The 114,497-nt window shown below is 57.2% G+C and carries 128 protein-coding genes (1 of these 128 running past the window's edge); 93 read left to right on the forward strand and 35 right to left on the reverse strand.

All coding sequences use genetic code 11. The features are described 5' to 3' along the window. Positions 1-290: 290 nt before the first annotated feature. Complete coding sequence (locus EPN93_17140; GenBank protein ID TAL31519.1) at positions 291-1,841, reverse strand: aldehyde dehydrogenase; 1,551 nt, start codon at positions 1,839-1,841, stop codon at positions 291-293. 266 nt (positions 1,842-2,107) lie between these two features. On the opposite strand from EPN93_17140, the gene EPN93_17145 reads away from it, so the two are divergent. The 6 genes from EPN93_17145 to EPN93_17170 all read left to right on the forward strand — a co-directional run bounded on the left by EPN93_17145 (position 2,108) and on the right by EPN93_17170 (position 6,114). Further along, the gene (locus EPN93_17145; protein TAL31520.1) at positions 2,108-2,737 is read left to right on the forward strand and encodes a nitroreductase family protein; all 630 of its coding nucleotides are present in this window, start codon (positions 2,108-2,110) and stop codon (positions 2,735-2,737) included. A 195-nt stretch (positions 2,738-2,932) separates the two neighbouring features. Beyond that, positions 2,933-3,193 (forward strand): hypothetical protein, encoded by a 261-nt coding sequence (locus EPN93_17150; protein TAL31521.1) that lies wholly within the window; start codon positions 2,933-2,935, stop codon positions 3,191-3,193. Positions 3,194-3,197: 4 nt separating this feature from the next. Beyond that, positions 3,198-3,716, forward strand: a complete 519-nt coding sequence (locus tag EPN93_17155) for a hypothetical protein (protein ID TAL31522.1) — start codon at positions 3,198-3,200, stop codon at positions 3,714-3,716. A gap of 39 nt (positions 3,717-3,755) precedes the next feature. Continuing rightward, the gene (locus tag EPN93_17160; protein TAL31523.1) at positions 3,756-4,019 is read left to right on the forward strand and encodes a hypothetical protein; all 264 of its coding nucleotides are present in this window, start codon (positions 3,756-3,758) and stop codon (positions 4,017-4,019) included. A 38-nt stretch (positions 4,020-4,057) separates the two neighbouring features. Continuing rightward, positions 4,058-4,885, forward strand: coding sequence for a hypothetical protein (locus EPN93_17165; protein ID TAL31524.1), 828 nt, complete (start codon positions 4,058-4,060; stop codon positions 4,883-4,885). 209 nt (positions 4,886-5,094) lie between these two features. Continuing rightward, positions 5,095-6,114, forward strand: coding sequence for a TetR/AcrR family transcriptional regulator (locus EPN93_17170; protein ID TAL31525.1), 1,020 nt, complete (start codon positions 5,095-5,097; stop codon positions 6,112-6,114). Between the two features lie 75 nt (positions 6,115-6,189). Here the strand turns inward: EPN93_17170 and EPN93_17175 are convergent, their stop codons facing one another. The 3 genes from EPN93_17175 to EPN93_17185 form a co-directional block, all read right to left on the reverse strand. Then, entirely contained in the window at positions 6,190-6,573 is a 384-nt protein-coding gene (locus EPN93_17175) for a hypothetical protein (GenBank protein TAL31526.1), read from the reverse strand. Between the two features lie 3 nt (positions 6,574-6,576). After that, entirely contained in the window at positions 6,577-7,020 is a 444-nt protein-coding gene (locus EPN93_17180) for a MarR family transcriptional regulator (protein ID TAL31527.1), read from the reverse strand. Between the two features lie 160 nt (positions 7,021-7,180). Next, entirely contained in the window at positions 7,181-7,705 is a 525-nt protein-coding gene (locus EPN93_17185; protein TAL31528.1) for a DUF4442 domain-containing protein, read from the reverse strand. 110 nt (positions 7,706-7,815) lie between these two features. Here EPN93_17185 and EPN93_17190 point away from each other — a divergent pair, with 110 nt between their 5' ends. The 3 genes from EPN93_17190 to EPN93_17200 all read left to right on the forward strand — a co-directional run bounded on the left by EPN93_17190 (position 7,816) and on the right by EPN93_17200 (position 10,111). Further along, on the forward strand, positions 7,816-8,238 hold the full coding sequence (locus EPN93_17190) for a MarR family transcriptional regulator (GenBank protein TAL31529.1): 423 nt from the start codon (positions 7,816-7,818) through the stop codon (positions 8,236-8,238). Between the two features lie 43 nt (positions 8,239-8,281). After that, positions 8,282-9,184 carry a 4Fe-4S dicluster domain-containing protein gene (locus EPN93_17195; protein TAL31530.1) on the forward strand — a complete coding sequence of 301 codons (903 nt, stop codon included), beginning with the start codon at positions 8,282-8,284 and terminating at the stop codon, positions 9,182-9,184. Between the two features lie 192 nt (positions 9,185-9,376). Beyond that, positions 9,377-10,111, forward strand: a complete 735-nt coding sequence (locus EPN93_17200) for a hypothetical protein (protein TAL31531.1) — start codon at positions 9,377-9,379, stop codon at positions 10,109-10,111. A gap of 6 nt (positions 10,112-10,117) precedes the next feature. Here EPN93_17200 and EPN93_17205 read toward each other — a convergent pair whose 3' ends face one another. The 3 genes from EPN93_17205 to EPN93_17215 all read right to left on the reverse strand — a co-directional run bounded on the left by EPN93_17205 (position 10,118) and on the right by EPN93_17215 (position 13,766). After that, entirely contained in the window at positions 10,118-10,636 is a 519-nt protein-coding gene (locus EPN93_17205; GenBank protein ID TAL31532.1) for an SRPBCC domain-containing protein, read from the reverse strand. Between the two features lie 213 nt (positions 10,637-10,849). Continuing rightward, complete coding sequence (gene hrpB, locus EPN93_17210) at positions 10,850-13,345, reverse strand: ATP-dependent helicase HrpB (GenBank protein ID TAL31533.1); 2,496 nt, start codon at positions 13,343-13,345, stop codon at positions 10,850-10,852. Positions 13,346-13,400: 55 nt separating this feature from the next. Next, the gene (locus EPN93_17215) at positions 13,401-13,766 is read right to left on the reverse strand and encodes a nucleotide pyrophosphohydrolase (protein TAL31534.1); all 366 of its coding nucleotides are present in this window, start codon (positions 13,764-13,766) and stop codon (positions 13,401-13,403) included. 273 nt (positions 13,767-14,039) lie between these two features. Here EPN93_17215 and EPN93_17220 point away from each other — a divergent pair, with 273 nt between their 5' ends. Next, entirely contained in the window at positions 14,040-15,155 is a 1,116-nt protein-coding gene (locus tag EPN93_17220; protein ID TAL31535.1) for a hypothetical protein, read from the forward strand. 53 nt (positions 15,156-15,208) lie between these two features. Next, on the forward strand, positions 15,209-15,763 hold the full coding sequence (locus EPN93_17225) for a hypothetical protein (protein ID TAL31536.1): 555 nt from the start codon (positions 15,209-15,211) through the stop codon (positions 15,761-15,763). 94 nt (positions 15,764-15,857) lie between these two features. Here the strand turns inward: EPN93_17225 and EPN93_17230 are convergent, their stop codons facing one another. The 5 genes from EPN93_17230 to EPN93_17250 all read right to left on the reverse strand — a co-directional run bounded on the left by EPN93_17230 (position 15,858) and on the right by EPN93_17250 (position 19,436). Next, the gene (locus EPN93_17230) at positions 15,858-17,228 is read right to left on the reverse strand and encodes a hypothetical protein (protein TAL31537.1); all 1,371 of its coding nucleotides are present in this window, start codon (positions 17,226-17,228) and stop codon (positions 15,858-15,860) included. A 156-nt stretch (positions 17,229-17,384) separates the two neighbouring features. Continuing rightward, positions 17,385-17,810, reverse strand: a complete 426-nt coding sequence (locus EPN93_17235) for a hypothetical protein (protein TAL31538.1) — start codon at positions 17,808-17,810, stop codon at positions 17,385-17,387. 112 nt (positions 17,811-17,922) lie between these two features. Then, on the reverse strand, positions 17,923-18,105 hold the full coding sequence (locus tag EPN93_17240; GenBank protein ID TAL31539.1) for a hypothetical protein: 183 nt from the start codon (positions 18,103-18,105) through the stop codon (positions 17,923-17,925). 12 nt (positions 18,106-18,117) lie between these two features. Further along, complete coding sequence (locus EPN93_17245) at positions 18,118-18,483, reverse strand: hypothetical protein (protein TAL31540.1); 366 nt, start codon at positions 18,481-18,483, stop codon at positions 18,118-18,120. Positions 18,484-18,635: 152 nt separating this feature from the next. Beyond that, positions 18,636-19,436 (reverse strand): outer membrane lipoprotein-sorting protein, encoded by an 801-nt coding sequence (locus EPN93_17250; protein TAL31541.1) that lies wholly within the window; start codon positions 19,434-19,436, stop codon positions 18,636-18,638. Between the two features lie 265 nt (positions 19,437-19,701). On the opposite strand from EPN93_17250, the gene EPN93_17255 reads away from it, so the two are divergent. The 5 genes from EPN93_17255 to EPN93_17275 all read left to right on the forward strand — a co-directional run bounded on the left by EPN93_17255 (position 19,702) and on the right by EPN93_17275 (position 22,927). Further along, on the forward strand, positions 19,702-21,180 hold the full coding sequence (locus EPN93_17255; GenBank protein TAL31542.1) for a hypothetical protein: 1,479 nt from the start codon (positions 19,702-19,704) through the stop codon (positions 21,178-21,180). A 169-nt stretch (positions 21,181-21,349) separates the two neighbouring features. After that, positions 21,350-21,556 (forward strand): AbrB/MazE/SpoVT family DNA-binding domain-containing protein, encoded by a 207-nt coding sequence (locus EPN93_17260; protein TAL31543.1) that lies wholly within the window; start codon positions 21,350-21,352, stop codon positions 21,554-21,556. Then, positions 21,553-21,924 carry a type II toxin-antitoxin system VapC family toxin gene (locus EPN93_17265; protein TAL31544.1) on the forward strand — a complete coding sequence of 124 codons (372 nt, stop codon included), beginning with the start codon at positions 21,553-21,555 and terminating at the stop codon, positions 21,922-21,924. The genes EPN93_17260 and EPN93_17265 overlap by 4 nt, the downstream gene beginning before the upstream one ends. A gap of 170 nt (positions 21,925-22,094) precedes the next feature. Beyond that, positions 22,095-22,508 (forward strand): hypothetical protein, encoded by a 414-nt coding sequence (locus EPN93_17270; protein TAL31545.1) that lies wholly within the window; start codon positions 22,095-22,097, stop codon positions 22,506-22,508. 92 nt (positions 22,509-22,600) lie between these two features. Then, entirely contained in the window at positions 22,601-22,927 is a 327-nt protein-coding gene (locus EPN93_17275; GenBank protein ID TAL31546.1) for a hypothetical protein, read from the forward strand. A 210-nt stretch (positions 22,928-23,137) separates the two neighbouring features. Here EPN93_17275 and EPN93_17280 read toward each other — a convergent pair whose 3' ends face one another. The 14 genes from EPN93_17280 to EPN93_17345 are packed head-to-tail and all read right to left on the reverse strand — an operon-like array spanning position 23,138 to position 30,967. Further along, complete coding sequence (locus EPN93_17280; GenBank protein TAL31547.1) at positions 23,138-23,581, reverse strand: hypothetical protein; 444 nt, start codon at positions 23,579-23,581, stop codon at positions 23,138-23,140. Further along, positions 23,559-24,266 carry a DUF2786 domain-containing protein gene (locus tag EPN93_17285; GenBank protein ID TAL31548.1) on the reverse strand — a complete coding sequence of 236 codons (708 nt, stop codon included), beginning with the start codon at positions 24,264-24,266 and terminating at the stop codon, positions 23,559-23,561. The genes EPN93_17280 and EPN93_17285 overlap by 23 nt, the downstream gene beginning before the upstream one ends. Beyond that, positions 24,253-24,693 (reverse strand): group-specific protein, encoded by a 441-nt coding sequence (locus EPN93_17290; GenBank protein ID TAL31549.1) that lies wholly within the window; start codon positions 24,691-24,693, stop codon positions 24,253-24,255. Before EPN93_17290 ends, EPN93_17285 begins: the two co-directional genes overlap by 14 nt. Beyond that, the gene (locus EPN93_17295) at positions 24,678-24,884 is read right to left on the reverse strand and encodes a hypothetical protein (GenBank protein ID TAL31550.1); all 207 of its coding nucleotides are present in this window, start codon (positions 24,882-24,884) and stop codon (positions 24,678-24,680) included. Before EPN93_17295 ends, EPN93_17290 begins: the two co-directional genes overlap by 16 nt. An 8-nt stretch (positions 24,885-24,892) precedes the next feature. Continuing rightward, positions 24,893-25,093 (reverse strand): hypothetical protein, encoded by a 201-nt coding sequence (locus EPN93_17300; protein TAL31551.1) that lies wholly within the window; start codon positions 25,091-25,093, stop codon positions 24,893-24,895. A gap of 45 nt (positions 25,094-25,138) precedes the next feature. Further along, positions 25,139-25,411: a hypothetical protein gene (locus EPN93_17305; protein TAL31552.1), complete on the reverse strand. Its 273-nt coding sequence runs from the start codon at positions 25,409-25,411 to the stop codon at positions 25,139-25,141. A gap of 3 nt (positions 25,412-25,414) precedes the next feature. Next, a complete protein-coding gene (locus tag EPN93_17310; protein TAL31553.1) occupies positions 25,415-26,059 on the reverse strand; it encodes a hypothetical protein in 645 nt (214 codons plus the stop codon). Further along, on the reverse strand, positions 26,056-26,490 hold the full coding sequence (locus EPN93_17315) for a DUF1018 domain-containing protein (GenBank protein TAL31554.1): 435 nt from the start codon (positions 26,488-26,490) through the stop codon (positions 26,056-26,058). The genes EPN93_17310 and EPN93_17315 overlap by 4 nt, the downstream gene beginning before the upstream one ends. Further along, positions 26,487-27,038 (reverse strand): hypothetical protein, encoded by a 552-nt coding sequence (locus EPN93_17320; GenBank protein TAL31555.1) that lies wholly within the window; start codon positions 27,036-27,038, stop codon positions 26,487-26,489. The genes EPN93_17315 and EPN93_17320 overlap by 4 nt, the downstream gene beginning before the upstream one ends. Before the next feature lie 19 nt (positions 27,039-27,057). Next, positions 27,058-27,966: an ATP-binding protein gene (locus tag EPN93_17325; GenBank protein ID TAL31556.1), complete on the reverse strand. Its 909-nt coding sequence runs from the start codon at positions 27,964-27,966 to the stop codon at positions 27,058-27,060. Then, positions 27,963-29,618 carry a transposase gene (locus EPN93_17330; protein TAL31557.1) on the reverse strand — a complete coding sequence of 552 codons (1,656 nt, stop codon included), beginning with the start codon at positions 29,616-29,618 and terminating at the stop codon, positions 27,963-27,965. Before EPN93_17330 ends, EPN93_17325 begins: the two co-directional genes overlap by 4 nt. After that, on the reverse strand, positions 29,615-30,475 hold the full coding sequence (locus tag EPN93_17335; protein ID TAL31558.1) for a hypothetical protein: 861 nt from the start codon (positions 30,473-30,475) through the stop codon (positions 29,615-29,617). Before EPN93_17335 ends, EPN93_17330 begins: the two co-directional genes overlap by 4 nt. After that, positions 30,459-30,731 carry a hypothetical protein gene (locus EPN93_17340; GenBank protein ID TAL31559.1) on the reverse strand — a complete coding sequence of 91 codons (273 nt, stop codon included), beginning with the start codon at positions 30,729-30,731 and terminating at the stop codon, positions 30,459-30,461. Before EPN93_17340 ends, EPN93_17335 begins: the two co-directional genes overlap by 17 nt. Further along, positions 30,728-30,967 carry a hypothetical protein gene (locus tag EPN93_17345; GenBank protein TAL31560.1) on the reverse strand — a complete coding sequence of 80 codons (240 nt, stop codon included), beginning with the start codon at positions 30,965-30,967 and terminating at the stop codon, positions 30,728-30,730. The genes EPN93_17340 and EPN93_17345 overlap by 4 nt, the downstream gene beginning before the upstream one ends. A 74-nt stretch (positions 30,968-31,041) precedes the next feature. Between EPN93_17345 and EPN93_17350 the strand changes: the two genes are divergently transcribed. Beyond that, positions 31,042-31,497, forward strand: coding sequence for a hypothetical protein (locus EPN93_17350; protein TAL31561.1), 456 nt, complete (start codon positions 31,042-31,044; stop codon positions 31,495-31,497). A gap of 7 nt (positions 31,498-31,504) precedes the next feature. On the opposite strand, the gene EPN93_17355 is transcribed toward EPN93_17350, so the two are convergent. The 3 genes from EPN93_17355 to EPN93_17365 all read right to left on the reverse strand — a co-directional run bounded on the left by EPN93_17355 (position 31,505) and on the right by EPN93_17365 (position 32,451). Next, the gene (locus tag EPN93_17355) at positions 31,505-31,714 is read right to left on the reverse strand and encodes a hypothetical protein (protein TAL31562.1); all 210 of its coding nucleotides are present in this window, start codon (positions 31,712-31,714) and stop codon (positions 31,505-31,507) included. A 253-nt stretch (positions 31,715-31,967) separates the two neighbouring features. Further along, positions 31,968-32,153: a hypothetical protein gene (locus tag EPN93_17360; protein TAL31563.1), complete on the reverse strand. Its 186-nt coding sequence runs from the start codon at positions 32,151-32,153 to the stop codon at positions 31,968-31,970. 10 nt (positions 32,154-32,163) lie between these two features. After that, complete coding sequence (locus tag EPN93_17365) at positions 32,164-32,451, reverse strand: hypothetical protein (protein ID TAL31564.1); 288 nt, start codon at positions 32,449-32,451, stop codon at positions 32,164-32,166. Between the two features lie 197 nt (positions 32,452-32,648). On the opposite strand from EPN93_17365, the gene EPN93_17370 reads away from it, so the two are divergent. The 47 genes from EPN93_17370 (at position 32,649) to EPN93_17600 (ending at position 73,655) form a co-directional block, all read left to right on the forward strand. Next, positions 32,649-33,167: an XRE family transcriptional regulator gene (locus EPN93_17370; protein ID TAL31565.1), complete on the forward strand. Its 519-nt coding sequence runs from the start codon at positions 32,649-32,651 to the stop codon at positions 33,165-33,167. Between the two features lie 136 nt (positions 33,168-33,303). After that, positions 33,304-33,744, forward strand: a complete 441-nt coding sequence (locus EPN93_17375; protein ID TAL31566.1) for a hypothetical protein — start codon at positions 33,304-33,306, stop codon at positions 33,742-33,744. Next, the gene (locus tag EPN93_17380; protein TAL31567.1) at positions 33,717-34,520 is read left to right on the forward strand and encodes a hypothetical protein; all 804 of its coding nucleotides are present in this window, start codon (positions 33,717-33,719) and stop codon (positions 34,518-34,520) included. Before EPN93_17375 ends, EPN93_17380 begins: the two co-directional genes overlap by 28 nt. Further along, positions 34,480-35,472, forward strand: a complete 993-nt coding sequence (locus tag EPN93_17385; protein ID TAL31568.1) for a hypothetical protein — start codon at positions 34,480-34,482, stop codon at positions 35,470-35,472. Before EPN93_17380 ends, EPN93_17385 begins: the two co-directional genes overlap by 41 nt. A gap of 59 nt (positions 35,473-35,531) precedes the next feature. Then, a complete protein-coding gene (locus tag EPN93_17390) occupies positions 35,532-35,732 on the forward strand; it encodes a DNA-binding protein (GenBank protein TAL31569.1) in 201 nt (66 codons plus the stop codon). 235 nt (positions 35,733-35,967) lie between these two features. Beyond that, a complete protein-coding gene (locus tag EPN93_17395; protein ID TAL31570.1) occupies positions 35,968-36,231 on the forward strand; it encodes a hypothetical protein in 264 nt (87 codons plus the stop codon). Positions 36,232-36,234: 3 nt separating this feature from the next. Further along, the gene (locus tag EPN93_17400) at positions 36,235-36,669 is read left to right on the forward strand and encodes a hypothetical protein (GenBank protein TAL31571.1); all 435 of its coding nucleotides are present in this window, start codon (positions 36,235-36,237) and stop codon (positions 36,667-36,669) included. Then, positions 36,670-37,206 (forward strand): hypothetical protein, encoded by a 537-nt coding sequence (locus tag EPN93_17405; protein TAL31572.1) that lies wholly within the window; start codon positions 36,670-36,672, stop codon positions 37,204-37,206. Beyond that, the gene (locus EPN93_17410) at positions 37,196-38,812 is read left to right on the forward strand and encodes a terminase (protein TAL31573.1); all 1,617 of its coding nucleotides are present in this window, start codon (positions 37,196-37,198) and stop codon (positions 38,810-38,812) included. The genes EPN93_17405 and EPN93_17410 overlap by 11 nt, the downstream gene beginning before the upstream one ends. Positions 38,813-38,816: 4 nt before the next feature. Further along, a complete protein-coding gene (locus EPN93_17415) occupies positions 38,817-40,202 on the forward strand; it encodes a hypothetical protein (protein ID TAL31574.1) in 1,386 nt (461 codons plus the stop codon). A gap of 47 nt (positions 40,203-40,249) precedes the next feature. Next, entirely contained in the window at positions 40,250-41,446 is a 1,197-nt protein-coding gene (locus EPN93_17420) for a hypothetical protein (protein ID TAL31575.1), read from the forward strand. After that, positions 41,443-41,778 carry a hypothetical protein gene (locus EPN93_17425; protein ID TAL31576.1) on the forward strand — a complete coding sequence of 112 codons (336 nt, stop codon included), beginning with the start codon at positions 41,443-41,445 and terminating at the stop codon, positions 41,776-41,778. Before EPN93_17420 ends, EPN93_17425 begins: the two co-directional genes overlap by 4 nt. After that, positions 41,762-42,007 (forward strand): hypothetical protein, encoded by a 246-nt coding sequence (locus EPN93_17430; GenBank protein ID TAL31577.1) that lies wholly within the window; start codon positions 41,762-41,764, stop codon positions 42,005-42,007. Before EPN93_17425 ends, EPN93_17430 begins: the two co-directional genes overlap by 17 nt. 238 nt (positions 42,008-42,245) lie before the next feature. After that, the gene (locus EPN93_17435) at positions 42,246-43,484 is read left to right on the forward strand and encodes a hypothetical protein (protein ID TAL31578.1); all 1,239 of its coding nucleotides are present in this window, start codon (positions 42,246-42,248) and stop codon (positions 43,482-43,484) included. Positions 43,485-43,495: 11 nt separating this feature from the next. After that, positions 43,496-43,873, forward strand: a complete 378-nt coding sequence (locus EPN93_17440) for a hypothetical protein (protein ID TAL31579.1) — start codon at positions 43,496-43,498, stop codon at positions 43,871-43,873. Between the two features lie 27 nt (positions 43,874-43,900). Continuing rightward, on the forward strand, positions 43,901-44,899 hold the full coding sequence (locus EPN93_17445) for a hypothetical protein (protein ID TAL31580.1): 999 nt from the start codon (positions 43,901-43,903) through the stop codon (positions 44,897-44,899). A gap of 10 nt (positions 44,900-44,909) precedes the next feature. Next, positions 44,910-45,329, forward strand: a complete 420-nt coding sequence (locus EPN93_17450) for a hypothetical protein (protein TAL31581.1) — start codon at positions 44,910-44,912, stop codon at positions 45,327-45,329. Then, positions 45,330-45,749, forward strand: a complete 420-nt coding sequence (locus tag EPN93_17455) for a hypothetical protein (protein TAL31582.1) — start codon at positions 45,330-45,332, stop codon at positions 45,747-45,749. Then, positions 45,746-46,150: a hypothetical protein gene (locus EPN93_17460; protein ID TAL31583.1), complete on the forward strand. Its 405-nt coding sequence runs from the start codon at positions 45,746-45,748 to the stop codon at positions 46,148-46,150. Before EPN93_17455 ends, EPN93_17460 begins: the two co-directional genes overlap by 4 nt. Next, entirely contained in the window at positions 46,150-46,578 is a 429-nt protein-coding gene (locus tag EPN93_17465; protein ID TAL31584.1) for a phage morphogenesis protein, read from the forward strand. The genes EPN93_17460 and EPN93_17465 overlap by 1 nt, the downstream gene beginning before the upstream one ends. Positions 46,579-46,582: 4 nt before the next feature. Next, positions 46,583-47,134, forward strand: a complete 552-nt coding sequence (locus EPN93_17470) for a hypothetical protein (GenBank protein ID TAL31585.1) — start codon at positions 46,583-46,585, stop codon at positions 47,132-47,134. Positions 47,135-47,136: 2 nt separating this feature from the next. Then, on the forward strand, positions 47,137-47,385 hold the full coding sequence (locus tag EPN93_17475; GenBank protein TAL31586.1) for a hypothetical protein: 249 nt from the start codon (positions 47,137-47,139) through the stop codon (positions 47,383-47,385). A 12-nt stretch (positions 47,386-47,397) separates the two neighbouring features. Then, positions 47,398-48,828, forward strand: coding sequence for a DUF2586 family protein (locus EPN93_17480; protein ID TAL31587.1), 1,431 nt, complete (start codon positions 47,398-47,400; stop codon positions 48,826-48,828). Positions 48,829-48,838: 10 nt separating this feature from the next. Then, the gene (locus EPN93_17485) at positions 48,839-49,258 is read left to right on the forward strand and encodes a hypothetical protein (GenBank protein TAL31588.1); all 420 of its coding nucleotides are present in this window, start codon (positions 48,839-48,841) and stop codon (positions 49,256-49,258) included. A 9-nt stretch (positions 49,259-49,267) separates the two neighbouring features. Then, positions 49,268-49,633 (forward strand): hypothetical protein, encoded by a 366-nt coding sequence (locus tag EPN93_17490; protein TAL31589.1) that lies wholly within the window; start codon positions 49,268-49,270, stop codon positions 49,631-49,633. A 187-nt stretch (positions 49,634-49,820) separates the two neighbouring features. Continuing rightward, positions 49,821-52,304, forward strand: coding sequence for a phage tail tape measure protein (locus EPN93_17495; protein ID TAL31590.1), 2,484 nt, complete (start codon positions 49,821-49,823; stop codon positions 52,302-52,304). After that, positions 52,297-52,806 (forward strand): hypothetical protein, encoded by a 510-nt coding sequence (locus EPN93_17500; protein TAL31591.1) that lies wholly within the window; start codon positions 52,297-52,299, stop codon positions 52,804-52,806. Before EPN93_17495 ends, EPN93_17500 begins: the two co-directional genes overlap by 8 nt. After that, complete coding sequence (locus EPN93_17505) at positions 52,803-53,192, forward strand: hypothetical protein (GenBank protein ID TAL31592.1); 390 nt, start codon at positions 52,803-52,805, stop codon at positions 53,190-53,192. The genes EPN93_17500 and EPN93_17505 overlap by 4 nt, the downstream gene beginning before the upstream one ends. Beyond that, positions 53,185-54,138: a hypothetical protein gene (locus EPN93_17510; protein ID TAL31593.1), complete on the forward strand. Its 954-nt coding sequence runs from the start codon at positions 53,185-53,187 to the stop codon at positions 54,136-54,138. The genes EPN93_17505 and EPN93_17510 overlap by 8 nt, the downstream gene beginning before the upstream one ends. Further along, on the forward strand, positions 54,135-54,707 hold the full coding sequence (locus EPN93_17515) for a hypothetical protein (protein TAL31594.1): 573 nt from the start codon (positions 54,135-54,137) through the stop codon (positions 54,705-54,707). Before EPN93_17510 ends, EPN93_17515 begins: the two co-directional genes overlap by 4 nt. Continuing rightward, complete coding sequence (locus EPN93_17520; protein ID TAL31595.1) at positions 54,704-55,084, forward strand: hypothetical protein; 381 nt, start codon at positions 54,704-54,706, stop codon at positions 55,082-55,084. The genes EPN93_17515 and EPN93_17520 overlap by 4 nt, the downstream gene beginning before the upstream one ends. A 7-nt stretch (positions 55,085-55,091) precedes the next feature. Continuing rightward, entirely contained in the window at positions 55,092-56,231 is a 1,140-nt protein-coding gene (locus EPN93_17525) for a hypothetical protein (GenBank protein TAL31596.1), read from the forward strand. Continuing rightward, positions 56,224-56,808 (forward strand): hypothetical protein, encoded by a 585-nt coding sequence (locus EPN93_17530; protein TAL31597.1) that lies wholly within the window; start codon positions 56,224-56,226, stop codon positions 56,806-56,808. Before EPN93_17525 ends, EPN93_17530 begins: the two co-directional genes overlap by 8 nt. A 3-nt stretch (positions 56,809-56,811) precedes the next feature. Beyond that, positions 56,812-58,155, forward strand: coding sequence for a tail fiber protein (locus tag EPN93_17535; protein TAL31598.1), 1,344 nt, complete (start codon positions 56,812-56,814; stop codon positions 58,153-58,155). A 9-nt stretch (positions 58,156-58,164) separates the two neighbouring features. Continuing rightward, positions 58,165-58,734, forward strand: a complete 570-nt coding sequence (locus EPN93_17540; GenBank protein ID TAL31599.1) for a hypothetical protein — start codon at positions 58,165-58,167, stop codon at positions 58,732-58,734. Positions 58,735-58,788: 54 nt separating this feature from the next. Beyond that, the gene (locus EPN93_17545) at positions 58,789-59,808 is read left to right on the forward strand and encodes a hypothetical protein (GenBank protein TAL31600.1); all 1,020 of its coding nucleotides are present in this window, start codon (positions 58,789-58,791) and stop codon (positions 59,806-59,808) included. A gap of 131 nt (positions 59,809-59,939) precedes the next feature. Continuing rightward, positions 59,940-60,716: a DNA adenine methylase gene (locus EPN93_17550; protein TAL31601.1), complete on the forward strand. Its 777-nt coding sequence runs from the start codon at positions 59,940-59,942 to the stop codon at positions 60,714-60,716. Between the two features lie 69 nt (positions 60,717-60,785). After that, a complete protein-coding gene (locus EPN93_17555; GenBank protein ID TAL31602.1) occupies positions 60,786-61,787 on the forward strand; it encodes a hypothetical protein in 1,002 nt (333 codons plus the stop codon). A gap of 9 nt (positions 61,788-61,796) precedes the next feature. Beyond that, entirely contained in the window at positions 61,797-64,931 is a 3,135-nt protein-coding gene (locus EPN93_17560) for an efflux RND transporter permease subunit (protein ID TAL31603.1), read from the forward strand. 96 nt (positions 64,932-65,027) lie between these two features. Then, entirely contained in the window at positions 65,028-65,621 is a 594-nt protein-coding gene (locus EPN93_17565; GenBank protein TAL31604.1) for a hypothetical protein, read from the forward strand. 126 nt (positions 65,622-65,747) lie between these two features. Next, positions 65,748-67,424, forward strand: coding sequence for an alpha-glucosidase (locus EPN93_17570; GenBank protein ID TAL31605.1), 1,677 nt, complete (start codon positions 65,748-65,750; stop codon positions 67,422-67,424). 244 nt (positions 67,425-67,668) lie between these two features. After that, a complete protein-coding gene (locus EPN93_17575; protein TAL31606.1) occupies positions 67,669-68,823 on the forward strand; it encodes an ABC transporter substrate-binding protein in 1,155 nt (384 codons plus the stop codon). Between the two features lie 53 nt (positions 68,824-68,876). Continuing rightward, positions 68,877-69,767, forward strand: coding sequence for a branched-chain amino acid ABC transporter permease (locus tag EPN93_17580; protein ID TAL31607.1), 891 nt, complete (start codon positions 68,877-68,879; stop codon positions 69,765-69,767). Continuing rightward, complete coding sequence (locus EPN93_17585; protein ID TAL31608.1) at positions 69,767-70,861, forward strand: branched-chain amino acid ABC transporter permease; 1,095 nt, start codon at positions 69,767-69,769, stop codon at positions 70,859-70,861. Before EPN93_17580 ends, EPN93_17585 begins: the two co-directional genes overlap by 1 nt. Then, a complete protein-coding gene (locus tag EPN93_17590) occupies positions 70,848-71,612 on the forward strand; it encodes an ABC transporter ATP-binding protein (protein TAL31609.1) in 765 nt (254 codons plus the stop codon). The genes EPN93_17585 and EPN93_17590 overlap by 14 nt, the downstream gene beginning before the upstream one ends. Next, the gene (locus tag EPN93_17595) at positions 71,605-72,345 is read left to right on the forward strand and encodes an ABC transporter ATP-binding protein (protein ID TAL31610.1); all 741 of its coding nucleotides are present in this window, start codon (positions 71,605-71,607) and stop codon (positions 72,343-72,345) included. Before EPN93_17590 ends, EPN93_17595 begins: the two co-directional genes overlap by 8 nt. Before the next feature lie 11 nt (positions 72,346-72,356). Continuing rightward, positions 72,357-73,655 carry a phenylacetate--CoA ligase family protein gene (locus EPN93_17600; GenBank protein TAL31611.1) on the forward strand — a complete coding sequence of 433 codons (1,299 nt, stop codon included), beginning with the start codon at positions 72,357-72,359 and terminating at the stop codon, positions 73,653-73,655. A 433-nt stretch (positions 73,656-74,088) separates the two neighbouring features. Here the strand turns inward: EPN93_17600 and EPN93_17605 are convergent, their stop codons facing one another. The 4 genes from EPN93_17605 to EPN93_17620 form a co-directional block, all read right to left on the reverse strand. Continuing rightward, positions 74,089-75,834: an FtsX-like permease family protein gene (locus EPN93_17605; protein ID TAL31612.1), complete on the reverse strand. Its 1,746-nt coding sequence runs from the start codon at positions 75,832-75,834 to the stop codon at positions 74,089-74,091. A gap of 8 nt (positions 75,835-75,842) precedes the next feature. After that, positions 75,843-77,366, reverse strand: a complete 1,524-nt coding sequence (locus tag EPN93_17610) for an FtsX-like permease family protein (protein TAL31613.1) — start codon at positions 77,364-77,366, stop codon at positions 75,843-75,845. Continuing rightward, positions 77,363-78,124 (reverse strand): ABC transporter ATP-binding protein, encoded by a 762-nt coding sequence (locus EPN93_17615; protein TAL31614.1) that lies wholly within the window; start codon positions 78,122-78,124, stop codon positions 77,363-77,365. Before EPN93_17615 ends, EPN93_17610 begins: the two co-directional genes overlap by 4 nt. A gap of 175 nt (positions 78,125-78,299) precedes the next feature. After that, positions 78,300-78,635: a hypothetical protein gene (locus tag EPN93_17620; GenBank protein ID TAL31615.1), complete on the reverse strand. Its 336-nt coding sequence runs from the start codon at positions 78,633-78,635 to the stop codon at positions 78,300-78,302. 238 nt (positions 78,636-78,873) lie between these two features. Here EPN93_17620 and EPN93_17625 point away from each other — a divergent pair, with 238 nt between their 5' ends. After that, positions 78,874-79,500: a hypothetical protein gene (locus EPN93_17625; GenBank protein TAL31616.1), complete on the forward strand. Its 627-nt coding sequence runs from the start codon at positions 78,874-78,876 to the stop codon at positions 79,498-79,500. Between the two features lie 175 nt (positions 79,501-79,675). Continuing rightward, the gene (locus EPN93_17630) at positions 79,676-80,557 is read left to right on the forward strand and encodes a rubrerythrin family protein (GenBank protein ID TAL31617.1); all 882 of its coding nucleotides are present in this window, start codon (positions 79,676-79,678) and stop codon (positions 80,555-80,557) included. 121 nt (positions 80,558-80,678) lie between these two features. Here EPN93_17630 and EPN93_17635 read toward each other — a convergent pair whose 3' ends face one another. After that, positions 80,679-82,547 (reverse strand): PAS domain S-box protein, encoded by a 1,869-nt coding sequence (locus tag EPN93_17635; protein TAL31618.1) that lies wholly within the window; start codon positions 82,545-82,547, stop codon positions 80,679-80,681. A gap of 172 nt (positions 82,548-82,719) precedes the next feature. On the opposite strand from EPN93_17635, the gene EPN93_17640 reads away from it, so the two are divergent. The 27 genes from EPN93_17640 to EPN93_17770 all read left to right on the forward strand — a co-directional run bounded on the left by EPN93_17640 (position 82,720) and on the right by EPN93_17770 (position 114,330). After that, positions 82,720-83,958, forward strand: a complete 1,239-nt coding sequence (locus tag EPN93_17640) for an aminopeptidase P family protein (protein ID TAL31619.1) — start codon at positions 82,720-82,722, stop codon at positions 83,956-83,958. A gap of 45 nt (positions 83,959-84,003) precedes the next feature. After that, entirely contained in the window at positions 84,004-84,942 is a 939-nt protein-coding gene (locus EPN93_17645) for a hypothetical protein (protein ID TAL31620.1), read from the forward strand. 106 nt (positions 84,943-85,048) lie between these two features. Beyond that, positions 85,049-85,993, forward strand: a complete 945-nt coding sequence (locus tag EPN93_17650) for an amidohydrolase (protein TAL31621.1) — start codon at positions 85,049-85,051, stop codon at positions 85,991-85,993. Further along, on the forward strand, positions 85,990-86,739 hold the full coding sequence (locus tag EPN93_17655; protein ID TAL31622.1) for a nitroreductase family protein: 750 nt from the start codon (positions 85,990-85,992) through the stop codon (positions 86,737-86,739). The genes EPN93_17650 and EPN93_17655 overlap by 4 nt, the downstream gene beginning before the upstream one ends. Before the next feature lie 26 nt (positions 86,740-86,765). Then, positions 86,766-88,100, forward strand: a complete 1,335-nt coding sequence (locus tag EPN93_17660) for an MFS transporter (GenBank protein TAL31623.1) — start codon at positions 86,766-86,768, stop codon at positions 88,098-88,100. Between the two features lie 16 nt (positions 88,101-88,116). Further along, positions 88,117-88,575, forward strand: a complete 459-nt coding sequence (locus tag EPN93_17665) for a hypothetical protein (protein TAL31624.1) — start codon at positions 88,117-88,119, stop codon at positions 88,573-88,575. Between the two features lie 56 nt (positions 88,576-88,631). Next, the gene (locus EPN93_17670) at positions 88,632-90,227 is read left to right on the forward strand and encodes an ATP-dependent acyl-CoA ligase (protein TAL31625.1); all 1,596 of its coding nucleotides are present in this window, start codon (positions 88,632-88,634) and stop codon (positions 90,225-90,227) included. Positions 90,228-90,248: 21 nt separating this feature from the next. Next, positions 90,249-91,262 carry a nitroreductase gene (locus EPN93_17675; GenBank protein ID TAL31626.1) on the forward strand — a complete coding sequence of 338 codons (1,014 nt, stop codon included), beginning with the start codon at positions 90,249-90,251 and terminating at the stop codon, positions 91,260-91,262. A gap of 59 nt (positions 91,263-91,321) precedes the next feature. Beyond that, entirely contained in the window at positions 91,322-92,563 is a 1,242-nt protein-coding gene (locus tag EPN93_17680) for a thiolase family protein (protein ID TAL31627.1), read from the forward strand. Between the two features lie 86 nt (positions 92,564-92,649). After that, on the forward strand, positions 92,650-93,759 hold the full coding sequence (ald, locus tag EPN93_17685; protein ID TAL31660.1) for an alanine dehydrogenase: 1,110 nt from the start codon (positions 92,650-92,652) through the stop codon (positions 93,757-93,759). 16 nt (positions 93,760-93,775) lie between these two features. Continuing rightward, entirely contained in the window at positions 93,776-94,909 is a 1,134-nt protein-coding gene (locus EPN93_17690) for a nitroreductase (GenBank protein TAL31628.1), read from the forward strand. 49 nt (positions 94,910-94,958) lie between these two features. Further along, entirely contained in the window at positions 94,959-96,275 is a 1,317-nt protein-coding gene (locus EPN93_17695) for a hypothetical protein (protein TAL31629.1), read from the forward strand. 100 nt (positions 96,276-96,375) lie between these two features. Continuing rightward, positions 96,376-97,017 (forward strand): hypothetical protein, encoded by a 642-nt coding sequence (locus EPN93_17700; protein ID TAL31630.1) that lies wholly within the window; start codon positions 96,376-96,378, stop codon positions 97,015-97,017. Between the two features lie 23 nt (positions 97,018-97,040). Further along, positions 97,041-98,618, forward strand: coding sequence for a hypothetical protein (locus tag EPN93_17705; protein ID TAL31631.1), 1,578 nt, complete (start codon positions 97,041-97,043; stop codon positions 98,616-98,618). A 91-nt stretch (positions 98,619-98,709) separates the two neighbouring features. Next, positions 98,710-98,988: a D-galactarate dehydratase gene (locus tag EPN93_17710; GenBank protein TAL31632.1), complete on the forward strand. Its 279-nt coding sequence runs from the start codon at positions 98,710-98,712 to the stop codon at positions 98,986-98,988. Beyond that, positions 98,985-100,145, forward strand: a complete 1,161-nt coding sequence (locus tag EPN93_17715; protein TAL31633.1) for an altronate dehydratase — start codon at positions 98,985-98,987, stop codon at positions 100,143-100,145. The genes EPN93_17710 and EPN93_17715 overlap by 4 nt, the downstream gene beginning before the upstream one ends. 53 nt (positions 100,146-100,198) lie before the next feature. Continuing rightward, positions 100,199-101,185 carry a hydroxyacid dehydrogenase gene (locus EPN93_17720; protein TAL31634.1) on the forward strand — a complete coding sequence of 329 codons (987 nt, stop codon included), beginning with the start codon at positions 100,199-100,201 and terminating at the stop codon, positions 101,183-101,185. Between the two features lie 213 nt (positions 101,186-101,398). Next, positions 101,399-101,695: a hypothetical protein gene (locus EPN93_17725; protein TAL31635.1), complete on the forward strand. Its 297-nt coding sequence runs from the start codon at positions 101,399-101,401 to the stop codon at positions 101,693-101,695. A 168-nt stretch (positions 101,696-101,863) separates the two neighbouring features. Continuing rightward, positions 101,864-102,532: a rhomboid family intramembrane serine protease gene (locus EPN93_17730; protein ID TAL31636.1), complete on the forward strand. Its 669-nt coding sequence runs from the start codon at positions 101,864-101,866 to the stop codon at positions 102,530-102,532. 152 nt (positions 102,533-102,684) lie between these two features. Further along, a complete protein-coding gene (locus EPN93_17735) occupies positions 102,685-103,341 on the forward strand; it encodes an SAM-dependent DNA methyltransferase (GenBank protein ID TAL31637.1) in 657 nt (218 codons plus the stop codon). Further along, entirely contained in the window at positions 103,338-104,945 is a 1,608-nt protein-coding gene (locus tag EPN93_17740) for a restriction endonuclease (GenBank protein ID TAL31638.1), read from the forward strand. The genes EPN93_17735 and EPN93_17740 overlap by 4 nt, the downstream gene beginning before the upstream one ends. Positions 104,946-104,986: 41 nt before the next feature. Then, positions 104,987-105,997, forward strand: a complete 1,011-nt coding sequence (locus EPN93_17745; GenBank protein ID TAL31639.1) for a Fic family protein — start codon at positions 104,987-104,989, stop codon at positions 105,995-105,997. Then, complete coding sequence (locus EPN93_17750) at positions 105,994-108,534, forward strand: restriction endonuclease (protein TAL31640.1); 2,541 nt, start codon at positions 105,994-105,996, stop codon at positions 108,532-108,534. Before EPN93_17745 ends, EPN93_17750 begins: the two co-directional genes overlap by 4 nt. Positions 108,535-109,272: 738 nt before the next feature. Further along, entirely contained in the window at positions 109,273-109,848 is a 576-nt protein-coding gene (locus EPN93_17755; protein ID TAL31641.1) for a hypothetical protein, read from the forward strand. 151 nt (positions 109,849-109,999) lie between these two features. Then, the gene (locus EPN93_17760) at positions 110,000-111,247 is read left to right on the forward strand and encodes an MFS transporter (protein TAL31642.1); all 1,248 of its coding nucleotides are present in this window, start codon (positions 110,000-110,002) and stop codon (positions 111,245-111,247) included. A 404-nt stretch (positions 111,248-111,651) separates the two neighbouring features. Beyond that, on the forward strand, positions 111,652-112,914 hold the full coding sequence (locus EPN93_17765; GenBank protein ID TAL31643.1) for an HD domain-containing protein: 1,263 nt from the start codon (positions 111,652-111,654) through the stop codon (positions 112,912-112,914). Between the two features lie 99 nt (positions 112,915-113,013). Continuing rightward, positions 113,014-114,330 (forward strand): 4Fe-4S dicluster domain-containing protein, encoded by a 1,317-nt coding sequence (locus tag EPN93_17770; GenBank protein ID TAL31644.1) that lies wholly within the window; start codon positions 113,014-113,016, stop codon positions 114,328-114,330. A gap of 21 nt (positions 114,331-114,351) precedes the next feature. Here EPN93_17770 and EPN93_17775 read toward each other — a convergent pair whose 3' ends face one another. Beyond that, positions 114,352-114,497, reverse strand: the 3' portion of a protein-coding gene (locus tag EPN93_17775; GenBank protein ID TAL31645.1) for a YjbQ family protein. Its footprint extends 268 nt past the window's final position; the window shows 146 of its 414 coding nt (coding positions 269-414); its start codon lies beyond the right edge, outside the window; its stop codon occupies positions 114,352-114,354.

Here is a 114,497-nt window from a genome sequence, read left to right on the forward strand (position 1 = left end):
CGATATTTGGACGAACTGTTGCAGGAAGCGGGGAGCAGGCATAACTATGCAGAATTTTCGCACTATGCCATCGGTCAGAGGATCGAAAACGGCATCATTTGTTGGGAATTATACTGGGGAGACCCCAGGAACCCCATGAAGGGAAGAATCCATCGCCGCACCAGCGCCGTCTAAGCATTACAAACCTGTACACACCAGAAATACCGGAGCGAGGTGCGTCCCCACACCGCGTTTTTCCGGAAAATAATTCGCAGCCTCCGGTCATCGTACCGCCAGGCGAGTGAAATGGGTTATCCGGGCAGATCGGCGAAGATGACCGTGTGAAGCTTGGTGAGCTCGTCGATGCTGTATTTGAGGCCCTCGCGTCCAAGCCCCGACTTCTTGTTCCCCCCGAACGGGAAGTGCCCCACGCCATGCGCCGGTGCCGCGTTGATGGTCACGCTGCCGTCCTGGAGCTCCCTGGATATCCTTATTGCGCTCGTTATGCTCTCGGTGAAGACACAGCTGTCGAGCCCGAATTCCGATTCGTTCGAGAGGCGTACCGCTTGCTCGGGGCTTTCCACCTCGATGATCGGAATTACGGGACCGAATATCTCCTCCCACGCAATGCTCATGTCCGTGGTGACCCCGTCGATAACGGTTGCGTCATAGAAGAGGTCCCTGCGGGTGCCGCCCAGAACCACGGCGGCGCCTTTTGCACGCGCATCCGCCACGAGCCTGTCTATCCTTTCGGCCGCCTTCCGGTTTATTATCGTACCCATTTCGGTTTCGATTTTCATGGGATCGCCTACGACGTAGCGTCGCGATTCGGCAAGAATTTTTTCCAGGAAAGCCGCCCTGACCTCCCGCTGGATAAAAACCCTGCTCACGGCGTCGCAGCGCTGTCCGGAGTTGCGGAAGGCCCCCCGGCATATCTGCCGGGCCGCATTGTCGAGATTGGCGTCGGAGAGCACGATTGCCGATGCCTTTCCGCCCAACTCGAGGTGTATCTTCTTGATGCCCGCCTTGCTCGCGATATACTCGCCCACCCCGGTGGAGCCCGTGAAGCTGATGGCCGCGATATCGGGGGATTCGATAATCACGTCGCCGATCGCCGATCCCCTGCCGCTCACGATGTTCATGGTGCCAGGCGGCATTCCGGCCGCTTCCAGGATGCGCGCGAAATGTATGAGACTCAGGGGCGTATCGCTCGCGGGCTTGGCGATGACGGTGTTTCCCGCGAGAATGGCCGGGATGATTTTCGCGGCGGCTATGAAAAGAGGATAATTGAAAGGTGAAATGGCCGCCACCACCCCGAGCGGCTTGCGCATCACGATCGCGAACTTGTCCTTCGTATCTTCGACCCATTCGCCGGGGAGATACTCGCCGTAGAGAACGCGTATTTCCTCTCTCGCCAGGTGCAGGCGCCCGGCGGTCGATTTCACCTCGCCCATCGAGATCGAGATGGGCTTTCCCGATTCGCGCGTGATTATCGACGCCATCAATTCGGCGTGTTCGAGCAGGATGACCCGGGCCCGCTCCATGATCTCAAGCCGTTGGAGGGGGCTGAAATGCGCGATTCCAGTGACGGTCTTCGCGGATTCGATCGCGGCCCTCACGTCGTCCGCCTCGCACTCGGGCACCAGGCCGATCAGTTCGCCCGTGGCGGGATTGCGCACCTCGAATGTCTTCTGGCTTTTCAAACACTGCCAGCATCCATCGATAAGAATATTGTATTTGAATATGCCCTTCTCATCTTTCGAGCCTATGTGAGTGAAGATATCGTTCATCGCGCTTCTCCTGGATTCCGTAAAAATCACCTGCCGGGCCCGCGTACAATATGCTCTCCCGTCCTGAAGCATTCACACGGTACCGTTACGACAATGAGATTCTAAAACGCGCTCTTTACGACTCCACCGTCTACGCGCAGGCGCGCGAAAGCTTATTTTCGCGCATAAGATTTATGATTGCATGCCTCAATTCTAATATACAAAATATTTTCCCAACAAGCACCCTTGAACGGCAAGCCTTTCAAAATAATAACCCACCGGTCTGTGAAAATCCCACTCGTATTCGGCTTGCTTTTCTCGGGGACTGAAGGCACTATTTAATGAATCGAGGGAAAGGCATGAACAGGAAAACCGCGATCGCAATAATTATTTCAGGGGTCCTGGCCGGCGGGCTCGCGGGATTCGGGGGGTATCGTGTGTTCTGCGCGCACGCTACGGGATATGATTCCGACCCGGTCCTCAAGGTTATTTTCGGCCGGAAAAGCGTGCGCCATTTCACCGACCGGAAGGTTCCACGCGACGCGCTCGATCTCCTGGTGAAGGCGGGCATGGCCGCGCCAAGCGCGCTCAACAAACAGCCGTGGGCCTTCGTAGTGGCGACAGACCGGGCCATCCTGGACAGGCTCGCCGCGGCGCTGCCCTTCGCCAAAATGCTCTCACGTGCCGGCGCGGCAATAGTTGTCTGCGGCATTCCCGCGGAGGGAACGAAAGGCGCCGGCAGCGAGTACTGGGTTATGGACTGCTCCGCGGCGACGGAAAATATCCTGCTCGCCGCCGAGGCGTCGGGACTTGGCGCGGTCTGGACCGCGGCGTACCCATCGACGGAAAGGGTGGCGAGCGTACGGGAGATACTTGGCATACCGGGAACGGTCGTCCCGTTGAACGTGATACCGGTGGGCTATCCCACGGGTGAAGACCTGCCTAAGGACAAGTACAGGCCGGAAAACGTACACTGGGATCGCTGGTGACCCTGGGAGGGGAATGGGCGAATCGGCGGACAAAACGATCCTTGTGACCGGGTCGACGGACGGGATAGGAAAACAGACGGTGCGCGATCTCGCGGCGCGGGGGGGGGGTCGGGGGTGAAATGGTAGAATTCCCGCATGAGCGAATGCGCGTGATTCGATACGGCCTATATTAAAATAAAAACGAGGAGGCAGCATATGAAAAGATTAGCGATGGCGGCGCTCATACTCACGCTCGCCGGCGTGTCGGCCTGGGCGGTCGACCTGAAAAACGAGGATTCGCAGACCTACACGGTGCGCATACACGAGACGGGTACCACCCACACCTCGATCGGGAGCAGCACCACCATGGCGAGCATCTGTTCGAGCTGCGAGATCGAGGTCGAGGGGGTGGGTTCGGTCCGCGCGTCGGGCGGGGAGACCGTCGTGATAAAAGACGGCGCGCTCTCGAAGCGATAGGGCGTTGGGGTTCTGGAAATATTTTGACCGGGTGAACGCGCGCACCGTCGTCAGGCTGGGCGGGCTCACCCGGGCGTTCATTCGGATCCTGCCGTTCCCGCGTCCCGAGCCGGGGGGCGGGATACCGTTCGCGCGCCTTTCGAAGCCGCTCGCGGAATGCACGGTGGCGCTGGTGACCTCGTGCGGGGTACACCTTCCCTCGCAGGAGCCCTTCGACATGGATACGCGCGGCGGCGACCCCACGTACCGCGAATTCCTGTGGGACGAGATTACCGCGGGATATTCGGTTTCGCATTCGCACGTCGACACGCGCGACATCATGAAGGACATCAACGTGGCCATTCCCGGCGACAGGCTCCAGGAGCTCGCCGCCCGTGGCGTGATCGGGGCGTTCCACCCGGTCGCCTATTCCTTCATGGGGTACATCCCGAAAAGCAGGCTGCTCGTGCGCCGTTATGCGCCGGAGGTCGCCGCGAGGCTCGCGCGCGCGGGCGTGGATATCGCGATCCTCACCCCCTGTTGACCGCTCTGCACTCAATCCGTGGGATTGATAGCGAGGCAGATGGAAACGAAGGGAATCGCAACGGCGACCTTCGGGCTCACGCGCAACCACCTGGAGTCGGTGCGCCCGCCCCGGTCCCTCTTCCTCAAGTGGCCGTTCGGCCATCCCATGGGCGAGCCGGGGAACACGGCGCAGCAGATGACGCTGCTCTACCACGCGCCCAGGCTCGTGCTCGAGTGCGGGGAGCCGGGATGCATCGTGGACCTGGAGCTTCCGTGGCGGCGGTACCGATACAGCGAGCCGGATTTCGACGCGCTTAAGTGATAGACGCGGCTCCCCGGAAGCCGACCATTGCGCATCCCATGAATGATTATGCACACGCCATCGCGAAGCTCATAGAGCGATTTCTCACACGAAGGTTTATCGCCGGTGAGGACGTCATGCGTTTCGCAGAGTCCGCCCTGGGAATGGAACCGGCAGCCGCCTTCGCCGATATGCTTGAAGGCAGGACGGAGCCCGATCCCGCCCTGGAATCGCTCCTGTACGCCCCGCCGGATTACCTGAAAGAAGAGATCGAACCCTGCGTCCACTACCCGGGACTGTCGAAAGATACGATCGCCTCGATCATCGCCTCCCTGTCGATGCGGGTGCGGCGGGTAGAGGTTACGCTGCCCGGGTCGCCGGTTATAAGCGCGGAATTCGGCCCGATAAAGATCACTGAATTCGCGTGTCGCCTGCGCCTCGACAGGCGCGTGTTGCACATGCCGGAAGAATCGCTATTGGGGCCCCTCGCGCGGGAGCGGTACATCCGGGTCCGGGTACTGATACGCCATTCCCCCTATATACTCGATGCGGCCGGGGAGCGCTTCCTGGCGAAGGTCATGCGCTCGACGCGAATCACGGAGGATGCGGGCGACGGGGATTTCGCCGCCTGCATCGCGCTTGCCCTTCGTGTCCTGGGCGACGCGGGAAACGGCGGCGACCTCCTCGCGGGCATCTCGCGGATCAGGGAGGCGGCGCTCGCGGAGCTGGAAGGCGAGCGCCGGTTCGATGAGGCGCTTGCGGGAAACACCATGGAGTTCCTCATGGCCAATCGTGTATCCGCGCCCGTCGCCGACCCTGACCGGGCCGGGGCGGATATTCGCGCGGCCGATCTGCTCTGCAGCGCGGTGTTCGGGAGGGTGCCTTAAAGAACCTTGTCGCGCTGGATTTACCGGGGGAGCACGGGCCGCGTTCCGTCAGCAAGGCCGCGGCGCGCGCGACATGGGCTGACGGGCAACGCAGGGCGACACGGTCCGCCGCCGTCCCGGCGTGGTCAGAAATGGGTTGACACATTTTCCCGGATTTGGCTTATCACAGGTAGTGTGAAAATCGGCGGCAGGCCGGCGGGGTGAGGGTTATGGCGCACGCGAACGACACGGTCCAGGACAGGACGAGGAGCAGGCGGATCCCGCTTTACGCGGAGATCGGAAAATATTTTTCCATAGACGGGAATTTCGACGAGTCGGCATTTCGGGCCGCGGTGCGCGAATCCCTGGGGCTCATCGCGGAGAAACAGCCGGACAGGGCGTCGTTCTCGGAAAAGGCGGGGCAGTGGCTTTCGGCGTACCTCTCGAACGTCACGGGGTACCTCGAGGAAAAGGGCATGCCCGACGCCTCGATCCGTCTCTTCAAGGTCGCCGTCGAGGAGGCGGCGAACGCGGGCGTGAAGGACTTTAGCGTCCCTTCGCAGTTCCTCAAGAAGCTCATGGGACGCGTCAATTACCCGGTCCCCGGCAAGGGCGACAAGCGCACGGTGGCCGATTCCAAGAAAAGGCAGATATTCGACGCGGCCCTGCACGTGTTCGCCATGGAGGGCTTCCAGAAGGCTACCATCGACGATATCGCCGCGCTCTCGGGGGTGGGGAAGGGCTCGGTCTACCGCTACTTCAAGAGCAAGGACGACCTGCTGGAACAGCTCCTGGCGGAAAAATACCGCGAGATCGGCTCGCAGATAAGCATCATTTTCACGCGCGGGACCGATATACTGGTCCAGATCCAGGAGGCCATCGAGTTCTGGGTCAAGTACGTGGAGTCCAACCAGAACGTGTACCGCCTCATCCACAGCGAGGCGATGCTGCACAGCTCCGGGAAACGGGACATTTTTTTCGGCTTCCTGGCGTCCTCCCTGCCCATGATCAAGGAGCGCATCGTCGCGATCAACCAGGAGAAGCGGCTCAAGACCACGAACTTCTACACGGTGTTCTACGGCATACTGGGCTTCATCGACGGCGTGGTGCAGAAGTGGCTGCGTTGCGGCATGAACTACCCGCTCTCGGATGAGATCCCCGTCATCCTGGAGGTGCTCTTCAACGGCTTCGTGGGGGAAACCAAGAGCGGGCGAAGGTATTTCGAGTCCCCGGGCGGCGATAAATCCTGAATTCCCCGCGATGCCCGCGCGGCTCCTCACGTATCCCCAGACTGCCGTACCGGGGGGCGGGAACTCCGGACGGCGCTATCGGACGTGCAAAAAAAGGAATGCGGCGAGCGGTATCGAGTACACGAGCGCCGAAAGCCACACGTTAGGCGTTCTCCGATACGCTGCCGCCTGAACAAATCCGTATGCGCTGAACGACGCGAGCCCGGCCGGCACGACCCAGGGGGCCATGTTCCCCGTAAGAAAATAAAGCCCGCTTAGCGCGACGAATATCAGACCAAACCCCAGCATGATGAGCGCCTTGATGAAAAAATGCGCATCGGCGATATCCAGGGGCAGCTCCTGGTGCTGTCGCTTCGCCGATTGCCCGATTCCCGTGATCGAGCCTTTCGAGAGATGGAACGCGTTCGATACGATTTCAAAGGCGCCTAAACCCAGGACGCAATACATAAGGTAATCCATACTTCAACCTCCCTTCGTGTTATGGTAGAGGATAGCGAGTATATCGGTCAGGGCTTTTATCTCTTTCGCGCCGAGTCCGCGCGCGGCCTCTTCATTGGTGCGCACAGCCAGCGGGACGAGGCGCCGCAGCAGTGCGGTTCCTTTCCCCGTTATGAATACCCGGTACGCGCGGCGATCTCGCGTATCGCGCGCGCGCTCGATGCATCCGTTCTTTTCCAGGACATCGAGCATCCGGGTTACATTGGTTTTGTCTTTAATGCTCCTCTCCGCGAGATCGCTCTGGATTATCCCGGGAGCGGCTTTAATAATGTTCAATAATCCCCATTGTTCAGCCGTCGCGTCAATGCCGGCTTCCTTAATCGCCCGGTTGAAGCTCATCTTCATGGAGGCCTGGGTCCTTCCCAGGAGGTAGCCCAGCGACGTTTCGAGATTGAATTCACCCTTCATGGCGGCTCCTGGTCGTATGGGAATATTAGTCACAACGATAATAGCTATAGCAACTATATTGCACCAGGCTGAAAGGTCAACAAATAAATTTTCCCGGTTCCGGGTTGAAGAGTGATTTTTCTCTTAACGAGATGAATCGAGCGGCGAGGAACGGTGCGCTTCAGCCCTTGAGCTTTGCGGCGAACCCGACCACCGGGTTGGGCATGCCGGGGGGCAGGGGCCTCACCTGGTAGAGACCGTCGACCCGCGCGACGACCGCGTCGGCGACGTCCCTGAGCTCCAGCGTGAGCGCGAAATCGGCCTTTCCCTTTTCGGCGATCTTGCCCAGGCATTCCTTCACGGTGTCTTCCGAAAGCGACGCCTCGAGCACCACGTCGCTCACGGCGGGCCTGGTGAATCGGACCTTTATCTCCTTGATGATCGGAACGTAATCGGTCACCCCGAAGGAGACGCCCGATATCGCCCCGCCCGAGACCTCGCCCAGGATGCACAGCGAGCCGCCATACATCATGCCCAGGTGGTTCGTGTTCCCGAACAGGGGCAGCTTGATTTTTACGTAGCGGTCACGGCATTCCAGGATCGTGATCCCCGTGTTTTCGATCGCCTGAATACCGTGTTCCAGGTAGGCCGCGAAGTCCATATACTGTTCCTGTATCATTTCCTTCCTCCGCGGGGAGGCTATCATGTGCAGGGGACCTGGGCAAGAAATTTATCGATGTCGGGAGTACCGCGGTGCGGGCACCGAAGGAGACTGAATTCGCTTGACAAAAGTTTTATATCAAACAATATAGCCTCATGGATCGCGACCTCGTGCTTTTCGTAATCGGGAGGATCACAGAACGGGTGAACCGGTTCCTGGCGGGCGAGTTGCGCGAGGGCGGAATGAGAGAACTGGGCGTCTCCCACATGGAGATTATCGGCGTGCTCACGAGAAGGGAAAAAATCCAGATGAAGGACCTGGTGAACCTTATCGGGAAGGACAAGTCCACCATCACCGCCCTGGTGAAAAAGCTCGTGCGTATGGGCCTCGTGAAAAAATCGGCCGATCCCGGCGACAGCAGGGTTTCGTTTATCTCGCTCACTGTAAAAGGGAAGGGTCTTGAACCGGTTATTAACGCGATATCGGTCCGCCTGAGGGCCAGGGCATACCGGGGCCTCACCGAAAGGGAAAAGGGGGATCTGATGCGCCTTCTCGGCAAAATGCTGGGGAATTTTTAAAAAGTCGTAATAGTATGATATCAAACTAACTGGAGGTCCGGGCATGAAGCAGTCCACGAAAGACTTTTTCAGCATGTTCGAAAAAAGCGAAGACGCCGGTACCATGATGGACGGGTATGTATACCTGCGATGGATAAGCCGCTACCTGTACCACCTGCGTAAGAGCACGGGGGAGGGCGCGGTGATGCCGGATGGCGATGGTGGGGAGGCAGTGGATGAAATGATCCAGGTGTCGGTGAAGAAGCTCTTTCCGCTTCTCATGGATCGCGAAACCAGTCCTTACCACGGAAAGGTCGTTACCCTGGCTGACGCGAAGAAACTCGTTTCGGTCGGGCGCGATATCTCGCTTCCGTCGCTCGCGGAGACCGTCATCCCCTACGCAAAGGCCCGCGACCTCGTGCTCAAAAACCCGGACCATATCGTCGTGATCGACTGCCCCTGCCGCACGTCGCGGTCGGGCCACTGCACGCCGGTCGATGTCTGCATGATCGTGGGCGAGCCCTTCGCGGGGTTCGTGCTCGAGCATCGCGTGGCCAACGCCCGCGGCATCGACCGAAACGAGGCGCTCGATATCCTGGCACGGGCCGACGAGCGTGGATGGACCCATTCCGCGTGGTTCAAGGAAACCCTGGGCAACCGGTTCTGGGTAATATGCAACTGCTGCGGGTGCTGCTGCATGAGCATGAAAGCGTACGCGATGGGTATCCCGATGTTCGCACCCTCCGGCTATCTTTGTGCGGTATCGGAAGACTGCAACGGCTGCGGCGCATGCGCCGACGCCTGTCCCTTCGGGGCGATCGGGATACAGGAGGCCGCGGAAATCGATGAAAAGAAATGCATGGGCTGCGGGATCTGCGGATCGCGCTGTCCCGTCGGGGCGCTGTCGCTGATAAAAGACGCGTGCGGGGCGGAGCCTCTGGATATGGATACGCTTGCGCCCCGGTGAGCGGCTCATCCGTTCCGCCCGCCGTGACGCCCGCGAAAAAAGTAATTGAACCGGAGATGCCTGTATGATACTGCATTGCTATCGCGCCCTGCGGGGCGCATGCCGTGTCCTGCGGCACACGCCGGCCTTTTCCGGCCGGTCTCTCGATAATCCATGATTGGAGGAAGAAAACCGATGAAATGTCGGATGACGATGAAACTATGCTGCGCAATGATGATCCTGTTTTCAGTATCGACCGCGCTCCGCGCTGCCGATCCGGCAGCGTCCGCAGGCGATCCCGCCGAGCGTATCGACTTTATCCAGAATGCGCTGGACGGAGGCGACTTTCGCGCAACGCTCTGGTGGTGGGGCTGGCTCGGGATTTACGGCGCCTCCACGGGGGCGAGCTTCTATACCGCGGCGACGACGGACAACGGGGGCACGAAGATCATCCAGAACGTGTACGGGGTTCAGTCGGCACTGGGCGTGGCGGGCATCCTGATTTCACGCTTTGCCTCGATCTACGGGGCGGGCGAGCTCAGGGCTATGCCGTCCGGAACGGCCGACGAGCGCGCGGCGAAGCTCGCGCGGGGCGAGGGCCTGCTCGGGAGCGCGTCCGAGGACGAGGAATTCGGGAGATCGTGGATAGGTCACGCGCTGGGCGTGGTGGTGAACGGGGGAGGCGCGCTGGTTATATGGAAGGGTTACGACGAGCGCCTGCGGCGCGAGGGCAAGGAACCCGGGAAGGAGGCTCTTATGTGCTTCGCGCTTGGCATGATCGTGAGCGAGATCCAGATATTCACCCAGCCCATGCGTGCGGTAGACGACTGGAGCGAGTACCGTTCCCGTTACCGCCGCGCGTCAAGGGACAAAGCCGACGAGTCGCCCAGGATCATATTCGCGGCGCTGCCGGGGCAGGTCGTGTTCGGCGTGGCGCTGCCGTTCTAGGCGCGCTCATCGCGGCATCCCGGATTTTTCCAGGGATTCGGCCTTTTCCTTGAGCGCCTGATTCACCGTGCGATAGCTTTCATCGACCCAGCCCAGCCCGAAGAAAAGGACGCCCACGCCCCGGAATTCCTCGCGCTGCGTGAAGCGCGTGCCGTTTCCGTCGGGTTCGAGGCTGAACGTATGATTGAAGGTGAAAAGCCCTGGTGTGCCCCCTCCCTGGTTCAGGAGCCGTTCAGGAACCATCCGCCTGACGATTGCCGGAAACGCCGTGACCTTGCCTTTCGGGTCTTTCAGGTGGATCTTGACGGGCGCACCTTCCTTGAATTCGCCCTCGATCCGCACGTGGACGGGGTTCCATTCCTGGAATCCCGGCGCGTCGGAGATGATTTTCCACACCGTCGCGGGCGAAGCCGCGATCATGATCTCCGTATTGACCGTTTTACAGCCCGCCAGGGACAGGAAAAAAGCCCCAATTGCGATCCACGCCGAGTGTCTTGCTATTTTATTAAAGCTCTCGAATTTCATGTGTAACTCCTGGCGTAGTGTCCCCCAGGGCTGCGGACCTTCCGGTAATGCACCAAGGTCACGGACGCAGGGGGATTGCGTTAATGATAGGTATAAAGCCCGGAAAATTCAATTCCGGGTTCGCTTTATCTCATCCATCTCTTCAATCCCCACATCTCCCATCCCTGCGCCCCGGGTAAAAGCTCCGACTTCTATTGCCGAACGGCACTGGTCTCACCTCTTCCGCGGCTTGGCCCTGGACGTGGGCTCGGCCTGCATGGGGTCGTCGGGCCAGTAGTGGCGGGGATACCGGCCCAGGAGCTCCCTGCGCACCTCGGGGTAGGTCCGCGTCCAGAAGCCGCCCAGATCGCGCGTGACCTGCACGGGCCTTCCCGCGGGGCTCAGCAGGTGGAGCAGGGCGGGCGCGCCCCCGATGAGGGGCGTATCGGCGCACCCGAAGAATTCCTGGAGGCGGGCGGCGATCACCGGGATATCGCCGCTTTCGTAGTCGACGGCGCGCCGCGAGCCGGAGGGAAGCGTTACCTGCGCGGGCGCAAGCGTATCGAGCAGGGGGCGATATCGGTACCCCAATCTTGATTCAAGCGCTTTCATGACCGACGCCCCCGTGAATACCGGCCCGCCCCCGGTCGCGGCGAAGGGGAGAAGCCATTCGTGCGCGTCGCGGACGAGCGCGTCGTCGGAAAATTCCGGCCAGCCCGGCGCAAGCGCGCGCCGTTCGACAAACAGGCAGCGCGCCCTGAGGCGCGCCGGTTCCCCGTCCCAGGGGAGGAGCGCGATGCCGCCGGCGTGCAGCCTTTCGAGCGCCAGGGTGCCAAGGGTGTCCGGGGAAACCTTCCCGCGCCGTTCGCCGATGCGCAATCCCGCCGCGCGCACGATCACGCGCACGGAGGGCGTCCATCCGCTCCAGCTCGCTTCAGTAATTTCCTCAAGGGGCGCAAGCGCGCGCTCGATCTCCGCGCGCTCGACCGGTGCGGCGGAGTAGACGCGGGCCTCCGTGGCGCCGCCGTCCATCTCGAGCGCGACGATGAATTCGTGCGTCCCGATTCGTCCCACCGGGACGGCCCCCCTGCCTTCCGCGGTGACATAGCGCGCTGCGCCTTCGGTCGAGACGGTCCTGCGCGCGGCGCGGTCGGGATAGGCGAGCAGGAGGAGCGCGCCCGCGAGGGAGGGGTCGATATCGCCTGCCGTTATGCGGGACCGCACGCCCCCGATCGAGCCCGCGACGCGGCGCGCCTCGTCGGCAATCCGGTGCATGGAACCGTTCGACGCGCTCCCGCCCTGGCCGCGCTCCCAGGCCATCCAGGCCTCGATGCGGTCCCTGAAATCGACGGAGCCGGTATGCGGGCCTTCGCCCTCTTCGAGGATGGCCGCGATGAGGCAGGCGGTGAAGAGCCTCCCGTCATGCGCGGCTTCTCCGGCCATGCGCGCGAGGCGCGGATGCATGCCCATCCCCGCCGCGCGTGTTCCGACCGGGGTGATTCCCCCTTCCGCGTCCAGGAGCCCGAGCCTGCATAAAAGTGCCCGCGCCCTTTCAAGATGCGCCTGCGGGGGCGGGGTGATCCAGGTGAGTTCCCGCGCGTCGCGCGCGCCCCATGCCGCGGTCTCGAGCGCGAGGGGCGAGAGATCGGCCTGTACGATTTCGGGCGCCGCGTGCGGTTCCAGGCGCTCGCCCGGGTTCCACCAGCGCAGGCAAATCCCGGGCCCCATCCTGCCAGCCCGTCCCGCGCGCTGCGCGGCCGAGGCGGCGCTGATGCGCGCGGTGTCGCGGTGGTCCATGCCCGTGCGCGGGGAAAAGCGCACCCTGCGCTCGAAGCCCGTATCGACGACAGCGCGCACGCCGGGAATGGTGAGGCTCGATTCCGCGACGTTCGTGGCGAGTATGATACGGCGCCGGTCTTCCCGGAAACCGTGGAGCACGCGGCGCTGTTCGTCGGGGGAGTTCCTGCCGTGGAGGATTTCCGTGATCATGCTCCCGGCGGTCTCCCGGGCGAGAAGGTCGGCCGCGCGCTGGATCTCGCGGTAGCCGGGAAGGAACACCAGCACGTCGCCCGGCGCGCTCCCCATCATGCCCGCCGCCTCTATCGCGAGCCGGGCGGCGCCGGTTTCGATGCGCTCGTTTCCCGCCGGGGGCCGGTACCCGGTCTCCACCGGGTGGCTCCTTCCGGGGACGGTAAGTATCGGCCACCCGCCGAACGCCTTCGTAAAGTCTTCGACTGGGAGCGTCGCGGACATGACGAGCAGTGCGAGATCGTCGCGGAGCGCCGCGCGGCAATCCCACGCGAGCGCGAGCCCGAGCTCCGCGGGGAGGTTGCGCTCATGGAACTCGTCGAAGATGATCGCGGAGTATCCCTCGAGGGACTGGTCGTTCTGGATGATGCGCAGGAGCACCCCCTCGGTAATGACCTCGAGGCGGACATGGGGGCCCGTGACCGTCTCGTGCCTGGTGTGCAGGCCCACGGATTTTCCAAGCGGCTCCCCCGCGAGGAAGGCGATACGCTCCGCGGCGGCGCGCGCGGCGATTCTGCGCGGTTCGAGGAGAAGTATGCGTCCCGCGGAAAACGCGGGATGGGAGAGGAGCCTCCAGGGCACGAGCGTGGTTTTTCCCGCCCCCGTTTCGGCGGTGAGGAGGAGGAGCCGCGCGCGGGCAAATTCGTCCGCGATCTCGCCAAGGCGACCGTACACGGGGAGAAGGGTAATGGAGTCGTCCATGTGCTATAGTGTGGAAGCGCTCATGCGTTCGTCAAGCGGTTGACGCGCACGGCCGCTACTTGAATTCGGTATACTTTGCGGCGCTGCCGAAGCTTTTTTCCACGGGATACTTCTCCCCGTTGAGCGCGATCTTGGCCCGCACCGCGTCCGCGAGATCGATGCCGCATTCCTCCGCGAGGTAGAGAAGGAACACGAATACGTCGGCGATCTCCTGGGATGCGCGCGCCTTTCCCTCCGGCGCGGCAATGAACGCGCGCGCCTCGTCCTCGGTCTTCCAGAGGAAGAGCTCCTGCAGCTCCGCGGCCTCGATCGAGAGGCCCGTGGCCAGGTTCTTCGGGGTGTGAAACCGGCGCCAGTCGCGCTCGTCGCGAAAGGCGAGCGCGGCGCCCCGCAATGCCGTGAGGGAGTCTTTTTCATCCATGTCGTTCTCCGTTATGTGCAATCCTGGTGCGCTTAAGGAGCCTCGCGATATCGAAACCCCCATTCCGCCGTACACGCCCGGCGGGCGCGATTGGCGAAGATTCGCGCGGGTTTTATTTCATATCCGGTTTTTGGCACCGATATCGACAACCATATATCCACGCGGTTTGCATATCAATAAAAATTCCGGCCATGGATTTACCTCCATGCTGTTATATGCTTGATTTTTACCGGCGGTCGGGCATTATCCGGTGAGTTGCACAGGTGACGAAGGGTGGGAACCGGAATCAAAACGCTGCTCATGGCGGCAATGACGACAGGTATGTTCATGGGCCTGCTGAAGTCGATATGCCCGTCCTGCCCGGATTGGAACTTCGAGAGGCTGCATGTCTTTCTCCTGAACCTGTGCACGGGCGGAAGCGTGATCCTCTATTTCACGGAGGGCAGGGCGCGGGTCACCCCGCCGGTCGCGCTCTTCTTCTCCGGCTCGGTCGCCTACGCGGTGTGCGCGTTCCTGGAATTCTACACGGCCGCCGTCGTCATCGCAATCCTGCTCGCGGCGGTCGTGGAACGCGTCCGCGTGAAGCGTTTTTCATTTTTCCCGTCCGAGTTCTTTTCAATGCGCTCCTCCACCGCGGCGAAGTTTCACCAGGCGGCGCTCTTGTGCCTTTCCATAGGCCTTCTCGTCTCCGCCTTCGTGATCGTCAATTCCGAATTTTTGCACCTGGTACCGTACCCCAGGCTGCGGCTTGATGTGTTTTTCCTGGGGTTTTCGTTTCCCGTGTCCCTCGTCACGCTGAGCATGATGTTCATACTCATCCAGGAGAACGGCGGGGAAGGGGCGCGCCGCTTTGGGTTTTCCATCTTCTGGGGGGTGAACGCGGGCGTCCTTGTGTTCTTCGGCTTCATCCTGGTGGAGGCGGTGATCGCCCAGCTCTTCATTTCCATCTTCCTCTTCGCGACGGTCATCGTCATGTTCTTCCTGTTTCTCGCCAGGTCCAGGGACGGGCAGAAGAGGACCATTCTGGCCTCCGGCATGGCGTTCATCCTGCTCACGGGAGTGACCGGCGTCGGGTACGTGGCGCTCAAGATGCTGGGTTACGATCCGCACTCGTGGCAGCCGGCGTCACTGCTCTCCCTCCACTCGTTCATTTCTCTTTACGGGTGGAACCTCTGCGGCCTCCTGTTGATAGTGCGCGCGGGCGAATTTCCCCTGGGGATCGATATGCGCTCCTTCCTGGTACAGCACTGGATCGTCGTCCTCGTGCTCGCGCCTTGTGGCCGCTACAACGCCGCCTGCGCCGCGGTCGCGGCGCTCGGGTTCGCCGCGCTCTTGTACCAGTACCTTTTCACCCCCGGCTCGACGCCGGGAAAGATGCAAAATATTTGACTTTTCTCGTTTCCCGTCATATACACGGGGAACAATCGAGGGGGTAGTGTTCCATGGATAATCTGCTCAGGTGCCGCGCCTGCGGCTATATCATGAAGGAATCGAACAAGAGCGGGCTCTGCCCCGCGTGCGGGGTGAAGAGGGCGTCGTTCGAGCCCTACAAGGAAACGGTTTCCGCGAAGAGGCTCTGGCTGTTGAACCAGCACCTCCACGGGATCACCGTCAATTTCCCGCAAGCGCTCGCGGCCCTTCTGTTTCTCGCGACCGCGGCGGGAATCGCGATCCAGGGGCTGCAGGAAAATCTCATCGTGGTCGTGCGCGACATCGCGATCCTCCTTCCGCTTTCGCAGGCGGGTGGGATCTTCACGGGACTTATCGACGGCAGGACGCGCTTCAAGCGCCTGATGACGCCGCTCCTCAAGACGAAGATGATCGTGGGCTCCGTCGCCCTGTGCTTCGGCATCGCCATTTTCGTACTGGGGCTCGATTTCCGGTTTTCAGGAATGATTCCCTATGCGCTTCTCGCGCTTAACGCCTGTTCGCTGGGGTGCCAGGTTTTCCTGGCGAAGCTGGGGGCGAGCATGGTGTGTACGAAGGTTCCCGGCTGATCCGCCGCGCCCGATTGCGCGCGAGACGCCTGTCGCGCGGGCAATCGGGATCATGCACCTGGGGTGATCGTGAACCGTTCGATTCCCCGCGCTCCTAGAATACAACCTTGCCGCTCAGCTCCACCGTCATCGCGTTGCCCTGCGCGGTATATTCGCGCATGCCTTTCCCCAGAAAACCGTTCACCTGGAGCGCGAGCACAAAGTTGTAGGTCATCGAGTAGGAAAGCATTCCGGACGCGACCGAGGAGCCGTCGCCGATATTCGCAATGTAGTTGATCATGAGCGAAAGGTCCGAGGTGAACAGCTGCGAGACGGTGCAGAAAAGGCCCGCGTAATACATTCCATAATAATTGGGCTCGTAGTAACCGTTCTGGACGAAGACGAGGGAGTCGATCATACCCCTGTCGAACATGCGGTCGCGATAGCCCGAGCCGTTATAGAAGAACTCAGCGTCCAGGCGGACACGCTCGTGCACGTCAAGGACGTCGAATCCCCGTCCCATCCCCGCGCTCGCCCGGTAGACCCATTCACCGCGGCGGCGGTACTCGACGGGCTCGTATGCGGGGCCGGGGACAATCTCGATGCGGCGCAGCCTGCTCGCCGGGTCCCCGTACGAGGCCGATGCCTCGCCGTGGACGTCGATCGTGAAGAGGCGCGACGTGAAGTCCATGCCGTACACCGGGACGCGCGCGTCGTTGAAGAGCGCGGACACCGAGATCTCGGTCTTGCCCAACAGGACCTCGAGCTTGTTCGCGACCCCCACCTGGTCGAGATTGTCGGCGTCGTTGAATTTCACGAAGCTGTAGATGTTCGCGCGCGTGCCGAACGGGATGTGCATCTTGATCCCGCTCACCCCCTCGCGCACCTGGGACGAGTCGAGTATGTTCTTCTTCTCGATGTTGATGAAATCCGTAGGCGACCAGAGGGTGCCCACGCCCCACTTGAGAAGCTGCTTCCCCATGCGGAAATATGCGAGCTTACCCACGTTGAAATCCACGAAAAGCTCGTCGACGCGGTAGGTCGTGGTGACCTCCTCATTGTACGTTTTCTCGGAACCGGGAACGGCCGGATCGGAGAGCGTACGTGTCTGCGTCGTTCCATTGGGGAAGTAGTTTACGCTCGCGTTCGCGAAGCCCTTCATCCCCTGGCGCAGGCGCGCGTCAAGGGTGAAATTGCCCTGAACGCGGGTGACGAGGGAATTGTCGTCGAAATGCCCCCCCGTCCCGAGCATCCAGTCCCGGTCCATGAAGTAGTTGTTACGGGCGTTGATAAACCCGTTGAAGGCGAGCGACTCCTTCTCGATCCCGGATGCGAGACCTTCGTCCTTGACGCGGTCCGCCGGGGTGACGGTGTCTTCCTTGGTGAAGATGCTGTCCTCGTCGACGGGATTCTTCTCCTGCGCGGGGGACACGCGCGTCATAGAAAATAGTAATAGTGCGCAAATAATGTAGACGGGATATTTCATCGCATCAGCCTCCGCGGGGGGCGCGCTTGCGCGCCCGATAAGGGGCGGGCCCGGTCCCCGGGGGGAACGATTCCCGCGCCGTGAAAAAGAAACGGGACATATCGTCGATATGTCCCGTCGTCCTAAAAACCGGGTAAATCATCCTTTAGGGACGATCTACAGGTCTTTAAGCTTCTCCGTCATGTCCTTCTGCGCCTTCTGGACTTCGGGATCGGTCGCGTACTTCATCATTTTTTCCATGACCGTCTGGGACATGAACTTCTTGGTCAGATCTTCGAATTTCTTGAATTCGGCTTCCAGTTCCTTCGGAGGGTTCTTGGGGTCCTTGAACTTGAGCTCGGGATTCTTCTTCTCGAGGTCCTTCGCCTTGACGGCAAGGGGTTTCATCCCGTCTGCGAACTTGTTGATCGCCGCGGCAAGATCCTTTCCGCTGCCGGCTTTCTCGACTCCGCCTATGAATCCTTCATACAATTTGGTCATGTCGCCTATGAGGGACTTTGCGTCCGCGTACTTGTCGGCCTTGCCGCAGCCCGCAACGACGAAAAGTGCGAGCACTGATAACACCAGAACTTTTTTTACCATGAGAGTATCTCCTTTCAGGTAGTTTGAACTATGCCTGAGTACTAACATATCGGGAAAGCAAAGTCAAATAAAAAAACCCGCGAAAATATTCGGAAATTCGCCCGATTTCCCGCTATCCCGAAAGCGCCGCGAGAACCGCGTGCGCGAGCGCGCAGCACAGCAGCGCGATACCCGCCTTCCGGTGCATCCTGAACGGCGTCTTTATCTTGTGGTATCCGGTGAGCATCTGGAAGACGATGAGCACCATGTTGATGATGCCCAGCACGAGGACGATCGAGACTCCCGCGATTTTCATATATAGGCCTCCCTACTTCGGGGCGATCGTCGCCTTCACGACGCCGGCGCTCCCGTGAACGTTGCAGTCCGACTCCGCTTCGATGGAGAGCGGACCGTCCACGGTGACGGTGACCTGCCGGGTGAACACCTCGGATTCCGGGCGCGTGTCCCGTGTAAAGGTCCAGCGCTGCACCTCGGCGCCGTTCACCTTTACGTAGACCCAGTCGGTGAAGTGGAACCAGTTGTTCCCGTTGTGCGATACGGTGAGGGTGATCGTCACCGCGCTCCCCTTCGGGGCCGATTCGGGCGCGGAAATGACCACGGAAGACTTGTTGGCGAAGGCGGTGCCCGCGCAGAAAACCAGCGCAATCATGCAAAATGCCGTGATTTTATTCATGGCTTCTCCGGATATGTAGTGATGGTGAGGAATGTATAAGAAATATACGGAGAAATTTGCGAAAAGTCACGAAATATTCATGCGGGGTTGTTTGATAAACGTCGTAGAGACGTCCCGCCGGGACGTCTCTACGACGTTTATCAAACCCCACGTTACCTGCTTAAATTTTCGAGGTACGCCTTCGTGAATATTTTCGGGTCGAGCAGGGCAAGTGAGATGCCCGAGAGCTCGACGATGGTCTTGTTGCCCTTCTCGAACTCGTCGATGTAGATGTGCTGGATGGGGATGTAGCGGCCCTCGACGACCGTGTATTTCGGGAAATAGGCAGTCTGCATGAGCGTGCCGGAGAGCGAATAGGACTGTGTTTTGAGCGTCAGGTAATCCTCCTTCTGGACCCAGTAGACCTGGCGCGGGTAGGTGACGTCATTCACCTTCGCGGTGAGCGCGAACTTGTAGACCGGTTTCTTTCCCAGCATCTCCTCGGTAATGATCTCGACCCCCGAGGCGTCGGTCTCGGGGCGGTAGAGGTCGGCGAGCTTTCTCTTCTCGAAGTCGCCGCCCTTGGCGTCTGTGCCCATGATGCTCTCGTCGCGGCTGATATGCTGGAAGGTGCGCGTGTTCTGGCGATACATCCAGAAATTGTCCCCGACCCGGAGGTAGCCGTTGCCCTTGTCCGCGTCCGGGGCCGTCATGATGATGAGGAACTCGTCGGACTTGTCCCGGCGGAAGTAGAGCGACTCGAACACCTTGATCCCCTGGCTCGCCTTGTTCTGGGTGATGGTCACCTTGACGGAGATATCGCCCACCTGCTCGTAGAGGTAATCGATCCGGTTGATCACGTCCGTGACGCGGGGGAGCGGGTACGCGGGCGTGCCGCCGATAATGACGTTCAGGATGAGGGTGATTACTGCAATGATTCGTGCCGGTTTCATAAAAGTACTCCTGGGGCTCATGGTGCGTCGATACGCGTACGCCGGGAAACCCTAGGCCGGGGGCGCCGAAAAGGCAAATACAATTTACCGGCTGCGCGTATGAAAACGGGCCCCGTGCCCGGGTAAAATCGAATTGACCGCACGCGGAGCGCATGCATCGTTGAAGCGACTTGATCCCCGGATTGCGCCGATCCCCTTTTTTCTAGTCCGGTAACAACTAACAGGATATATTTATTTGACGGGAGATATGCCGGCGGTCCCGAACACCTTAAAGGAACAGCATCTAATGGACGACGATTTCATACTCGATTTCGAAGAAAGCATGGAGGATCTTCTCAGGTCCGAAACCATGATGGAGGTCCCTGCCGAAGTGGTCAGGGAAAAACTCGCCTACATCATCGAGGTCGGTCTTCCCATACGGCATAAAAAGAAGGACGGGACATTCAGTTTCATACCGCCAAAGGAATTCGATTCCTACCTTAAAAACAAGGAGATGGTCTTCTACCTGGACGGCGACTCCTTCCAGCGCCTCAAGCGGGCGCAGATAATCCTTGAGCAGCCGATTGTCCCGGTACCCATAGAGGTGGAAGGCTCCCTGGCCGACGTACCCGTGTATCGGCCCCCCGAGCCCGATAAGGTCTTCGATACCGCGCTCAAGCTTGCCCGCGAGATGGACCTCATGGAGCGTATCCAGTCGCTCATGAACAACAATCACCGCCTGAAAACCCTCGCCGAGGAGGGCAAGCGGTTCGACGCCGGGACCATGGGTGAGACCGGGAATATTTTCGCGCAGTCCATGTGCGTGAACAAGGCGACCCTGGGGGAAAACCTGGACCGCACCGTCCCCAGGGCCCAGCTCCGCAAGATGGTGTCCGAGTCCTTTCTCCTGATCGACAACCTCATCAACCTCATGAGCAAGGGGAAGGCGAGCCATAAGGACCTCGCCCAGCTCCAGAACATCCAGACCAATTCCGTCACGCTGGACCACATGAACCGCATCCTCATCCGCTACATCTCGTTCCTGTTCTTCTACAACGGCTATTTCCAGAAGTACTCGAATGAGGTGAAGCGCTTTCGCGCCGAGTTCGGGAAGCGTTTCCACCCGCTCTACGACAAGATATTCCGCGGCTCGCAGCGGATTACGCTCGAGATCGCCTACAAGGGCGGCATCGCGCCGGTGCGCGACCGCATGGCCTTTATCGATTACGCCATGGGCGGGTTCATGCACGACGTGGGCAAGCTCCCCGAGGTCGACTACCACGACGGGAACGAGGGCTACGACCCGCGCAGGGCGCGCCGCCACGTGTTCGAGAGCTACAACATGCTCATCGAGTCCCAGGAGTTCAGCATAGGCGTCGTGTCCACGGGGCTGCTTCATCACGACTACTACGGCGCCCCCTACGGGTACCGCCAGCTCGCGACATTCAGGAGCCGGTTCGTCGAGCGCAGGGGGGAGCAGCGCGACACCTCTCCCACGAAGTACTGCATCTCCTACAATATAAACGACGTGGGGTTCGGGAGCGCGCTGTCGTATTTCCCGAATAAGATTCTTGAAATTATCGACGTCTACGACGCGATGACCGATCCCGGAAAGAAATACCGCAAGCCCATGACCCCCGACGAGGCCCTCGCCACGATCCGCCACGATTACATCGACGGCGAGTACCTGGGCGTGGACCCGATCCTCTTCAACATCTTCGCGGACTTCCTGAACGCGAGCGGCGTGGTGCTGGATCACGCGTTTATCGCGGGTATTAAAATCTAGTCCCTTCAATTCGCCCCCCTGACCCCCCGAAGGGGTGCGGGGGCATTTCCGTGATGCATCGCCTCAAGGGCCGTCATGGAGGGGGAATGCGGTTTATTTGAAATACGCTTGACCTACCTTTTTTGGATCGATAGAATAAACGTATTACGTTAGATGAGAGGTGTACACAATGCCCACGGTCACGGTTTCGACAAAATACCAGATCGTCATACCCAGGGAGATACGGGAAAGCCTCCATGTGAAGGCGGGCCAGAGATTCACCGCTATCCAGTACGGGGACAGGATAGAGCTCGTCCCGGTGAAGAGCGTGAAATCCATGCGAGGGTACGCCCGGGGCGTCGATACGGAAATCAAAAGGGATAAGGACCGTACATGAACCTGGTCGATTCATCGGGCTGGCTCGAGTATTTCGCCGACGGCAAAAACGCGGATTTTTTCGCGGCCCCCATCGAGGACATGAAAAACTGCATCATTTCATCGATTAACGTTTACGAGGTGTTTAAAAAACTACTGGAAGAGCGGGACGAACAGACCGCCCTGCAGATAATCGCGGTGATGCACCAGTGCCGCATTGAACCGGTCGACGCGCGCCTTGCGCTCCTGGGGGCGCAGATAAGCCGCGACCGAAAGCTCCCCATGGCTGACAGCCTCATCCTCGCTACGGCCCGGCAGCATAATGCGATCCTATGGACACAGGACACGCATTTTAAGGGAATTGAGGGCGTCCGGTATATTGGGAAGTAAAATCGGGCCGCCAGGCACCGGAACCTCATGGATCAGGATAGGTTGCGTCAGTGCTGCATCTTTCCGCTGAATAAGGGACTTTTTACAAATATCTTGACGCCGTGTTCGAATTTGATTTAATTAGTAAACTGTTCTAAAAGTCGTCCGGCGAATTCTTGAGTGTGAGGTTAATGGCCAGCCCTTCGAAAATCAGAAACGCGATACCCCTCGTTCTGATATCAATGTTCGCGATGCTCGTTGTCGCGGAAGCGGCGGGCGTTCGCGTACACCATGCCGACTCCGTCGAGATGGTCCGCGCATTGCCCGGAAATTCCGGCGCGGAGGGGGAAAGCTCCCCCTCCGGAAGGGATGGCTGTCGAAACGACGAAACGATCATCGAGCATGTTATCCATGACGCCGCGTTCAGCGTCCAGGTAAAAGCCCCCGATCAGCCGCGTGCCACCTCGTATGCGGAGGCACCGCTACGGTTTTCCGTAGCTATGTGGACGCAGCATAACCAGCTTTTTACCGTGAATTTCACACTCTCCCATAAGTTCATCGGACGCGATCATCACGATCGCGCACCACCCGTATCCACGTACTAGTTTTTATTGGAAATGCTTGTCGATAATGTGCGGGTAAATCCCGTGCACTATCTGCATTTCCAGTTCCCAGACAGGATTTAGGGAGGACTTGAATGAATCGAGCATTGTCACTGGTGTTGTTGTGTCTTGCAGTCGCGGTCATCTCATCGCCCGTGAGCGGCGGTGAAAACAGATCGGAGTATGATCCGGCCGAACTCGTCGACCTGGCCTTGAAGCGGTCCGAACTGCTGACCGCCTCGGAAAAGGACGTCGAATCGGAGAAATGGATGAAAGAGCAGGCGGGGACATGGCAGAATCCCGCCCTGGGCTTCTCGGCGGGGAATAAATCCTCGTCCGGAAAAAACGGCATCGGTTACGACATGATATCCCCGCCCACTATTAAGAATCAGAATACCCACATTATTTGCAACTGGAATTGACCGGAACGCGCCGGAATTCGCTGGAAAACCGGGGCAGAATCTCATATAATGACACTAGATTCCACGAATATAAGACGTAAGATGCAGGAACACAACGAGAAAATAGACGATTTTTTGAGCGCGCGCCCGGCGAAAAACGGCCTTGAGGACGCAAAATGGCTCTTAAAAAACGGCCATTCTGCGTTGAAAATAGCGCACTTGGCAGCTGTTTTACCATGACCATTGACCTATCACCTGGGCACCGAACGCATCACCGGAAATGAGCGGCCCCCCTCCAAATGAAACCCGCCCCCATCGATGTAAATATGAAATTCCGAGGATCGAATTAAACCGCTCGTTATACCATATCGATTGAATCGAGAATTGGAGGTTGTGAACCTGGTGAAGATAAGCATTCGCTTCCGGAATCATCTCTTTCGGGATCTCTGTGAAGATCGCGCCGGGACCTTCGGCTGTCGTATAAAATGAAAAATTCGTCCCCGACGATTTGAATGATGAGTGTTCAATTTTCTCTCCGGATATTTTGGTGACCTTGATGTTCTTGTCGGTCGAGGAATGCGATGGAAGCATGATGTAAAATGTTCCCGCGATCCCTGCGATCGCACCAATAATGAATACTACCAGGTACTTTTTAATAGTCAGCATGATTTTCAAACCGATGATTGGGATGTGACCGCCTGCTGTCGATCTGCATGTTCAAATTCACCCGCCGTCCATGGACGAGTCCCTTACGATACGCCTCCTGGCGCTCGATCTCAATTTGTGAAAGCTCTAATTTAAGCCCGGCGTCACTGAGGAAGTCATCAATCCTTTTCTTCTCGTTGTGATACAGCGAAACCACGAGGGCTTTGGATCTTGGATCGGTATTTTCCCGGTATTGTTCCTCAAGCTTTTCTGCAATCCCGGTGGAAATTCCAAGCTTGAAGGATTCCCGATAATGACTTTTAGCCTGGCGCGGACACTCTCGTGAATGGATTCTTTTTACCGCACCTTCAAGATAATCCCACATGGTAATTACTGATATGGTATTTACTTTGCGACCGACGACAATGAAGTAAGCTCCCCCATGATCTAAAATCGCCAGGCAAAGATTTACTTCCGCAAGTTTGGTAATAAGCAGTCGTCTCCATTTCTTTGATGCGCCGGAGACAAACATTCTGCCCAATCTTACGGGATCGGAATCATGGTCCTTGATCTGCTCAATTGAAAGGTTATACTGAAGTAGCAGTTCATTCGCCTTATTGAGCGCGGCCGCGGCCTCCGCCCGGTTAGGTGATTTCGACAGCGCGAGGAGCTTCCTGATTTTTTCTATAATCCCGGAAAGATCACGCGTTTGCATATACCCTCCGCACAATCCTCTTCGCTGCACGAAGAGCCGTAAAAGCAAGAGTGAGAATGTCGGGCTCGATGATCCGATCGAAGATCACGGGATGCCAGTAGAACACGCAGGTGTGGCCGTCGCGGTGATAATCCTCCTGGTCAAGGGCGAGGATCACGACCGGCTTCTCATACGCGATCGCGGCACCGAGTTCCGCATGGGTGCCGCGTTCACCGGGGAGAAGCAGGAATACCACGTCGGCGTCGCGCACGCCTTGGATCTCGTTGAGCGATACGGAGACCAGGCGCTTTTTGTCGTCCACGAGCCCATGAGCCGTCCAGTCATAGGTCTGGTCCCATCCCTGATACGTGAGGTATTGAGCGATCTTCCTTACGTTCTCTGAATTCTCAAGGTGACTGGCTATGTAGAATTTCATCGCCCCTCCCATCCTATTCTTTTTGATGTCGCAGAATGTTCGGAATTTGTAACTTTGCTCCGTTTTTCGGCCATGACTTGACTGTAATAATTCCCAATCTCTCCCTGAAACATCGGATGTCCGGCAGGGGCATTTCGCCAAAGAGCGAGCATGGATTCATAGTCCATGCTGTCGATTTTATTTTTCATTGAATCATCAATCATAAATCCTCTCAATCTTCCTCTATATTGGTTTGGCTCATCAATAGCGAATCCATCATCCGGTTCATTTCAGCGATTGATTTATAATCGCCGACTTTATACCAGCTTAGATTCTCTCCGCGACATTCCTTTATTAACTTTCTCAGTTCATCCCTTCTGAATATACGGAATCCCGCGTTGAGAAGTTTGCGCCTATCGATCATTGTGAGCATCTCTCGCCTCCTTAAACCTTTTCATTGGTTCACCCCCTGATCCTTTTATCGATGAGCGCTTGCCAGTTGCGCGTGAGCTCGTTTTTCCTTGGTCGGTGCAAGAGCAGAAGCAGAATGCCCACAACGAGGAACAAGAAAGAGATGGGTAAGAGCTGTAGAATCATAAACTCCCTCCATAAGGTCGAGAATGTAGTCCGCGAGAATGATCTCCTGGATCGCGGCGATCGTGCGCGAGGAAAGAGGCTTTTCGCCGGGCGGGTTATTCCGGCGCTGAGCATCACCATTCGTATTCAAGGTCACTATATTGGCATGGCTCATGGCTTAGCCTCTCACGAAGAAGTGCGCCCATTTCTTTGAATGGTCGCCGTATTCCCTGGTTAAAAAATTGAAGTCCGCTACCGGGAAGTAGACATTGTTTCCATCCGGGTTCTGATATTTAGAGAAGTAATTACCATACGGGTCATCGATGATAATCTTGATGACCCGTGGGAGATCGATATCCCCGGGTTCCTGGCATGCGTCCACGTCGTCCTGTTCGGAAGTGAATCCGACAACGGTGACGATGTGGCCGTAGCTGGTAAAACGTCCGCAGACATTGACCGCGCATTGCGCGGCCGCGATGTTGAAGAGAATCTCCTGAATCGAGGCATCAACCCGGAAGATATCTGCCGTGCGCCCCACAAGTCTGTTCACTCCCCAGGCGAGCATGTCGTGTACGTGCCGGGGATGATAGCCCTGCGTTACCGCCCATGGGTATTCCTTGCGCATCTTCTCCCAGGATTCGGGAGATTCCATGAACCGAGTCAGGTGTTCTTCGGGCTGCATACCAAAGGGATAGTTAAATCGGATGCCGCTCGAGAGGAGCGCGTTGATCGACGCGGTGGTATTGCAGGTACCGTGCGGATCGGTCGGATTGTCCCGCTGAGTCTGATATTCCTTATCCTTGGAAATGTTGATCGTTTTCACTTCTGGTCCTCCTTGAGTTTGCGTTTTAAGATGCCTTTCTGAATCTCGATGAGCTTAATGGCGTCATCGGAAGTCAGCAGCCGGTAAGGCTTCTTGAATTGACGACGGCAGAATCGATCCATTGTTTCGGCTTCGAATTTTCCGTATGCCTGGATGGACATGGCGACAATCTTTCCCCGCTGCTCGGGAGTCATGAGGTTATGAATGTTATCTCCATGGACGAGATGATTATGCCGCGTCCCCTGGCGGGCGCTCCATTTTCGAAGCTCTCCCTTGAGGGTCTGAATAAGCAGCCCGGCCTCGGAATCGTTCATATCGCTCAAATGCTCTTTGCCGCAGACCGAGTGCTGGATGGTATGACGTGCGAGCTCATCCAGACCCAGCCTGGTGCAAAGGTAAAAAATATGCCGCCTGTTCTGCGCCGAGATCATGCCGACTTGGCCTTCTGCAAATCGATGTTCACGGCGTCGATATCGGTCTCGTAGAAGAAGGTGTCCTCGGCGATCCGCGTAATCCCGAACTTAGCCAGGATGTCGTCCGAAAACTTGCGGAGCTTCGTCTTCTGAATCTTTGGCTCGCGCACGATCGCGTCATCAATACCGAGCTTCCTGGCCAGGTTCTTTTTGCTGATCTCGATCGCCTCGATGGTTTTCGCTTCATCTTCAATATTGATCGAAGTGCTTCTGCGATACCCGAACGAGCCGAAAGTCACAGCGAGCGAGCGCCGGGCGTTCTTTTCTTCCGGGAAAAGGTCGTCCTTGTTCGCCTCGGCGTACGGCACCAGGAGCGCCTCGAGCTTTTCGATCCGCTCACGATACGGGCGGCCGTCCTGCTCGGCGCGCGCCTGGATGAGCTTGATATCCTCGGCAGCGGGAGTATCGATCTTCGCGAGCTCCAGCTGACAGAGTGCTATGTCACGCAGCACCTCGTTCGCGTCCTCGATGCTCGCGACCTTTGCGACTTCGGGTTTTTGCCTCATCTATTATCCTCCTTGTGGTTTATAGTGCCTTGCTAATGGGGCCGATGGATTTATGGACGTACCGGCTCATGAGGTCGTCCAGCCTGTCGTTGTTCCCCTTGTAATTACCTTTCTCGTATTGATGCACGGTAGCCGGGGATATCTTCTCGCCGGTGGTCTCCTCGATTTCCTTCGCCTTGCGCCGGTAACTTTTATCCATCGCGGCAAGGGCTTCCCTGATAGCCAGGGAGAAGTAATCGTTCACCATCTCCTCGGTGATTTTCTTCTGATCGAGATCAGAGCGCATCTCGTCGAGTTCTTCATAGGCAGTGATAACCGCGAGCGGTGTTTTCTTGGTACGCTTGAGGAACGTATCCAGAGCCTTTTCCGTGAACAGAGCGTGGTTCTCGATGAAGAGCGCTTTCTCCTTAGCGGTTAAATCGCTCATCTGAAGGCGCTTGAAACGCGGCCGGAGCTCGTCGTCGGCGATCCTGTCCTTGAGCGAGGGCTGTCCGAAGAGGATGATGGAGAAGAGCCGATCCTTCATTCCGAAGCCGAGCTCATGCAGCTTCTTGAGTCCCCTGAGCGTGCTCTTGTGTAGATCCTGCGCCTCGTCGATCGCGAGGATAATATCGGACCCCGAATCTCCGAGGATGCGTCTGAGCTGCCGGCGTCGTGCTTCGGAATCATGGCGGGGACCTTCACCCGAGATGTCCTGGATGATGGCGCTCATAATCTGCGTGATGTTGCGCACGCCCTCTGACATGGGCGTCACGTCGATGATGGCGTAGGAACCCTTCTTTTCCTCGAGGGCTCCAATCACCTGGCGCTTGATGTGGGTCTTGCCGCTTCCCTTTTCGCCGATCACGGCGCCGATCCCCTTGCGGCCGATCGTGTCCCGGATGAATCGTTCGGCGGAAAGAAAATTCATCGTCTTTACATTGGTCATAAAGCTCGCACCTCCCGTACGGTATCTGTAATGATCTCCAGTATTTCGGAGAATCTTTCGGGCGGCACTTCGCCGTCCATTTCTATCATGGCGCCGAAAAGCATGGTGATCTTCTCGGCGGTATCATGCGGCAGCGTGTTCTTTGAAAATCCGGTCGAGCGATACACCCGCAGCCAGGCGCTTTCGACTGTCGCGATGACCGGCACGTCCAGGGGCGTCGATACATCCACCGCGGCGCCCTTACGGTCGAAGAGCACAATGTTCTCCGGCAGCGTCTCAGCAAAATGCTCGGGCTTTATGACACCCCGCAAGCGCTTGCCTTCGATCTTTATTGAATCCAGCGCGCGATCGTACACGGTCTTCTCGATTCCCTTGTACTCGCCCATCATCCGCTGCTGGTGCGCCGTCCCCTTGAGCTCATAGGTGTTCCCGTGCTTGTCCACCGCCTTCATGATGCCGTCCAGGAGCGTGTAGATCGCGACGCGCTGGTCGTTCAGCATGCGGGATACGTAGTATTCCTGGCCCTCAATGGACACGCGGCCACGTACGTCGACCTTGCGTTCGATCATGGTATAGCCGAGCCGCCCGCGCAGGGTTTCGTCGAACTCCCGGAGCAGCCCGGGGGTCTTGTGGATCTCCATCCACTTCGTGAAGTACCCCTTCTTTATGTTGTCCGCCGTGATCATCTTCTGGGTGATCTCTCGGTAGCGCTCAATGGAGTCGGGCCTTTCGAAGGCGAAGCAGCGTTCGATCGTGTTTTTATAATGCCCGATCCTGGACTCGACCCGCCCCTTTGCGCGGGGATTGCCTGGAATGTGGGACCATATCTTTATTCCAAGGGGCTCGAAGATGTCCTTTAACTGCTGAGAATGCAGAGCGCTGCCTCTGTCGCAGTAGATGTTCTGAGGTATTCCCCTGAACGGATTCTGCGGATCGGACTTCGCACTCATGGCGTCCATGAGAAAGTTCATCACCAGGTAATTCGATTCTCCCGGCGATACATAGGCGTTCACCCAATAGGCGCTGGAGAAGAGGTCGACCACGCAGCCGATAAAAACCTTTCGGTATCCTTTCTTGGTGAGGAGCTCCTCGCGGTGATTCTTGTCGGTGAGGATCCCGGTTGTGTCCATGACGAGCTTGTCGCTCCGGGAAAGGTAGAATATTTCCGAGACGGAGAAGTCGAGGAACATCCATTTGTTCGGTTCGTCGGTCGCGAGTTCCACGCCGGTGGAGGCGAGATAGTTCCTGATCTGCCTGTAGGTGAATCCGTGCCAGTCGAGCCAGCGGTTCATCGTGGACGTCGGGATCCCATAGCGAATCTCCCCGGCATTGAAGAGCGCCCGCACGCAGCTCGCGGTGTCAGCTGTCTTTCCGTTCTTGGTGGCCGCCGCCATCTTCATCGCCGACACCCGCGACGCCGCGAGCGCGCATTCTTCCGCCGTCATGTCTTTATAGCGCGGCTTTCGGCGATCCTTGCGGTACGCGTCGGCGCGTCCGTTCCCATTCGGAATCTCCTTGAAAGCCCGATAGAAGGTGGAGGGATGGACGCCGATCCCCGAGGCGAGCTCGTCCACGTAGTCCCCGCGCTCCTTATGCGAGAGCTTTTTCCAGTGCTCGTAGTAGGTATAAATTTCGATGAGGGAAAGTTTCATCTGCGCGCTCCCGCTATCGCCTTGACGCCGTCGCGATACGGCCCGAGCATGCCGCCGTGGACGGACTCCAGGTCCAGGAGGTGCCTCGCCGTGACGATGGCGAATCCCTCGATGTCGGCCAGGACGTCTTTGTTGGCGTCGTCTATCGTGATCTGCGCGAGGCGCATGAATGCCGCGTGAATGTTCGCCTGGGCTTCCATGACCTTGGAGCGGGCTTCCCTGGTGCGCGAGATGCGCTTGTGGAATTCCTTCTCCTCGACGGGGAAATTGAGCATCTTGTTCACGTCGGTGAGCTCGTTCTTGAGCGCGTTTACTTCGGATTCGTGCTCTTCTTTGAGCTCCTCGAAATTGGTTTTTAGCTTCGAGTGCTTGAGCTTCTCGGCGCGTAGCGCTTTCTCCACCTCCTTGACTTTGACCGCGCCGATCTCGTCTACCGTGATCTGGCTTCCATCCGCGAGCGTGAGGACCTTGTTGTCGAGTATCTCCTTCTTCTGGTCCTCGGTGAGCCGGGAAATCATGTCGAGCCGTGAGACCCCCAGGTGCGCGAATTCCGCGAGCCGCCCGCCGAAGGTTTTGCCGATGCGCTCGATCTGCTGTACCGTCGAGAGCGACATTCCAAAGCAAACCCTGGCGGCGTCCTCCCTCGTGAGCCCCAGGTACAGATACAACTTGTCGCCGAAAAACTCGTTGATGAGTTCGGTCATCAGGAGCAGTTCGTTCTGCACCCTTGCGATGATTCCCAGGGCCCTGCCGATTTTCTCCGGATCGCCGGGGAGCGTCTCCCCCGTGTCGTCGTCGATTATCTTTTCCGGGAGCTCGAAGCCCAGCTTCTTTACCAGCTCATTTTGCAGCGCCATAGATCTTCTCCTGTTCCTTGGTTATCTCGAGCCGCGCGAACGCCGACTGATATCTCGCCCCCGTTTCCAGAACAAGCCGCGAGAGCATATAGCCGCCGTTCACGCGTGTGACGATCTTCTTCCGCGTGAGGTACCGGAGATTCCGGTACGCCGTGGATAACGGCACCCCGGCTTTTTGCGCGAGCTCCTCGGCCTTCCAGGGACTCACCCTGTCGGCGCCCGTGAGCATGTGATACAGCAATGAAAGCGCCGTCATATCTCGACCCTCGCGGTGCCGTGGGGGCGGTCCTTTTCGGGGGAGAGCTTGCTGATTACGCGGCCGTAAGGGTCCACCATGTAGACGTCGTTTCCCTCGACCTTGATGAAAGCGTATTGCGCGACGGGCGGGATGCGGAAGGGTTTGTCATTGACGAGTACCCTGCCGTTCTGGACCGGCTTGTAGTAGAGACCGTTTTTTACATTGAGGCTTTCAGACGCATGAGCTGTTCCCATGATACCTCCTGTGCCCCGCTGGTTTGGCGGAGGATAGTGATTGACGGGTTAATCGCATGTAGTAATGTGAACGTATGAGGTACAAAATAACGAAGACTGGAAGGATCGAGATCACCCGCGTGAAATCATACACGCGACGGCTGAATGAAATATTCGATCTCGTTGAAACCGCCTCCGGTGAATCCGGTAAATTCGCGAATGCGCTCATCAATCCAGCCACCGTGCGAATCCGATTCTTGAAAGGCAGACATCGTGCTTTCGACGCAGTGCTTTTGTATAAGAATTGGGTACCTATGCTGGTATGGGAAAACGTTTCAGGGGCAAGTATTGGGACGCTATTCAGCTCAATGTCTGTGGATAGCTTTGACACAAAGTCCCGTGAACGGGACTTTCTTTTAATGCTTGTCATCGGCTCGGAAATATTTTGTCTGTTGTCTTTAAAAAGCGAAGCGGCCGTTATGACTGCGGCGCTTGACGTAAAACCATCATTCCGGTTCCACTGGCACCCCAAGTACAACTTGACCAGATAAACACTCATCACGCGGAAATCTCCGTTCCGGTGTTCTTCTCCAGGAAGAAATCCAGCTTGCGGAGAATATTCTCCTCCACGTATCCGCCGTTGAAGTATATCTCCAGTTCGAGAACGTCCTTGACGGCATCGAGAATCTGCTCTTCCGTGAGGTCCTCGTGGAAACGTTTATACATGCTGATGAGTTCGTCGTGAACGCGTACGGTAACCTCTCTCATCTCCCCTCCTATAGCCCCACCGCTTTCGCGGGGATATTTTTCAGCTTCGCCTTTAGCGTTTTCTTCAGAATCTTCTGCTCATTGATGGACCCGTCCGCGCCACATTCATATCCAGGCGTGCAATTGCCAGGCGCAGTCTCGTCGGGACCGCCGCAGGGGATTACTTTATCTCGCCGGCACGAGCATCCGTACCCGTCATAGAGGCCGTCGTATCCATGTTCCAACAAGTAGGCGTGCACAATGTCTCTGACGTTCATCGGTGGTACTCGCTCAATTCGGATTCGATGTAATCGGTGACGTGCGGATAGTCGTAGAACTGTACGCCGCAATACCCAGGGCGGTAATACACCACCTTCCCGATCCCCCGCGTCTGTTTGTTTGGGCGGTATTTCCCCGGGCGAACCTGCACTTCAAATCCAAGACCAAGCTCTTCCTTCATCACCATCCCCCTACAGCCCCACTGCTTTCGCGGGGATCCCGAACCGCTTGTTCACCTCTTCCGCGATGGCCTTTATATCAGGCGTCATTTCGGCTTTGCCTTCCGTGTTCCAGGCGGTTCGGATTTCTTCGATGGGCATCTCGAACGCGGCTTCCAGAGCTGATTCGATACGCCGAGAGGTCTTAACTCCCCTGATTACCTCGTAAGTAGTGGTGCTGCTTACGCCTAATTCATTTGCAATTCGGATGAGCGAGAACTTCTTTCTCATCATCAGAATTTTCAAATTTGTTCTTGTCATTTTGCCCTCCTATTGTAGGCTTAAAGCTGTAATCCTTGAGGCTTAAAGAGGGCGTAGATTCTGAACCCGTTTTAAGCCTATGAGCGTAAAGCCATTGGCTTAACGCTTTAACCACAATAGTATGAATATCATACCGTGTCAACAAAAATAATATGATATTCATACTATTGGTTCGAAATTCATACTCCGGATGCTAAGTGAAAGATCGATTTAAAAATTTGATCAATGCCTTGGGTATGTCCAATACCGATTTGGCAGCAGAGCTGAGACTCACGAAAGGGTCTATCTCTGATATTTTATATGGGCGGGTTAAACAGGTTTCCGGGCCGGTCGTTGAGCTGCTTAAAATAAAATTTAATGTAAACCCGGACTGGCTCCTTACCGGCGAAGGGGACATGTTCCTTCCTGGAAAAGGCCAGGCTTCACCCGCCCAGCAGCCCCCCCACATCATCAACCACAACGGAACCGACTACGGGGTAATCGACGGAAGCGCGGATAACTTCCCGGAGATCACGCGGATCGAGCAGATCGCGCGCACCGGCTGGTTCCGGGAACTTTCCACGGATAAGAAATTTATCATAGCCGCGATTGACGAGATTACGGACACGGAGTACCTGCGTGACCTCAAAGGAGCGCTCTCTTTTAAGGTCCAGGGAGACAGAATGAAAAAGGAGCATCCCGAGAAACCACTCCGTCAAAAGGGGGAAACTGGTTAACGGGTGGCCTACACGATTCGCTATTATCGGTTTCGGCATGTTGAGTAGGCTTATTGTATTACAATTCATATAATGGTCCCAACCTCAAATTGCGGATAACGTCTGAAGCGTAACCATAAAAACACCTGGAGGCGTGATGAAAGGCGGGAAGACCAATGCGAGAGAAAAAGAACTCATTCGGCGAGCAATCATCCTTCGGAAAAGCTATAATTTCTGGGGACAAGCATTAGTAACAAAATACTTGCGTCATTTAAAAACGATTGTCGACGATGTTATTATCAGCGCTAACCAGTCTGAAATTGAAAGTCGGATTTATTCCTGGATCGAAATAGGAGATCCCCGGCTTGAGGTATTCAATAAAGTAAACCAACAGGCTGAAGCGGAAAAAGCAAGAACCGCCCAGATAATGTCAATACCAGCCGGTGTGCGATCAAAAATTGAGAGGGTGATAAGAGTTATAGAAGAGATACCATATGATCCAGTCGGAGCTGGTCCATGGGGAGATCCTAAAATCGTATATGTAAAACGCAATGAGTCCATTGTGGAGATTTGGTTAGGGAAAAATCGGAAAAGATAGGCCATGCAAAAATCGATATCACCGACAGGCATGATGAAATAATCGAAGCGCTACGTGAAATGGTGAGCCCCGATTCCGAGGAAATGACGTATATCCGTAAATTATCGATTGAGTATGCTGCCGTGTCCAGGATCGTGAATATCGTTTGGTACGATCTCTCACGACAAACGATCACGGTTTCGACCGATCAGCCCAAGTTGATCGATCCCGACGACGATGACAAAATGGAAGTCCGCCCGGAAGAGAGGCTGCCGGGGATTCTTATAAACGCATTTAAAAAAAGCGGAATTGATTTTAGCGATGACGAAATAGCAGAAATTCAGTCACATAAAAAAATCAATCGAGAGACCCTCCGCAACGTAGTAGCCAGGGAGAATGCCGACACGCTTCTAATTCCGATGAAGATTGAATTTAAACTTGAAGCTGGCGATCTTTCGGAAGTGGCTATTGATAAATTCGACAAACTCACTCCCCCCAGGCTCAAGCCGGTGGTTAAAAGCTATCATTCTGACCATAGTACATTCGAAGGTTTCCTTGCGGCCAATCCTGACTTTGACGCGTTTAATAATGGGAAGGTCATAAAAGCGGTCCTGAACATGGAGAACATTCAAACGATCGGCCGTGGTTTCATCATTTTTTTATTCAATGCCGATAATGAACTTGAATCGGCACGCATAGTTTGTAATATATCCACAGGTTCAGTCCGAGTGATGGTGGAGAAAGGAAGCAATATTCATGAAAGAGTATATCAAGAACTGGATTCGATTTTTTCATGACTCCAAAGACAACCCGGATAACCTTTATGCTCTCTTTGAATATATAAGCCACTTTAATGCAGGGGCGTTCCTGACTTTTAACGATGTAAAGAACAATATCCGTGGCGGAGATATTCCCGTCGCTAGCATCATTAAATCCTTAATATCAACCGGTCTGTTATCCGAAGATTCGAAATGTCCCGATTGTGGATCGTCGTTCGATTTTCCATACGAAAATCCGATACCCGATGTTTTGGAGTGCAGCCACTGCCACTCCGACATTCCCGTGAAAAGAATTTCCTTTTTACAAGTTACCGATCAGGCATCGTATAAATCACTCATCGTCAAAAAGCTCGAGGACGAATCCTACGAATTGAACGCCGAGCTACTGTCCCAGATCGGCAGGTCGCAGGAATATTTGATATTCGTTATTTCAGACATCGAAGGCAGCGAGCTTCTTCAAAAGTCCGACAACGAAATTTACAACGCGCACCTCGGCTACCTGTGGCAAATGTGGCCACGCTTGTTCCGATTTAGCAGCAGGGTATATCTTCCTATTCTTGCGCGCGGTGATGCGGTATCCGCTGTTTTCTCTGATATGAATGACGCCATATCGGTCATTCTACGAATACCGGAGGAGCTGAAGAAACGGGAATCGCTGCGCTTGAAGATATATGTTGAGCTGATTCCTTTTTCCGCGCATGACAGAAAAGGTTTTCAGCGAAGTCTCGACCGGCGCTGGGATTTGAACACGCCAGCGGTTACCGATACATTCAGGATCTCAGGTGGGATAAAGCCAAAAAACTGGGAGAATGCACCTCCACATTGTGTGAAACTTGTGTTTCTCAATAATGCCATGTCCTCTGTAAAAGGGGACCAGCGCTTTTCTAATTTCATAGCAGAAAAGTACTCATTTAAAAGCAAGCATGAAGTAATTACTTATGAAGGTCAATTCCTTGCTGGTGTCCTTTAAATGATTACCCTCCCTTTTCGACTTGACATTTAGTCAAGATATTTCATACCATCAAATGCATGCATGAAAAGGACGACCTCCTGCGCCCCGTCGAGGTTGCGGTCAAGCTGAAGATCAGCTCCCGCACCCTGGCGAATTACCGGCGAATCGGCCGGATCAAGTTCTACCAGCTCTCCCAGCGCACCTTCCGGTATCACCCCTTGGACGTCGAGCTTTTCATTGAATCGACCCGCCAAGAGTCTCAGCTCTCTCTTTTTTAAAAAAGATCGGAAATAACGGAATCAACGGAAATAACGGAAAGTACGACCTTGCGTCCTTTCCCGCCCTTCCGTACTGTCCAATCACTATATTGGTTATGGCTCGCGCCGTTCGTTCATATGGGCGGCACTTTTTTTGAAACCCATTTAAGGATCTGGATAGGATCAGACTTGCGAAGCCGGATCACCCAGATGTCACAGTCGGGTGATCCGGCAGGGTTTAATCATGAGGGTGCGCATGGAGCTTATCAAGGACGCTTCGGGAGCGGTTGTAGCCGCCGGGGGGATGCTCGCCTCGGTAATCGGGTTCTACTTCTGGGTGCGGTATAAGATTAGGCGGCACGACGAAAAATTGAAGGACCACGAGACGCGGTTATGCACGGTCGAAGGAAACGCGTCGAAAACCGACCGCAAGCTCAATATCATGCACCGGAACCTCGTGAAGCTCATGGAGCACCAGAAGGTCGAGCCCGTGAAAGACCTTTTTGAAAACGAGAGGTAATGTATGAGAACGCGAATCAAGACGCAGCCGAAACCCGACACGAAGACCATGATGAAGGAGGCGGCGGCGCTTCCGGTCTTCAACGAAAAGCCGAAACCGGGACGGATTCGTCCTTTCTATTTTTGGACAGCGAAGGGAGGCGCGTTTTCGAAACGCGGGTTCTTCTTCTCGCTCTTCGCCTTCATCGCGATCCTGTATATCGTCATCTGCGCGAGCGGCCTGATCACCTTTAGCGACGGCCTGGGCGCGTTCATCCTGGGATGCAATGCCGCGTTCGGTCTCAACTACTTCAAGAACGAGGCGAACAAACGGGAAATGTTTCCCTGGTCCCCTGATTTCAGCCAACCGCTGGGGAGTGATATCCGACCCTCCCAGCCCTGGAACACCTCTGCGGCGGCTTCGCGGCCCGCGGCTAAACACCCCAGGGCGGTGTCGTAGATGTACGACGCGATGACCATCTCCCAGGCGTTCATGCTCTACTGCCAGGGGCATTCGTTCCGGAAAATTGCGGAGATGCTCAAGTCGCATCCGGGGTGCGAGACGCTCACCCATGGGACGGTAAAGGGCTGGGCGGAGAAGAAGGATGAGACGGGGCTCACCTGGGAGGATCGTCGCCGGGATTACACCGCGCTCATGCGCGCGGGGGAGAAACAGGCGGTCGTGCGTACACAGGAACAGGTCATAGAAGAGACGAGCAGCATCCTCAATGAGATCATCGATGAGATACGCTCCGGGGATCTGGAGTTTAAAACGAAGGACGCGGCCGTGTATGCCTTAAAGGCACTCTCAGAATGGCAGCAGAAGATCGTCGACAAGGGGAAGCGCGTCACGGTCGAGGAACAAATGGACATCCTCTTCGAGGTGATGTACGAGATCACCGAAGTTTCGCAGGTTCTTTTAAAACACCAGGAGGCCATCCTCCGCAAGTTCCAGGAGCGCACGGCCGAGCGGCTCAGGGAGAAGAATGGACGATAGCGTATTCGAGATCGCCTCGAAGGCGTTCCAGAAGCGCTTCGTAACCGCCGACTTCCTGGAATGGTGCCAGCGCTACATCCGCATTCCGATTCGGGGGGCGCTTGTCCCGTTCTCGCTCGAAGGCCATGAGTACATGCGGGAGATTTTCGCGCTGGGCGAGGTTCCGCGCCTCACCTTCCAGAAGGCGGCGCAGATGATCATCTCCACATACTGCCTGCTGCGCTCGCTCTATCTCATGGACCGATACGCCATGAAGGTGGTGTATTACTTCCCGACCGATGAAGACGTCCAGGACTTCTCGCAGGATCGGTGCAACACGATCATCGACAACTCGGATCACCTTTCCGAAAAGATGCGCTACGACCGCGCCGACAACCTGGGCCTCAAGCAGATGGGTAACTCGTCGCTCTACTTCCGCGGCGTATGGACGAAGCGGAAGGTCAAGAGCATAGACGCCGATATGCTGGTGAAAGATGAGATCGACGAAGCGGACCAAGAAAACCTGATCTTTGCCGAGGACCGTCTCCTTCATTCGCACTTCGGATGGATTCTTGAGCTCTCGCAGCCCTCGCGCCCGGACTACGGCATCAACCGGAGTTTCAAGGCGTCGGACCAGCGTTACTGGCATGTAAAGTGTCCGGCCTGCGGGCGCTGGAACAACGTGGTCGAGAGCTTTCCCAGGAACCTCATGCATAAGGGAAAGGGAGAGAAGCTCACGGCCTGGGTCGGCTGCACCCATTGCAGGCGGAAACTCGATACGACGCGCGGCGTCTGGGTGCCCAAGTATCCGGATCGCTCAAAGGAGCATGTCGGGTTTTTACCGAGCCAGTTGTTCTCGAGCACGGTGACGCCCACGTTCATCTATAACAAACTCCTGAAAGCGGTGTTGTCGAGCGAGAAGAAGAACCTCTGGATATCGATCGTAGGGGTGCCTTATAGGGATTCGGAGATGTGTCCCTTTACATCGGAGTTCGTCACCGAGGCCGAAGGAAAGCATGGCTTCGAGAAGCGCGCGCACTCGAGTTTCATGGGGATCGACGTGGGCGACGTGTGCCACGTGAGCGTCTGGGGGTGGACGGGGGCGAGGCTCAGGCTCATTCACTGCGAGGAGGTCCTCGCCGATGATGAGGCGCGGTTCCATCACTTGATCGAGACATTCAACAGCTTCTTCGTGATCGACGCCATGCCTTACAAGAATCTCTCGAAGCGGCTGTGCCTGAAGTATCCCGGATGGGGAGCCATGCAGTACTTCAAAGGCGCAGCGCTCACCGAGAAGACTGAGGGCGATGACGAATACGAGGTGCCGGTCGTGATGCACGATCGCACCGAATCGATAGACGAAATGGCGGGACTTTTCAAAGAGGGTTTTTTCGAATTCCCGAATCCGAAACTGCTTAAGCCCGGAGAGAGCGAAGTGTACGAGCGCTTCACCGGGCAGCTGAAGAATCTGGAGAAGGAGAAGGTACCCGATAAGCATGGCTATGAACAGGCGGTCTACAAGAAAAAAGTGGCAAACCATTTCGGCATGTCAATGAACTCGGCGTTCATCGCGTTCAGGATCGGCAAAGGGCATTTCGTCCCGTCGGTGGACCCGATTTTCGGATAAGGATATGAAGGTACGGGATATTACACGATACATCATGCAAAGCGTCTTCGGCAGCGATCCGCGGGTGACGCTCGCCCTGGATGGTGAGCGCGCGGAGCGCGGCTCGTTTCTCGCGGATCTCCACGGCTACACCCAATTGGGGGGAATTTACCCAGGATACCAGTTCGAGTTTATCGATATCCTTTCCTGGCTTGCTATCTTTAATCATGATGTGAGCCAGGTGGTGAAGAAGATCGTTTCGCTCGGCAATGTGGGGCATAGCCTGGAGATAACCGGGAGCGAACTCGCCACACAGGCGGCGCTGAACGAGCTGAACCTCCTCGCGCGCGAGGCCTTCCCCAACAACGCCGGGGCGGACGGATTCATCAATCAGCAATTCAGGCAGATCATCGTGAAGGGTGCGCTCTGCCAGGAGACCGTTCCGTCTTTGGGACTGAATGAGGTGGAGGAAGTGTACCAGGTGAAGACCTCCACGATACGATTCAAATTTGAGGACAACCGGTACGTGCCGTATCAGCAGGCGGGATTAAAGCAGATCAAACTTAACACGGAGACCTTCAGCTATATTCCCCTCTTTACCGAGGAGGACAATCCTTACGCAATTCCTCCTTTCCTTTCGGCTCTTAGGATGATTATGCGCCAGGACAAGCAATGGGCAGGGATCGATGAGTTCACCGCGCTCTGGGGGATACTCGGATTTACGCACATGACGGTTGAGCTCAAGCCGAAGCTCGGTGAGGCGGAGAACGAATTCCGGGAGCGCGCCAGGAAGGAGCTTGAGCGCTACTACGAGATGTATCAGAAGAATATGAAGCGCGGCCTCGCGATCACGGGACCGAACGTCACCCTGGAACATAAAGCGATCTCGAAAAATGCGGGGCAGATGAAGGACGTCATGGAGCTCACACACCAGGCGCTCACCTCTGGATTGAATATGGACCCGGCGCTCATGGGATACGCGTACTCGACGACCGAGACGTACGCCACGGTGTGCTATCAGACGCTCCTGGGAGAGATTGCGAATATCCGGCGCATCGTGAAGCGGGCGAACGAGCATACGTACAATCTGGACCTGGTGCTCAAGCGGATCCCGGCGACGTGCTCCATGAGCTTCGATCCCGCGCCCTCGCTCAATCAGAAGGATGAGCAGGAGGCCAAGAAGATCGGTCAGGGGATGGTAATCGAGCGAATGGACAAGAAGATTATCTCCCCCGACGAGGCTGCGCGCGAATTGGGATATGAAAAGGCGTACGGCGAAAGCGCTGAAAGCGCACCGGCACAATTCGTTAAATTTCGCTTTGACCGGTCCAAGGGCAGATATGTGTTCACTCGTCCGAGCGTGAATGTAGAACTGGCGAAAAAAAAAACGGAGATGATTACGAGCGGATAACCGAGCTCGAAGAAGGGTATTTTTCCGCGTTCTTTGAAATCTATCGTGTGAAGTACGGGGAGTTTCTCTCCGGTTTCGAGGTCTTCATCGACCAGGATAACCTGGTCGACAAGATCATGGACTATGCCGCGCTAAAGATGGGACAGGAGCTCCCCGCGGACGCGCGTACGGTGATCGAGAAATGGACGGGAGCATCGTACAAGCTCGGGCTCGGCCAGGACTGGAGCGATGCGAAGTGGAAGGTGACCGACCGCAATGCCCTGGCTTTCTTCCGCCGGCACGACCAGTATTTCTTCGGCAACCAGTTTCAGCATTATTCCGACGATCTCCGGACGGTTGTTGAAAACGAGCTCAAGGGAGTGCGCGCGTACAACAAGGAGGTGGTGGATCGGCTTCGCGAAAAGATGGGCGAGGCATTCGAGCATCCTTACGTCAAAGACTATTACGACCTGGTGGTGCGTAACGCCGTCAACAAGAGCCGGAACTTCGGGCGGGTGTTTAACTATGAACGCTTGGGAATTGCCGAGGTGGAGATCGTCGCGATCCGGGACCAGAAGACGAGCCGGATATGCCGTGAGATGGACGGCCGCAGGGTTGAGGTGAAATTCCTGGCCGACCACGTACGGGAGGTTCTCTCGACTCCCATGAATGAGCTCACGGAGAAATTCGCATGGCCGACCGACGCGGACGCGAAAAGCTACGAGGGTCTTTCGACCGCCGATATCCTGGGACACATCAAGACACCGCTTCCGCCGTTTCACGGCCGCTGCAGGACGACCACGGTGATCGGCAAGCGGATAACGGTGCGGAAATCTACGGGAGGAAGTTTCAGCGGCGAGCTTGCGTACGATGACAAGAATGAGGCTGCGCGCACGCGCGCGGGAATGCTGGGCACCCTCCGGAATGACGAGCTGCTCTCGAAGATGGACGGACTCGCAAAGACCGGTTACTGGGACAATAAGCCTCATGAATGGCCGGACGGCACAGAACGGATGAGCCGGGAATTTCACGAAGAGAAGCACGGGCATGAATTCAAGGAAGGGTATGACACGGCGCTTAAAAATTTGTTGAAAAGTTACAGCAATGTTTATACCTATCTTCAAGGAGAGGCACCGGTCTGGATCGTGCGCGAGGCGGCGACAAAAAAATATTTGCTCCTTAATGACGCGGGAAAGATACTCACTTTCCATAGACAGGATAGAGTGCGCAGACGGATTCTGGAGACGGCGGTAGAAATATTATGAAAGGGTACGGCTTACCGAAAGAAACGTACATTGAGCTCCTTACCGACAGGATCGAGTACTTCGGACGACAGCTCCCGGATGAGGATTTCCAGATCATGGATATGCGGTATGCCTATGATGAGGAAGGGTACGAGGTTACTGGCGAGCTCGTCACGCTCGATGAAAAGATAATCCGGATCGCGAAGGAGCTCGGCGCGATTGAAAGCGATAATGGTGAGGAGCACTGGATATGGAACCTGGACGCGGTTGCGCGCGGAGCGTACCCGATAGAGAAACTCCCCACCCATGTGCGGGATCTCGCGAAGGAGCTTTACTATGACCGAGCAGCTTAAGCTCATCGAGATCAACGAGATAAAGAACATCCGCGTGACATGCAGGCGATGTTCCGCCGCCCTGAAGATGGCGGTCGAAGATTTCAAAGCGATCGACAAATGCCCCCGCTGCGGCGAAGAATACGGGAGGTTGCGGGACATGTTCATCGATTTGAAGAACATGCTGAAGAACAGGGACGCGAATGACAAGTTTGTGGTACAGATCGAATTGGATGAGGACGCACGCTAAAGCCTTTTTCGGGGGGTGATCCACGATTCCGGGATCGATGTAGCATAAACGGTATTTAAACAGTTTTAAACGCCTTCCGTGCGGTCTGGAGGGCGGGAATTAGAGACTCACAGACGCACCACACATAGAACGTCAATAACCGATATAGCCGAAGCATGAAAACACGGATTTCCGTCGTTTCCATGCCCGGAGATATCGGTTTTTTTGTGCCCTGGACAGGCAGGAGGAGAAGACGGGGATGGATGAAAGGCTGAGAAAACGATTCGAGGAATTGCGGAGCCAGGGATTAGTGATCGACGAGCATCGCGGCGTCGCATCGCTCACGCTTCACAGCCGCATGCGTTTCGCGGAAAAGGGCGTTGGGGCGGAGGGAACGGACGCAACGCTCAGCCTCGATGAAGATGAGAAATATCTCTACGCGCCTTTTCGCGCGCTCACCGCGACGGTCATCCGTGATCGGGCGATCGATTTCTCCGATGCCGCGATGCTTAAAAAATCGGCAAAGATGCTCCTGGGGCAAACGGTCTACGCTAATCACACCCAGGACGTGACGGCCTGGCTCGGCGTAGTTGCGAAGACCTGGTGGGACGATGGCGGCACGATTCCTCCCGGCGTGAACGCGACGCTCAAGATCAGCAAGGAGTGGAACCTGAAGATCGTCGCCGGGATCAAGGAGGAAGCGATCCACAGCGCCAGCGTCGAGGTGTACTTCGAGTGGAAAAAGTCTCACCCGGATCTCGAGGATTTCTGGTTTCACTTCGGGGAGGAGATCGACGGGAAGCTGGTGTGCGTCATCGCGACGGCAATCATATCGTACGGCGAGATATCACTTGTGTGGCAGGGGGCCGATATCTACGCCAAGCGATTGAGTTTACAGGCGGCAACGGGCGGAAGGGACGGAGTGTCCGCGTCCGGGAAGGCGAAAGGCACGGAAGACATTACAGGAGGTGCAAGCTACATGAAGCTTACACGACAGGCAGTTCTACTCTTTGGGCTCATGCCCTCGATTTACGGGTTCGCGGGCTCCGCGCAGGAGATCGAGCTCGATGAGGCCATGCAGGCGAAGTTCATCGATGACGCGAAAAAGAAATACGCCGAGCTCTCCGAGACAAGCGCAGCGCAGCGCGCGCTGCTCACGACGCTTTTCGGGGAGACCCCGGCGGATACGACCGCTGCCGAGAATCTGAAAAGCCGCGCGGCAATGGGAGACGCACACCTCGCCGAGGTCCGGGAAGATGCGCTCAAGTTCGCGAAGCTCGCGGAAGGAAGCGAAAAACTCACCGAGGCACTGGGAAAGACGATTGCGGGTGCAAGCCTTGAGGACGCGGTGAAGTTCCGCGACGAGTACCGCGCGAAGGCCGAAGAGAAGTTTCCGCCCCGCTGTACCAAATGCGGGGAGAAGTTCTCCAGGGCAAGCGGGCATAAAATTACCGCTCCGGCGGAGCGGGAGATAGATCCCGACGACTACATTCTGTAAGGAGGTGATCCATGGGTTTCGAAAACAGTTTTGACGGCATAAAAGACAACGCCACCTGGAAGCTCGCGGCGGGCATCGCGCGCGGCACGGATGAAGGAAAGGTGGTTAAGTTCTCGGCGGCCAAGACCGTCGCCAAGTGCGCGGCGGAGGACAAGATTCTGGGCGTGCTCGAAACGATCGATCACGACAACGCATATGGAGTGGTCGGGCAGAGAGGATACAAGACTGTGAGCTACAGCGGCACAGCCCCGACGGCAGGGCTCGAGACCGAGCTTGTGGCAAATGCCTCGGGCGGGGTGAAAACTCCGGCGACTCCCGGGACCGGCATTAAGTACCTGGTGGTGGAGGTTGACACCACCGCGACCACCCTGGTGCTCTTCCTGGGATAAGAGAAAAAAGATCGGAGGAACGACATTATGAATTTTGAAAGAATACCGCTCTCAAAGGAGATGTTCGTCGAGGCGAAGGAGAAGCGCCTCACGCTGTCGGAAGTTCTCCGCGCGCACGAGAAGTTCGACAGAGAGGCAGAATCGAAAGGATTCTCTCCCCTGGTCCAGCAGCTCGCCGCGCGGGGGCTCGCACTTTCCGGGACGCATGCGGCATTGGTCGACGACTTCTTCAAGACCGAAGACAACAAACTCCTATTCGCTGAAACCATCAACGAGGCGGTACGCATCGGCATGATGGAAGAACTCAAGAGTTTCGTAAACCTTAACGAGCTCGTCGCGACGAAGACGGGGATCGGCGGAACGATCTACCAGGGCGCAGAGGTTGACCTGGATAACTCTGCCGCTTCCAGCCGACGGGTGGGTGAACGTGGTGAGTTTCCTTCGGTGGTGATCAAGTTCAAGGATAAGGCGATAAAGCTTGTCAAGAACGGTTATCGCATCGAGGCCACATACGAAGCGATCCGCCGGATCAAGATCAACGTGTTCGCTGTCACGATGAAGGTCCTCGGCCGCAACATCGCGCGCGACAAAGTAGCGATCGCCGCGGATGTGCTTATCAACGGCGATGGAAATTCCAACCCCATCGGCTCGATCAATGCGGCCGTATCCGGGACGCTCGCGTATAAGGACGTGGTGAACCTCCAGGAGGAGTTCGAGTATTTTGAGCCCTCGCTCATGATCGCGCCCAAGGCCATGCGGGTGGCGTATCTGAACCTTGCCGAATACAAAGACAAGAACGGCCCCTCGATGCCCGAACCTCCGAAGAAATGCGCCGCGGTACCCGCCTCGAAGATCATCGCCCTGGACGCGAAGGCGGCGCTCGAAGAGGTATTCGAACAGGGTGGTTCGATGGTCGAGTACGACAAGATCATAGCCAAGCAGATCCAGGAGGCCGTGGTCTCCGAGGTGAGTGGATACGCTAAGCTCTTCCCCGAAGCGTCGAAGATGCTGAACGTGACGTTCTAGGAGGGATGCAATGGATACGGTAAAGGTGAAGATCAAACGGAGCATCGCCGCGAAAGGCTGCGGCTTCTGTGACATCGGCGGGAAGCAGAATATCTTCCCGCCGAGGGACAAGGACGGGAAGCCGGATGTAAACTCGGTCTTCCATCTCAAGTCCACGTCCTTCGTGGAATCAAAGATCGCGACTGGCGAGCTCGTGCTCGTCGGTCGCGAGGGGGTCGAAGGGCCGAACACGGCCCACTCCTCGAACGGCTGTTTAGCGGTCAAGGTGAACGGAAAGGTCATCACCGAGCTTGCTGTTCCCGAGGGGCTTTCCGAAGACGCTATCCTGGAGCTCGTCGAAAAGGACGCGGCCGTTCGGGACTCCATCAAAGGGAAGAACATTAAAAGCGTCGATGTGAAGAACGGCCAGGTGCTCATCGCGGTAAAATAGATGTTAAACGCCATAGCTGACATAAAGGCCATCTGGCCGGGCGACGCGCTCAATATCGATGATACGGTCAAGGACGGTAATGATAAAACCGCCTTCGACCGCTTCATCGAAAAAGCGGGTGCGGCGATTGACCGTCGGTTGAAAAAGTGGGTGGGAGAGGCGGTTTTTGAGGACGCCTCTTCAGCTACTCCCACAGATTCCGACAGGGCCGACGCGATCAAGGAAGCAGAGATGGAGCTTTTTCACGCGTCCATGGCGGAGCACATGATGAGGGAAAACATCAAAGGGATGGAAAAGGATATCACCCTCCCCAGCGGCATGAGGATCTCCCTCTCGGTCTTCTCGCGCGAGGATTACGAAAAAACCATACTCCTGTTCTCGGACGCCGCATATTGCCGCCTGGTGGAGTGGATTCTATGATCGTACGTAAATCGTATTGCACCAGGCTCCTCAATCGATCCTGGGGAGGGATCGCGAAGGGAACGATCATCGTGCAACGCGTCACCTCTATAGCCGGGGACGGATTTTTAAACGTTGCGAAGTCCGGGATCCGGACGCCGGGAGCATTACAGAATTGCGATATCTGGCTCGCAACTCAGAAGAGAAAGGAAACCCGCGTGGGTGTCGAAACGAGTGCCGACGCCATTATCTGGATGGACCGGGACCTGATCGCAACGCTTGGAGAAACGGATATCATCACCATCGGGGGAACGATCCAGGGCGGGAACGTAACGGGTGGGACGGACTTTCGGATAAAGAATATCGATGCGTATGATTCGATCATCGGCGACAAGGCGAAGGTGGAGCTCGCGAGGTTGTGATGGAAGGGAACTTCGATCGGCTCATGGAACTCCTCGAGAATTTCAAAGAACACATGGAAGACAAGATGGCCTCTCCACTCGAGGAAGCCGGAGAGATCGTGCGGAAGAACATTGTGAAGGGGATTCGTGATCAGAAGTGGCTGATGCCGCCTCTTGCCGCGAAGACCGGTCTGCGGAAAGCGAAACTCGGGCACTCCCCGCTCATTCTCATCGCGAAGGGTGATTACTTCGCATCCTTCACGACGGAGCGTATCCGCTGGGATGAGGTGCACGTGGGGACAAATCATCCCCAGGGACGCGCGCTCGAATTCGGGTATGCCCCGCGCGGTCTTCCCGCCCGTCCGCACATGACCCCGGCGCTGGAAGAAAGTATGCCCGAGGTCATGGAAGTTATCGAAGAGGGTTACCGGAAAGTATTCGGGGTGTGATGAAATGATCGCGGACCATATCAAATATCTGAAGAGCCTGATCGAAACGAAGATCACCATGCGGGACGGTACAGGATCGCCCCTTGCGGCGCGATTCTTCGAGGTGTATCCGGATGCGGCAACCATATCAAAGAGCCTTCCCTGTGCGGCCCTTCGTCACCTCCCAGGGAAGAATTCATTTCATGGCGGATACGATCGAAGCGTTAAATCCGGAGACGAGATCGCCAAGGTGCGCAAGCTCTACGACGCGGAATCGCTCTACCAGGTGGATTTTTACAGTAAGGACGTGTACGACTTCATCGAACGTGATGGCACCTACTTGGGATACTTGAATCAGTTTGTGAAGCTCCTTGTGGACGAACCGAGATTTCCCGCCGCTGACGGGAGCTATATCGAATCCGAGCCGGGAGCATTCGGCGTCATCGACGATGAGACACTCATCACGGACGGGATCAAAATGGCCTACTGCCGCGTGCTCGTTCATGACGGCGTGTATAAAAGCGAGACCGTTCCGGCGATGCCGGGCGATATCGAAAACTTTCATATCGAGGTGTGAGAATGGGCAAGGATGAGGAGATAAAGGATGCTTCGTCGAGTGAAGGCGTCGCGTCCGCGACAAGCGGGAGGAGAATCTTCCGCGGTGAAGTGAGGCTTCTCTCATGGATCGAGTGGACGAAGGAACTCAAGGTCGATAAGGCCATCGCCCGCGGCGCCTGCGCCGGAGTGAACGCCGAATGGGAAGCGCCGGTCGACAAGGACACATTCGAGCGGGCGGTTAAGATTTTCGCCGAAGCGCGGCACGGGTAAAAGGAGGACACGATGAGGGGAGATGTAAACGTAAACCTGGTGGACGGAGGCCTTGGGAATCTACCCAAGGGAGCGGACGGCATCCACCTGAAGGTTGGGGTTGCGGAAGGCGGAATAGCCGACCAGGTGTATGAGGTTTCGAGTTATCGCGAGGCGAAGGAGATCCTCATTTCGGGTAAGCTCCTCTCAGCGATCGAGACCTATTACAACGAGTTTTCAAAGGACAAGAAGCAGGTCCCGCCGAAGATGTTCTTCACACGGCCGGTAAACGACGTGGCAGGATCGGTGACGGAACCCGTGAAAACCGGGACCGGAATCGCGACGGCGATCGCCGCAGGGACTCCCACCGGGGATCGCGCGTTCGTTATCGAGATACTCAAGGGCGGCGCACCGCTCACCGCGACGTATCGTAAGAGCCAGGACGGGGGGAAAAGCTGGAGCGATGAGATCACCACTCCGGCGTCCGCGAGCCCCATCAACGTGGGCGCGGGATGCACCATCGCCTTTACGGCTGGCGGGACACCGGCCACGTCGTTTGTTGAGGGCGACGTGTGGAAGTTCGACGCCCTGGGACCCACGGCATCCGTCGCGAACGTACTCGCGGCGGTGCGCGCGGGAAAGCAGAACTACGAGATACGCTTTGTCCACGTCGTGGGCGCCACGGTCAAATCGTTCTGGGTCTCCTGCGGCGATATCGCCGACGACTGGGAAGCGAACTACCACCAGCTGGTGAAATTCATCTGCGAGGCGACTCCCCGGACCACGGAGACCGTGGCCGAATGGTCGATGCTCAGGATCAACGAAGCGAAAGCGTTCATGCACAAGCGCGTAATCGCGGTCGCCCTTGAGGGGAAGAGCACGCTGACCGGAGGTAATATCAACCTCGCATGGGTGCTCGCGGCGAAGATCGCGGCCGCACGGGTGCATGAGTCGGCGGGCTTCGTGGACAAGTTCGCGTTTCTCACCATCTCGGAGATCCGCGACTGGACAGACCTCTCGAGCAAGGACGGCGGGGACGCGTGGCTGGATACCATGGACGACAACCGCCTGACGGTGGCGACGCAGTATGATAATTATCCCGGCTTCTACTTCTCACACGCAAACCTCATGTCCGACGAGACCTCCGATTATAAGCGGGTGCAGGACCTGCGCCCGATCGATAAGGTCAGACGGATCGCGCGTCAGAAGATGATGCGATTCCTGGAAAGCCCGGCACATCCCGAAGCGGGGATCGGCGGCATCCAGAATCTCAAAGCGGAAGTCGATGCAGCGATCGCCGGGGAGATGGAGCGCCGGGGAGACAAGGAAATCGATTCCCACGAGTTCGAGATCGATCCCAACCAGGACGTGGTTTCCACCGGCGAGGTCTACGGCATGATCCACGTCTACAAGATCGGCACGATGGAGAAGATCACCGTCGATGTCGGCTATAAAAGCGAATAGGAGGTGATCCATGTCTGTTGAGGAATATTCATGGGCGAAGGTGGATATCACGCTGATGGGGCGGCTCCTCATCAATGTCGAGGACTTCGAATATAAGCGCACACAGGAAATCGAGGTCTTCTTCGGAAACGGTCAGGAAGCGACCGGATGGGGCCGCGGCGAGATCAAGGGAGAAGGGAAAGTAAGCGTCTCCGGTGCCGAGTATGCGTCGATCATCGACTTCGCGACCGCGTATGGTTACGATCTCTTGAAGATGTCCCCCTTCCCGATCATTGCAACGCAGAAGGCTGAGGGAATGCCGACTATCGTGCATATCCTGACACAGTGCATTTTCAAGGAGGATGGTTTCAAGGGGAAGGCGAAGGACAAACGTTTCATGTACGATCTGCCCTTCGTGATAGTCGGAGAAGTGCAAAAGGTTAAGATTTAAGGAGGCGTCATGGATATGGCATATGAACCGTTGACCGACACAAAGCTCGCTGAGCTTCAAAGCCGGATCGACGGGTGGAAGGCGAAGTTTGGGGACCAGGGCGGTATTCGAAGCATCGAGGTGCCGGATGAAGAAGGAGACGATTTTTCCGGGATATTTCGGGTGCCTACTAAGGACGATCTGGAACGTTCCAGTCGTAAGGAGCTGAGCAACATGGAATCGGACACACAGCTGTGCATGCTGTGCGTCTTATACCCGGAACCAGAGGTTCTCCAGGGAATCTTTCGTAAAAGCTGGGGATTGTGTGTTCCGATCTCGAAAAAACTGCTGCAGCTTTCAAAGGTCACGCGGGAGGCCCGCGCAAAAAAGTTATAAAGCTTCGTACGTTCGACCTCGACGGGGGAGCCTGTGGCGATCTGCTTATCCGCCACTACTTCCCCGGCGTGGACGTTGCGAAGCTTACCGATGATGAGTATTACATGATGATCGCCGATGTCGAATTTCTTGAGAGACGCGCCGCGACTCTCATGGCAAACGCGATCGGCATGGCTTTCGGGGGAAAATGAACGACGGTGATTTTACATTACGAGCGGTTCTCGGGATCAAGGACGATGCGTCCGGTCCCGCGGGACGTATCCAGGGACATTTCGCCAATCTGAAATCCGAGATCGGGAAAACCGAGACCGGTCTTAAGTCGTTCAATAAGCACATGGACGATCTCAAATCCGGTGCGAAACTCCTCGCGATCGGTGCGGCAGCGGGACTGGTTACCAAGAGTCTCGCGAGTGCACGGGTAGAAGTCGCTCAGCTGGAAAGCGATATCAAGTCGGTGGATGTATCCGATACGGGTATCGCCAATATTCATACCTCTGCGGATGAAATAGGACGCGCATTCGGAATCACCAAGGAAGCGTTCATGGCGGGGGTATACGATTTAAAATCCGGCGTATCGTCGCTGACCGATGACACGCTCCCCAAATTCTACAGCATATCGGTCAAGACCGCGATGGCAACGAAGGGCATCCCGGAACAAATGGGAAATCATTTCGCCGCGACGTATAACGTGTTTAAAAGTCAGCTCAAGAACATTACCGATCTGCAAATAGCCGAGAAAATCGGGAACGTCACCACCTATGTCGCCAATAAGTACCGCGCGGACGGCGCGAAGATCGAACAGTCATTTAAAACAATCGGGGCCGCGTTCAAATCGGTTGGCGGCGAAATGGAGGAGCAAGGCGTGCTGCTCGGCACGATCATGAACATGGATGATGCAGGAAAAGCGGGTACCATGTTTGAAGCATTTCTCCGCGACGTCGGGAAGGCGGGTGGAAAGCTTGGCCTTGAATTCACCGACTCCTTGGGTCATATCAAACCCGTTGTCGAAATTATTGAATCGATCAAGCGGAAATTTCCCGACCTGAAAAGCCTCTCCGCACAAGCATCCCTCAAGGATGCGTTCGGCAGTGATGAGGCGGTTAAGTTCGTTACGTTCCTGGAAGATAAAACGGGGAGTATCCGTGATGACCTCACGGAATTAAAGTCTATAAAACTGGGGAGCTCCCTCTTTGAGCAGGGTGCGCAAATTCGCGCGGATAATTTATCGGCTGACATCAACAAGCTCGACGCCGGATGGAAGAGCCTTAAAGAAACCCTCGGGCAATCGATAGAATCGCCGCTACGCTTCGTTATTACCGGGATCAAGGAAGCCATTTACTGGATTGCCGGTTTCCTCAACGAATACCCGGCGCTCAAGGATTTTGTCGGACTTGGTATCGCCGGTGCTGCGGTGTTCTTCACTATCGCGGGCGCGATCAAGGTCGCAACCGGCGCCATGGGGCTCTATAAATTGATGACGGCGGCCGCCGCGGCCGCGACCGGGACCCAGGCGGCCGTGACCAGCGGCGGACTACTCCCCGCGCTCTGGGCTTCGGTGAAGGCCATGTGGGCGTATACCGCGGCGCTCCTCGCGAATCCTACGACGTGGGTGATTATCGGAATCGTCGCCCTGGTCGCCGGGATCGTACAGCTCGTGAAGCATTGGGATAAAGTCAAGACCGCGGTGGTGGGGACGTGGGATGGAATCAAGACCACGATTGACGATGCCCTCACCTGGGTAAAGGACAAGTTCCTGGCCGCCTGGGAATGGATAAAGAGCACCTGGGAGAACGCGCCCGGATGGGTAAAAGGCCTGGTCGCGCTTGTCATGCTTCCCTTATGGCCTTTCGTCGCAATGGCACGGGTCATCATCAACAACTGGGAATCCATCAAGGGATTTTTCATTTCGGTATTCGATACGGTTAGGACGGCCTCGATCGGGGCCTGGGAGAAAATGAAACTGGGAGCGGCGGCCGCCTGGCAGTGGACGAAGAACGCCTGGAACGGAATCGCCTCGTACTTCGACGGACTTGGCGACTTCATGTTCGCGCCGCTCCTCTACGCCTTTAACGCGATCAAGACCGTGGTTACGTTCGTGCAGGAACACCTCGGGGCTTTTTTTGATTGGTTATGGGATAAGATAAAGATGATCTGGGAGCCGGTAAAAGAGGTCCTCACCGCGGTGGGCGACTGGTTCTTTGGTGACTCCACGAGGCAGGCGGAAAGCGCGGGGAAAAAATTCGGTGAGACATGGGGGCGAGGCGTAAAATCATCTTCCGGGCTCATTCAATCGCTCATGGGCGATATGCTGAAAAGCGCGGTCGAGCCGAACTTCAATAAATCTGACGCGAAGACGGGTCCGCTCGCGAACACCTCACGCTGGGGGCGCTCCTTCGTCTCTACCTGGGCGGGCGGCGTCGAGCATGAAGCAGACAGGAACCAGGCTGTCAGGAAATTCGTTGGCCTGGTGGCGGAGCCGATCAAGACGACATCGCCCGTCATTCAAAGCCTCACGGAAAACTCCAGCCGGGCCGTGAACATCAATCCGCGCCAGCTCATCAATCTCACCCTGCAGGGCGGCGCGAAGAATATGTCGATCGAGGAGTTTTCGCGAATGCTCGCGGAAGTGCTTTTCAAGGAACTGAACAGCCTGGAGGCGACCGTTGGCTAATCCGCTCGGCGCGCTCACCGATCTGCTCACCTACAACGGCGGCCAGGTCGCACACCTCTTCGTCTCCGACGTTTATCCGCTCAAGATCGGGGACTACCAGTTCCCGGTCGAGTGCATTGTCCAGGTTAAGGGGGCAAAGAATATCGTCATCACGGAGGTCCCCGGCGGGAACGGTACCGTAAAGGAGCTCGTGGGCTTTCCCGATTACGAGGTCACGATCGCGGGGCAGCTTATCGGCAAGACCAACAAGGAGCTTCTCGCCGAAATGAAAAACCTGGTGAACCTCTGGAACAACGCCCAGAGCCTTCCCATCATCTGCAAATACACCGAGACATTTGGAATTAAGCGCGTATGCCTCAAGGATTTCACACCCACCGTGCGCCAGGGATTCGAATCGATCCTCTGGTTCACCATCGACGCGATATCGGATAACGAGATCGAACTCAAGACTGAGATCAAGCAGAACATGCGCAGTACGCTCAGGAAGCTTCTCGGAATATGAAGTACTACACGACACGATCCGATGATACGATCTACCGCCTGGCGGTGCTCTTCTACTACCGCTGGGATTTGTGGCCGCTTCTCTATTATCCGAACGAGGGCGCCCTGGGCATCGATCCTTTCACCATCGCATCGGGAATCAGGATCATGGTCCCGGAGCCGCTCTTGACCGATGAGCTCCATGGAGCGGTAGAGGGAGACACCACATACACGCTCGCGGAATCATATTACGGGCTCTGGTGGTTCTATAGGCTTATCGAAGAGGCGAATGCGTGGCCGATACTGCTCAAGGCCGGGGAAATCTATCGCATCCCCGCCCTGTGCTCACAGATGGAATATGACGCTGCCGCCGAAATGAGGAAGGCGCTCCATGTTGAGCTTGATTAGCAAATGCACCGTGGAGGGGACGGAAATCCCGCGCATCGCCGAGGCGAAGATCGTATCGGACTGTACGGCGTCGACCGATACGGCGAGCATCATCTTCCCGAAGCTCAAAGCGAATCCGTCAGATTTCCACGAGGGGCAGCGGATAGAGCTCTTTCTCGGGTATTCAAAATACGGCCTCAAGTCGGAGTTCTCGGGGGTGATCGGCGAGGTCTCGCCCAGGGCGCCGATCGAGCTCAAGTGCTTTGATAACTTCCACCTATTGCGCCAGCGCACTCTCTACCGGATGTTTGCCGGGCAGACCATAGAACAGATTCTCAAGGAAGTGGTGACGGATTTTCCCATCGTGTGTGACGAGACGCCCGTGGTTACGACCGGATGTCCTGGACTCACCGTTCGGTGGTTCCTTCTGCAGCTATGCCGTCAATATGGATTCAATGCGTTTTTCAGAGAGGGGAAACTCTATTTCCTGAAGCCGGGCTCAACGCTCCTGGACGAAGGCGAGCCCCCGGTATTCTGCGAGGGTGAGAACATCCTGGAGGATAATTTGTCTTTTCATACGCCCGAGAGCGTGACGCAGGTGGTGGTCCTTTCCGAGACCGAGTACGGGTTCCTGATCCGGGCGCAGTACGGCACCGCCGCGACAAACGTGCACACGATCCATTGCGAGGGCCTCGCCTGGAATGACGCCTACAAGCGCGCGGAGGAGCTCTATAACGAGCTTAACTACGGGGGATTCAGAGGGAGCTTCAAGACGCTCGGGTACCCGTACGTGCGCCACAGTCTCACCTGTAATATCGATTCCAAGACCGAAGGGAAAGCGGGCACCTACAGAATCGACAAGGTGGAGACGAACTTCGGCACGGGCGGATTCCGGCGCATCGTATATCTCGGAAAGCGCACCGGGGCGTGGAAATCTACGACAAAGCGAAAGAGGATATTCGATTGAAAAGTCTGATCGAAAACTTGAGCGACCTGGTCGCGAAGGCGAATCCCGTCTATCACCCCACGCCGGGAAAAGTGAAGGCGGGAAGCATGGATGATACAAAGGGAATGTGCACCGTTATCCGTGACGACGGCAAGCCCGATGTCCCGAAGGTGCGGCTCCAGGCAATGTTCAGTCCCGACTTCATGATCGTGCCGGCGGACGGCTCGAAGGTGATCATCGCGTGGAGCGACAATAAGCTCACACGGGCCTTCATCGTAAGCGTGGAGAAAATACGAGCCATAAAGTGGCAATCAAGCCCCGCGGGGACCGTGCATATCGAGGCGACGGACGCGGGGATCACCATCGAGAACGGCGCGGGGAAGATCATGCTCACCAATCAAGGGGTAAAGCTCGGTGACGGGACCGATCCCATGGTGCTCGGGCTCGGGTTTCAATCCTGGGCGCAGTCCGTGGACCTCGCGCTCTCCCTCATCATCGCCTGGGGCGCAACCGTCACGCCGCCGCTGGCGGGGGCCGTGCCCCCGCTGTCTACGCCCGCGATACTATCTCAAGTGAATAAGCTGTCATGAGCGACTACAACGACATCCTGGGTTCGGATCTGGCTGAAGACGAGACCGGCGATCTCGCGATCGATATCGGCCGCGGTGACTTCAGGAGCGCGCGTGGGATGGATTGTTTTCTCGCAGATATACGGTTGTCGCTGGTCACGCCCCCAGGCGGTATCATCGACGCTCCGTTCGAAGGGGGGCTCTTCAGCCGCGAAGGACCGCTCGACGAGCTTCGCGTCATGGAGATGCGGCGCGCGTACGAGGAGCTTCTGCAGAGCGACCCAAGGACAAAGCCCACGACAGTCAAGATTACCGCGTCGCTCGTCGACGGGAAGCCGAACTTCTCGGCGAGCTTTGAGACCATCACCGACCAGGTGATCGACAATTTCGTATTGTGAGGGTTCGATGAACTTTAATGTATCCTATGATGCGGTACGGGCGAAGATTCTCCAGGAGATCATCGGAGATGAAAAGCTCAAATCGCTTAGAGCTTCGAAAGATGACCTGACAAACCTTAATCCACCTTCCAAATGGCTCCGGATCGTGAATGCCGTCGCGCGCGCGATTGCGCATTTCATCGCCGATATTCTGGCCAACATCTACGATTCTATTTTCCCGCAGACCTCCGACAAATACGCGCTCGCGCGGCACCTGGCTGAGGAAGGGCTCTTTCTAAAATCCGCAACCAAGGCAGAGGGGTCTATTCGCATTGGGTCGTCGACCTTGCCGACTCGGCGCGTCGATATTCCCCAGGGAGTGCTTCCGAAAACACCAGGTGACAAGAGTCTCGTGTTTGAAACGCTCGAGAGCGGTTACATTGATCAGAACACCCCCGCAGACATGAATGGAAAATATACCGTTGCGCTTACCATGAGGGCACTCGCGACCGGTCCCGCCTATAATGTGAACGCAAACACTGTCACCGATCTCGAAACCAGCATCGACGGGATCGATGTCATCTATAATCCAGATTACATAGGTGGTGGCGCCGATGAAGAGTCAGTCGAATCGGCCCGGCAGCGCCTCATCGACGCAAAGAAGGTATTAAGCCGCGGTACGATGAGCTGGTTCAAATCCGAGGCAGAGAAAATATCCGGGGTGCACCAGGCGATCGTCGTTCCCCGGCATCAGGGACGGGGGACCGTGGGGATTCTTGTTGTCGGAGAAGGAGGCCCCGCTCCCGACGCAGTGTTGCAAGCCGTACGCGATCGCTTCAATACCGATGAGGAAGATCCCGCGGGAGCGTATAACGTTATCGTCGGCAGGCCGGAGAATTTTATCCAGGATTACACGATCAAGGTGTGGTACAGCTCCCAGTACGGGGTCCCCACCGACGTCGATCTCAACACCGTCCTGGCAGACTATCTGCTCGATCTCTCGCCGGGGCAGGACCAGGTGCTCGCAATCATAGAATCGCGCCTCATCGCGTTCGGTATGAAGGACGCAAAGGTGCTCTCCCCCGCGGCGAACATTGTAGTCCCCGGCTCGATGATCTCCGTCCTTGGTACGATAACCTGGGTTAAAGAGGTATGGGTCGATGGCTAGATTTAGCTTCAATTTCTCGACATGGGTGTGGCAGCACCTGCACCCCCTCACGGTCAAGCTCGGCTTGAGCTCGATCTGGGCGCGCTTATTGAAGGCGCTCACCAAACCGATCGAGACGGTTCTCGTCCCGATTGCGAATACTTTGTATGATCAGTTGTATTTAACAAAATGCTCCGGGGAGTCGCTCGACCGCCATGCCGCGTTATACGACCTCGCGCGGAAAACCGATGAGAGCAACCGCGAGCTGCTGGATAGGATTCTGCTGTGGAAAATTATCCTGCGTCGGGGAGGAACCATCCAAGGAGTAAAAAGCATCATCGCGCTTTTCATAGGCGTGGACGCAGAGATCATCCAGGAATTTTACATGGAGGACGTGTTCACGATCGGCGTGACGGCGCTTGGCACGGGGAAGAGCGTGGCAAGCGATTATCTCGTCTTCGTGTTCAAGATAATTCTTCCCGATTTATCAGGGCAATCAGTGGACCATGCATTTATCGTGAAAAAGATCGATGAATTCAGTCCCCACAATGAATTCATCATCCTGGAGAATCGTCCGGGAGGATATTACGAATGGTAGGAGATGAGCATGTACGATCAGGATTATAAGGGCGTCGCGGGAATGAATTTCCCGGAGAACGGGAAGATCCTGTACAAACAGGATTTTGCCGAGGAGCAGTCCGGCATCGGGGAAGAGGTCGTCGATAGAGAATCGGATATTATTTCCCGAGGCGTCATTGAAGGCTTCGATGTCACAGTGTCCTCGACGGCCGGGTGCGTCGATATTACTGCGGGCTCTGCGCGCGATTCCCTGGGAAGACGTGTCACGAAGGCCGCTGTGAACGCTTTTCCTCTTCCGGATATCCAAACCGTGAAGCTGGTAGCGCGGCATGTATGGACGTATGAAAATTATATCCCCGATGGATCCGCTGAAACGAAGATCCGGAGGAAGCACTCAGCGGAGATAGCTACTATACCAGACGCACAGGCCCTTTCCGATCGGGAGGTTGGGCTCTTCAAAGTCACGCGATCCGGAGCGACGGTCACCATCGTGGAGGATCTTCGCAGTTTCGCGCAGATCAGGAGTAGGGTCTTCTCGTTCACGCCCATCCTCCCCGCAACCGATCCCACGCTCGATAATCATGCGGTTCGGAAAGCATACGTGGATTCGCAGATCCTCAAATACCTGCCGATCTCCACTATCCTACCTTTCGCGGGATTCGCGACTCCTCCTGGATGGTTAAAACCGGATGGTTCGTCGCTTTTACGAGCGACGTATGCGTCCTTCTTTAATGTCATTTCTCAGAATAAAGGGACCTTTACTGTCACTATCGCGACCCCTGCTGTTTTCACGCTTAACAATCACGGTCTCCAGACCGGAGATTGCATTTCGCTCACCAGCACCGGATCGCTCCCAGGTGGATTGAGCGTCGATTACAATTATTATGTGATCTACCTTGACGCCACTACATTCAGGCTCGCGAATTCTTATGCGAATGCTATAGCAGCGACTCCTGTTCCCATCAATACATCTGGAACTCAATCTGGTACTCACTCCCTGCGCTACAATCCATGGGGCATCAATGGAGCGCTCTCATTCTATCTCCCGGACCTGCGTGGCCTTGGTCTTGTATTCGCCGGGCAGCAGGCGACAGCCGCATGGGCGAGCGCGAATTATGCGGCGGTGCTGGGGGCGTATATTCAGGATAAATTTCAACGATTTAAAGCGCGATTATACGTTGAGGCGCATAATGGTACGAATGGGGGAACAGGTTCATTTGCCACATATACCCAGCAGGGAGAAAGTTTTTATATTGCAAACAGTTTTGCACAAGATTTCCAAAATGATGGATATGGTGATCCACGTACTGGATTTACCACTCACGGTCCTGTAGCGGGCGTGAACGCAATAATCCGAGTTGCATAGGAGACAATCATGATTACGAAATACTGGACGGACAGCTACGGTAACGTTTTCTCCGAACCGGCACAGATATGCGAATTTGAGGGAATCCCGCTTTACAATCCAAGGAATGAGATGTTAACCCCTCCTCCAATATGCGAGGGAGGGAAACGCCCCGATCTCATCCCCGATCCCGCGACCCAGAGCCTTTCCTGGTCGATAATCCCGATCGATCCGCGTCATATAAAGTGTGCGGACGGAATAATCCGGGATAAGGCCCCCCTGGAATTGATGCGCGACGGGCTGGAACAAATCCCCCTGGGAATGAAGGTTGTCGTAACACAGATCACTCCTGAACATCCACACGGACTCATGCTCGAAACACAGACGCTGGATGAGCGCGTTGCCTCCGGGAGTCTCACTGCCGACCAGGCACATGCAATACGGCTGGAGATTTGTCACTCCCAGCGTCGCGCGGCCTATCAAGAGACATCAGACGGTCTGTTTTTCGACTGGCAGCGGGGGGCCGCCACGCAAGAAGCCTGGCTAATCGCCATCGACGCGATAAAGGCAAGGTTTCCGAAACCAGAAAAAAATTCTTGAACGCAACCGGATACTCTGGTACTCCGGAATTATATAGAAAGTGGAGGTAACACCATGAAAAGATTCGCATTGTTTTTTGTCCTCATTATGACATTAATTTCCAGTTGCTTCGGCGGGGATTCGAAAGACCCAGCCAAGCAGATTCTGCGCGGGACGGCCGCTACCGGGAGCTATTTTCCCGACGGATCGGTGGTCGAGCTCAGGGCAACTGCCGTGGATGGGGTCCCTTCCGAAATACTAACTTCGTCGGTCGTGGGGAATGAAGGAGAATACCAGGTAGAAGTGACCGGACTCACCGCACCGTTCCTGGTCCGGGTATATGATTCTGCGGCCTCCCGGTGGTATTACAGCTATACCGATGGAACCGTGCTCAAGGCGAACGCGAATCCCTACACTGACATGCTCGTGCGGCAGTGGTATAATTACCGCTCAGTCATACATGGCAATCCCATGAACGTTGACATCGATGATATTTTCACTCCCGGGGTTTATCCTCCCGGGACTGCGGATATTGTCTCTTTACATCCTTCATGCAGCTCAGGGTTCCTTCCGGATAATACCCCGATCAATATTCCTGACGATTACGCAGTGCAGCGCGCAAGCACCATTCTGTCTTCTATCATCTCAAGCCGCTACAACGTCGCTCTCGAGGATGTGCTGGTCGATAGCTGGGTAGCGGGACAAGGATTTGACGCGCTACTCGATTCGATCGGTGAAGCCACATTAAGCGTCTATATCGTGATGGCGCTATCCAATGTTTATTTATTCCCCGAGATACTCAATGATGTGTCGATCTACTTCGACGATTCCACCGGGAAATTCCACGCGGAATTCTGGACCGCATATGGCAATCCGACGTGGATTGCGTCCCTGGGTGCTAACATGGAGGTCAGAATAAATTGGGGCGATCCTGAAGTATTGATTACGAAACAAGCGGATTCGACCGCAGGCAATAACCACTTTCTGATCGAGACAGCATTCACGAGCTCAAGCTTGGTATGTCAGATCGAGTTTTTCGACTTCGCTGATATCGCTACCAGCCGGGTCATGTCGTTTCCCACGTATCACCGTTAGTTCTTTCCATGAGATGAGCAGCGGGGAGTGCGACTAACACTCCCCGCAATCCACGATGACGCGTGGACCACAGTAAACTGCTGCTCAATAATATTCTCGATAAATCCCGTGATATTATTAAGGAGTTTTACATGAATAGTCCCCTCGCGTATATCGGCGGAAAAAGCATTCTTTCCAAGACCATCGTCAAACTGATTCCTTCCCATATCACCTATTGCGAGGCGTTCACCGGCGGCGGTTGGATGCTCTTCCGTAAGGAACCGTCCAAGGCCGAAATAATCAACGATCTCGACCGTGACCTGGTCGCCTTTTATAGGGTGATCCAGAATCACCTCGAAGAATTCTTAAAGCAATTTAAATGGCTTCTCACATCCCGGGAAATGTTCGAGGACTTCAAAGAGCAACTTGAGGTCCGGGGCCTCACCGACATTCAGCGCGCCGCGCGTTATTACTATGTGCAGCGCACATGCTTCGCGGGAAAGGTTAGAGGGAGGACCTTCGGTGTGAGCTCGGATCGCAAGCCCCGGATCAACCTGGTCCGCATGGAAGAAGAACTATCCGAGGTTCACTTAAGGCTTTCCCAGGTGTTGATCGAGAACCTCAGCTGGGATGAATTTATCAGCCGGTACGATCGGCCCGCGACTTTCTTTTACCTCGACCCGCCGTATTACAAAAAGCCGGTCTATAAGCACAACTTCGAAAGCATCGATGACTTCATTCGCATGCGTGACATTCTTAAAGGCCTCAAAGGCAAGTTCATTTTGAGCATCAACGACCATCCTGAAATACGAGAGGTCTTTAATGGCTTCCGCATGGTTCCAGTTTCGTTGAACTACACTGCCGGGATGGAGGTTACAGCGGGCAGGGAGTTGATAATAGGGAACGTTCCCCTGAAGTTAGCAGGATGACGTGGTTTTTCACAATTTACAGTTGCATTATTGTGGGTTTTCGCGAAACTGATTGCACGCACATATAACATGAGCGTCACCCAGCCGTTTTATTTTCCGGGCAAGCAAAAGCTGGCGGGAGAAATCGCCGGAATCCGGGAAATGATCGCGGGGCTCAGCCTGGCCGAAACGAGGCTTTTTGTCCGGTATGGCGTAATCGGGCTTTCATACCGGTACGCCGTGGCATCCGAACTGGCGAAGCACCTTGAGGAGCGGGTGACCAGGTTTAAAGCCATCCAGGTGTATCTCTCGAGCCGGCCCTTCGCTTCCCCCAGGAAACGCATGGAGAAACACATCGTCGAAATGAAGCAAATACTGCTCCAGAAAAATCTCGACGAGGTCCGCGCGGGAAGGGACATCATTTGGGCTAAACTCAACCTGTTTCTCGATCTCCCGGGACCCATCGTTGTCAGATCACCGTGGTTTAACCGAGGCGAGGTATTGGACAGGGAGGCTCTTCTTGCTAAGGTTGAACATGGAAACATAGACTATAAAAGGCAGGTTCTGGTGCTCGACAGGACCCTGAAGGAGACGGATCTCGCGCGTACATTCAGCTACCCGGACTTTGGCCTTTCGTTCCTTTACCATGAGGACCGCGCGCAGGAGACGGAACGATTCGTTGGAGCCGGGATATCGTTCACTGTTCCCCTGTGGAACGCGAACAGGGATGGGGTCAAGAGCCTCGAGGCGGCGGTTGAGGCGGAAAAATCCCGCACAGCATTCGTTAAACGTGAAGTCATTCAGACCTTCACCTCGTCGTTTATTGCCTTTGAAATCGCCCGAAGCAACCTGGAGCGGCTTCCCATGACGATGCTGGACGACGTTCATGCGCGTCTATTGGACGCGGACGAGTCGTTCAATGCCGATCTCATCGACCTGGTCACCTACGGCGAGGTCGAATCGCAGGCATTCGAAACGCATCTCGCCGTCCTGAGCGCGCAGCACGAGTACGTAGAAAAGTATATGGCGCTTTTCATCCTGCAGGGGAGGGAGGACTTCACACTCCCCGCGCCCGCCCGGAAAAATCCATAGGAGTCGGACATGTACCAGAGAATAGTCGAATTGATAATAAAAAACAGGAGCTGGATCGCGTTTTCCTCTGCCATTGTCGCCGCGCTGGGACTGTATGCCGCGGTGACATTGCCGATCGACGCCATACCCGACATTACGAACACGCAGGTTATCGTGAACACGAAAACCGGGGCGCTCGACCCGGAGCAGGTGGAAAAGACCGTTACCTATTATATAGAAACCGAGCTTGCGGGGCTGCCGCGCGTCGCCGACATGCGATCACTTTCCCGGTATGGCCTCTCGCAGGTCGTGGTCTTTTTCGAGGACGGCACGGATGTCTACCGTGCACGCCAGCTCGTCGCTGAGCGACTTCAAAGCGTACGTGAAGCGCTTCCCGGCAACCTCAGTCCCGAGCTTGGCCCCATCAGCACCGGCCTGGGTGAGGTGCTCATCTACACGGTAAAGGCGAAAAAAGGTTCATCGCTCGAGAGGAAGAGCGAGCGTGAGCGCCTTACCTATCTTCGCACCGTGCAGGATTTCATCATCCGGCCCTATCTTAAGTCGACCATCCCCGATACCGCGGAGATCGACGCGATAGGAGGCTATAAGAAGGAGGTCCATATCGATTTTCACCCGGCCAGTCTGTCGCGGTACGGCATCACGATCGATGATTTGCTTCGCAGGCTCTCTACCCTGGGGGAGAATATCGGCGGCGGCTACATCGAGAAGAAAGGGAAACAGGTCATCATACGGACCGATGCCATGCTGGACAACCTTGAAATCATGAGATCGGTGCCCGTGAAGCTCATGGCCGATGGCAGGTTCGTCACGCTTCGGGACATCGCGGAGGTGCGCGAGGATCACGTCCAGCGTCTCGGCGCGGCCACGTACGGCGGCAAGGAGACCGTGCTTGGCGCGGTGATCATGCTGCTGGGGGCCAACAGCCGCGAAGTGGCCAGGAACGCCGAGCATGCGCTCACTGAGATATCGCTCCCGCCAGATGTGGAAACCGAAATTGTGTACACGCGCAGTTTTCTCGTTAACGCCACCATCCAGACCGTGGGTGAAAATCTTGCAATGGGCGCGGCCCTTGTCGTGGTGGTGCTGCTCTTCATTCTCGGCAATGTGCGGGCCGCGATTTTCGTATCGTTCGCCATTCCGCTTTCAATGCTCGCCGCGGCTGTCGGCATGAATTTTTTCGGTATATCGGCAAACCTCATGAGCCTGGGGGCGGTGGATTTCGGACTCCTGGTGGACGGCTCCGTGGTGCTCATTGAGAACTATCTGCGCCGCCGGGAAGAGCAGGCGAGGAGCGGCGCGGCGATCACTTCTTCCGGAAAACTTTCACTGCTTGCGGATTCGTGCGCTGAGGTCGCCAAACCGGTCATATTCGGTCTCGTTATCATCATGGTCGTCTATGTGCCCATTCTTACCCTGGAAGGCGTCGAGGGCAAGATGTTCCGCCCCATGGCACTCACCGTGCTCATGGCACTTGGCGCAAGCCTCATCGTGGCGCTTGTCCTCATGCCGGTCATGGCCCATTACGCGGCTCGCGGCGGGAACCATGCGGAATCCGATCCCTTCCTTTTCCGGCTCATCCGTCGCGCCTATTATCCCGTGCTTGATTTCAGCCTGCGCCGCCGGGCCCCGCTGGTTTCCGCGGCGCTCGTGATCGTTATTGCATCGGGCGCTGTTTTTTACCGCACCGGCTCGGATTTTGTTCCGTCGCTCGATGAAGGTGACATGAGCATCGCCTTTGTGCGCGAATACAGCATAGGGATCGAGGAGGCACTGCGTCAGCAGGCGATCTGTGAGAAAATCATCGGCAGCTTTCCCGAGGTCGATCGTGTATTCGCCCAGATCGGCTCGTCGGAATCTTCCACTGACCCCATGAACATCAATATGGCCGATACCTTCGTGATCCTTAAGCACGACCGCGGCGCATGGCCGAAAATCAACGGGAAACGGCGGACCAAGCGCGAGCTTTTCGAGGTCATCAGGAGCGAAATCGAAAAGAAGGTACCGGGACAGGAAATATTTTTCTCGCAGCCCATCGAGCTGAGGTTCAATGAAATACTGGAAGGCAGCCGCGCCGATGTAACGCTGCGCATTTACGGAAAAGACCTGAATACCCTGAGCGATCTTGTCGAGCAGGCGGAAGAGATTCTGCGCCCGATTCCCGGTTCCAGCGAGGTAGAGAACGATCCCATCACGGCGCTTCGGAAAAGTCCCATGTTCACGATCAGGCTCAATTACGCGAAAATGAACAATTACGGCGTGGGACTGCAGGAGTTAAACGAGACCATAGAGACCGCCATGGGCGGCCGCCGCATCGGCAGCTACTACGAGTATGACTGGCGCTTCCCGGTGGTGCTTCGCATGAGCGAAGAGCATCGCAACGATTTTCGCACAATGGCGGCGATACCGGTGCCGCTCGCCGACGGCGGCACGGTACCCCTGCACGATCTTACCGAGATCGGCGAGATCGAAAGGGTCGCGAACATCGCCCGGCATCGATCAATGCGCTACTCAGCGGTATCCATATTCCTGGGCGACCGGGACATTGCCGGTTACGTGGCCGAGGCGAAAGAGGAAATAGCAAAGAAGCTCAAGCTCCCCGAAGGATATTATATCTACTGGGGGGGGAAATTTAAAAACCTCGAGCGTGCACGCGCTCGCCTTTTCATTATGGTGCCGCTCGTGCTCTTCGCGATCTTCATACTCGTGCTGCGGAGCGTGGGGAGCTTCCGGCAGGCCCTGCTCGTATATACGAGCATCCCATTCGCGATATCCGGCGGCGTCTTCGCCCTGGCGGTGCGCGACCTTAATTTCAGCATATCCGCCGCGGTAGGGTTTATCGCGGTACTCGGCATTGCGATATTGAACGGCCTTGTCATGGTCACGTTCATTAATCAGCTCAGGGAAAAGGGTGAGACCTTGAGGATGGCGGTCTTCAGCGGCGCACATAAGCGGCTCCGGCCGGTGGTAATGACCGCGCTCGTCGCGACGCTGGGATTCCTGCCCATGGCACTCAATACCGGCATGGGGGCGGAGATTCAACGGCCCATCGCCACGGTCGTCATCGGGGGTCTCATCACCTCGACAATCCTGACGCTCGTGCTTTTGCCTACACTCTATCTTTGGATCAACAAGGAGACAAATTAATGGAAACGATATTAGTGGATATGCATGGCGATTCGTACCGCGCGCATGTGTGCCGGACCAGGCGATACCTTCCGGGACTTTATTGAGGGGGCAGTCATGAAATCATTGTTGGTATTGGTAATCATGTCCGCATGTGTCATGTGCTCGAGCGCATCGCGGGTTATTCAACGCACGCTCCAGGAAGACGCGACTGGTGTATTTACGGAACGGGAAGCGCATGATGCGCTGCCATCGGGGAAATCACTCCTTTCCCTCAAGGCCTCGTTCAAGACGCATGCACCCGGGTATTACTTCCTTGAATCGGATACATCCCCGCATGGGAAGCCCGTATACCGCATCCTCGTGAGTATTGACGGTCAATCCGTAGTATGGAAGATCGAAGGAAAGCCGGAATCGACGCCGACCCGCGATGGTGAGGGGAACCTGATCTCCGAACCGGAAGCGGGGGAGGGATTTCGCTATATACTCGAAAAAAGCGTAATCCTGGCACCCGGAAGGCATCGCATTTTCTTTTCGCTCCCGGATGAGGACTACTACCAGGAGTTCACTATTAACGTCTCTCCGGGGGGTGTGAATATTGTCGAGTTAAAACCGATCTACAAGTTTACCCCCCGCTCTCACCGCCGTTCCTTCGCAGGAGATGTGAATCATTTCCAGGTGTTCTTTAATACGCCTGAGGTCATTGAATGAAGCGCCCCCGGCAAATCATGAAATCCGTCTTGAACTATTCGCCCCCATGACTATTAAGTAGTAAAGGGCATAAATGCACCATTCCAATCCTGCCGATCCGCAACGAGGCTAACAGGAGAAAGTCCCTTGAAAAAACCGCATCCCCCCACGAAAAGCAAACCTGTTAAAAAACAAACTCCCCTGCGCCGCTGGTGGCAGGAGACTTCCATCTACCAGATCTACCCCCGGTCATTCTTTGACTCCAACGGCGACGGGATTGGCGATATCCCGGGTATCATCGCGAAGCTGGACTACATCAGGGACCTTGGCTTTGAAACGATCTGGCTCTCTCCCCCCTATAAAAGCCCCCAGCGGGACTTCGGCTACGACATCGCCGACTACCGTGACGTGGCGCCCGAATACGGCACGCTCGACGACGCCCTGCGCCTCATCAGGGAGGTTCATAAAAGGGGGATGCGCATCATCTTCGATATGATACTGAATCACACCTCCGACGAGCATCCCTGGTTCGTGGAATCACGGTCGAGCAGGGACAACCCGAAGCGGAACTGGTATATTTGGCGCGACGGGAGGGGGAGCGGGCCGCCCAACAACTGGAAGGCCATGGTGGGCGGCTCCGGCTGGGTGTACGATGAAAAAACCGGCCAGTGGTATTTCCACAACTATCTTCCCTTCCAGCCGGACCTGAATTTCCGGAATCCGGAAGTGAAGAAGGCGATGTTCGACGTGGTGCGCTTCTGGCTCGATCGCGGCGTCGACGGGTTCAGGCTCGACATATTTCACGCGATATTCAAAGACGACCAATTCCGCGACAATCCCTTCTCCTTCAAGTACCTTCCCGGCGGCGACTCGGAGAACAGCTTTTTCCAGGAATACAAATACACCCTGCACCGGCCCGAGGTCTTCGAACTGGCCAGGGAGGTGCGTTCCCTCCTGGATACGTATAAGCCGGAGAGGTTCGCGATCGGCGAGGTCTTCGGCAAGGACAAGGTGAAGAAGTACCTGGGGGAAAACCAGGACGGGTTGAACCTGATATTGATGTTCGAAGTCATGGAGATGAAAAAGGCGTCTGCCGCGGCGCTGAGGCACATTATAGAAGAGTATGAAAGGACCTATCCCGACCCCATGGTGCCGTCATACGGTCTTGGGAACCACGACAGGCGGCGTGTCATGTCCAGGATTGGGGGAAGCGCGGGCATCGCGAAAATACTGGCGCTTTTTCAATACACCGCCAGGGGAATCCCCATCACCTATTACGGCGACGAGATCGGCATTCCGGACGGCGATCTGCCCCACCGGGGGGCGAAGGATTCCCAGGCGCATGCGTACTGGTGGGTCCCCGCGGGTCTTGCGAGGCTTCTCAATCTCTATATAAACAGGGACGGCTGCCGGACGCCCATGCAGTGGGACGGAACCGCACATGCCGGATTCACGAAAGGCCGGGAGCCATGGCTTCCGGTGCATAAGGATTACAAAACCCTGAACGTCCAGGCGCAAACGGCCGACGAGTTTTCGCTCTACAATATTCATAAAGGACTTCTGAAGCTGCGAAAGGAATGGCTTCCCCTGCGGCGCGGATCCATCGCTATCGTCGAACCGGTACCCAGGGATGATTCCATCCTCGCGTATACCCGGGAAAGCGAAGGGCAGCGCGTCCTTGTTATAATGAACATCGCGAAGAAGAAAAAGCTCGTTACGCTGCCGGTGTTATCGGCCCGGATGCTGATGAAAACCGAGGAAGTGATTTCCCTGGACGGGAATACGATCACCCTTGCGCCGTATTCCGGTGCGGTCCTGGCCTGAGCATAAATCGAAACACTAAGGACCGGGAGATGTGGAGAGGGAAGGGATGAGGGGATAAAGGCGGGCTGCATTAATTACCCCGTCAGAACCGCGAAATGCTTGACGTATGCCCCGTCAGCGTTTTGATTATGTTCTGAACCGCTCGGGCCGGGTAGGTTTGCCATTGTATGGGACCACCCCAACGAGGCCGGTCCGGCCCGTTCATCCGGAACTATGGAATAATAACTCGCACGTGGGGGAAGTCATGTCATTCAAGAAGATCCTTATCACATTGCTATGCGTCTCGATCCTGCCGCTCGCCGTATTCTGCGGGGGCAAGAAAGGCGACACCATCAAGATAGGCGCGATATTCGCGATCACGGGCCCCGCGTCTTTCCTGGGGGCGCCGGAGGAGAAAACGGCCCGCATGATGGTCGACGAGATCAACAAGGCGGGGGGCATAGACGGGCGCAACCTGGAGCTCGTCATCAAGGACTCCGCGGGAAGCCCCGAGAAGGCGATCTCGTTCGCCAAGCAGCTTATTGAAGAAGAAAAGGTGTTCGCCATCATAGGGCCCTCCACGAGCGGCGAGACCATGAAGATCAAGTCGATCTGCGAAGAGGGTAAGACGATCCTCATCTCCTGCGCTGCGGCCGAGGTTATCGTGAACCCGGTGTCGAAGTACGTCTTCAAGGTCGCCCAGAACGACAGCGACGCTGCGCAGATGATCTGCGACGTCATGAAGAAGAAGGGTATCACGGGCATAGGGCTCGTTTCCAGCAACGACGGCTATGGCGCCGCCGGCAAGGATCAGATGGAAAAGGTCGCGGCCCGCAACGGCATCAAGGTTCTGATTAACGAGGTGTACGACAAGAAGGACACAGACCTTTCGGGCGTGCTGACCAAGGTAAAGGCGATGAACGTGCAGGCGGTCGTGAACTGGTCCATCGTCCCCGCGCAGTCGATCATCCCCAAGAACATGAAGCAGCTCAACATGACCATGCCGCTCTTCCAGAGCAGCGGGTTCGGGAACATCAAGTACGCCAAGGAAGCCGGCGCGGCGGGAGAGGGGATCATCTTCCCCTGCGGCCGCCTGCTCATCGCGGCGGCGCTGCCGGACAAAAATCCGCAGAAGGCAGTGCTCATGAAGTACAAGAAAGACTACGAATCCAAGTATAACGAGGACGCCAGCACCTTTGGCGGCCACGCGTATGACTCCATCCTGGTGCTCGCCGAGGCGATCAAGAAGTCAGGCGCGGACAGGGAAAAGGCGCGCGATGCGCTCGAGAATTTGACGAACGTGCCGGGCATCGCGGGCGTGTTCAACTTCTCGGCCAGGGATCACCTGGGGCTTGACATCAAGGCGTTCGAGATGCTCACGGTGAAAGACGGCAAGTTCGTACCGTACGAACAGAAATAATCGTCCGCGTAGAGCGGCGCCGCGCGGCGCCGCCTGTGCGCGCGCGGCCCGCCATGCCATTCGATCAACTTCTCCAATATGCCCTGTCCGGCGTCACCAATGGCAGCATCTACGCCATCGTGGCGATAGGTTTCAACATCATCTATAACACCACGGGCATCATCAACTTCGCGCAGGGCGAGTTCCTCATGCTGGGCGGGATGACCGCGATTTCGCTTTCCGCCTTCATGCCGCTTCCCCTGGCCATACTCGCGGCCGTGATAATCACCTCGTGTATCGGCGCCCTCATCGACTTTTTCTTTATCCGCAGGCTTAAGAGTCCCACCGTGCTCAACATGATCATCGTCACCATTGGCCTCTCCATCGTGATCCGGGAGATCGCGCTTCACGTCTGGGACGAGAAGGTACGCTCGCTCCCGTATTTCACCGGGAACGAGGTCACCTCGATCAATCTCCTGGGCGCGTATATTTCGCCGCAAGTGCTCTGGGTGCTGGGCATCTCCGCCGTGACCGTCGTCTTCCTGGGATTCTTCTTTAAATTCACGCTCACCGGACGGTCCATGCGCGCGTGCGCGTCCAACATGACGGCGGCGCGCCTGTGCGGGATCAACACCGGGGCCATGGTGACGGTCTCGTTCATGCTGAGCGCCGCGATCGGCGCGCTCGCGGGATGCGCGATCTCTCCCATCACGCAGACGCAGTACGACTGCGGGACCTCGCTCGCGATCAAGGGGTTCACGGTGGCGATACTCGGGGGACTGGGAAACAGCACGGGGGCGGTGATAGGCGGGATGGTGGTGGGCATGCTCGAGGCGTTCAGCATCAGCGTGCTTCCCCTGGCGTACAAGGACGCGATCTCCATCGCGATACTCCTCCTCATACTCTTTGCGAAGCCGAGCGGTCTCCTGGGCAAAAAGGAAGCCGCGGGGCTCAAGGAATTCTGATGCGTTTTAAAAAGCACCTCCCGGTCGCCGGGCTCGCCGCGGCCATCGTAATCTTCCAGGCCCTCACGAGCCTCCTGGGCCGGGAGTATTATCTCACGCAGCTCACGATGGCGGCGTACTACTGCCTGGTGATCCTGGGCCTCACCGTGCTTATGGGTTACGCGGGACAGATATCCATGGGACACGCGGCCTTCTTCGCGATGGGCGGCTACACCACGGCCGTGCTCACGACGCCCGACCTTTCGACGAGCGCGCACCCGCTCGCGAGGCTGGCTATAGACCTGGGCCTCACGGTGGGGGACGTGAACGCGTTCGGCGACGGGGTACGGCACCTCTCGCCGTGGGTGTCGCTCGCGGTCGCGGTGCTCCTCACCGCGGGGGTCGCCTTTCTCATAGGCATCCCCATCCTGAAGCTCAAGGGCCATTACCTCGCGATGGCGACGCTGGGGTTCGGCATCATCGTGTACCGGATCGTGCTGGGGACCGCCCTGTTCGGAGAGGCGGACGGAATATCGGATCTCCCGCCGTTCGGCCTTGCGGGCGGACTCACGGTGAGCGGGGATCCGGGGCTGCGCGTCCAGAATTACTATATCGCGGCGTTCCTCGTGGTTGCGGGAATGGTGCTCCTGCTGAACCTGATCGATTCGCGGGTGGGCAGGGCGCTGCGTTCCATCCACGGGAGCGAGGAGGCGGCAAACGCCATGGGTGTGGACACCTCGTGGTACAAGCTCCTGATATTCGTACTCTCCGCGGTGTTCGCGTGCGTCGCCGGGGTGTTTCTCGCCCATTTCAACGGCGGGGTGGGACCGTCCGAGGCCGAGGTGATGAAGTCCGTGACCTACGTCGCGATTGTCGCGGTCGGGGGAATGGCCAACCTGTGGGGGGCGCTCGCCATGGGGATGGTGCTCAATTACCTTTCGCTGCGCGGCTACTTCGGGAGTTACGACGAGCTCGTGTTCGGGGGGATACTCATCGTCATCATGCTCTTTTTCCCGGAGGGGCTCCTGGGCACGGAAAACCTGAAGCGTCTTACCGGCGCTGCCGCGCGCCTGGTGCGGGGAAAGACCGCGGGCGGGAAGCATGGAATTTCTTGAGGTGAAGGACATGTGCCGCGCCTTTGGCGGCCTGCGCGCGGTGGACGGGGTCTCGTTCTCGGTTTCCCACAACGAGATTAAGGCCGTGATCGGTCCCAACGGCGCGGGGAAGACCACGCTCTTCAACCTCATCGCGGGCGCCCTGGTCCCCGATTCGGGGGAGGTGCGTATCGGCGGCAGCCCCATCCACGGCCTTCCGCCGTACCGGATCGCGCGTCACGGCATCGCGCGCACCTTCCAGAACATCAAGCTCTTCCCCGGCATGACGGTGCTCGAAAACGTGATGGTCGGGATGCACATGCACGGCGGCGCGGGCTTCCTGTCGTCCATGCTCCACCTTCCCGGATCGCGCAGGGAGGAGCGGGAGATCCGCGCGCGGGCGCTCGAAGTGCTGGAATTCACCGGGATCGCGGACCTCGCGGACCAGGACGCGGTGAGCCTCGCGTTCGGCAGGCAGCGCGTCGTGGAGATTGCGCGGGCGCTGGCCGCGCGGCCGGCCCTGCTCCTCCTGGACGAGCCCGCGGCCGGGCTCAACATGCACGAGACCGACCAGGTCGCCCGGGTGATCGTGAAGATACGCGAGGGCGGGGTCACGGTCCTCGTGATCGAGCACGACATGTCGCTCGTCATGAACATTTCCGACAGCATCGTGGTCCTGTCCTCGGGGAAAAAGATCGCCGAGGGCGCGCCGCACGATATCCAGAAGAACAGCGAGGTGGTCCGCGTGTACCTGGGAGAGGACGATGCTTAGGGTCCGGAACCTCTACGCGGGATACGGCAAGCTCGAGGTGCTCAAGGGCGTGTCCCTTCACGTGAGCCCGGGCGAGATCGTGACGATAATCGGCGGGAACGGTTCGGGGAAGAGCACGCTGTTGCGCGCCGTCGCCGGGATCGTGCGTGCGCGCGAGGGAGAGGTGCTGTTCGACGGAAAGCCTATCGGCGAAGCCCCCCCGGAAAAGATCGTCGCGGCGGGATGCTCGCTCGTGCCAGAGGGACGCATGGTTTTCGACACGATGACCGTCCGCGAAAACCTGGAGCTGGGCGCCTACACGCGGCTGCGCGGGGGGCGCCGGAAGGAGGCGAAGGCCGCACTTGCCGGGGTCTACGCGATGTTCCCGCGCCTGAAGGAGCGGGAGCGGCAGCTCGGGGGCACGCTTTCCGGGGGCGAGCAGCAGATGCTCGCGATAGGGAGGGCGCTCATGGGCGGGCCGCGGCTCATCATGATGGACGAGCCCTCCATGGGACTCGCGCCGATAATAGTGAAGGGCATATTCGCGGAGATCGGGAGGCTGCGCGCCGCGGGCAACACGATACTCCTCGTGGAACAGAACGCCAGGGCGGCGCTGCGCATCGCCGACCGCGGTTATGTCATCGAGACGGGCCAGATAGTGCTGGAGGGTACCTCGGGCGAGCTATTGAACAACAACGACGTGCAGAGGGCGTACCTGGGCAAGGACTACAGGAGCATCAGCGACCAGGGATAAGGGGGAAGCATATGATCTATAACGCGAAATTCGAGACGATGCCGCGCGAGGAACTGGTGCAGCTCCAGATCGAGCGTCTCCAGAGCACCCTGAACAGGGTCTACCGGAACGTCGCCTTTTATAAGGAATCGTTCGACGCCATGAAGCTCGACATCCGGGACATACGGAGTATCGACGACATGAGGCGTCTTCCCTTCACCACGAAGGAGGACTTGCGGAAGAGCTATCCCTACAACATGTTTGCCGTTCCGCTCCGGGACATCGTGCGCATCCACTCGACCACGGGAAGGACGGGCAAGCCCATCGCGATAGGCTACACGATGAACGACATCCACCACTGGTCCGAGATCGTGGCAAGGGTGCTTGGTGCGGCGGGCGTCACGGATCACGATTTCGTGCAGATCGCCTTCGACTACAACATGTTCACCGGCGGGTTCGGGCTCCACTACGGGGCAGAGAAGCTGGGATCGTCCGTGATCCCGTCCTCGCAGACCGGCAACGTTCAGCAGCAGATACATATCATGAAGGACTACAAGACCACCGTGCTCCTCTCGACGCCGAGCTACGCCTTCCGCATCTCGCGCAACTTGAAGGAGATGGGCATCCACCCGGACGAGCTGAATTTAAAGACGGGCATATTCGGCGCGGAGCCGTGGGGGGAGGCGAAGCGCGCGGCGATCGAGGACATGCTGCACCTCTCGGCCTTCAGCATTTACGGGGTGAACGAGATGACGGGGCCCGGCGTGTCGGGCGAGTGCGGGCAGAGGAACGGGCTGCACATCAACGAGGACCATTTCATACTCGAGATCATAGATCCCGTCACTGCCGAGCCGCTCCCGCACGGCGCGGAGGGCGAGCTCGTGATCACCACGATCACGCGCGAGGGGTTCCCGCTCATCCGCTACCGCACGGGGGACCTGTCGGCGATCATGGAGGGCGCCTGCCCGTGCGGCCGCACGACGACGCGCATGCGGCGCGTGGGCGCGCGTGCCGACGACATGGTGGTGGTGAACGGGGTGAACGTGTTTCCCGCGCGCATGGGCGAGATACTGGGGACCGCCGCCGGCATGGAATTGAAATTCCGGATCCTCATCGACGACGAGCAGGGCGAGGACGTGATGCTCATTGAGATCGAGATACAGGAAACAATGTTCGACGCGGATATCAAAAAGCTCCAGGGGCTCAAAAGCGCCATCACCGCCGGCATCGAGCGCGAACTGGGACTGGCCCCCCGGCTCACCTTCGTGGAACACCTTGCCGCGGAGACCGGTCCGGACGGGCGAACGAAACTCGTTGTCGACCGGAGATAAATGAGCGAAGCATTCTTCTGGTTATATTCAACCAGTCGCGAACAGGACGTTCGCGGCGGCCAACTGCGATACACGGATGTATCCCCAGTGGCCGCTCACGGTAAGCACATCGATCTTCCAGCCGTTATTGAGTCTCGGAAATCATAGGAGTTAATAACTGTGGAACAGCACTATTTATCAACCAGACCCTGGAACGCCGCGTCAGCGGCAAACCAAATCCGCCCTCGTGTGTGAGCCGAGTCCGGCACGGCCGGCGAGGCGAGTCAGGGCGGCCGGCCCTCGCGCCCAGCGAGCGGCACGGGGGTGCAGGGGGTGTTTGCTGTTGAACACACCCTGCAAAAAGCTACCCTCTGTCAGGGGGAATAACCCCTCGATATACGCGTTTGTGTAAGAAAGAACCCGCGATTCCTTTGACGTTAAAAAACCAATCCCGTTACTCGAAATGCCTCAGCGCGTCCGCGGCCGAGAGGCGCGCCGCGCGCTTTGCCGGGAAGTAGGCCGTGAGCGCGGTGATCGCCAGGATGAGCAGGAAATTTCCCGTAATCGAGAGCACGGTCGGCAGGAAGTAGAGATGCCGCTCCACGAGCAGTATCGAGAGCACGCTCTCGGTCTCGATCGTGAACAGGCCCATGATCCCCATGAACACGAAGCCGAGCACGATCCCCGCGGCGGAGGCGATCGCGGAGAGGAAGACCGTCTCGGCCATGAACAGGGCGCGCACGTCGCCGCTCTGCATGCCTATGGCGCGCACCGTGCCGATCTCCCGCGTGCGCTCGCGTATCGTCATGCGCAGGGTGTTCACCACGCCTATGAGTATAATGAAGAACAGGATGAGCACCGCGAGGAAGGTGATCAGGTTGAGCGCGTACTCGAGGTCGAGCACCTGGCTCGCGCTTTCGTACATCGTACGCACGTCGAGCGAGGGCCCCTTCCAGCGCGAGCGCGTCATCTCGGCGAGCTTCTTCTCCATGGTGTCGTGGTCGGGGGTGCGGGGAAGGAGGCGCCACTCGGGCGCGAGGAGCCCCGCGAGCGTATCGGACTTGTCGGGGAGCGTGATCGCCCTTTCCGCCGGGGCGGGAAGATTTTCATGGTAGAGCTTGTAGAAGGAAAGCTCGTTCAGGAAGGCGAGGTCCGGGGGCCGATTCCCTCCCGGGCGGTACAGCGCGCCCGCCGTGCACTCGAGCTCCACGGTCCTGTTCCCATACTTCGCCGGGTAGCGCAGGGTGGCCTTGTCGCCGGGGGCGAGCTTCAGTTTTTTCGCGAGCGCCTCGGGCAGGACGAGCTTGTTCTCGGCCTTCGCGTCCGGGAGCTTCCCGGCGGTGAGGGCGAGCGCTTTCCTCGTCGATTCCAGTCCCGTGTCGTCGGAGGCGTATCCCAGGAGGGTGACCGGCGTATCGGCGCCCCCCGCTTTTATCTTCGCCGCGATGAAAGCGGTGCCGGGGGTAAGGGCGCCATGAATGCGGTCGGCCTGCCGTATCGCGATGCGCGGGTCCTCGACCTTGTTGAAGACAATTTGAAGCGCGCCGGTTTCCCACGGCTTCATGTTGATGAGCGTCTTGAGCGAGCCCAGGTTCACAAAAATCGCGAAGCTCTCGAAGATGTTCGCGGGCTTGATAATCGCGGCCACGGTGAAGCGCGCGCTCTGCTCCTGCCCGCTCACGGTCTTGAGCTTCGCGCGCAGGGTGTCATGCACCTTGACGTTCAGGAGCTTCGCCTTGTCCTCGTACACGACCACCGGGTTCTCGATCGTTCCGCTAAAAAAATCGTCGACCGCGCCGTCGATCAGGGTCGAGGTGAAGTAGCTCCTGTTCTCCTCGTTGTCGATGAGCCCCACCATGATGGCGTTGTCGCTCTTGCCGATGCCCACGATGCGGGTGAATATCCCGATCGACTCGTTGATCTCCTTGACGTTGTCGGTGTTTTCCCTGATTACTTTTTCAAAGCGCTCCCTGTCGCGTATGACGCGGTGGTATTGCTTGCTCTGCTCCATCATGGAGATTTCCACGTGGCCCACCATGTAGACGATCATGCGGTTCAGGATGTTGTCCGATATGCCGTGCGCGAACGAATTCGCCATCACGAGTATCATCATGCCGAAGGCGACGGCGCTTCCCAGGAAGACGCTCCGCCGTTTCTGGCGCAGGAGGTTTCGGAATGCGAGTAGCAGTATCAGCTTCATGACGCCTCCTAATCGCGCGCAACGGCTTCGAGCGGGGTGATCCGCCGGGCCGTCCGAATGGGATAGATGGTCGCGAGCACCGTGACCGCCGCGAGCTCGATGACGCCCGTGAAAATGTCCCAGAAATCGAGGACCGGGCGGAAGACGCTCCCCCCGAAGAGGAGCTCGAGTATCCGGTTGGTCGTGGTGATGTCGAGGAGCCCCAGGACGTACACGCACAGGACCCCCGCGAGGATCCCCGCCCCCCCGAACAGGAATGAGAGAAACGCCGTCTCGCTGAAGAACATGGACGCGATGAAGCGCTTCTGCGCGCCCACCGCGCGCATCATGCCCAGCTCGCTCACGCGCTCCATGGCCGCCATCGAGAGGGTGTTCATGATGATGATGATCGCGACGAAGAAGATGAACACGACGAAGACGAAGAGCGCGGTGCGGATAATGGTCGCCATGTCGGCGAGCTGTCCGGTCGCCTTCTTCCAGGTGACGGCGCGCGCGTCCGCGCCGGAGCCTTCGAGCGCCGCGTTGATGCGCGCGACGTCGCGGTCGATCTCCCGGCTGTCCTTGAGCTTTATGAAGACGACGTTGTAGGCCCCTGCGTCGATGTCCACGTTCTTCTTCACCACCTTCCTGCCGATCAGGTTCTCGACGCGGTAAACCTTCGCGCCCGTATCGGCGGGGTTCACGACGGTCGCCCCGGCGAAGAGCGAGTCCTCCAGGTTCTCGGCCTGGAGGATCTGCTTTCTCTCCTGCGGGATCTCCACGGCGGCGTCCTCGGCCGTCACGTAGTGGAAGGCCTCGCGGAAGGACTCGATGTCGAGGATGTTGAAGTTCTCCCAGTAATCGTTAAGGTACTCGTACTTCACGATTCCCCTCACGGGGACGCGCACGTCCACCGTGGTGTTCTCGCTGGACGAGCCCATGAGCACCACGTCATGCCGGATGTTCAGGCGCGCGATGTTCTGTTTCGCCTCCGGCGTGAGGGTGTCCGGATTGAGCTTCATGCCCTCGGGCACTGCCCAGAAGTCCTGGCGGTCGTACATCTGCCTGCGGCTCCCCGTCGTGACGAGCACGCCGCGCTCGTCGTTCTTCATGAGGCGCCCCTCCACGAGGAGCACGTTGTTCTTGAAGAATTTCTGGTAGTCCTGGAAGTTCACGCCCAGGGTGAGCGAGAAGCCCAGGTCGCCGTCCTCGTTCAGGATCAGGGTGAATCCGCGCGCGACCGGGATGAACGAGGCGATATAGTCCTGCGCATCGAGCACCTTCTTAATATCCTTGTAGTGGTTCATGACGAGCAGGTCGCGCCCCATGGGGATGAAGAGCACGTTGTCGCTCTGCTGGTTCTTCGCCACGAGCACGACGTGGCCGGTGAAGCGGTTCATGATGTTTTCGCGCAGCCCCTTGTCCATGCCGGAGAGGACGCCGTTCCCGACGGTCATAATGAAGGCGCCCAGGAAGAGTATGATCCCGATCACCAGGCTCTTTCCCCTGTGGCGCTGGATGTTCCGCCACGCGATGGTGATGATGAGCTTCATTTACGCGCCCCCTTTTTTGCGGCGGGCTTCTTCGCGGTCTTCCGTACCCCGCCGGGCCGGGACGGCTTGGAATTCGTATCGTCCGTGATGAGGCCGTCGCGGAGCTTCACCACGCGGTGTGCGTACTTGAGCACGTCGGGATCGTGGGTGGAGAAGATGAAGGTCGTCTTCTCGATTTCGTTCAGCTCCTTCATAAGGGAGAGGATGGTGGCGCCGGTCTCCGAGTCCAGGTTCGCGGTGGGCTCGTCGGCGAGCACGATCTGGGGCTTCGTGACCAGGGCGCGCGCGATGGCGACCCGCTGGCGCTGTCCGCCGGAGAGCTCGGCGGGACGGTGCTCCATGTGCTCCCGCAGGCCCACCTCGTCGATAAGCTTCTCGGCGCGCTTGCGTATCTCCGCCTTCGAAATGCGCTGTTCCTTCATGAGCAGCAGGGGGAACTCGACGTTTTCGAGCAGGGTGAGGACGGGAATGAGGTTGAAGGTCTGGAAGATGAACCCGACCTTGTAGAGGCGTATGTTCGTGAGCGCGCGGTCGTCCATGGTCGTGATGTCGTGCCCGCCGATGCGTACCGCGCCCCGGGTGGGGACGTCGATACAGCCGATAATGTTCAGGAGCGTCGTCTTCCCGCTCCCCGAAGGCCCGATCACGGAAAGGAAGTCCCCCTGGGCGACCCGGAAGTCGACCCCCTTGAGGGCGTGTACCACGGTTTCCCCCAGCGGATAGTCCTTGATGATTCCCGACATCTCGATAATGTTCATGACGCTCTCCCGCATAAATGTGGCGCTATGGTAGTGAGACGGCGCGGCAAAATCAAGAGATTATTTTCGGAGGCCGATGCGCGGACGGGCGTTTCGACGGGACCCGCATGGAAACAATGCGGGGAAATCCGTAGAGACGTCCCGCCGGGACGTCTCTACGGATTTCCCCGGAATTTCACCGCGGGACCTCAAATACCACCTGGAGGGAGGGATACCGCCGGGTGAGAAATTTCTTGACCGATTCCTGTCCGGCCGGTTCCCTGATATACTCGAGCTGGCTCACGGGGAGGCCGCGCGTGTCAAGGGAGTGCTGCCAGGAGACGATCCTGCCCGGCACCACGAGGTAGGCCAGCTCGCCCGCGCCGCAGCAGGCGCTGCCTGCCACCGTGTGTACCCGCAGGCAGAGGATCTCGCCTTCGTCCAACTGGATGCGCTCTTCGCCGTCCAGTATATAATGGATGGCCGTGCCGCCGATCTCGGTACCGGGCGGATGATGAACGTAAGATGCCATGGATTTAATCGAAGCGCATGGCTCGCGCTCCCGTCAACGGGAATTCGCAGGCTGTTGCGAAACGAGGCGGCAACGGAAAAGGGGATCGAGGGGCTGGGTGTCATTTCGACGATTCCCGGTCTTTCGGGATGAAGAGAAATCTTTCTGCGAAGATGCTTAAAAGATTTCTCACCTCGGGAGGCGGGGTTCTCTCGTATTCCCACGCGCCGTTACATTATGATGAGCGGAGGTTTTAGCCATGCGGAATGGCAGGGGGACCGATCCGAAATTTCCCAATCCCTACATGGACGAGATACGCGAAACTATCGTGTCCGCCTGTGCGCGCGGCGAGGACGTCCGTACCGCGCTCATTGCCGCCCGAAGCTCCCTTGTTGAAAAATACGCGTTCGCCGTTCCCGACGCGCGCACCGTGGGCGTGCTCGCGCGCCGCGGGCCATTGGTTGAGATCGGCGCGGGAAGCGGCTACTGGGCATGGTGCCTGACGCAGGCGGGGGCGGATATCATCGCCTACGACATCGCGCCCCCCGAGGATGAGCTCCCCTGGCCGCACGGAAGCTTCGAAAAGGGCAATTACTGGTTCGAGCACGAGTGGTACCAGGTCATCGAGGGCGGCCCGGAGGCCGCCGCGCGTCACCCGGACAGGACGCTCTTCCTCTGCTGGCCGCCGCTCGATTCGCCCATGGCCATCGATGCCCTCACGGCATACGGGGGCGCGGGCGGAAGGACGCTCGCGTACCTGGGAAGCCCGCGCTCCTCGGCCGATGAACGTTTCCATGAACTGAGGGCGACGCTGAGATGCGTCGAGCGCATCGAACCCTGGCGCTGGTCGGGAATCGAGGATGTGCTGGAAATCTACAAATTGTAAGGGATGTCTCCATGCAGGAGCGGCGCCGCCGCGTATCCAACTCATTTATCGCCCCGATCTCTTCCATCCTCCTGTCTCCCTTTCTTACACGCCTTTTACCCAAGCATTGTTTCTCAATAAGTACTTGAACCGTTACCCGTCATGTACTAGGATGCGCCCACACAGAGGGGGGTGAATGGATATAAAAGGGCAGGGGCGCGCCGACTCGGCGCTCATCAAAAAGAACCAGCGGGACGAGATCACCGGCTACGAAATATACTCGAGGCTCGCCGCGCGCGTCGCCGACGCGAAGAACGCGAAGCTCCTCGCCGACATCGCGACGAGCGAAAAAGAACACTATGCGATCCTCAAAAAATACAGCGGCGTCGACGTAAAGCCGGCGCGCTTCAAGGTCTTCATGTACCTGTTGTTCGCGCGGGTGCTGGGGCTCACCTTCACGCTCAAGCTCCAGGAGCGCGCCGAAAACGGCGCTGGCGATTCCTATGCGGGCCTTGCCGGCTTCGTCCCGGAGATCGCAACAATCCTCGCCGACGAGGACCGTCACGAACACGAGCTTATCGATCTCATAAAGGAATCGCGCCTGGAATACATGGGTTCCATCGTCCTGGGGCTCAACGACGCGCTCGTGGAGCTCACCGGGGCGCTGGCCGGCTACACCTTTGCCCTGCAAGACGGGCGCCTCATCGCGGTGATCGGGCTCATTACCGGGATCGCGGCCTCGCTCTCGATGGCCTCAAGCGAGTTTCTTTCGAAGCGCCAGGAGGGCAGCATACGCGAAGCCATGAAGGCGAGCCTTTTCACAGGGGGCGCCTACGTGTTTACGGTAATCGCCCTCATTACGCCGTTCCTGACCATGGACAATCCCTATCATGCGCTTGCCGTCGCGATCACCGTGGCGCTCGTGATAATTTTCCTGTTCAATTATTACATCTCGGTCGCGAAGGACCTTCATTTCGGGAAGCGCTTCGCGGAAATGGCGTCGATAAGCCTTGGCGTGGCGGCGCTCTCGTTCGGGATAGGGTGGCTCGTGCGCTCCGTTTGGGGAATCGAGGTATAAGGTACTTTTCCCGCATTAACACAACATTAAGGACCGGGGGAGGTGGAGAGGGAAGAGATGAGGAGATCACACCGGAAGGTCTTGATGAAGGCACGGATTCGAATCCGCGCCTTCATCAAGACTAAATCGGTTTTACATTGTACATGGTAATTTTTCTCCACAGGGTTGTCCTCGAGATACCCAGTTCTTTGGCCGCGAGTACCTGGTTCCAGTTCGACCGGTTGAGGGCCTCAATGATGGCGGCCTTATCGCGTTCTCTTGTGGATGCGGCCGGATTAACGCTTTTTGCCGGGTTATTCGTGTCAGGGTTGTTAAGAACAACCTGAACCGGCAAATCATCGATGGTGATCGATGGCCCGGAAAACATTGCCAGCGCGTGCTCGATTGCGTTTTCCAGCTCCCTGATATTACCCGGCCACGGGTAGTTGAGCAGGAGCAGTTGAACGGCCTTCTCGATCCCGATCCTGGAGGGCTTGCCGGCCTTCCGGTGTTTCTGTATTAAATGCCGCGCAAGGGGAAGGATGTCCTCGGGGCGCTCCCTCAGCGGCGGGATAGTGAGAGGAATAACGGCGATGCGGTAATACAGATCATGGCGGAATTGGTTACGGCCGATCAGTTCCTGCAGGTTTTTGTTGGTCGCGGCGATAACGCGGACATCCACCGGATACGTCCTATTGCCCCCGACGGGACGTACCTCCCTTTCCTGTAATACCCGCAGGAGCTTCACCTGCAGCGGTTCCGGGATATCTCCCACCTCATCAAGGAACAGGGTGCCTCCGTTTGCCTCACGGAACAGGCCCTGCCGTTCCGAGATCGCACCGGTGAAGGCTCCCTTTACATGGCCGAAAATTTCCGATTCAAGTAAAGACTCCGGCAACGCACCGCAATTCACCGCCACGAACGGCTTATCCTTCCTGCCGCTCTGGTTATGAATTGCCCTCGCCGCTATTTCCTTTCCTACGCCTGTTTCTCCCAGTATCAGCACGGTTGAATCAACCTCCGCGCAGCGGAGTACTAAATCGAAAACCTTCTGCATTTGAGGGCTAAAACCTATCATCTCTTCGTTCATGAGCTCGCGCCGCATTTCGCGTTTCATCCTGAATAACTCCTGCTCGCGTTGCTCAAGTTTTTTTATATCGGTGATATCCTTCAGGATTTCGACGTATGCGAACGGCAGTCCCTGGTTGTCTTTTATCTCTTCGATTCGACAAAGATAGTAGCGACCCTCGGAGTCGACATCCAGGGCCAGCTCCCTGCTGTTTCCGGGTTTCAGGGGAAGGAGGGGATCGCTCTGACCGGCAAGGATGTGCGTACCCTGCGGATTACGAATAACGAGGATTCCATCGGGATTGTAGATGGAAACACAGTCACCGATGCCGAAAAGTATGGCCTCGAGTTTCATCTTTTCCTTTTCCAGGGTATCGGTGTTGGCGCTCAGGGCGGCGTTGACCTTTTCAAGCTCCTTTTGAATTTTCTTCTGCTCCCGTATATCGGTGATCATTACATTTATCGATTCGGGCTGTCCCGCCCGGTCATAGTTCAGGGATGAGTTGAAAAGCACGGGAATAGTTTCGCCGCCCGCCGTAGGGATGAAAAATTCAAACTGGTACTTCCCGTATTTCTGAAGCGCTAAGCCGAGATTTTGCATCTTTTCGAGATTTTCCGCGTCGTAAAAATCCCTGTTGTTCCGCCCGATTATCTGTTCCCGCTTCGCGCCGGTAAGCCGCAGGAGGGTCTCATTGACCTCGACAAAATTGTCGTTCATGTCCACCAGGGCGAATCCAATATTCAGGGAATCAAGCAGATTCTGATATCGCATTCTCCAGTCGATAAGCGCGGGGTTGTCCTTTTCATCATTCATGGCGATTGTTCCATTGTTGTTGATGTGTTGAATCACTGTTGCAACAGTGTTACACCGGTACTGTGAAACATTCTTTCTGTCAATTAAATTTCGGGGAATCGGACGGACATAATCGCTTAAAATAAACATTTTTAATAATAATGCACATAAATTGTGGCCCTTTCTCCGGTTGAAAAGCGCTCCGAATCTTTTTCCTTCCGAATCACCGCTGGCACGGTTCTTGCTAAGTCTAGGTTAGATACAAGTATCACCTGTTATTACAGGTTGCCGCTATTCAATTTTGACAGAGAGGGAGAAAACAATGAAACAGGGTGTCCAGTGGCCGAACATACCGTACGAAGAGTACAGGTCGAGAATCGATCTTGCGAAGAAGAAGCTCACGGAACAAAAGATCGACGCGATGATTCTTTTCTCGCCGCTTAACTGGTGGTACTACGGCGGTTTCACCGATCCCGCCCAGATGCACAACCTCGCATGGCGGACCGTCCTGATCGTGTGCCAGGACCGGGACCCGATAGCCATCGCGGATACGAACTTCATCTGGACGTTCGCCCACATTTCCTGGGTGGAGGACGTCCGCTACCATTTTTCCCAGAAGCACCCCGCGTACACCGGTATCCGGTCCGGCGAGGAATTTTACCCGGTGCTGTTCGACGCGCTTAAAAGCGCGGGGCTGGACAAGAAGACCATCGGTCTTGAGACGGGGGCGGAGATAGCCACCTACCTTTCCATCGACGAATACCAGATGATAAAGGAAAAGCTCCCCCAGGCAAAAATCGTGAACGCCGATCCGGTGATCTGGTCGCAGCGAATGATTAAAACCCCTTATGAGCAGGAGATAATACGCGAAGGATGCAGGCGGGCATGTGTGTGTGTCCGGGAGGCCTTCGAGACCATTCGACCGGGAGCGCTGGAAAAAGACGTACACCGGGCATTCTGGCGCAAGGCGCTGGAGCTCGATATGATCGAATCGCCGAACCATTCGACATGGCTCTGTTTTTCAAGCAACCCTAATGAGAGCCTGGGCGGCCATCGCTGGATCACACCGGCCGTCGACAGGGTGATAAAAACCGGGGACTGCGGCCACTCCGATTGCGGGCCTACCTACAAAATGTACGAAATGGATTTCCAGCGGGCGTTCTGCGTGGGCGAGCCGCCGGCGAAGACCCTGGAATATTACCGGATCGGCAAAGAGGCGTATTACGAAACCATAGACGCCATGAAACCGGGCGTGAGGATTGGCGAGTTATACGATATTTCCGTGAGGGCGCTCGAGAAGCGCGGATTTCCGCACGGCCATACCATCTCCTTCATCGGTCACGGCGAGGGTCTCGCCAACCACGAGCCCCCGTGGATCATGTCGGCGGAAAATACCATCGTGCAGCCGGGCATGGTGCTTGCGGTCGAGATCGGGTGCTTCGATCCGGATGGTGTGTTCTTCGGCGGGATGCTCGAGGATTTGTGGCTCATCACCGGCACCGGGAGCGAAAATCTTACAAGGCATTTCACCGACGAGCTTTATGTAGCCGAGGCACGCTAGGGCCTGTCGCCGTGACGGCGCAGGTATTATCAAGGAGGTCTTTTTATGAGCCGCAATTCCATTGTCGTGGACGTTCATTACCATTATTTCGGGATCTTCCCGGAGGACTTTATCGACGTTCTCACCGCCGATATCACCTATGGCCTGAAGAAGCGGGGTCCGCTGCCCGACCAGGACACACTGCGCAAGATGGCTAAAGAAACGATCATCGATCCGAACGGTGATCTGGTGAAATCCCGGAAAGAGCGGCTGGGCATCGATGTCACGTGTATCAATACCACGGATATGTACGTGCCCGGCATCGTCACGACCGAGCTGATATTGCAGTCGAATAAAAAAGCCGCCGATCTCATGAAGAGCGAATCGGGGAAAATCTTCGCCTTCGCCGGCGTCGATCCCCGCCGCCCCGAATCGGCCGAGGTCGCCCGGATCAGCCTGGAGGAGTATGGCATGATCGGCATCAAGTGGCATCCGGACTACGGCTATGACCCCACCAGTCCGGAGGCATACGAGATACTGCGCGTGCTCGATCGAAAGGGCGGGATTCTCCTTATTCACACGGGATATCTCCCGGGAGGCCGCAGCAAGTATACCGACCTGAACCTTGTGTGCGACATCCTCGTCGATTTTCCGAACATAAAGGTCATTGCCGCGCATATGGGAAAGACCGCCTGGCACGAATGGGCGGGACTCGCCCATGATTTTCCGAATCTATACGGCGACCTGGCCGTATGGAGCCGGTACGGCGATCGTAATTATGCGCACTTCTGCCGCGAGCTCCGGGAGCTTACGTATTATGCCGGAGCCGAAAAGGTCCTCTGGGGTACCGACGACCCATTCGAGAATTATACGGTGCCCACGAAGGATTATCTTCAGATGATGCGGGATCTGGAGACGAAGTCTCCGAAAGGATACGAGTTTTCGAAGGAAGAGATCGACCTGATGCTCGGGGGAAACGCGGCACGGCTGCTGGGGATCGGGTGAGGGTACCGATTCGCGCGCGCGGTCAGACACTATCGGGGAGGACGAAAAATTGATATCTCCACAAGACGCAAAAAGCCGAACCTGCATCGATGTGCATCAGCACCTCGTGTCAGATGTTTTCCGGACGATGCTCCGGGGCGTCGGGATCACCGGGGGAGCCGGCGAGGAGCTCGCCGAATGGAGCGCCCGGACGACGCTGGATACGATGGATCGGTGCGGTATTTCCGCTTCGGTTCTATCCTATACGATCAGCGGCATCGTCATCGAGGACCTTCAGTTTTTTCGCCGGCTCAGCCGCGCCTCGAATGAGTACCTTGCGGAACTGATTCAGAAGTATCCCGGCAGATTCGGGGGCTTTGCGTTACTGCCGCTCCCCGACATCGATGCGACTTTGAAAGAAATCGAATACGCAATGGACGTTCTCAAGCTGGACGGCGTCGGAATGCACAGCAATATGGGCGGGATTTATCCCGGTGATTCCCGCTTCGATCCGGTGTTCGATGAGCTTAATAGAAGAAAGGCCGTTATTCACCTGCATCCGACGGATATTCCGGGAAACCATGAGCTTCGACCCCAATGGCCTCCCTATATCGTGGAATTCATGTTCGAGACCACACGCGCCGTCTCCAATCTTATTTTCAGCGGCGCGATGGAGCGATATCCCGATCTCTCGATAATACTCTCCCATGCGGGCGGTGCGGCGCCCTATCTCGCGCTTCGCCTTTGGACGGGGGAATTCACCATCGATGGACTCCAGGGCCGGGCCCCTAAAGGGGTGCTCGATTATCTGGGACGATTTTACTACGATACTGCCATGGCGTCCAGTCCCGTGACATTCGGGGCACTGCTAAAAGCGGTGGACACGGGCAGGGTGTTATTCGGTTCCGATTATCCCTACATGCCGGACATCGCTATCGCAGGATACATGGACGAGATAAACAAATATCCGGATTTCAGCGCCCAAACCAGAAACAATATCTACGGCGATACCGCTCTCGGGCTTTTTCCGCGGCTGCAAAAAACACCGAACGCCGGCGGGGGCATCTCATGAATGAAAAATACGCCCAAGGCATGAAAACCGGAGATGACGCGCCGGCGCGGAGCGTTATCGAAAACATCACATCGCGCTTCAGCTGCAGGTGGTTTCTTGACGCGCCCGTTCCGCGCGATGTGGTAGAGACGATGCTCGACGCCGCTAATTGCGCCCCGTCGCCCATGAACACCCAGCCCTGGGAGTTCATCGTGCTCACGGGGAAAGCCCTTCAGGAGTATCGCCTTAAAGTAACCGAATGGCTACAAAACCCGGTCCTGAATGACGACGCCGCCCACAGCGGGGAGAAGGCGCTCTACCCCGAGGCCGGGATATACACTACGCTTCCCGAAGATCTTGTAGCCCGAAAGCGGCTGCACATTAAACGGCTTTCCGCGAAGGTGGAAGCGATTGGGTTGAAGCTCAAGGATGTTTACAATCTCACATTCTCCTGCCACAACGCGCCTGTCGTCATCATAATAACCGGGTGCTCGGTACGCAGGGACCGGCACGGCATGGAGATCCACCAGGCGGTCGCGGCATCGATACAAAACATGCTGCTTGCGGCCAATGCGCTCGGGTACGGCACCTGCTGGATTGGCGATATATTACGGTTCAGCCGGCAGCTTCACGAATATCTGCAGATACCCTCCGGCAGGGAGGTCGTTGCCGCCGTAACGGTGGGATGCCCTCCGGAAAACGCCCTCGCAGGGCGCATACCGAGAGAGACCCTTGAGGGAAAGGTGCAATGGAGAGGGTATGAATAGATTCGGGGGCGTTGCGGGGTAAGCGCATGTCGCATAAAAATCCAAGAGAGAGTGGCAAGGTAATGGAAACAGAGAAAAAAAGCAATCAGTCGGGTTTCACGACGGGCGGCATGCATGCGCATTACACCCTGGCGGTGTGTTTCTTGCTGTTCGTAATGTATTTCGTAAACTGGTACATGTTCGGCGTGGTGCTTGAGCCCATGAAAATGGACCTGGGACTCACCGACGGACAAGCGGGCGCCATCCAGACTGGATTCCTGCTCTGCGTCGCGGCATTTTCCTTTCCGATTTCCTTCATGGTGGACCGCTGGAGCAGGCGAAAGGCGATAACGGTGATGGCGATATTCTGGAGCGTGTTCATGTTCATCACGGGCAGCGGAAACAGTTTTCTGGGTGTGCTTGCCCCGCGTATAATGGTGGGCATCGGACTTGCCGGTTTTTCCGGCGCGTCGGCGGCACTGGTAAGCGCGGTATATCATCAGAAGCTCCGGGGACGGGTCATGGGGATATTCAACGCATCCATCCCGATCGGGGCGGTCATCGGGGTCATGCTGGGCGGATATATTTCCGCGAACCACGGCGGCTGGAGAGTCCCCTTTTATGTGTTCGCGATACCCGGAATCATACTCTCTGTTTTCGCGTATTTCATGAAGGATTATAAGACCATCGAGCATACCGATGAATGCGGAGTGAGGATGGGTTTTTTCTCCACGGCGAAGACCCTCTTTAAAATCCGCTCGCTGAAATGGGTATTCATCGGGTACGGCCTGCAGGACGTCATGGCCTTCACTTTTGTCATCTGGGCCCCCGCTTTTCTCATGCGCTCGCAGGGCATACCCGAGGACAAAGCCGGAATGACCGTCGGCATAATCGGCGTTATGGCGATCATCGGTGCGCCCCTGGGAGGGATATTGTCCGACCTGTGGCAGAAGAAAAATCGGCGCGGCAGGATGCTTATACCGGCTATCACCATTCCTATCGGCGCGGTAATGATGGCGCTCGCCATGACCTTCGAGCTTAAGGGGATCGGCCTCGTTTTCGGGATATTGTATGGCGTCATCGCCATCATGGGCGTACCCGCGCTCAGCTCCGTGACCCAGGACGTGGTATCGCCGGGCCTAAAGGCCGCCTCGTGGGGCATGAGTGTCTTTTGCATGTACGCAATTTTCGGGGCCTGGGCGCCCGCGTTCGTAGGTTTCATATCGGACAGCCTGGGCGGGGGAGCGGCCGGCCTAAAAATAGCGATCATTGCGGCGGCATCGGGGGGAATTCTGGCGGGTATCTGCTATCTGCTGGGCGCGAGGCATTATCCCTCCGACCTGGATAAAGTGAAGGACGTCGTCTTCCAGTCGGAATGTTAGGAACGGGAGGTTACGAATGAACATCGAGCTCAAACCTGAGGAACGGCTGGCCTATCTGATAATCATGGTCGGAGGCGGAAACGGCCTCATTCAGAAGATTTATGAGAACAGCGACGAGACAGCCCGGGCCATGATAATGAAGCTCCTCGGCGAATACAACCAGCAGATAGAACCGGTCATGGACGCCTATGGCCTTGGGAAAGATCCCGAGGGCGTCGCGCGCGCGATGATGCTCACGGAGGACCTGATAGGCTGCGAACCGAAAGGGGAACTCCTCTCCGTTACACCCGACGAGGCGGTGCGGAAGGTCACCTCGTGTCCGTGGGCTTCTTCCTTCTCGATTGAAACCTGCCGGCTCCTCATGGCGGCCATGGAAGAGGGAGTGGGTAAAAAATACGGACTCGAGATTTTCTGCGAACAGAGCATGGCCGGGGGAGCCGGTCATTGTATCTGGAAGGTCAGGAGGAAGAAGTAGTCTCCGGAACCCCCGTGGTCGGGTAGGACCGCGTTAAAATATCGATGGAGGATAAAATGACACGTGTAATCGACGATTTGCCCATCTTCAAGTGTCTCGGCGTCAAAGACCTCGACCCGGGGAAGGAAGCTTTTATCTTCGTCAACGATGACGGCAGCGATGAGCGCATCTCCTATGGCGATATCTATTCGAACACGAACCGGATGTCCCGCATCCTATTGAAGGCGGGCATCGGCAAGGGCGATACCTTCGCTCTCATGATGCGCAACCACGCGGAGTTTCTCTATTCCCTCTTCGCGGCGCTTTCGATCGGCGCCATCGCGGTGCCCATTGATCCGCGCTCGAAAGGCAAGAAGCTCTCTTTTCAGCTTATGAATACGAAAACGAGGGGAATAGTGGTGTCCGACGAGTTTATGGAGAGCCTGGAGGAGATCGGACAGGATATTCATTTCATGCCCGTCCTGGGCGTCGTCTACAAACCGGAACATCGGATTCCCTTATCAAACAGCCATCCGGATTTAAAGGAACTATTCTCGGCGGAGAGTGGTGATCCGCCCGATGGATTGGTGGAGTTGAACCTCAAAGCGCCTGTTCAGATCATACATACATCCGGTACAACCGGCGATCCCAAGGGCGTTGTGCTCAGGGCCGATCGCTTCATGACCTATGCGCTCATGGCTGAATTCATCTGGCGGTATCGGTCCGATGACATCCTTTATACGGGCCTCTCGCTGACCCATGGAAACGCCCAATCGGTTACCATATTCACCGCCATGGCGAAGAAGATCCCGGCGGTCATCAGCGAACGGTTCACCAAGAGCAGAATATGGGACGTGTGCCGAAAATACGGCTGCACCTCGTTTTCCCTGCTGGGCGGCATGATGTCGGGAATTTACAACGAACCGCGGCGGCCGAATGACGGGGACAACCCGGTGCGGACGGTTATCAGCGCCGGCACGCCCCGCGCCATCTGGGAGGATTTTCAGACCAGGTTCGGCGTCAGCATTCACGAGTGGTACGGCACTGTCGAGGGCGGCCTGGCCCATAATCCCCCCGGCGAGGGACCGGTCGGCTCCTTTGGAAAACCGCCGGAGGCTTTCATCGAAATGAAGGCGGTTGACGAGGACGATAACGAAGTCCTTCCGAACACGCGCGGGGAGCTGGTATCGCGAATGAAATCCTCGGCCACCGAGGTGAGTTACTACGGCAAGGAAAAGGAATCGAAGGAAAAAACCAGGGGCGGATGGCTGCGCAGCGGCGATATCTGTCACCGCGACGAGAATGGTTATTTTTATTTCGATTTCAGGAAGGGGGGCGGGCTGCGCCGGCAGGGTGATTTTATCCAGCCGGACTATATCGAGAAGATAATCGGCGAGCATGAAGGCGTTTCGGAGGTATGCGTGTACGGTATTCCCGCGGAATCAGGGGCGCCGGGGGAGAGTGATATCGTGGCGGCGGTCGCCCCATTCGGAGACAAGAAGCCGGACGTTGCCGGAATCAGGCAGTTGTGTCATTCAAAACTCGAAAAAAACTCGGTTCCGTCATTTCTGCAGATCGTCGAGGAGATCCCCAAGACGGTGACGGAGAAGGCACTGGACAGGCTGCTCAGGGATGCCTTTCGTCCCGACGCGCCCAACGTCTATAAACTTTGAAAGATAAAACCGGAGGCGATCATGTTCGAAAATATACGACAAGCCTATTTGCCTGAAACGAATTTCCCGGTCGTTACGATCGATTATGGGAAATGCAAAAAATGCGGACGATGTTCCGACCAATGTCCCACATTCGCCATCGAAAGCGGAGCGGATAAGCTTCCGCGGGTACGCGGATTCGGCGGGTTCGAACAGACATGCTTCAATTGCTGGAATTGCGTATCCGTATGTCCCCATGACGCCATACGGATACAGGGAGCCCATTCGATTCCGGGGGGCAGATACAAGACGCGCCTGCTGGGGAAGGTGGAGTACCCGGACCCCCTGCGCTCCGGAGGCGTTAAACCATACCAGGAGTTTGAATCGCAGCTTACCGGGGTCGAGCGTGTTATTTACACCAGGAGATCCTGCAGGCTTTTCAAGGATAAGGCGGTACCAAGGGAAACGATCGAGAGGATACTCGAGGCCGGCCGCTTCGCGCCATCCGCGGGGAACAGCCAGCCCTACAGGTTTGCGGTGATCACCGACAGGGGGATCATCGCCGAATTGGAGCGGCAGTCGATGAAGATGCTCAGGCAGTTTAAGGATCTCTATCTTGATTCCCGCGGGAAGAAACGCTGGTGGAAAAATATTCTATTTACCCTGCTCAGTCTCGCCAAGGTGAACAGCATAGATCCGCGTCCGGTCCCGGCCATTGAAAAATCCGATAAAAACGGCGATCGCCTCTACTTTAACGCCCCGGCGGTGATTCTCATTTTCAAGAATAGTAACGGTATCGGCAACCCTGATCTCGATGCCGGCATATGCTCGCAGAACATGGCGCTTGCGGCGAATTCCCTGGGACTGGGCAGTTGTCATATAACCTTCTTCGTGGAACCCATGAAATCAAAGGGCATGTCCGCGATGAGGCGGAGACTCGGAATTTCATATCCGTGGGTGCCTGTCAACAGCATAGCGATAGGCTACCCGAAAGGCACGGTCGACGGGGTCGTTAAAAGGGACACGCCGCCATCGGATTGGTTTACCGGGGATTGAGCGGTACCACCATACCATAAGGTGCTCGAACATGCGGGCGACCGGGAGAGGATTCACAGATGGAAAACATTTATATAATCGGCATCGGGATGATACGGTTCAGCAAGTATCCCGGAGAATCGGTCCGGACAATGGCGGAAAAAACGGTCCATGAAGCGCTGGGCGACGCCGGAATATCCGCGAAGGATCTTCAGGCGGTGTATTTCTCGAACACCTTCTGGGGGATGTTCGCGAACCAGCATTCAATTCGCGGCCAGGTGGTGATGCGGGGAATGGGGATCGATAAAATACCGGTGACCAACGTCGAAAACGCCTGCGCGGGGGCGTCCACCGCGCTGCACCTTGCATATACGGGAATTAAGGCCGGAATGTTCGATGTCGCCCTGGCAGTGGGATCGGAGAAGATCACCCATCCCGATAAGGGGCTATCGCTTGCGGCGTACGCCTCCTGCATGGACGTTGAAAACCTCGAAGCGCATCTGGCGGAGATCGTAGAGCTGGCTAAAACACTTTCCATTGAAATTCCGCCGGGCCAGACCCCCCCCGGGGAGGGGAGGAGCGTATTCATGGACGCCTACGCCATGGGGGCGCGCTGGCATATGAACCGGTTCGGTTCCACTCAGAAGCAACTGGCCCTCATTTGTTCGAAGAACCATCTGCACGGATCGCTCAACCCGCTCGCGCAGTATCAGGCTCCCATGACCGTTGAGGAGGTGCTTGCCGACCGGCCCGTCGCCTATCCCCTCACGCGCGCGATGTGTGCACCGGTGGGTGACGGGGCTGCCGCGGCGATCGTATGCTCCGAAAGCTTTCTGAGGAAATTGAAGGCGGCGCGGCCGGTCAGTATACTCGCGTCCGTTATGGGGCAGGGAAGCGAACGGGACCTTGACGGCACGGATATCGGCGAGCGCCTCTCGAAACAGGCATATAACGCCGCGGGGATGGGACCGGAGGATATCAATATCGCGGAGCTGCATGACGCCACCGCATGGGGAGAGCTGCATCAATGCGAGGCAATGGGATTTTGTCCGGCAGGGGAAGGCGGTCCCTACGCCGAATCCGGGGCTACGGCACTCGGGGGGAAGCGGCCCGTCAATACCAGCGGCGGGCTGGAGTGCAGGGGACACCCTATCGGCGCGTCCGGGCTTGCGCAGATACATGAATTGGTAACCCAGCTTCGCGGTGACGCCGGGAAACGCCAGGTGGAGGAGGCGCGTATCGGCCTGGCCGAAAACGGCGGCGGTAATATCGGCGTCGAAGAGGCCGCCATGTGTATTCATATACTGGAGAGGGCGAAGTAGACGGGGCTTCCGGAATGCGGGCGGATAAAAGGCGTAACACCGCATTGCCGGAAATGAAACGCAAAATACTATTAAAGGAGCTTTGTATGAAAATAGGCGTTCCAAAGGAAATCAAAACCAAAGAGGGGCGTGTGGCCCTCACCCCCGCCGGCGTATCGGAACTGACCGGCAACGGCCACCGGGTCTATGTAGAAAAATATGCGGGGACCGGTTCGGGAATTTCCGATGAAGACTATTCCGCGGCCGGCGCGACAATCCTGAATACCCCCGACGAGATATGGGGGGAAGCGGAGATGGTCATCAAGGTAAAGGAACCCCTGGAGCCCGAATTCGAGCAGATGAGGGAGGGTCAGATATTGTTCACCTATCTGCACCTTGCGGCTGACGAGAAGCTGATGGCGCGCTTGATGAAGAAGAAGATCATCGGTATCGCCTATGAAACCATTCAGCTCGATGACGGGAGTCTCCCCCTGCTTGCGCCCATGAGCGAGGTGGCGGGCAGGCTCTCCATTCAAATGGGATGCAGTTGCCTGGAGGCGAAAAACGGCGGCAGGGGGCTCTTGCTTTCGGGGGTTCCGGGGGTCGCGCCCGCGAAGGTGACCATTCTGGGCGGCGGTATCTCCGGCGTAAACGCGGCGCACCTGGCCGCGGGTATGGGAGCGCGGGTGACTATTCTCGACGTTAACATCAACCGCCTCCGCTATCTCGAGGATATCTTTCATTCGCGCGCCGTTACGCTCATGTCGAATTCGTCCAATATAGAAGAGAGCGTAGCCGGGGCGGACCTGGTGATCGGATCGGTGCTCATAGCCGGGGCGAAAGCGCCCAAACTCATTACGCGCGATCTTCTATCGAAAATGAAACCCGGTTCCGCGTTCGTTGATATCGCGATCGACCAGGGGGGATGCGCGGAAACCAGCCGGCCGACGAACCATGAGAACCCCATCTATATGGAAAATGGAATCGTTCACTATTGCGTTGCCAATATGCCCGGCGCGGTGCCCCGCACGTCCACCTATGCGTTGACGAACGCGACGCTTCCTTATGCGGTGCGTATCGCGAACAACGGCTGGGAAAAGGCCCTTCACAATGACGGCGCCTTGGCGAAGGGACTGAATGTGCTCAAGGGTAAACTCATCAATGCAAGGGTCGCCGAAGCATTTGGTATGGAGCATGAGGATCTGAAAATCGCGTAAAATAAGGCGGGACAAGATGAAGATGACACGACGGGGATTTATGCTTAAATCAATGGCCGGGGCCGGATTGCTCGTTGGATCGGGCGCACTGTTCAGCGCATGCATGGGGCATGGAGTCCGGCGCGATGATTTTCGAAACGGTGCTAGGGCGTTCGAGCCGGTACCGGCGCTTGACGAGGACACGGCCGCCATACTTTATTACGCATCGCTTGCGCCCAGCGGTCACAATTCGCAGCCCTGGTACATAAAGATGATCGATCGCAACGAGTTTCTCGTGGGCGCCGACCCCGCGCGCCGTCTCACGGCGGTCGATCCCGATAACCGGGAGGCCCTGCTTTCAATCGGGGCATTCCTGGAGAACCTGTCGATTGCCGCCGGGTGCCTCGGGTATGAAGCCGAAATCAAGGTGATCGCCAATTCCCAGAAAGATGAGGAGGTGGCGCGGGTGACGCTGAGAAAGGCAAAGGCCACGGACTATCCGATCAGCAGGCTCGTTTCAAGAAAGACGGTGAAACGCGGTCACCTCACCACGGTGATTAAGGCCGCGGACATCGATTTTCTTTCGGGGGAGCTTAAAGGCCACCTTTTTTATTTTCCAAGGGACACCCGGCATGCGAATTGCATAAAGGAAGGCGCCATCGAGGCATATCGTTCCTGGGTGGAACGCGACGCGGCCCAGAAGGAAAACACAGCGTGGAGCCGGCTCAGCAACGCCGACGCGCGAAAATACCGCGACGGTCTCACCACCGAGGGAATGGAAATAAAGGGCATCGCAGGCTTCTATGTGCGCAATTTCGTGAGCCCGGAGGATTTCATGAAACCGGGCATGCTGAAACAAAGCCTCCAATTCGCGGTCGATCGCGCCGGCGAGGGGGGCGGTTGGATTATTATCACCGGGTACGGCGACGGCGTGGCCGGGCTCATCGAAACGGGAAGGCGATTTGAGCGAATGGCCCTCACGGCGCGCGAGCGATTGATAGGCCTTCATCCCATGACCCAGCTTTTAGAGGAAGAACCCGGGCAGAAGCTGATCGCTTCGAATCACGTTTCACGCATGAACGCGCAGTTCGTGCTTCGAGTGGGATATGTCGAGAGCTATCCGCAGCCGGTATCGCTTCGGCGTCCCGTAAGCTGGTTTCTGAGAACGTGAGCATGTCGTGTGAACGAAAAGGGCGATTCAGAAAACATGGAGAATACCTATGAATAAATATTTCCGCTCCGCAATCATCAGGACCCTGCTTATAACCTTGTTTCCGCTGTCCGTGTTTGCGGTGCAGTTGAGCGAGGATGTGCTTTCGAAGAAAAAGGAAGGCTATTACATCACGGGACTGCCCCTGGTAAACTTCACCTCGGACGATGGTTTTGGTTACGGGGTGCGCGCATATCTCTACAACAATGGCGGTAAGGACGACAAATATTTCGACAAATCGCCGTATTTCATGCAGCTGTACGCACAATACTGGGCGACCACGAACGGCATTCAGTACCACGAGCTCAATCTGGACATGCCGTACGCGGCGGGCACGAAGTGGCGATTGAAATCCAACATCGCGTACGACAAGTCGGTGAATGAAAACTTCTTTGGCGTGGGCGAGGCGCAGTCTCATCAAAAGCTTGCAAATTTCAATGGCAGCAAGGAATTCGGAACCTATTCCGGCCTTACGGATTATTACGAGGATAATAAGGATGAATCGCGCTACTATCACTACACGATCTTCCGCCCCAGCGGCACGTTCTACCTTTACCGCGATATAACCGACGAATTAAAACTCGTGCTCGGGACGCTGGTGAGGAAAGTTTTCATCACCTCGTGGGGGGGAAGGGATTTCAACGGCGACGCGCAGCAGTCCACGCTGCTGGATCAGCAGAGGGACAGGCTCACCGATGCGGCAGGGGGGCACCTGGGCGGCTTCGTGAGCATGGCGCGAATCGGCGCGGCGTACGATGCGCGTGATTTCGAGCCGGATCCACACAAGGGATACTATCTGGATTATGTGTGCGAACTATCGACGACCGTACTCGGGTCCGATTTCGACTTCGTGAAGCATAACGTCCAGGCCATGTATTATATCAGCCCCCTGGATTCGCTGACATTCGGCGGACGCGCCGGATATACCACCGCGGCGGGAGACATCCCGTTCTATGAGCAATCGTATTTCGGGTTCGCCAACTTCAGGAGGGTAGGAGAGGGCGGGAACCGGACGCTCCTGGGATACAAAAAGAACCGCTTCGTCGCCAAGACGATGACGGTGGGGAACCTCGACGTGCGCTGGAAATTCACGGAGCTCGCCGGCGGGGGACAGCGGTTCGGTTTCTCGGTGATAGGATTTGTCGAGTCGGGGAACGTGTACGACGAAGCGGCAAATCCCGTTACCGACCCGAAGTGGAAGTTCTATCACACATCGTATGGCGGGGGGCTTGTCATAGCATGGAACCTCTCGACCATCATTCACTTCCTGTACGGCATGAGCAAAGAGGACGCCAACATATCGATTGATTTCGACCATAGATTTTAGGGTACAATAACTATTCAGCGAATGAATGGTGAGGTGGTAACAGGAAATGCGCATACGGCCCGCCCCACCGCTTCAAAAATATACGAAGGGAGAGAAGCATATGGCGATTAATTTATATTTGGGAAAGCCTTTAAAGGATTATACTTACGACGATCTCAAGAAGCTGAAGCGGAAGCAGCTCCTGGAATTGTTTTATCAGCTGGACCCGCCGGGCATGTCCGATCTGCACGGCGAATATCGCGCGGCCATGCTGAACAGCGGGCCCGTCACCAACACATTTTCCGCGTGGCTTTTCCTCAATTGTACCTGGGGTACCTGGCAGCACAAAGCATTCGAGCCCCTGGGAAAGCAGGACGGCCATGGCTACAACACCTTTATTACGACCAGGTCAAAAGTCCCTGAAAACTACTTTGCGGCAAATGCCATGAACATCGTGTACCTCCTTACATCGCTCTTTCGGGCCAAGAAAACCCCGCGGTTAGCACGGATAATGCTCAACAAGACATCCATAGTCTCCTCGGTATTCGATGGCAGGCCTTCGTTCCAACTGAGCTATAAGGAATACAATTCGTTTTTTACGAACACCATGACAGACGAGCTGCGCACGGTAAACGACAAGCTGTACCTTGGCGTAGGAAGGCTTACCGTCAATGGGGGTAAAAACAACCCGACGGTGTTCGCGCTTTCCGGACCGCCCGCTCCCTGGGTCGGCCCTGATATTCCCTATCCTGAACTGGGATAGTTGGCAAATTGCCAATTGAGGATATGCGGAGGTATTCCACTATGAGTATCATATCAGCGCTCAACAACGCCTTCCTCGTGCACTATGCCGGTGATTCATACGTAATCCAGAAAAAAGCCCGGTCCCTGTTCGTACTGCTCTCGATAATATTGGTGCTCATGGGTGTGCAGATAATCACGTACTATTTCCTGGTACCCGGCATGTTCATTACAATCGCGACCAATACCCTCCCCGTGTTCGGCGTGGGCAGTTTCGCGCTTTTTTTGCTCCGAAAAGGGAAATATTTCTTAGCTTCAAATATTATCGTAATTTCGGCTGCATGCCTGGAGATTCTGGCAAGCGCGTCCACAATGAATTCGGAAAATATCGCGGTCATGGCGAATTTTATATTTTATATGATCGCGATCATCGTCGCGGCCGCCCTCTTTTGCACGAAGAGAGTGGTCTTCTTGGTTTCCATGCTGTTCATTGCGGGCAATACCCTGCTTTTTTTATGGTTTATGAATACGCTTAGCCCGGCGGCATTGGAAATGGCGAAAACGATATTGATAGACAGCGTTATCACCATCCTGATAGTCTTTTTTCTTTCCTGGCGAATAATAACCATCACCGACGGCGCGGTAAAGAGAATCGAAGAAGATGCGCATAAGGACAAAGAGCAATGCATGAAAATGCGAACGTTGCTCGAGTCGATACGGGACCATGTTCAAGGCCTTGCCACCGCATCCGAAAAGCTCGATGAGACGGCCTACCACTTTGCCGAAGGCGCGCAGAGCCAGGCCGCTTCAATCGAGCAGATATCCGTGACCATAGAGGAGATTTCGTCAGGCATGGATAACATCGCGCACGAATCAAACGGCCAGAATGAAATCCTGTCCGTGTTGTTTTTAAAACAGGATGAGCTGACGAACATGATCGGACAGACTAAAGAAGAAATATCCAGCGAGCTCGACGTTGCCGCGTCACTCTCCTCCCTGGCCGTTACCGGAACCGATTCCCTGCACGCCATGAACAACGGCATGGAAAAGATAAAAACCAGTGTAACTGATATGTACAACGCGATTCAGATCGTCAATTCAATATCCGATCAGATCAATCTTCTCTCACTCAACGCCACCATAGAGGCGGCCCGCGCGGGAAGCTCGGGAAGGGGATTCGCCGTGGTGGCCAGCCAGATATCGCGTCTGTCGGAAGAAACGGCGAAAAGCATACGGGATATGGATATCCTTGTAAAATCTAACGACGCCGAAATGAGAAAGGGCGAGGGAAGGGTTAATGAAGCTATTTCCAGCCTCAGTTCAATTATTGACAAGCTGCAATCGATAATCGGGATGATAAATAAAAACGCCCAGTTGGTCGAAGGTCAATACGGGATCAACAATGAACTGAATAAAATTGCGGAGAACGTCAAACAGAGCTCCATCACGATAAAAACCGCGACAGCCGAACAAAAAAACGCGATTATGGAAACCGTGAATTCGATGTCGCTGGTAAGCAATGAAACGCAGTCGTACTCGGAGGGCTCGGATATGCTTTTCACCCATTCCCGGGCGGTGAGGTCCATGGCAGAATCGCTCAAAGTCAAGGTGAATGAATATTAACACGCCTCTAAATAGTATTGACAAAATGCAATTCATTATGATAATACTATACACCGTATGACAATAGCATACATGAGTACCGGAGGCAGCCATGAAACCCAACGTGGTGATCATCAATCCCGCCGATAACGTCGCGATCTCACTCGAAGACATCGCCCAGGGCGCGCCCGTTTCGCTCCCGGACTCGAGCGAATTTACCGCGGCGGCAGCGATCCCGTACAGCCACAAGGTCGCGCTCAGGGACTTCGCCCCCGGTGACGAGATACGTAAATACGGCGAGGTGATAGGACGCGCGAAGGGCCCAATCCGGAAGGGGGATTGGATCCACGGGCACAACATCGTGGTCGGGGACGCGGAGGCGGCGCAATGAATACATTCATGGGCTTCGAGCGGCAGGACGGCTCCGTGGGCGTCCGCAATTACGTGGCAGTGCTCCCCTCGGTGGCGTGCGCCAACGGGGTCGCGGCCGCGATCTCACGCGGGGTGCCGGAGGCGGTGCCGCTCTACCACGGGCATGGCTGCGGGCGCGCCGGCGCCGATCTTGAAATACATCAGCGCACCCTCGCGAACATCGCAAAAAATCCCAATGTGGCCGCGGTGCTCGTCGTGGGACTGGGCTGCGAGGTCATAAGCGCCGCGGCCCTCACGCTCCTCACCTCGCTCGCGAAGAAGCCGGTGGAAAATATCGTCATCCAGAACGAGGGCGGATCGCGCAGGGCGGCCGAGAAGGGGATCGGGATCGTGAGACGCATGCTCGCCGACGCCGCGCACCTGGACCGCAGGGAGTTTCCCGTGAGCGCGCTCCGGGTGGGACTCGAATGCGGGGGGTCCGATGCGTTCTCCGGCGTGACCGCGAACCCCGGCGTGGGAATCGTCGCCGACTGGCTCGTGGCGCAGGGGGGCACCGTGGTCCTCACCGAGACGACCGAGATGATCGGAACGGGAAACATCCTCGCCCGCAGGGCGAAGTCCCCGGAGGTCGCGCGCGCGATCGTCGAGCGCATCGATGCAGCCGAAAAACGAACGCACGAATTGTTGGGACCCATGGCCTCGTACGTGATCGCGCCAGGGAACATGGACGGGGGAATGAGCTCCATCCAGGAAAAGTCCCTGGGCTGCATCGTCAAGGCGGGCGGGAGCACGATCAGCCAGGTGGTGAACTACGCCGAGCCCCCGGCGGAGAAGGGCCTCGTCATCATGGACGGGCCCGGCTACGACATCGAATCCATGGCGGGCGTCGCGGCCGCGGGTTGCCAGGTCATGCTCTTCACGACGGGCCGTGGGAACCCTATAGGCTTCCCCGTGGTGCCGGTCATCAAGATCGCGAGCACCTCCCGGCTTTTCCGGAGCATGGAGGACGACATGGACGTAAACGCGGGGGCGGTGCTGGAGGGGAAGGGCCTGGACAAGGTGGCGGACGAGATCCGCGGGCTCCTGGTGCGCGTCGCTTCGGGCGAACAGACCAAGGCGGAGATCAACCGCCAGGACGGCATAATCTGTCCCTGGACGATGCACTCGTCGTTCTAGGACGGGCAATTTCGTATAACGAGCTGAATGCGATCGCACGCGAGGAGGAACACGTGAAAAAGAAAATAGTGTCCATGTCGCCGCTGCCCCCGGACATACTCAGGATGCTCATAGAGGGCGCCGGAGTATCGGTCCCCGACGACTTCGAGATAATCAACGCCAACCCGCTCGAGGGTGACGCGCTCATCGATGCCGTCCGCGAGGCCGACGTCATCATGGGCGACTACACCTTCAACAAGAGAATAACCCCTGAGATCGCGCGCGCCGCGAAGAGGGTCAAGCTCATCCAGCAGCCCAGCGTGGGGTACCAGAACATCGACGTCGACGCGTGCACCGCGCGGGGAATCCCGGTGGCGAACACGGCGGGGGCGAATACCGTGAGCGTGGCGGAACACACGATCGCCGCGGGGCTGTGTTTACTCAAGAAATTTCTACCGGCGGCGCGTTCCACCGCCGCGGGCGGCTGGGTGCAGATGGACCTGGGCGGGGGAGAGATCGAGGGAAAGACGTGGGGCCTCGTGGGCATGGGCAGGATCGGCAGGGCGGTCGCCCTGAGACTCATCCCGTTTGGCGTGAGCGTCATGTATTTCGATACCGCGCGGCTGAATCCGGACGATGAAAAGACATACCGGTGCGCCTACGCCCCGCTCGACGAGCTCTTTAAAAGCGCCGATATACTAAGCCTCCATTGTCCGCTCACCCCCGACACCGCGGGACTGGTAAACGAGGCGCGGATCTCCACGATGAAACCCGCTGCCCTGATCATCAACGTGGCCCGCGGTGAGGTGCTCGACGAGGCCGCGCTGGCGCGCGCCCTCGCGGAAAAGCGTATCGGTGGCGCAGCCGTGGACGTCTTTTCCCGCGAGCCCATAGAATCCGGAAACCCGCTCCTGGGACTTTCCGACGCGAACCTGCTCCTCACGCCGCACGTTGCCGGGGTCACCGGGGAGGCGCGCATGCGGATAATATCGGTCGCGGTCGGGAACATCATCCGGGTCCTGAACGGCGGGAAACCGGAGCTGCTGGTGAACGAGGTCTGAGTTTTTCCCGCCCCAATCTCCGTTATGCGAAATCTAATTGATACGGGCATATTCAAATAATGCTATACAGTATCGGCATTACATGCGTTAACCGTTCCAAATGAAAAAAGTTCTCACCGGATGATTAAATGGTTGTAAATTATAAATCATGTGCCGAATGCTTCCCTATCCATGGACTTTCATGGAAATTCATCTCAATGCAGGAGTCTGAATATGAAGAAGTATGCAGTAATGGCGTGCGTCGCAGTGTTCCTATTCGCAGTCGCCTCGTCGTCGTTCGCAGCCGCAGCGGCAGCGCAAAAAACCGCAACGGGTAACGTTACGGCAGTGAGCGCGAGCTCGATCACCGTAAAGACGACCGCGGGCGACGTCGTGTGCACCATCGTCACCGCCACGAAAGTGACCGGGAAAAAGACGGTTGCCGAGATAAAGACGGGCGACAAGGCATTGGTAACCTATAAAGTCGACGCCGGCAAAAACGTCGCGGATTCGATCGACATAGGTAAATAGTGAATTCTCCTGGAGGCGTACTGCGAACGCGCGCTTCCAGGAATTCAATCAGCGAAACGATTCCTTCCCGTATGTATTCACCCTTTCCCCGGAAAAAATATTTTTTCAGCCGATGCCAATAACTAATTTCCGGCACGGTGCCTGGTCGGAAAATCGGGAGGATTAAACGTGGATAACAGTCCTTATTTTACCTGGTTTACAGTTGCGATTACCGTCATCCTGTCGCTTCCCGCGCTGTTTTCACCCGCGCTCCTCGAGCGGATGCTTTTTATAACCGGAAAAATCCGCTTCGACGGCCAGTGGTACCGCCTGGTATCGCCGCTCTTCGTGCACCTGGATTATTTCCATCTGTTTTTCAACATGTACAGCTTCTTCCTGTTCGGGTCCGCACTGGAATCGCGCCTGGGCGCGGGGGCGAGCGCGGCGATCTACTTCGCGAGCGGGGTAGCCGCGAACGCGGTGCTCCTGCTCCTTAAAAGGAACGAATATGAATACCGCATGGGAGGTGCGTCGGGCGCGGTCACGGCGGTGATCTTCGCGAGCGCCTTCGTGATGCCGGAAAGCTCCGTGCTCGTCTTTCCCGTTCCCGTCCCGATCCCCGCGCTCGGATACGCCGTGCTCTTCGTCTTCATCTCGCTTTTCGCGATGCGAAGGAGCGCGGACGGCGTATGCCACGAGGCGCACCTGGCCGGGGGCTTCTTCGGTATTGTCCTGACGCTCGTGTTCATCCCGCGCGCGATTCTCGCCAGCCCGCTCTACGCGGCGGGCATCGTCGCGGGAATCGTGCTCGTGTTCATCGTCCTCGCGAAGTACCCGGCGCTGCTTGGGCGTGCGTAACGGCAACGGCAACGGAATGGAGATGAGGAGATAAAAGATAACGGCGATGAAGGAGATGAGGGATTGGTTTGCAGCTTCATAAACATCTTGACTTCCCGTCGGCGTTTGTTTCAATTCTTTCATTGCAACCGCAATGAGAGATGCTTCGTCCCGTGAACTATGTTAAATCCAAACAACGCGTCGCCGACCACGGAGAGGTGTTCACCCCCGCATGGATGGTCGAGGCAATGCTCGATTTGGTGAAGGAAGAGACCGAACGTATTGATTCCCGTTTTCTCGAGCCGGCGTGCGGCAGCGGCAACTTCCTCGTGCGGATACTGCGCCGCAAGCTGACCGCCGTGGAACTCAAGTACGGCAAATCCGAGTTCGAGCGCCGGCACTATGCGTTGCTGGCGCTCATGTGCATCTACGGCATCGAATTACTGCCGGACAACATCACCGATTGCCGCGCAAACCTGCTCGACGTCTTCGCCGGGTGCCTGAATCTGGATGAAACGGACGAACTGTATCGAGCCGCGTCTTATGTTCTGTCGCAGAACCTCGTTCACGGCGACGCCCTGAGGATGCGAACCCAAGACGATCAGGCGATTACCTTTGCTGAGTGGGGATACCTGGGCAAGGGCAAATTCCAGCGGCGCGACTTTCGTCTCGACACTTTGACCATGTCGTCAACCTTCAGCGCGGAGGACTCGCTCTTCGCCAGCCTTGGGAAGCATGAGCTTTTCACGCCAACGAAGGAATACCCGCCCGCGACGGTGAGCGATCTGGCAGCCGCCGCGCGCGGGGAAGCCCAGAAGGAGGCCGAATGAGCTCCCAGGCAGGTTTTGCGCTGCGCGGCCGGAACCCGGACGTGCTCACGTGCATCGCCAACCTCTCAAATGACGAAGTCTTCACGCCTCCCGAGTTTGCGAACCGGATGCTGGACACGCTGGCCGACGCGTGGGCGGCCGCCCACAACGGCGCAGACCTCTGGGCAGATAGTTCTGTGCGGTTCCTAGACCCCTGCACGAAGTCGGGCGTCTTCCTTCGTGAAATCACCAGCCGCCTCACCAAGGGCCTGGCCGGCGAGATGCCGGACCTTGAGCGACGCGTCAATCACATCCTGACGACGCAGGTGTTCGGCATTGGTATCACGCACCTCACGAGCCTGCTTGCGCGGCGCAGTCTGTATTGCTCAAAGCACGCGAAAGGTACGCACTCCATTGCCAAGTCGTTTGCCGGCGACGATGGAAACATCTGGTTTGATCGGATGGAGCATACGTGGGTGGATGGCAGGTGCGTATTTTGTGGCGCGAGCCAGAAGGCGCTTGATCGAGGCGAAGGATTTGAGTCGCACGCCTATGCGTTTATTCACACCCGCGACATCAAATTTAGAGTAACAGAGTTGTTCGGAGGCGATATGCAGTTCGATGTGATCATCGGGAATCCGCCGTATCAGTTGGACGATGGCGGTTACGGCACGAGCGCGGCGCCGATATACCAGTTGTTTGTGGAAAAGGCGCTCGACCTCGACCCGCGCTTTGCGGTCTTTGTGACGCCATCGCGCTGGATGGCCGGGGGCAAGGGACTTGACAAGTACCGGGAACGGATGCTTTCTGACAAGCGCCTGCGGGATATTGTAGACTACCCGAAGCTTTATGAGGGTTTTCCGGGTGTGAAGATTCGAGGCGGCATCTCTTACTTCCTATGGGTCCGTGACTATAACGGGCCATGCGCGGTGCAAACTATCTGGGATGGGCTGCCGACCGGCCCCGCCATTGCGCGCTACCTCGATGCATACGACATTCTAGTGCGACGGAATGAGGCAGTGCCAATTTTGGAGAAGGTTAGGGCGAAGGGTGAACCGACCCTAGCCTCGCGTGTTTCCAGCAGAAAGCCGTTTGGTCTTCCCACCAACTTCAAGGGCAAGTCATCCGCATCGGGCTTAAGCAAGCCAGTTCGTCTCTTTGAGAATCAGCGCGTCGGATGGATCGCCAGCGAAAACATCACCATTAATCCCACATGGATTGATGCGTGGAAGGTGCTTATGACAGCGGTCCAGGGCACGAGTGCGGCAGTCGAGAATAAATTTCTAAGCAAACCAATCATTGCAGAGCCTGGAACTGCGTGTACAGAGACATACCTGGTGGCCGGTCGTTTTGATACAGAGGTGGAAGCTCGGAATTACGCACGATATCTCCGAACACGTTTCGTGCGCTTCCTTGTATCACTCCGAAAATCCACACAACACGCCACTCGCGACGTTTATTCTTTTGTGCCGGATTTGTCCCTTGACCAGGAATGGACAGACGCTAAACTCTACAAGCGGTATGGACTTACCAAGGAGGAGATAAATTTCATCGAGTCACAAGTAGCTGAACACGACGATGCAGCGCCCGATGAAACCGTCGCTGATGAAGGCGATAATGAATAAGCCCATCAAAAAAATCCCCGCCCCAAGCCGGAAGCCCGCCCGTGACGCCGCTTGAGAAGTTCTACACGGAAGACCCCGGGTGGCACGAAAAGATCGGCGGCATTCACGCCCTGATCGAGCGTGTCAAGATCAGCGAGGAACATTCCGGTGACGTTCTGCATCTGCGCAAGCGGAGTCGCATTCTCTCGATTCATTCCTCCACCGCCATCGAGGGCAACCGGCTCAACCTGGGCCAGGTGACCGACATAATCAACGGCAAGCCCGTCTGGGGGCCGCCCGAGGACATCAAAGAGGTGCAGAACGCCTGGAATGCCTACAACGAAATGACCGGCTATGACCCCTGGACGGCGGGCGACCTGCTACGGGCCCACGCGCACCTGACCGACGCCCTCATCGGGGAGTCGGGCCGGTTCCGCACGGTCGGCGTGGCCGTCGTGCGCGGCGACGGCGTGGTGATGCACCGCGGCTCCCCGGCGGAACAGGTCCCTGCCCTGGTCGAACAGCTCCTGTACTGGGGGAAGACCGGCGAAGCGCATCCACTCATCAAGAGTTCCGCCGTCCATTACATGCTGGAATACATCCATCCCTTCCGTGACGGCAACGGCAGAATCGGGCGGCTATGGCAGACTCTGATTCTTTCCAAATGGAATCCGCTGTTCGCCTGGATGCCGGTAGAAACCCTTATCCATCACAACCAGGCGCTTTACTATCAAGCGCTGCAGGATTCGCACGCCGGCACTGTGGATTGCCGTCCGTTCATCGACTTCATGCTCGATGCAATCAGCAATTCGTTGTACAGGTATATTGACGCGGCAACGGAAACGGCGCTTGATGTCGGTGAAAATGACGGTGTAAATGTCGGTGTAAATGATCAAATTTTGGAGCTTTTACGGCAAGAACCCCGATTGACGGCCAGGGAATTGGCCACATTGCTCAATAAAACCACTCGCACGATCGAACGCCGTCTCAAGATGCTTCGCGAACAGGGCCGCGTACAACGAGTAGGTTCCGACAAGGCCGGCCACTGGGAAATCATCGAGAGGCCGTCATGAGTAAACAAACCATCGAAGAAATCCTCGCTCCCAAGCCTAAAGCCCGGCCGCGCATCTACGCCTACTCCATTGACGACAAGGCGCACACGGGACTATTAAAGATCGGGCAAACGACGCGCGACGTGAAACAGCGTGTGGCGGAGCAGGTCAGGACGGCCGCCATCAGGAACTACAGTATCGAGCTGGACGAATCGGCAGGGCGTGACGACGGCACCATATTCAGCGATCACCATGTGCGCGCGGCGCTCGTCAAAAAGGGCTTCGAGAACGTCGAGCTGGAGTGGGTTCGCTGTTCGGTCAAGGATGTGAAGACCGTGCTCACCGAACTGCGCACCGGCCGGCAGTATACCGGCATGCATCACGAGACCTTCACCATGCGCCGCGAGCAGGCCGAGGCCGTGAACAAGACGCACGAGTACTTCCACTCCATCTGGAGGGAGGATATGCACGCGGTCCCGCGCTTCCTCTGGAACGCTAAGATGCGCTTTGGCAAGACCTTCACCACCTACCAATTGGCCAAGAAGCTCGGCGCGAAGAGAGTACTCGTGGTGACCTTCAAGCCCGCGGTCGAGGATGCGTGGCAGACGGACCTTGAGTCCCATGTGGACTTCGACGGGTGGCACTACCTGTCCCGCAATTCCGACAGCGATCCCACGAAAGTCTCCACCAGGAAGCCGCTGGTCTATTTCGGTTCCTTTCAGGACCTGCTGGGCCGCGACGAGGCGGGGAATATCAAGCCCAAAAACGAATGGCTCCACAAAGTGAAATGGGACCTCGTGGTCTTCGACGAATACCACTTTGGCGCGTGGCGGGAGACGGCGAAGGAACTCTTCGAGGGCGAGGAGGACGCTGTCGCGGTAAAAGAGACCAGGCTGGAGTACGCCACCGGCCTTGAAGAAGTGAACGAGGATATTGGCGAGCTTTCGGAGAAGGAAACAGAGTTTCTCCCCATCACGACCAAGGCCTACCTCTATCTCTCCGGCACGCCCTTCAAGGCCCTGGCCACGGGCGAGTTCATTGAGGAGCAGATATTCAACTGGACGTACACCGACGAGCAGCGCGCCAGGGAGGAATTCGCGGCGAAGAACCCCAGTGACTGGAATCCCTACGGCGCCCTTCCGCAGATGCGCCTGCTGACCTACCAGATGCCGGATGAGCTCCTGGCGATTGCAAGCGCCGGAGAGTTCGACGAATTCGATCTCAACGCGTTTTTCGAGGCCTCGGGCGCGGGGGCAAAGGCCCAATTCAAACACGAGAGCGACGTTCAGAAGTGGCTGGAGATCATCCGCGGCGGGTACGTGCCCAAGGCGGTCGAACTTCTGAAGACGGGCTCACGGCCGCCGTTTCCCTATTCGGATGTACGTTTGTTGCCCTATCTTCAGCACTCGATCTGGTTCCTGCCAAACGTGGCGTCCTGCCACGCGATGGCCAATCTGCTCTCCGAGAAGTACAACACCTTCTGGCACAATTACAAGGTAATTGTCTCGGCGGGCGCTTCGGCGGGGATCGGGCTGGATGCGTTGCCGCCCGTGCGAAAAGCCATCGGAAGCGGCTTCGATACCAGGACCATCACGCTCTCATGCGGCAAGCTCACCACCGGGGTCACGGTGCCGCAATGGTCATCAATCCTGATGCTCCGTAACCTTAAATCTCCGGAGACCTACTTCCAGGCAGCGTTTCGCGTGCAGTCGCCGTGGTCTTTGAAGAACCCTCACGGCGAAAACCCCAACGATGAAGAGATCCTCAAGCCCGTCTGTTTTGTGTTCGATTTCGCGCCCACGCGCGCCTTGCGGCAGCTTTCGGAGTACGGAATCGGCCTTTCACCAGGGGAACCTAACCCTGAGAACGCGGTCAAGGACCTCGTATCGTTCCTGCCCGTGCTGGCTTACGACGGCGCGAATATGACGCAGATCGACGCGGGCGGCATTCTCGACATCGCGATGGCGGGCACCTCGGCCACGCTCTTGGCCCGCAAGTGGGAGAGCGCGCTGCTCGTGAACGTGGACAACGACACGCTGCGCCGCATACTGGACAACCCCGAGGCAATGGCCGCCGTTGAGCGCATCGAAGGCTGGCGGTCGCTAGGCGACAACATAATCGAGACCATCATAAACATGAGCGAGAAGGTCAAGAAGCTCAAGAACAAGGCCAAGGACAAAGACCTGACGGCAACGCAAAAGAAGGAACTGTCCGAGAAGGAAAAGGCGTATAAGTCCAAGCGTAAATTCGTGCAGGAGAAGCTGATCAAGTTCGCGACGCGGATCCCCGCGTTCATGTATCTGACCGACTTTCGCGAGAACACGCTGCAGGATGTGATCACCAAACTTGAGCCCGAGTTGTTTCTGGCCGTCACCGGCCTGACGGTGAAGGATTTCCACCTGCTCGTGCGACTCAAGGTGTTCAACACCGAGCAGATGAACCAGGCCGTCTTCGCCTTCCGGCGTTACGAGGACGCGTCGCTGCGCTACACCGGCATCGAGAGCCATCCGGGGCTGACCCATTACGGGCTGTACGATACCGTGGCGGCGCGTGACTGATTCGCAGTTATGCGGGCAGGCCGTAGATGCTATGCGCGAACTCACGGGCCTGGAATTTCAACAGCGCCGGGGTAACGGAATAGGAGATGAGGAGATAAAGGAGTAACGGCGATAGAGGTGATGAGATTTCGATCACGGCAAGGCGACAAAAAAAAGCAGGGGGCCGATAAACCGGTGAGTCAAAATGCGAACATGCGCGAAGTCGGTACCCATGCGGAACCGGCGACGGAATGTCGTCCCGGGTGCGCCGCCTGCTGTGTCGCGCCCTCCATCACGACGCCCCTGCCGGGGATGCCGGGCGGGAAGCCCGCGGGCGTCCGTTGCGCCCATCTCACGGACGGAAACCTGTGCGATATTCACGAAAGTCCGCTTCGTCCCGTGTTCTGCCGGAGCCTGAAGCCCTCGCCCGAGATGTGCGGAAACAGCACCGTAGAAGCCATGCGGATGCTTGTCGAGCTGGAATCACAAACGGTGCCGGGGCAACGGAAAGGGGGATAGGGGATTGGACGGGATGGGGGAATAGAGACGGTTGATTAATAGAAATAATTGATAGCGCAAGTTGTTTTTAAATGTCATTTCGACGAATCCCGGTCTTTCGGGATGAGGAGAAATCTTAAAGCACGGATGCAGATAGGATTTCTCACCCCAAAAGGCGGGGTTCGAAATGACAGTATCGGTATGAATCTCCCATAGCATCCAATCTTACACATTCGTGCCGTGAAGCATTCGGTTATAACGATGCATGATAACAGGAGGAATTACATGAACGAGCTCGAACGGGAAAAGAAAAAGGGGCTATCCTTTCCTTACCTCATAAAGGTGCTCTTCGCGCGCCTGAAAAACCGGCGGCGCTACCAGACGCCGGGCTTTGGGCTTGCGGCCCAGCTCTTCGCGACCACGGCGAAGCACGTGATCGCGAAGCTCGGTCCCGTCGAGGGGGAGGCGTTGTTGAAGGCCGCCATCGAGGAATTCGGCAAGGAGCGCGGCAGGCGCATCGCGGAGACCGTGAAGAAAAAGGGGAAGCCCCTGTCGCTCCGCAACTGGATCATCCACACGGATATCGCGCCCGAAAACTTCGAGGCGAAGCCCTCCTTTCCCGCCGGCGACCTGGAGGCGAGGGTGGGTGCCTGCACCTTTATCCGCGCCGCCGACGCCTGGGGCCTTCGCGACTACGCGAAGCTCTACTGCAATTACGCCGACTACGCGATCCTGGACGGGTACAACCCGGACGTGAAGCTCATACTTGACGACCGTCACGCGACCGGGAAGGACCATTGCGTGTTCAGGTACGTGATGAAAGAGGAGAACAAATAGAAACGAACCGATTCCTGAATCCTCTTCTCTCACTTTCGGTCGCCATGCCTTACTTTTCCGGAAATTGTGATTGCACTATTAATTATACTATACCCAATTGTCAACTTTGTTGTAAGCATGTCTTATTATATTTTTCCCGGAGGAAGGCATAATGTCCACTGACGCACGACTTTTCGGTCTCCCGGCGGAGAAGGGCCGCTGGTTATTCATCGTGTTTGGGTTTTTCATCAATATCTGTCTCGGCAGCGTGTACGCGTACAGCGTGTTCAAGGTTCCGGTCCAGGAACTGTTCTCGGTCGGGGCGCTGCAGGGCGGCATGCCCTACATGATCTTCCTCGCGTTTTTCGCGGGGCTTTTCCCCTTTGGCGGCCGGATGCTGGAGAAAATGGGACCGCGCAAGGTGGGCCTGCTGGGCGCCATTATAGTCGGCGCCGGTTGGATGCTTTCGAGCCGGGCATCGGGGATACTCTTCCTGAACATAACCTACGGTGTGATCGCGGGCGCGGGCGTGGGGCTCGCCTACGGCGGACCCATCGCCACCGCGGTGCGCTGGTTTCCGGATAAAAAGGGGCTCGCGGTGGGGCTCACGGTCGCGGGCTTCGGCGGTTCGCCGTTCGTCACCGCGTACGTGGCTTCACGGCTCATCGCCGCCTACGGCGCGCTTGCGACGTTCCTCTACCTGGGGATCGCGTTCCTCGCGCTGCTCCTTCTCCTGTCCATCCCGCTTCGTTTTCCCGCACAGGGCTGGAAGCCCGCGGGCTGGAGCCCGGGCGCCGCGGGAGCGGCCGTGCACGCGAAAGAATACGACACCCATGAAATGGCGAAAACCTCTTCTTTCTGGGGGCTGTTCGTCTGCTTCATGATCGGTTCGCTCGCGGGGCTCATGGCCATTGGCATATCGAGCCCGGTCGCCACCGAGGTGATAAGCATCGACAGGACGGTCGCGGCCTCGCTCGTCGGGGTATTCGCGATCTTCAACGGTCTGGGCCGCCCGCTCTTCGGCATACTCACCGACAAGCTCACGCCGCGCTACGCGGCCGTGCTCAACCTGGTCCTCATCATGCTCATGTCGGTGGGGATGCTCTTCGCCGGAACGGGGATGGTCGCGCTCTACGTCGCGTGCTTTATCGGCTTCTGGCTCTGCCTGGGCGGCTGGCTCGCCATCGCGCCCACCACCACCGCGACGCATTTCGGCGCCGCCTATTACGCGAGGAATTACGGGGTCATGCTCCTCGCCTACGGCGCGGGCGCGATACTCGCCAACATCATCTCGGGACAGGCAAAGGATGTGTTCGGGTCCTACCTGTACGCCTTCTACCCGACGGCGGCCCTGGCAGCGGTGGGAATCGTCCTGGCGCTGGTATTTATCAAACCCCCCGCCGTGTCCGTGAAATCATAGAAGGGGTGGGGGCCGTATCCTCGGAAAAGTCGGCATAATTCTCCCGCCTTGCACGTCCTGGACTTCCAGTCGTGCAAAGCGGGAGCGGGCCGGCAGCTCTTGCAGCCCTGTTATTGGAAACCGCGAATTAACGCGAATAATAGAGACTGTTCGCTGTTCTCCTCCCCCTTGATGCTGATCATTACCCATATCACAAAATCTGCTTCAGGGGGCCCCCTAAATCCCCCGGAGGGGGACTTCAGCAATCGGCAGAATATGCATTTTCTGGCATTGGCAGATGTCGTTGCCCCCCGTCGGGGGGTATGGGGGGTGTTTTTAACCTGTGGGTAATGTGTATAATGAAAAATCTTGCGTTACGCCCCCGAAGGTACTATAATAGTTGAAAACCATCCAGAGGTATCTTTGTGTTCAGCCAGCTCCGTATTCCCATGAGCGACATGCTCATATGCCTCTCCAACGCGATCGACCTCGTAAACCCGAGCATCGCAAACCATAACCGGCAGGTCGCCTGCCTCGCGAGCTTCATCGCCGAGGAGATGGGCGTCCCCGGGGAGGAGAGACTCGATATCCTCATCGCGGGCCTTCTCCACGATATCGGGGCGCTCTCCCTGGGGGAACGGCTCGCGCTCCTGAATTTCGACGTACAGAACGCCGAGCGGCACGCGGAGCTGGGGTACCGGCATATCCGGTCATTTGCGCCCCTGGCGGGGATCGCTCCCCTGGTGCGCTTTCACCATCACCACTACGACGCCCCGCTGCCGGCCACCCTCCGCGATTCGCTCGTGCCCAGGGGCAGTTACATCATCCACCTGGCCGACCGGATCGCCATTCTCATGAAGGGCGATTCGTGCGTGCTCGACCAGGCGAGGTTTATCGGGGAGACGATCCGCCCGGGATCGGGCAGGATATTCCACCCGGAAGCGGTGGAGGCGTTTCTCGGCCTCGCCGGGAAGGAGCATTTCTGGCTCACCGTGAGCTCGCGTGCCATGGACACGTATATCTCCCGGAAAATGGAAGCGCTCGACGTGAGGCTCGACATTGTTGCCGCGATGCAGTGCGCCCGCCTCTTCGGAAGGGTTATCGACTTTCGCAGCCGCTTCACCGCCATTCACTCCAGCCGCGTGGCGATGGTGGCCGAATCGCTCGCGGGCCACGCGGGGATGTCGCCCAGCGAATGCGCCGGCATGAAGATCGCCGGCTATCTCCACGACCTGGGGAAGCTCGTCGTTCCCGCCGAAATCCTGGATAAGGGCGAGGCGCTCACACAGGACGAGTGGAGCATGATGCGAAGCCACTCATTCCATACCTACCACCTGCTGGAGGAGATCGAGGGCTTCGAGCAGATCAACCGCTGGGCGTCGTCACACCACGAGCGCCTGGACGGAAAGGGATATCCCTTCCATCATCGCGGGGCCTCGCTCTCGTACGGCGACAGGATAGTGGCTGTCGCCGATATTTTCACCGCCCTGACCGAGGACCGGCCGTATCGCCCGGGGCTCTCGCTCCCCGACACCCTGAGGACCCTCCGCGATATGGCGGATGAATCGGCGATCGACGGCGATGTGACCCAGATCGCGCACCGCGTTTCCTCCGAGCTCGAGGGGATCCGCATCGAGGCGGAGCGGGAGGTGGCGCGCGAGTACGAGGCGTTCATCAGGGAGGCGTGAATGTTGCCGTAGGTCGTTGTTGCCGTAGAGACGTCCCGTCGGGACGTCTCTACGGCAACAACGACGGAATCCGTTACGAAATGGAGGGGGGACAGCCGCATGGGACACATGACGCCTAAAGACAGGTATCGGGAGCTTGGAAAGAAAATCGACAGCCTCACCTTCCGCGTTCCCTGGAACGGGACCCTGCATGAAATCCTGAAAGAGCTCTACACCGCGGACGAGGCCGACCTCGTCATCATGATGCCCTACGGCCTCTCGCCCCTCGCGCGCATCGCGAAGCTGACGAACTACGACGAGGCGCGCCTGCGGAATCTCCTCGAGGGGCTTTGCCGGAAGGGACTCGTCGTGGATCTCTTCATCGAGGGCGAGTACCGCTACATGCCCTCGCCCTTCGTGATAGGCATCTTCGAGTTCACGATGATGCGCACCGGCGGTAACCTCGACATAAAAAAAATGGCGCGGCTCTTCTACGAGTACTTTCACCACGAGCACGGCGCGCTGCACGCCGCGAATTTCGGGGAGGGGGGCGCGTACTCGATCATGCGCGCGCTGCCCTACGAGGAAAGCGTCCGGGATCTTCCCCACGTGGAAATCCTCGACTACGAGAAGGCGACGGAGATCGTGCGCGGGTGGGACCGGTTCGCTATCGGGACCTGTTCGTGCAGGCACGAGAAGCTGCACGCCGGGCACAAGCACTGCGACAACCCCCTGGACACCTGCTCTACGTTCGGCTACTCGGCGGATTACTGGATACGCAACGGTCTGGCGCGGGAGGTTTCGAAAGGAGAGATGCTCGCGAACATCGAGAGGTCCAGGGACCTGGGGCTCGTGTTCAACGCGGACAACGTGCAGCGGAACGTGACATTCATCTGCCAGTGCTGCAAGTGCTGCTGCAACGCCCTGCAGGCGATCAACACCTACGGCTACACGCAGATGATGGTGACCTCCACCTTCATCGCGCGCATCGACGATGACGCGTGCACCGGCTGCGGCAAATGCGCAAAGGAGTGTGCCGCCAACGCGATCGAGATGGTCCCCGTCCAGGGGGACGCCGGCGACAAAAAGAAGAGACCGGTGCTTGACGAGTCCTTCTGCCTGGGGTGCGGCGTGTGCACGATGCACTGCAAGCCGCGCGCGATCATGCTTGAGAAGCGAGGCCAGAGGGTCATTCACCCGGAGACGACATTCGAGCGGGTGATTCTGCAAACCCTTGAAAAGGGCACGCTCCAGAACCAGATATTCGACAACCCTATGAGCGTCACCCAGGACGTGATGCGTGCCTTCCTGGGGGGCGTGCTGCGGCTGAAGCCGGTCAAGCGGGCGCTCCTGGGCGATCGGTTCCGCTCGATCTTCATTAAACAGATGAAGGCGGGAAGCAGGCTCCTGGGAAAGGAATGGGCACTCAAGCTGTAGCGGGGCGGGCGCGTAAATCCATCACGCCCCCATGACCGTGACTACGATCGCGCGCGTGTCGCGCGGCCCGTCGAACTCGCACAGGAAAATATTCTGCCATCGCGAGAGCCCCAGCGTTCCCCCGATGACGGGGACCGTCTCGCCCGGCCCCACGATGCCCGCCTTAA

The organism is Spirochaetota bacterium, assembly GCA_004297825.1.
Classification (GTDB): Bacteria; Spirochaetota; UBA4802; order UBA4802; family UBA5368; genus FW300-bin19.

Coding starts and splice junctions, on each gene's coding strand:
- EPN93_17485 (TAL31588.1), top strand. CDS start 48,839: ATGTCTGTTGAGGAATATTCATGGGCGAAGGTGGATATCACGCTGATG.
- EPN93_17360 (TAL31563.1), bottom strand. CDS start 32,153: ATGAAGGAAGAGCTTGGTCTTGGATTTGAAGTGCAGGTTCGCCCGGGG.
- EPN93_17270 (TAL31545.1), top strand. CDS start 22,095: ATGGCCAGCCCTTCGAAAATCAGAAACGCGATACCCCTCGTTCTGATA.
- EPN93_17755 (TAL31641.1), top strand. CDS start 109,273: ATGCATGATAACAGGAGGAATTACATGAACGAGCTCGAACGGGAAAAG.
- EPN93_17345 (TAL31560.1), bottom strand. CDS start 30,967: ATGGGAACAGCTCATGCGTCTGAAAGCCTCAATGTAAAAAACGGTCTC.
- EPN93_17215 (TAL31534.1), bottom strand. CDS start 13,766: ATGGATGAAAAAGACTCCCTCACGGCATTGCGGGGCGCCGCGCTCGCC.
- EPN93_17315 (TAL31554.1), bottom strand. CDS start 26,490: ATGATCTCGGCGCAGAACAGGCGGCATATTTTTTACCTTTGCACCAGG.
- EPN93_17230 (TAL31537.1), bottom strand. CDS start 17,228: ATGAAATATCCCGTCTACATTATTTGCGCACTATTACTATTTTCTATG.
- EPN93_17645 (TAL31620.1), top strand. CDS start 84,004: ATGAGCCGCAATTCCATTGTCGTGGACGTTCATTACCATTATTTCGGG.
- EPN93_17325 (TAL31556.1), bottom strand. CDS start 27,966: ATGACCAATGTAAAGACGATGAATTTTCTTTCCGCCGAACGATTCATC.
- EPN93_17635 (TAL31618.1), bottom strand. CDS start 82,547: ATGTTTATTTTAAGCGATTATGTCCGTCCGATTCCCCGAAATTTAATT.
- EPN93_17340 (TAL31559.1), bottom strand. CDS start 30,731: ATGACGGCGCTTTCATTGCTGTATCACATGCTCACGGGCGCCGACAGG.
- EPN93_17575 (TAL31606.1), top strand. CDS start 67,669: ATGTCATTCAAGAAGATCCTTATCACATTGCTATGCGTCTCGATCCTG.
- EPN93_17640 (TAL31619.1), top strand. CDS start 82,720: ATGAAACAGGGTGTCCAGTGGCCGAACATACCGTACGAAGAGTACAGG.
- EPN93_17590 (TAL31609.1), top strand. CDS start 70,848: ATGGAATTTCTTGAGGTGAAGGACATGTGCCGCGCCTTTGGCGGCCTG.
- EPN93_17160 (TAL31523.1), top strand. CDS start 3,756: ATGGAAACGAAGGGAATCGCAACGGCGACCTTCGGGCTCACGCGCAAC.
- EPN93_17290 (TAL31549.1), bottom strand. CDS start 24,693: ATGGGAGGGGCGATGAAATTCTACATAGCCAGTCACCTTGAGAATTCA.
- EPN93_17265 (TAL31544.1), top strand. CDS start 21,553: ATGAACCTGGTCGATTCATCGGGCTGGCTCGAGTATTTCGCCGACGGC.
- EPN93_17400 (TAL31571.1), top strand. CDS start 36,235: ATGAGAACGCGAATCAAGACGCAGCCGAAACCCGACACGAAGACCATG.
- EPN93_17615 (TAL31614.1), bottom strand. CDS start 78,124: ATGAACATTATCGAGATGTCGGGAATCATCAAGGACTATCCGCTGGGG.
- EPN93_17465 (TAL31584.1), top strand. CDS start 46,150: ATGGAAGGGAACTTCGATCGGCTCATGGAACTCCTCGAGAATTTCAAA.
- EPN93_17725 (TAL31635.1), top strand. CDS start 101,399: ATGAAGAAGTATGCAGTAATGGCGTGCGTCGCAGTGTTCCTATTCGCA.
- EPN93_17670 (TAL31625.1), top strand. CDS start 88,632: ATGACACGTGTAATCGACGATTTGCCCATCTTCAAGTGTCTCGGCGTC.
- EPN93_17740 (TAL31638.1), top strand. CDS start 103,338: ATGAGCTCCCAGGCAGGTTTTGCGCTGCGCGGCCGGAACCCGGACGTG.
- EPN93_17235 (TAL31538.1), bottom strand. CDS start 17,810: ATGGTAAAAAAAGTTCTGGTGTTATCAGTGCTCGCACTTTTCGTCGTT.
- EPN93_17350 (TAL31561.1), top strand. CDS start 31,042: ATGAGGTACAAAATAACGAAGACTGGAAGGATCGAGATCACCCGCGTG.
- EPN93_17700 (TAL31630.1), top strand. CDS start 96,376: ATGGCGATTAATTTATATTTGGGAAAGCCTTTAAAGGATTATACTTAC.
- EPN93_17565 (TAL31604.1), top strand. CDS start 65,028: ATGAAATCATTGTTGGTATTGGTAATCATGTCCGCATGTGTCATGTGC.
- EPN93_17770 (TAL31644.1), top strand. CDS start 113,014: ATGGGACACATGACGCCTAAAGACAGGTATCGGGAGCTTGGAAAGAAA.
- EPN93_17245 (TAL31540.1), bottom strand. CDS start 18,483: ATGAATAAAATCACGGCATTTTGCATGATTGCGCTGGTTTTCTGCGCG.
- EPN93_17255 (TAL31542.1), top strand. CDS start 19,702: ATGGACGACGATTTCATACTCGATTTCGAAGAAAGCATGGAGGATCTT.
- EPN93_17395 (TAL31570.1), top strand. CDS start 35,968: ATGGAGCTTATCAAGGACGCTTCGGGAGCGGTTGTAGCCGCCGGGGGG.
- EPN93_17275 (TAL31546.1), top strand. CDS start 22,601: ATGAATCGAGCATTGTCACTGGTGTTGTTGTGTCTTGCAGTCGCGGTC.
- EPN93_17225 (TAL31536.1), top strand. CDS start 15,209: ATGGATAATCTGCTCAGGTGCCGCGCCTGCGGCTATATCATGAAGGAA.
- EPN93_17385 (TAL31568.1), top strand. CDS start 34,480: ATGAAAGAGTATATCAAGAACTGGATTCGATTTTTTCATGACTCCAAA.
- EPN93_17170 (TAL31525.1), top strand. CDS start 5,095: ATGGCGCACGCGAACGACACGGTCCAGGACAGGACGAGGAGCAGGCGG.
- EPN93_17630 (TAL31617.1), top strand. CDS start 79,676: ATGGATATAAAAGGGCAGGGGCGCGCCGACTCGGCGCTCATCAAAAAG.
- EPN93_17330 (TAL31557.1), bottom strand. CDS start 29,618: ATGAAACTTTCCCTCATCGAAATTTATACCTACTACGAGCACTGGAAA.
- EPN93_17405 (TAL31572.1), top strand. CDS start 36,670: ATGTACGACGCGATGACCATCTCCCAGGCGTTCATGCTCTACTGCCAG.
- EPN93_17495 (TAL31590.1), top strand. CDS start 49,821: ATGAACGACGGTGATTTTACATTACGAGCGGTTCTCGGGATCAAGGAC.
- EPN93_17605 (TAL31612.1), bottom strand. CDS start 75,834: ATGAAGCTGATACTGCTACTCGCATTCCGAAACCTCCTGCGCCAGAAA.
- EPN93_17365 (TAL31564.1), bottom strand. CDS start 32,451: ATGACAAGAACAAATTTGAAAATTCTGATGATGAGAAAGAAGTTCTCG.
- EPN93_17450 (TAL31581.1), top strand. CDS start 44,910: ATGGATACGGTAAAGGTGAAGATCAAACGGAGCATCGCCGCGAAAGGC.
- ald (TAL31660.1), top strand. CDS start 92,650: ATGAAAATAGGCGTTCCAAAGGAAATCAAAACCAAAGAGGGGCGTGTG.
- EPN93_17525 (TAL31596.1), top strand. CDS start 55,092: ATGAACTTTAATGTATCCTATGATGCGGTACGGGCGAAGATTCTCCAG.
- EPN93_17240 (TAL31539.1), bottom strand. CDS start 18,105: ATGAAAATCGCGGGAGTCTCGATCGTCCTCGTGCTGGGCATCATCAAC.
- EPN93_17150 (TAL31521.1), top strand. CDS start 2,933: ATGAAAAGATTAGCGATGGCGGCGCTCATACTCACGCTCGCCGGCGTG.
- EPN93_17560 (TAL31603.1), top strand. CDS start 61,797: ATGTACCAGAGAATAGTCGAATTGATAATAAAAAACAGGAGCTGGATC.
- EPN93_17260 (TAL31543.1), top strand. CDS start 21,350: ATGCCCACGGTCACGGTTTCGACAAAATACCAGATCGTCATACCCAGG.
- EPN93_17305 (TAL31552.1), bottom strand. CDS start 25,411: ATGAGCCATGCCAATATAGTGACCTTGAATACGAATGGTGATGCTCAG.
- EPN93_17715 (TAL31633.1), top strand. CDS start 98,985: ATGAATACATTCATGGGCTTCGAGCGGCAGGACGGCTCCGTGGGCGTC.
- EPN93_17580 (TAL31607.1), top strand. CDS start 68,877: ATGCCATTCGATCAACTTCTCCAATATGCCCTGTCCGGCGTCACCAAT.
- EPN93_17530 (TAL31597.1), top strand. CDS start 56,224: ATGGCTAGATTTAGCTTCAATTTCTCGACATGGGTGTGGCAGCACCTG.
- EPN93_17680 (TAL31627.1), top strand. CDS start 91,322: ATGGAAAACATTTATATAATCGGCATCGGGATGATACGGTTCAGCAAG.
- EPN93_17600 (TAL31611.1), top strand. CDS start 72,357: ATGATCTATAACGCGAAATTCGAGACGATGCCGCGCGAGGAACTGGTG.
- EPN93_17475 (TAL31586.1), top strand. CDS start 47,137: ATGGGCAAGGATGAGGAGATAAAGGATGCTTCGTCGAGTGAAGGCGTC.
- EPN93_17200 (TAL31531.1), top strand. CDS start 9,377: ATGAAACTATGCTGCGCAATGATGATCCTGTTTTCAGTATCGACCGCG.
- EPN93_17435 (TAL31578.1), top strand. CDS start 42,246: ATGGATGAAAGGCTGAGAAAACGATTCGAGGAATTGCGGAGCCAGGGA.
- EPN93_17250 (TAL31541.1), bottom strand. CDS start 19,436: ATGAGCCCCAGGAGTACTTTTATGAAACCGGCACGAATCATTGCAGTA.
- hrpB (TAL31533.1), bottom strand. CDS start 13,345: ATGGACGACTCCATTACCCTTCTCCCCGTGTACGGTCGCCTTGGCGAG.
- EPN93_17660 (TAL31623.1), top strand. CDS start 86,766: ATGTCGCATAAAAATCCAAGAGAGAGTGGCAAGGTAATGGAAACAGAG.
- EPN93_17460 (TAL31583.1), top strand. CDS start 45,746: ATGATCGTACGTAAATCGTATTGCACCAGGCTCCTCAATCGATCCTGG.
- EPN93_17440 (TAL31579.1), top strand. CDS start 43,496: ATGGGTTTCGAAAACAGTTTTGACGGCATAAAAGACAACGCCACCTGG.
- EPN93_17620 (TAL31615.1), bottom strand. CDS start 78,635: ATGGCATCTTACGTTCATCATCCGCCCGGTACCGAGATCGGCGGCACG.
- EPN93_17535 (TAL31598.1), top strand. CDS start 56,812: ATGAGCATGTACGATCAGGATTATAAGGGCGTCGCGGGAATGAATTTC.
- EPN93_17585 (TAL31608.1), top strand. CDS start 69,767: ATGCGTTTTAAAAAGCACCTCCCGGTCGCCGGGCTCGCCGCGGCCATC.
- EPN93_17610 (TAL31613.1), bottom strand. CDS start 77,366: ATGAAGCTCATCATCACCATCGCGTGGCGGAACATCCAGCGCCACAGG.
- EPN93_17190 (TAL31529.1), top strand. CDS start 7,816: ATGGATCGCGACCTCGTGCTTTTCGTAATCGGGAGGATCACAGAACGG.
- EPN93_17750 (TAL31640.1), top strand. CDS start 105,994: ATGAGTAAACAAACCATCGAAGAAATCCTCGCTCCCAAGCCTAAAGCC.
- EPN93_17195 (TAL31530.1), top strand. CDS start 8,282: ATGAAGCAGTCCACGAAAGACTTTTTCAGCATGTTCGAAAAAAGCGAA.
- EPN93_17335 (TAL31558.1), bottom strand. CDS start 30,475: ATGGCGCTGCAAAATGAGCTGGTAAAGAAGCTGGGCTTCGAGCTCCCG.
- EPN93_17185 (TAL31528.1), bottom strand. CDS start 7,705: ATGATAGCCTCCCCGCGGAGGAAGGAAATGATACAGGAACAGTATATG.
- EPN93_17595 (TAL31610.1), top strand. CDS start 71,605: ATGCTTAGGGTCCGGAACCTCTACGCGGGATACGGCAAGCTCGAGGTG.
- EPN93_17555 (TAL31602.1), top strand. CDS start 60,786: ATGAGCGTCACCCAGCCGTTTTATTTTCCGGGCAAGCAAAAGCTGGCG.
- EPN93_17470 (TAL31585.1), top strand. CDS start 46,583: ATGATCGCGGACCATATCAAATATCTGAAGAGCCTGATCGAAACGAAG.
- EPN93_17520 (TAL31595.1), top strand. CDS start 54,704: ATGAGCGACTACAACGACATCCTGGGTTCGGATCTGGCTGAAGACGAG.
- EPN93_17140 (TAL31519.1), bottom strand. CDS start 1,841: ATGCTTCAGGACGGGAGAGCATATTGTACGCGGGCCCGGCAGGTGATT.
- EPN93_17145 (TAL31520.1), top strand. CDS start 2,108: ATGAACAGGAAAACCGCGATCGCAATAATTATTTCAGGGGTCCTGGCC.
- EPN93_17540 (TAL31599.1), top strand. CDS start 58,165: ATGATTACGAAATACTGGACGGACAGCTACGGTAACGTTTTCTCCGAA.
- EPN93_17390 (TAL31569.1), top strand. CDS start 35,532: ATGCATGAAAAGGACGACCTCCTGCGCCCCGTCGAGGTTGCGGTCAAG.
- EPN93_17355 (TAL31562.1), bottom strand. CDS start 31,714: ATGAGAGAGGTTACCGTACGCGTTCACGACGAACTCATCAGCATGTAT.
- EPN93_17165 (TAL31524.1), top strand. CDS start 4,058: ATGAATGATTATGCACACGCCATCGCGAAGCTCATAGAGCGATTTCTC.
- EPN93_17285 (TAL31548.1), bottom strand. CDS start 24,266: ATGCAAACGCGTGATCTTTCCGGGATTATAGAAAAAATCAGGAAGCTC.
- EPN93_17695 (TAL31629.1), top strand. CDS start 94,959: ATGAATAAATATTTCCGCTCCGCAATCATCAGGACCCTGCTTATAACC.
- EPN93_17375 (TAL31566.1), top strand. CDS start 33,304: ATGAAAGGCGGGAAGACCAATGCGAGAGAAAAAGAACTCATTCGGCGA.
- EPN93_17705 (TAL31631.1), top strand. CDS start 97,041: ATGCGGAGGTATTCCACTATGAGTATCATATCAGCGCTCAACAACGCC.
- EPN93_17625 (TAL31616.1), top strand. CDS start 78,874: ATGCGGAATGGCAGGGGGACCGATCCGAAATTTCCCAATCCCTACATG.
- EPN93_17545 (TAL31600.1), top strand. CDS start 58,789: ATGAAAAGATTCGCATTGTTTTTTGTCCTCATTATGACATTAATTTCC.
- EPN93_17550 (TAL31601.1), top strand. CDS start 59,940: ATGAATAGTCCCCTCGCGTATATCGGCGGAAAAAGCATTCTTTCCAAG.
- EPN93_17655 (TAL31622.1), top strand. CDS start 85,990: ATGAATGAAAAATACGCCCAAGGCATGAAAACCGGAGATGACGCGCCG.
- EPN93_17175 (TAL31526.1), bottom strand. CDS start 6,573: ATGGATTACCTTATGTATTGCGTCCTGGGTTTAGGCGCCTTTGAAATC.
- EPN93_17445 (TAL31580.1), top strand. CDS start 43,901: ATGAATTTTGAAAGAATACCGCTCTCAAAGGAGATGTTCGTCGAGGCG.
- EPN93_17425 (TAL31576.1), top strand. CDS start 41,443: ATGAAAGGGTACGGCTTACCGAAAGAAACGTACATTGAGCTCCTTACC.
- EPN93_17415 (TAL31574.1), top strand. CDS start 38,817: ATGAAGGTACGGGATATTACACGATACATCATGCAAAGCGTCTTCGGC.
- EPN93_17455 (TAL31582.1), top strand. CDS start 45,330: ATGTTAAACGCCATAGCTGACATAAAGGCCATCTGGCCGGGCGACGCG.
- EPN93_17675 (TAL31626.1), top strand. CDS start 90,249: ATGTTCGAAAATATACGACAAGCCTATTTGCCTGAAACGAATTTCCCG.
- EPN93_17295 (TAL31550.1), bottom strand. CDS start 24,884: ATGATTGATGATTCAATGAAAAATAAAATCGACAGCATGGACTATGAA.
- EPN93_17505 (TAL31592.1), top strand. CDS start 52,803: ATGAAGTACTACACGACACGATCCGATGATACGATCTACCGCCTGGCG.
- EPN93_17430 (TAL31577.1), top strand. CDS start 41,762: ATGACCGAGCAGCTTAAGCTCATCGAGATCAACGAGATAAAGAACATC.
- EPN93_17490 (TAL31589.1), top strand. CDS start 49,268: ATGGATATGGCATATGAACCGTTGACCGACACAAAGCTCGCTGAGCTT.
- EPN93_17410 (TAL31573.1), top strand. CDS start 37,196: ATGGACGATAGCGTATTCGAGATCGCCTCGAAGGCGTTCCAGAAGCGC.
- EPN93_17480 (TAL31587.1), top strand. CDS start 47,398: ATGAGGGGAGATGTAAACGTAAACCTGGTGGACGGAGGCCTTGGGAAT.
- EPN93_17205 (TAL31532.1), bottom strand. CDS start 10,636: ATGAAATTCGAGAGCTTTAATAAAATAGCAAGACACTCGGCGTGGATC.
- EPN93_17665 (TAL31624.1), top strand. CDS start 88,117: ATGAACATCGAGCTCAAACCTGAGGAACGGCTGGCCTATCTGATAATC.
- EPN93_17320 (TAL31555.1), bottom strand. CDS start 27,038: ATGAGGCAAAAACCCGAAGTCGCAAAGGTCGCGAGCATCGAGGACGCG.
- EPN93_17760 (TAL31642.1), top strand. CDS start 110,000: ATGTCCACTGACGCACGACTTTTCGGTCTCCCGGCGGAGAAGGGCCGC.
- EPN93_17180 (TAL31527.1), bottom strand. CDS start 7,020: ATGAAGGGTGAATTCAATCTCGAAACGTCGCTGGGCTACCTCCTGGGA.
- EPN93_17710 (TAL31632.1), top strand. CDS start 98,710: ATGAAACCCAACGTGGTGATCATCAATCCCGCCGATAACGTCGCGATC.
- EPN93_17300 (TAL31551.1), bottom strand. CDS start 25,093: ATGCTCACAATGATCGATAGGCGCAAACTTCTCAACGCGGGATTCCGT.
- EPN93_17690 (TAL31628.1), top strand. CDS start 93,776: ATGAAGATGACACGACGGGGATTTATGCTTAAATCAATGGCCGGGGCC.